The sequence below is a fragment of the Aureimonas sp. Leaf324 genome, from assembly GCF_001423245.1.
Lineage (GTDB): Bacteria > Pseudomonadota > Alphaproteobacteria > Rhizobiales > Rhizobiaceae > Aureimonas.
On the sequence record NZ_LMOH01000025.1, the window covers coordinates 1 to 112,736 of the forward strand.

102 protein-coding genes and 1 pseudogene (1 of these 103 running past the window's edge) are annotated in these 112,736 nt (G+C 69.8%); 51 read left to right on the plus strand and 52 right to left on the minus strand.

Going from position 1 to position 112,736, the window contains the following annotated elements:
* Positions 1-53: 53 nt before the first annotated feature.
* The 3 genes and pseudogenes from ASF65_RS14065 to ASF65_RS22340 all read left to right on the plus strand — a co-directional run.
* Positions 54-1,327 (plus strand): aminotransferase (locus ASF65_RS14065; protein ID WP_244486709.1); only part of this gene is annotated, 1,274 nt, incomplete at its 3' end.
* Position 1,328: 1 nt separating this feature from the next.
* Positions 1,329-1,535: pseudogene (locus ASF65_RS22120) on the plus strand (aspartate aminotransferase family protein); the annotation flags it as partial.
* Positions 1,532-2,197, plus strand: a complete 666-nt coding sequence (locus tag ASF65_RS22340) for a nuclear transport factor 2 family protein (RefSeq protein WP_055890347.1) — start codon at positions 1,532-1,534, stop codon at positions 2,195-2,197. The pseudogene ASF65_RS22120 and the gene ASF65_RS22340, both read left to right, overlap by 4 nt.
* A 101-nt stretch (positions 2,198-2,298) precedes the next feature.
* Here the strand turns inward: ASF65_RS22340 and ASF65_RS14075 are convergent, their stop codons facing one another.
* The 10 genes from ASF65_RS14075 to ASF65_RS14120 all read right to left on the minus strand — a co-directional run bounded on the left by ASF65_RS14075 (position 2,299) and on the right by ASF65_RS14120 (position 11,429).
* A complete protein-coding gene (locus ASF65_RS14075; protein ID WP_055890349.1) occupies positions 2,299-3,492 on the minus strand; it encodes an ABC transporter substrate-binding protein in 1,194 nt (397 codons plus the stop codon).
* A gap of 43 nt (positions 3,493-3,535) precedes the next feature.
* Positions 3,536-4,624: a branched-chain amino acid ABC transporter permease gene (locus ASF65_RS14080; protein WP_055890351.1), complete on the minus strand. Its 1,089-nt coding sequence runs from the start codon at positions 4,622-4,624 to the stop codon at positions 3,536-3,538.
* Positions 4,625-4,628: 4 nt separating this feature from the next.
* Positions 4,629-5,534, minus strand: a complete 906-nt coding sequence (locus ASF65_RS14085) for a branched-chain amino acid ABC transporter permease (protein WP_055890352.1) — start codon at positions 5,532-5,534, stop codon at positions 4,629-4,631.
* Between the two features lie 2 nt (positions 5,535-5,536).
* A complete protein-coding gene (locus ASF65_RS14090; RefSeq protein WP_055890355.1) occupies positions 5,537-6,271 on the minus strand; it encodes an ABC transporter ATP-binding protein in 735 nt (244 codons plus the stop codon).
* A complete protein-coding gene (locus ASF65_RS14095; RefSeq protein WP_055890357.1) occupies positions 6,268-7,026 on the minus strand; it encodes an ABC transporter ATP-binding protein in 759 nt (252 codons plus the stop codon). Before ASF65_RS14095 ends, ASF65_RS14090 begins: the two co-directional genes overlap by 4 nt.
* Before the next feature lie 189 nt (positions 7,027-7,215).
* Positions 7,216-8,187, minus strand: coding sequence for a biotin-dependent carboxyltransferase family protein (locus ASF65_RS14100; protein ID WP_055890359.1), 972 nt, complete (start codon positions 8,185-8,187; stop codon positions 7,216-7,218).
* Positions 8,177-9,052 carry a carboxyltransferase domain-containing protein gene (locus ASF65_RS14105; protein WP_055890361.1) on the minus strand — a complete coding sequence of 292 codons (876 nt, stop codon included), beginning with the start codon at positions 9,050-9,052 and terminating at the stop codon, positions 8,177-8,179. Before ASF65_RS14105 ends, ASF65_RS14100 begins: the two co-directional genes overlap by 11 nt.
* 11 nt (positions 9,053-9,063) lie before the next feature.
* Positions 9,064-10,428 carry an acetyl-CoA carboxylase biotin carboxylase subunit gene (locus ASF65_RS14110; protein WP_055890362.1) on the minus strand — a complete coding sequence of 455 codons (1,365 nt, stop codon included), beginning with the start codon at positions 10,426-10,428 and terminating at the stop codon, positions 9,064-9,066.
* Complete coding sequence (locus tag ASF65_RS14115) at positions 10,428-10,661, minus strand: acetyl-CoA carboxylase (RefSeq protein WP_055890364.1); 234 nt, start codon at positions 10,659-10,661, stop codon at positions 10,428-10,430. Before ASF65_RS14115 ends, ASF65_RS14110 begins: the two co-directional genes overlap by 1 nt.
* A 45-nt stretch (positions 10,662-10,706) precedes the next feature.
* Positions 10,707-11,429 (minus strand): LamB/YcsF family protein, encoded by a 723-nt coding sequence (locus ASF65_RS14120; RefSeq protein WP_055890366.1) that lies wholly within the window; start codon positions 11,427-11,429, stop codon positions 10,707-10,709.
* Positions 11,430-11,562: 133 nt separating this feature from the next.
* Here ASF65_RS14120 and ASF65_RS14125 point away from each other — a divergent pair, with 133 nt between their 5' ends.
* On the plus strand, positions 11,563-12,468 hold the full coding sequence (locus ASF65_RS14125; protein WP_055890368.1) for a LysR family transcriptional regulator: 906 nt from the start codon (positions 11,563-11,565) through the stop codon (positions 12,466-12,468).
* A 19-nt stretch (positions 12,469-12,487) separates the two neighbouring features.
* On the opposite strand, the gene ASF65_RS14130 is transcribed toward ASF65_RS14125, so the two are convergent.
* Positions 12,488-13,246: a Crp/Fnr family transcriptional regulator gene (locus ASF65_RS14130; protein ID WP_055890370.1), complete on the minus strand. Its 759-nt coding sequence runs from the start codon at positions 13,244-13,246 to the stop codon at positions 12,488-12,490.
* A gap of 315 nt (positions 13,247-13,561) precedes the next feature.
* Between ASF65_RS14130 and ASF65_RS14135 the strand changes: the two genes are divergently transcribed.
* The 4 genes from ASF65_RS14135 to ASF65_RS14150 are packed head-to-tail and all read left to right on the plus strand — an operon-like array spanning position 13,562 to position 17,043.
* The gene (locus ASF65_RS14135) at positions 13,562-14,650 is read left to right on the plus strand and encodes a glycosyltransferase (protein ID WP_082505614.1); all 1,089 of its coding nucleotides are present in this window, start codon (positions 13,562-13,564) and stop codon (positions 14,648-14,650) included.
* The gene (locus tag ASF65_RS14140; protein WP_055890374.1) at positions 14,640-15,737 is read left to right on the plus strand and encodes an acyl-CoA dehydrogenase family protein; all 1,098 of its coding nucleotides are present in this window, start codon (positions 14,640-14,642) and stop codon (positions 15,735-15,737) included. The genes ASF65_RS14135 and ASF65_RS14140 overlap by 11 nt, the downstream gene beginning before the upstream one ends.
* A complete protein-coding gene (locus ASF65_RS14145; protein ID WP_082505651.1) occupies positions 15,734-16,444 on the plus strand; it encodes a PIG-L deacetylase family protein in 711 nt (236 codons plus the stop codon). Before ASF65_RS14140 ends, ASF65_RS14145 begins: the two co-directional genes overlap by 4 nt.
* Complete coding sequence (locus ASF65_RS14150) at positions 16,441-17,043, plus strand: methyltransferase domain-containing protein (RefSeq protein WP_055890379.1); 603 nt, start codon at positions 16,441-16,443, stop codon at positions 17,041-17,043. Before ASF65_RS14145 ends, ASF65_RS14150 begins: the two co-directional genes overlap by 4 nt.
* 67 nt (positions 17,044-17,110) lie before the next feature.
* On the opposite strand, the gene ASF65_RS14155 is transcribed toward ASF65_RS14150, so the two are convergent.
* The 5 genes from ASF65_RS14155 to ASF65_RS14175 all read right to left on the minus strand — a co-directional run bounded on the left by ASF65_RS14155 (position 17,111) and on the right by ASF65_RS14175 (position 23,235).
* On the minus strand, positions 17,111-18,109 hold the full coding sequence (locus ASF65_RS14155; protein ID WP_082505616.1) for an ABC transporter permease: 999 nt from the start codon (positions 18,107-18,109) through the stop codon (positions 17,111-17,113).
* Complete coding sequence (locus ASF65_RS14160; RefSeq protein ID WP_055890380.1) at positions 18,093-19,586, minus strand: sugar ABC transporter ATP-binding protein; 1,494 nt, start codon at positions 19,584-19,586, stop codon at positions 18,093-18,095. Before ASF65_RS14160 ends, ASF65_RS14155 begins: the two co-directional genes overlap by 17 nt.
* A gap of 82 nt (positions 19,587-19,668) precedes the next feature.
* Positions 19,669-20,853: a substrate-binding domain-containing protein gene (locus tag ASF65_RS14165; protein ID WP_055890382.1), complete on the minus strand. Its 1,185-nt coding sequence runs from the start codon at positions 20,851-20,853 to the stop codon at positions 19,669-19,671.
* Between the two features lie 69 nt (positions 20,854-20,922).
* A complete protein-coding gene (locus ASF65_RS14170) occupies positions 20,923-21,837 on the minus strand; it encodes an alpha/beta hydrolase (RefSeq protein ID WP_055890751.1) in 915 nt (304 codons plus the stop codon).
* A 375-nt stretch (positions 21,838-22,212) separates the two neighbouring features.
* Complete coding sequence (locus tag ASF65_RS14175) at positions 22,213-23,235, minus strand: Gfo/Idh/MocA family oxidoreductase (RefSeq protein ID WP_055890384.1); 1,023 nt, start codon at positions 23,233-23,235, stop codon at positions 22,213-22,215.
* 455 nt (positions 23,236-23,690) lie between these two features.
* Here ASF65_RS14175 and uxaC point away from each other — a divergent pair, with 455 nt between their 5' ends.
* From uxaC to ASF65_RS14225, 10 genes are all read left to right on the plus strand, one after another.
* The gene (uxaC, locus tag ASF65_RS14180) at positions 23,691-25,097 is read left to right on the plus strand and encodes a glucuronate isomerase (RefSeq protein WP_055890385.1); all 1,407 of its coding nucleotides are present in this window, start codon (positions 23,691-23,693) and stop codon (positions 25,095-25,097) included.
* Positions 25,098-25,236: 139 nt separating this feature from the next.
* Positions 25,237-26,211: a TRAP transporter substrate-binding protein gene (locus ASF65_RS14185; RefSeq protein ID WP_055890388.1), complete on the plus strand. Its 975-nt coding sequence runs from the start codon at positions 25,237-25,239 to the stop codon at positions 26,209-26,211.
* Positions 26,212-26,328: 117 nt separating this feature from the next.
* Positions 26,329-26,919 carry a TRAP transporter small permease gene (locus ASF65_RS14190; protein ID WP_055890390.1) on the plus strand — a complete coding sequence of 197 codons (591 nt, stop codon included), beginning with the start codon at positions 26,329-26,331 and terminating at the stop codon, positions 26,917-26,919.
* A gap of 5 nt (positions 26,920-26,924) precedes the next feature.
* Entirely contained in the window at positions 26,925-28,205 is a 1,281-nt protein-coding gene (locus ASF65_RS14195; protein WP_055890392.1) for a TRAP transporter large permease, read from the plus strand.
* 11 nt (positions 28,206-28,216) lie between these two features.
* A complete protein-coding gene (locus ASF65_RS14200; protein ID WP_055890394.1) occupies positions 28,217-29,011 on the plus strand; it encodes a FadR/GntR family transcriptional regulator in 795 nt (264 codons plus the stop codon).
* A complete protein-coding gene (kduI, locus tag ASF65_RS14205) occupies positions 29,008-29,844 on the plus strand; it encodes a 5-dehydro-4-deoxy-D-glucuronate isomerase (protein WP_055890396.1) in 837 nt (278 codons plus the stop codon). The genes ASF65_RS14200 and kduI overlap by 4 nt, the downstream gene beginning before the upstream one ends.
* A complete protein-coding gene (gene kduD / locus ASF65_RS14210; protein WP_055890398.1) occupies positions 29,844-30,602 on the plus strand; it encodes a 2-dehydro-3-deoxy-D-gluconate 5-dehydrogenase KduD in 759 nt (252 codons plus the stop codon). Before kduI ends, kduD begins: the two co-directional genes overlap by 1 nt.
* A 5-nt stretch (positions 30,603-30,607) precedes the next feature.
* Positions 30,608-30,946, plus strand: a complete 339-nt coding sequence (locus ASF65_RS14215; RefSeq protein WP_055890752.1) for a cupin domain-containing protein — start codon at positions 30,608-30,610, stop codon at positions 30,944-30,946.
* A 76-nt stretch (positions 30,947-31,022) separates the two neighbouring features.
* Positions 31,023-31,796, plus strand: coding sequence for a phosphodiester glycosidase family protein (locus tag ASF65_RS14220; RefSeq protein ID WP_055890400.1), 774 nt, complete (start codon positions 31,023-31,025; stop codon positions 31,794-31,796).
* Between the two features lie 68 nt (positions 31,797-31,864).
* Positions 31,865-33,436, plus strand: coding sequence for a cryptochrome/photolyase family protein (locus tag ASF65_RS14225; protein ID WP_348271179.1), 1,572 nt, complete (start codon positions 31,865-31,867; stop codon positions 33,434-33,436).
* Positions 33,437-33,449: 13 nt separating this feature from the next.
* Here the strand turns inward: ASF65_RS14225 and ASF65_RS14230 are convergent, their stop codons facing one another.
* Positions 33,450-34,379: a LysR family transcriptional regulator gene (locus tag ASF65_RS14230; RefSeq protein WP_244486711.1), complete on the minus strand. Its 930-nt coding sequence runs from the start codon at positions 34,377-34,379 to the stop codon at positions 33,450-33,452.
* A 132-nt stretch (positions 34,380-34,511) separates the two neighbouring features.
* Between ASF65_RS14230 and ASF65_RS14235 the strand changes: the two genes are divergently transcribed.
* The 7 genes from ASF65_RS14235 to ASF65_RS14265 are packed head-to-tail and all read left to right on the plus strand — an operon-like array spanning position 34,512 to position 41,362.
* Complete coding sequence (locus tag ASF65_RS14235; RefSeq protein ID WP_055890404.1) at positions 34,512-35,696, plus strand: aminotransferase; 1,185 nt, start codon at positions 34,512-34,514, stop codon at positions 35,694-35,696.
* On the plus strand, positions 35,693-36,745 hold the full coding sequence (speB, locus tag ASF65_RS14240; RefSeq protein WP_055890406.1) for an agmatinase: 1,053 nt from the start codon (positions 35,693-35,695) through the stop codon (positions 36,743-36,745). Before ASF65_RS14235 ends, speB begins: the two co-directional genes overlap by 4 nt.
* A 26-nt stretch (positions 36,746-36,771) precedes the next feature.
* The gene (locus ASF65_RS14245) at positions 36,772-37,857 is read left to right on the plus strand and encodes an extracellular solute-binding protein (protein WP_055890409.1); all 1,086 of its coding nucleotides are present in this window, start codon (positions 36,772-36,774) and stop codon (positions 37,855-37,857) included.
* A gap of 46 nt (positions 37,858-37,903) precedes the next feature.
* On the plus strand, positions 37,904-38,941 hold the full coding sequence (locus tag ASF65_RS14250; protein WP_055890411.1) for an ABC transporter ATP-binding protein: 1,038 nt from the start codon (positions 37,904-37,906) through the stop codon (positions 38,939-38,941).
* On the plus strand, positions 38,938-39,798 hold the full coding sequence (locus tag ASF65_RS14255) for an ABC transporter permease (protein WP_055890414.1): 861 nt from the start codon (positions 38,938-38,940) through the stop codon (positions 39,796-39,798). The genes ASF65_RS14250 and ASF65_RS14255 overlap by 4 nt, the downstream gene beginning before the upstream one ends.
* Positions 39,795-40,577: an ABC transporter permease gene (locus ASF65_RS14260; protein WP_055890416.1), complete on the plus strand. Its 783-nt coding sequence runs from the start codon at positions 39,795-39,797 to the stop codon at positions 40,575-40,577. Before ASF65_RS14255 ends, ASF65_RS14260 begins: the two co-directional genes overlap by 4 nt.
* Entirely contained in the window at positions 40,577-41,362 is a 786-nt protein-coding gene (locus ASF65_RS14265) for a nitrilase-related carbon-nitrogen hydrolase (RefSeq protein WP_055890418.1), read from the plus strand. The genes ASF65_RS14260 and ASF65_RS14265 overlap by 1 nt, the downstream gene beginning before the upstream one ends.
* Here ASF65_RS14265 and ASF65_RS14270 read toward each other — a convergent pair.
* The 7 genes from ASF65_RS14270 to ASF65_RS14300 all read right to left on the minus strand — a co-directional run bounded on the left by ASF65_RS14270 (position 41,329) and on the right by ASF65_RS14300 (position 48,461).
* Complete coding sequence (locus ASF65_RS14270) at positions 41,329-42,198, minus strand: amidohydrolase family protein (RefSeq protein WP_055890420.1); 870 nt, start codon at positions 42,196-42,198, stop codon at positions 41,329-41,331. The two genes, ASF65_RS14265 and ASF65_RS14270, sit on opposite strands and share 34 nt — an antisense overlap.
* Positions 42,195-42,617, minus strand: coding sequence for an RbsD/FucU domain-containing protein (locus ASF65_RS14275; RefSeq protein ID WP_055890421.1), 423 nt, complete (start codon positions 42,615-42,617; stop codon positions 42,195-42,197). Before ASF65_RS14275 ends, ASF65_RS14270 begins: the two co-directional genes overlap by 4 nt.
* A gap of 76 nt (positions 42,618-42,693) precedes the next feature.
* Positions 42,694-43,689: an ABC transporter permease gene (locus tag ASF65_RS14280; protein ID WP_055890423.1), complete on the minus strand. Its 996-nt coding sequence runs from the start codon at positions 43,687-43,689 to the stop codon at positions 42,694-42,696.
* Positions 43,686-44,678, minus strand: coding sequence for an ABC transporter permease (locus ASF65_RS14285; protein WP_055890425.1), 993 nt, complete (start codon positions 44,676-44,678; stop codon positions 43,686-43,688). Before ASF65_RS14285 ends, ASF65_RS14280 begins: the two co-directional genes overlap by 4 nt.
* Positions 44,675-46,186: a sugar ABC transporter ATP-binding protein gene (locus ASF65_RS14290; protein WP_055890427.1), complete on the minus strand. Its 1,512-nt coding sequence runs from the start codon at positions 46,184-46,186 to the stop codon at positions 44,675-44,677. Before ASF65_RS14290 ends, ASF65_RS14285 begins: the two co-directional genes overlap by 4 nt.
* 68 nt (positions 46,187-46,254) lie before the next feature.
* Entirely contained in the window at positions 46,255-47,280 is a 1,026-nt protein-coding gene (locus ASF65_RS14295; protein WP_055890429.1) for a sugar ABC transporter substrate-binding protein, read from the minus strand.
* A 68-nt stretch (positions 47,281-47,348) separates the two neighbouring features.
* Complete coding sequence (locus tag ASF65_RS14300) at positions 47,349-48,461, minus strand: iron-containing alcohol dehydrogenase (RefSeq protein ID WP_055890431.1); 1,113 nt, start codon at positions 48,459-48,461, stop codon at positions 47,349-47,351.
* A gap of 339 nt (positions 48,462-48,800) precedes the next feature.
* On the opposite strand from ASF65_RS14300, the gene ASF65_RS14305 reads away from it, so the two are divergent.
* The 12 genes from ASF65_RS14305 (at position 48,801) to ASF65_RS14355 (ending at position 61,404) form a co-directional block, all read left to right on the plus strand.
* Positions 48,801-49,514: a GntR family transcriptional regulator gene (locus ASF65_RS14305; RefSeq protein WP_055890433.1), complete on the plus strand. Its 714-nt coding sequence runs from the start codon at positions 48,801-48,803 to the stop codon at positions 49,512-49,514.
* 265 nt (positions 49,515-49,779) lie between these two features.
* A complete protein-coding gene (locus ASF65_RS14310) occupies positions 49,780-51,354 on the plus strand; it encodes a GMC family oxidoreductase (RefSeq protein WP_055890435.1) in 1,575 nt (524 codons plus the stop codon).
* A gap of 45 nt (positions 51,355-51,399) precedes the next feature.
* The gene (locus tag ASF65_RS14315) at positions 51,400-52,194 is read left to right on the plus strand and encodes a 3-oxoacyl-ACP reductase family protein (protein WP_055890437.1); all 795 of its coding nucleotides are present in this window, start codon (positions 51,400-51,402) and stop codon (positions 52,192-52,194) included.
* Positions 52,195-52,217: 23 nt separating this feature from the next.
* The gene (locus ASF65_RS14320; protein WP_055890439.1) at positions 52,218-53,351 is read left to right on the plus strand and encodes a glycerol dehydrogenase; all 1,134 of its coding nucleotides are present in this window, start codon (positions 52,218-52,220) and stop codon (positions 53,349-53,351) included.
* A gap of 136 nt (positions 53,352-53,487) precedes the next feature.
* Positions 53,488-53,646 (plus strand): hypothetical protein, encoded by a 159-nt coding sequence (locus ASF65_RS21505; RefSeq protein WP_156369326.1) that lies wholly within the window; start codon positions 53,488-53,490, stop codon positions 53,644-53,646.
* A 50-nt stretch (positions 53,647-53,696) separates the two neighbouring features.
* Positions 53,697-54,593, plus strand: a complete 897-nt coding sequence (locus ASF65_RS14325) for a LysR family transcriptional regulator (protein WP_055890441.1) — start codon at positions 53,697-53,699, stop codon at positions 54,591-54,593.
* Positions 54,594-54,714: 121 nt separating this feature from the next.
* The gene (locus ASF65_RS14330; RefSeq protein WP_055890756.1) at positions 54,715-55,854 is read left to right on the plus strand and encodes an isovaleryl-CoA dehydrogenase; all 1,140 of its coding nucleotides are present in this window, start codon (positions 54,715-54,717) and stop codon (positions 55,852-55,854) included.
* Between the two features lie 7 nt (positions 55,855-55,861).
* A complete protein-coding gene (locus ASF65_RS14335; RefSeq protein ID WP_055890443.1) occupies positions 55,862-57,457 on the plus strand; it encodes a carboxyl transferase domain-containing protein in 1,596 nt (531 codons plus the stop codon).
* A 2-nt stretch (positions 57,458-57,459) separates the two neighbouring features.
* Complete coding sequence (locus ASF65_RS14340) at positions 57,460-59,313, plus strand: biotin carboxylase N-terminal domain-containing protein (protein WP_055890445.1); 1,854 nt, start codon at positions 57,460-57,462, stop codon at positions 59,311-59,313.
* Positions 59,313-59,768, plus strand: coding sequence for a MaoC family dehydratase (locus ASF65_RS14345; RefSeq protein ID WP_055890447.1), 456 nt, complete (start codon positions 59,313-59,315; stop codon positions 59,766-59,768). The genes ASF65_RS14340 and ASF65_RS14345 overlap by 1 nt, the downstream gene beginning before the upstream one ends.
* The gene (locus tag ASF65_RS14350; RefSeq protein ID WP_055890449.1) at positions 59,765-60,616 is read left to right on the plus strand and encodes a CoA ester lyase; all 852 of its coding nucleotides are present in this window, start codon (positions 59,765-59,767) and stop codon (positions 60,614-60,616) included. The genes ASF65_RS14345 and ASF65_RS14350 overlap by 4 nt, the downstream gene beginning before the upstream one ends.
* Complete coding sequence (locus ASF65_RS14355) at positions 60,613-61,404, plus strand: thioesterase family protein (RefSeq protein WP_055890451.1); 792 nt, start codon at positions 60,613-60,615, stop codon at positions 61,402-61,404. Before ASF65_RS14350 ends, ASF65_RS14355 begins: the two co-directional genes overlap by 4 nt.
* Positions 61,405-61,412: 8 nt before the next feature.
* Here the strand turns inward: ASF65_RS14355 and ASF65_RS14360 are convergent, their stop codons facing one another.
* The 7 genes from ASF65_RS14360 to ASF65_RS14390 are packed head-to-tail and all read right to left on the minus strand — an operon-like array spanning position 61,413 to position 69,492.
* On the minus strand, positions 61,413-62,645 hold the full coding sequence (locus ASF65_RS14360; RefSeq protein ID WP_055890452.1) for an AMP-binding protein: 1,233 nt from the start codon (positions 62,643-62,645) through the stop codon (positions 61,413-61,415).
* A 23-nt stretch (positions 62,646-62,668) separates the two neighbouring features.
* Positions 62,669-63,460 (minus strand): ABC transporter ATP-binding protein, encoded by a 792-nt coding sequence (locus ASF65_RS14365; protein WP_055890454.1) that lies wholly within the window; start codon positions 63,458-63,460, stop codon positions 62,669-62,671.
* Between the two features lie 4 nt (positions 63,461-63,464).
* A complete protein-coding gene (locus ASF65_RS14370) occupies positions 63,465-64,709 on the minus strand; it encodes an ABC transporter substrate-binding protein (protein ID WP_055890456.1) in 1,245 nt (414 codons plus the stop codon).
* A 37-nt stretch (positions 64,710-64,746) separates the two neighbouring features.
* Complete coding sequence (locus tag ASF65_RS14375) at positions 64,747-65,820, minus strand: branched-chain amino acid ABC transporter permease (protein WP_055890458.1); 1,074 nt, start codon at positions 65,818-65,820, stop codon at positions 64,747-64,749.
* Between the two features lie 3 nt (positions 65,821-65,823).
* Positions 65,824-66,702 carry a branched-chain amino acid ABC transporter permease gene (locus ASF65_RS14380; RefSeq protein WP_055890460.1) on the minus strand — a complete coding sequence of 293 codons (879 nt, stop codon included), beginning with the start codon at positions 66,700-66,702 and terminating at the stop codon, positions 65,824-65,826.
* Positions 66,699-68,666, minus strand: a complete 1,968-nt coding sequence (locus tag ASF65_RS14385) for an AMP-binding protein (RefSeq protein ID WP_055890462.1) — start codon at positions 68,664-68,666, stop codon at positions 66,699-66,701. The genes ASF65_RS14380 and ASF65_RS14385 overlap by 4 nt, the downstream gene beginning before the upstream one ends.
* A complete protein-coding gene (locus ASF65_RS14390; RefSeq protein ID WP_055890464.1) occupies positions 68,656-69,492 on the minus strand; it encodes an ABC transporter ATP-binding protein in 837 nt (278 codons plus the stop codon). The genes ASF65_RS14385 and ASF65_RS14390 overlap by 11 nt, the downstream gene beginning before the upstream one ends.
* A gap of 139 nt (positions 69,493-69,631) precedes the next feature.
* On the opposite strand from ASF65_RS14390, the gene ASF65_RS14395 reads away from it, so the two are divergent.
* Positions 69,632-70,528, plus strand: coding sequence for a LysR family transcriptional regulator (locus ASF65_RS14395; RefSeq protein WP_055890465.1), 897 nt, complete (start codon positions 69,632-69,634; stop codon positions 70,526-70,528).
* Here the strand turns inward: ASF65_RS14395 and ASF65_RS14400 are convergent.
* The 3 genes from ASF65_RS14400 to tkt are packed head-to-tail and all read right to left on the minus strand — an operon-like array spanning position 70,525 to position 74,486.
* Positions 70,525-71,382 carry a Cof-type HAD-IIB family hydrolase gene (locus tag ASF65_RS14400; protein WP_082505618.1) on the minus strand — a complete coding sequence of 286 codons (858 nt, stop codon included), beginning with the start codon at positions 71,380-71,382 and terminating at the stop codon, positions 70,525-70,527. The two genes, ASF65_RS14395 and ASF65_RS14400, sit on opposite strands and share 4 nt — an antisense overlap.
* Positions 71,363-72,340 carry a phosphogluconate dehydrogenase (NAD(+)-dependent, decarboxylating) gene (gene gnd / locus ASF65_RS14405; protein ID WP_055890468.1) on the minus strand — a complete coding sequence of 326 codons (978 nt, stop codon included), beginning with the start codon at positions 72,338-72,340 and terminating at the stop codon, positions 71,363-71,365. The genes ASF65_RS14400 and gnd overlap by 20 nt, the downstream gene beginning before the upstream one ends.
* A 49-nt stretch (positions 72,341-72,389) precedes the next feature.
* Positions 72,390-74,486 (minus strand): transketolase, encoded by a 2,097-nt coding sequence (gene tkt / locus ASF65_RS14410; protein ID WP_055890470.1) that lies wholly within the window; start codon positions 74,484-74,486, stop codon positions 72,390-72,392.
* 299 nt (positions 74,487-74,785) lie between these two features.
* On the opposite strand from tkt, the gene exbB reads away from it, so the two are divergent.
* Genes exbB through ASF65_RS14425 form a run of 3 tightly spaced genes read left to right on the plus strand, consistent with a single transcriptional unit; the run spans position 74,786 to position 77,232 of the window.
* Entirely contained in the window at positions 74,786-75,847 is a 1,062-nt protein-coding gene (gene exbB, locus ASF65_RS14415) for a tonB-system energizer ExbB (RefSeq protein WP_055890472.1), read from the plus strand.
* Positions 75,848-75,853: 6 nt separating this feature from the next.
* Positions 75,854-76,309, plus strand: a complete 456-nt coding sequence (gene exbD / locus ASF65_RS14420) for a TonB system transport protein ExbD (RefSeq protein ID WP_055890474.1) — start codon at positions 75,854-75,856, stop codon at positions 76,307-76,309.
* Complete coding sequence (locus ASF65_RS14425; RefSeq protein ID WP_055890475.1) at positions 76,306-77,232, plus strand: energy transducer TonB; 927 nt, start codon at positions 76,306-76,308, stop codon at positions 77,230-77,232. The genes exbD and ASF65_RS14425 overlap by 4 nt, the downstream gene beginning before the upstream one ends.
* Positions 77,233-77,289: 57 nt before the next feature.
* Here ASF65_RS14425 and ASF65_RS14430 read toward each other — a convergent pair whose 3' ends face one another.
* Positions 77,290-77,808, minus strand: coding sequence for a lysozyme inhibitor LprI family protein (locus ASF65_RS14430; RefSeq protein ID WP_055890477.1), 519 nt, complete (start codon positions 77,806-77,808; stop codon positions 77,290-77,292).
* 2 nt (positions 77,809-77,810) lie between these two features.
* On the minus strand, positions 77,811-79,142 hold the full coding sequence (locus ASF65_RS14435; protein WP_055890478.1) for a hypothetical protein: 1,332 nt from the start codon (positions 79,140-79,142) through the stop codon (positions 77,811-77,813).
* A 182-nt stretch (positions 79,143-79,324) separates the two neighbouring features.
* Here ASF65_RS14435 and ASF65_RS14440 point away from each other — a divergent pair, with 182 nt between their 5' ends.
* The 5 genes from ASF65_RS14440 to ASF65_RS14460 all read left to right on the plus strand — a co-directional run bounded on the left by ASF65_RS14440 (position 79,325) and on the right by ASF65_RS14460 (position 85,833).
* A complete protein-coding gene (locus ASF65_RS14440) occupies positions 79,325-79,999 on the plus strand; it encodes a response regulator transcription factor (RefSeq protein ID WP_055890480.1) in 675 nt (224 codons plus the stop codon).
* Positions 79,989-82,442 carry an extracellular solute-binding protein gene (locus ASF65_RS14445; RefSeq protein ID WP_055890761.1) on the plus strand — a complete coding sequence of 818 codons (2,454 nt, stop codon included), beginning with the start codon at positions 79,989-79,991 and terminating at the stop codon, positions 82,440-82,442. Before ASF65_RS14440 ends, ASF65_RS14445 begins: the two co-directional genes overlap by 11 nt.
* 244 nt (positions 82,443-82,686) lie before the next feature.
* A complete protein-coding gene (locus ASF65_RS14450) occupies positions 82,687-83,637 on the plus strand; it encodes a tripartite tricarboxylate transporter substrate-binding protein (protein WP_055890481.1) in 951 nt (316 codons plus the stop codon).
* Complete coding sequence (locus ASF65_RS14455; RefSeq protein ID WP_055890483.1) at positions 83,637-84,125, plus strand: tripartite tricarboxylate transporter TctB family protein; 489 nt, start codon at positions 83,637-83,639, stop codon at positions 84,123-84,125. The genes ASF65_RS14450 and ASF65_RS14455 overlap by 1 nt, the downstream gene beginning before the upstream one ends.
* A gap of 97 nt (positions 84,126-84,222) precedes the next feature.
* Complete coding sequence (locus tag ASF65_RS14460) at positions 84,223-85,833, plus strand: tripartite tricarboxylate transporter permease (RefSeq protein WP_055890485.1); 1,611 nt, start codon at positions 84,223-84,225, stop codon at positions 85,831-85,833.
* A gap of 86 nt (positions 85,834-85,919) precedes the next feature.
* On the opposite strand, the gene ASF65_RS14465 is transcribed toward ASF65_RS14460, so the two are convergent.
* The gene (locus tag ASF65_RS14465) at positions 85,920-86,099 is read right to left on the minus strand and encodes a hypothetical protein (protein WP_055890487.1); all 180 of its coding nucleotides are present in this window, start codon (positions 86,097-86,099) and stop codon (positions 85,920-85,922) included.
* Positions 86,100-86,327: 228 nt separating this feature from the next.
* On the opposite strand from ASF65_RS14465, the gene ASF65_RS14470 reads away from it, so the two are divergent.
* The gene (locus tag ASF65_RS14470; protein ID WP_244486713.1) at positions 86,328-88,328 is read left to right on the plus strand and encodes an AI-2E family transporter; all 2,001 of its coding nucleotides are present in this window, start codon (positions 86,328-86,330) and stop codon (positions 88,326-88,328) included.
* Between the two features lie 253 nt (positions 88,329-88,581).
* Here the strand turns inward: ASF65_RS14470 and glgX are convergent, their stop codons facing one another.
* Positions 88,582-90,852, minus strand: a complete 2,271-nt coding sequence (gene glgX / locus ASF65_RS14475) for a glycogen debranching protein GlgX (protein ID WP_055890765.1) — start codon at positions 90,850-90,852, stop codon at positions 88,582-88,584.
* A 145-nt stretch (positions 90,853-90,997) separates the two neighbouring features.
* On the opposite strand from glgX, the gene ASF65_RS14480 reads away from it, so the two are divergent.
* The gene (locus ASF65_RS14480) at positions 90,998-91,426 is read left to right on the plus strand and encodes a CBS domain-containing protein (protein WP_055890490.1); all 429 of its coding nucleotides are present in this window, start codon (positions 90,998-91,000) and stop codon (positions 91,424-91,426) included.
* Here the strand turns inward: ASF65_RS14480 and ASF65_RS14485 are convergent.
* Genes ASF65_RS14485 through ASF65_RS14495 form a run of 3 tightly spaced genes read right to left on the minus strand, consistent with a single transcriptional unit; the run spans position 91,404 to position 95,748 of the window.
* A complete protein-coding gene (locus ASF65_RS14485; RefSeq protein ID WP_055890492.1) occupies positions 91,404-91,991 on the minus strand; it encodes a DUF533 domain-containing protein in 588 nt (195 codons plus the stop codon). The genes ASF65_RS14480 and ASF65_RS14485 overlap by 23 nt on opposite strands.
* Positions 91,988-92,371, minus strand: coding sequence for a response regulator (locus ASF65_RS14490; RefSeq protein ID WP_055890493.1), 384 nt, complete (start codon positions 92,369-92,371; stop codon positions 91,988-91,990). The genes ASF65_RS14485 and ASF65_RS14490 overlap by 4 nt, the downstream gene beginning before the upstream one ends.
* Positions 92,368-95,748, minus strand: coding sequence for a response regulator (locus tag ASF65_RS14495; RefSeq protein ID WP_082505621.1), 3,381 nt, complete (start codon positions 95,746-95,748; stop codon positions 92,368-92,370). The genes ASF65_RS14490 and ASF65_RS14495 overlap by 4 nt, the downstream gene beginning before the upstream one ends.
* A gap of 137 nt (positions 95,749-95,885) precedes the next feature.
* Between ASF65_RS14495 and ASF65_RS14500 the strand changes: the two genes are divergently transcribed.
* Positions 95,886-97,655: an SLC13 family permease gene (locus ASF65_RS14500; protein ID WP_055890497.1), complete on the plus strand. Its 1,770-nt coding sequence runs from the start codon at positions 95,886-95,888 to the stop codon at positions 97,653-97,655.
* Between the two features lie 183 nt (positions 97,656-97,838).
* On the opposite strand, the gene ASF65_RS14505 is transcribed toward ASF65_RS14500, so the two are convergent.
* From ASF65_RS14505 to fni, 9 genes are all read right to left on the minus strand, one after another.
* Entirely contained in the window at positions 97,839-99,293 is a 1,455-nt protein-coding gene (locus ASF65_RS14505) for an alkaline phosphatase D family protein (RefSeq protein WP_244486715.1), read from the minus strand.
* Positions 99,294-99,381: 88 nt separating this feature from the next.
* A complete protein-coding gene (locus ASF65_RS14510) occupies positions 99,382-100,503 on the minus strand; it encodes an ABC transporter ATP-binding protein (protein WP_082505623.1) in 1,122 nt (373 codons plus the stop codon).
* Complete coding sequence (locus tag ASF65_RS14515) at positions 100,500-101,315, minus strand: ABC transporter permease (protein ID WP_055890499.1); 816 nt, start codon at positions 101,313-101,315, stop codon at positions 100,500-100,502. Before ASF65_RS14515 ends, ASF65_RS14510 begins: the two co-directional genes overlap by 4 nt.
* Entirely contained in the window at positions 101,312-102,202 is an 891-nt protein-coding gene (locus tag ASF65_RS14520) for an ABC transporter permease subunit (protein ID WP_055890501.1), read from the minus strand. Before ASF65_RS14520 ends, ASF65_RS14515 begins: the two co-directional genes overlap by 4 nt.
* Positions 102,203-102,327: 125 nt before the next feature.
* On the minus strand, positions 102,328-103,443 hold the full coding sequence (locus tag ASF65_RS14525) for an ABC transporter substrate-binding protein (RefSeq protein WP_055890503.1): 1,116 nt from the start codon (positions 103,441-103,443) through the stop codon (positions 102,328-102,330).
* Positions 103,444-103,717: 274 nt separating this feature from the next.
* A complete protein-coding gene (locus ASF65_RS14530; protein WP_244486717.1) occupies positions 103,718-104,776 on the minus strand; it encodes a TerC family protein in 1,059 nt (352 codons plus the stop codon).
* Positions 104,777-105,051: 275 nt separating this feature from the next.
* Positions 105,052-105,729: a ribulose-phosphate 3-epimerase gene (rpe, locus tag ASF65_RS14535; protein WP_055890504.1), complete on the minus strand. Its 678-nt coding sequence runs from the start codon at positions 105,727-105,729 to the stop codon at positions 105,052-105,054.
* A 1-nt stretch (position 105,730) separates the two neighbouring features.
* Positions 105,731-106,774, minus strand: coding sequence for a class 1 fructose-bisphosphatase (locus tag ASF65_RS14540; protein ID WP_055890506.1), 1,044 nt, complete (start codon positions 106,772-106,774; stop codon positions 105,731-105,733).
* A 73-nt stretch (positions 106,775-106,847) separates the two neighbouring features.
* Entirely contained in the window at positions 106,848-107,891 is a 1,044-nt protein-coding gene (fni, locus tag ASF65_RS14545) for a type 2 isopentenyl-diphosphate Delta-isomerase (RefSeq protein ID WP_055890509.1), read from the minus strand.
* Between the two features lie 204 nt (positions 107,892-108,095).
* Here fni and ASF65_RS14550 point away from each other — a divergent pair, with 204 nt between their 5' ends.
* Together ASF65_RS14550 and ASF65_RS14555 are read left to right on the plus strand one after the other, a co-directional pair.
* Positions 108,096-109,028, plus strand: a complete 933-nt coding sequence (locus ASF65_RS14550; protein WP_055890511.1) for a polyprenyl synthetase family protein — start codon at positions 108,096-108,098, stop codon at positions 109,026-109,028.
* A gap of 122 nt (positions 109,029-109,150) precedes the next feature.
* A complete protein-coding gene (locus ASF65_RS14555) occupies positions 109,151-111,154 on the plus strand; it encodes an EAL domain-containing protein (RefSeq protein ID WP_055890513.1) in 2,004 nt (667 codons plus the stop codon).
* Between the two features lie 10 nt (positions 111,155-111,164).
* On the opposite strand, the gene ASF65_RS14560 is transcribed toward ASF65_RS14555, so the two are convergent.
* Positions 111,165-112,091 (minus strand): phytoene/squalene synthase family protein, encoded by a 927-nt coding sequence (locus tag ASF65_RS14560; protein WP_055890515.1) that lies wholly within the window; start codon positions 112,089-112,091, stop codon positions 111,165-111,167.
* On the minus strand, positions 112,078-112,736 hold the final stretch of the coding sequence (locus ASF65_RS14565) for a phytoene desaturase (protein ID WP_055890517.1). Its footprint extends 844 nt past the window's final position; the window shows 659 of its 1,503 coding nt (coding positions 845-1,503); its start codon lies beyond the right edge, outside the window; its stop codon occupies positions 112,078-112,080. The genes ASF65_RS14560 and ASF65_RS14565 overlap by 14 nt, the downstream gene beginning before the upstream one ends.

Consider the following 112,736-nt stretch of genomic DNA (forward strand, 5'->3'; position numbering starts at 1 on the left):
CGAGAAACTGCTGGTGACCGGGCGGGTCGTCGCCTTCAGAACGGGGATCCCCCATGGACACACTCTCGAACTCGCTGGCTGCGGCCGACATGGCGCACACGCTGCATCCGAACACGAACCTTCGCGCGCACGAGGCGCAGGGGCCGATGGTGATCGCCCGCGGCGAGGGCATCCGCGTSTGGGACGACAAGGGCAAGGAGTACATCGAGGGGCTGGCCGGCCTCTGGTCGGTCGGCGCCGGCTTCTCGCAGAAGCGGCTGGCGGACGTCGCCTACCAGCAGATGCTGAAGCTGCCCTACTACCACACGTTCACCCACAAATCGAACGAGCCCTCGATCCGSCTSGCCGAAAAGCTCGCCGAGATCACCCCCGGACCGCTGACCCGCGCCYTCTTCACCTCGTCGGGCTCGGAGGCCAACGACACGATCGTCAAGATGGTCTGGTACCGCTCCAACGCGATGGGCCGGCCGGCGAAGAAGAAGTTCCTCGCCCGCACCAAGGCCTATCACGGCATCACGATCGCCTCSGGMTCSCTSACGGGCCTGCCCGTCAACCACCGCGACTTCGACCTGCCGGCGATCCCGGTGCGCCATCTCACCTGCCCGCACTACTGGCGCTTCGGCCAGGAGGGCGAAAGCGAGGCGGTGTTCACCGAGCGGCTGCTTGCCGAACTCGAAGCCGTGATCGCGGAAGAGGGCGCCGACACGATCGCCGCCTTCATCGGCGAGCCGCTGATGGCGGCCGGCGGCGTGATGCCGCCGCCGGCCGGCTACTGGGAGGGGGTCGAGCGCATCTGCCGGGCGAACGACATCCTGCTGGTGGCGGACGAGGTGATCTGCGGCTTCGGCCGGCTCGGCACGCCGTTCGGGTGCCAGAAGTACGGCTTCACGCCCGACATCATGACGCTGTCGAAGCAGATCACGTCCTCCTACATGCCGCTCGCGGCCGTGATGATCTCGGACCATGTCTATGCGCCGATCGCCGACAACTCGGCCAAGGTCGGCGTCTTCGGCCACGGCTTCACCGCGTCCGGCCATCCGGTCGCGACGGCGGTCGGGCTGGAGAACCTTGCCATCATGGAGGAGCAGGACTGGGCGGGGAACGCGGCGCGGCTGGAGGCGCAGTTCCAGGGCGGCCTTCGCGCGTTCGCCGATCATCCGCTGGTCGGCGAGGCGCGGGGCGACGGGTTGATCGGGGCGCTGGAGCTCGTCGCCGACAAGGCGACCAAGCGTCCGTTCGAGACGGTGGGTGCGGTCGGGCGCATGGCGGCGGCGATCGGCCACGACGAGGGCCTGATCTTCCGCGCGATCGGCGACCAGCTGGCGCTNCGTCCGTTCGAGACGGTGGGTGCGGTCGGGCGCATGGCGGCGGCGATCGGCCACGACGAGGGCCTGATCTTCCGCGCGATCGGCGACCAGCTGGCGCTGTGCCCGCCGATGATCGTCACCGCGGACGACATCGACGAGATCATGGCCCGCATGGGACGCACGCTCGCCCGGCTGACGGATGCGGCGCATGCCGAGGGGCTCCTGTGAGCCGGGCCAAGGCCGAGCCGGTAGTCCATATCGACGATGGGCGGTTCCGCGTCACGGAATGGCAGTTCCAGCCGGGCGCCGAGACCGGCTGGCACATCCACGGGCACGACTACGTCATCGTGCCCCTCACCGACGGGCGCCTCGATCTGGGCCTGCCCGACGGCCATGAGGCGAGCGCCGAGCTTCGGCAGGGCGTCCCCTACTCCCGGCGCACCGGGGTCGCCCACAACGTCGTCAACGGTGGCGACGGGCCTCTTTCCTTCCTGGAGGTCGAGGCGGTGGACAGCGACCTGTCGGCGCGCCGCCTCGCCGTGCTCGACCGGTTCATGGCCGCCTGGAACGCCCACGACGTCGAGGCGCTGATGGATTGCATGGCGGACGCCTGCGCCTTCCACGGGTCGGCGGGACCGGGACCGGAGGGCGCGCGGCACGAGGGTCGCGACGCGGTGCGCGCCGCCTATGCCGCCCTGTTCGCGTCCTTCCCCGATGCCGCCTGGACGAAGGGCGCGCACGCCGTCTCGGGCGAGACGGGCCTCTCGTCCTGGCGCTTCGTTGGAACGTCGTCGGCGGGCGCGCGCGTCGAGGTCGACGGCTGCGACATCTTCCACTTCGACGGCGAGCTGATCTCGCTGAAGGATTCCTATCGCAAGAACCGGACCTGACGGCCAGTCGGCATCGGGCAGACGAAAAAGGCCCCGGCCGCATCGCGCGGCCGGGGCCTTTTCGGTCGTCGGGACGCCGTCCAGGGACGGCGCCCTGCGCCTTACTTCATGATCGCGTCCATCGGCACGGGCTCGGACAGGGTCCACTTGCCGACGACGCCCGGCTTGCCCTTCTCGACGTCGACCACGAGATAGGTGGCGTTGTTCTGGTGGTGCAGTTCGGAGGTGAAGGTGCGCGGTCCGAAGAGGGTCGGCTCGTCCTTCATCTTCTCGAGCTCGGCCACCACGGCCTCGGCGTCGGTCGAGCCGGCGCGCTCGACGGCCTTCGCCCAGACGTCCACCATCACATAGCCGGGATAGGCGTACTGGCTGGACGGGTCGGCGCCCGTCTTCTCCTTGAAGGCGGCGTTGAACTTCTTGACGTCCGGGTTCGGGTCGTCGCCGTAGATCGAGCCCTGGACCGGAATGAAGAAGTTCGACAGGTCGGGTACCGCGGGCAGCCAGTAGCTGCCGTCCATGCCCGAGCCGGTCAGGATCATCGAGTTGATGCCGGCCGCCCGGATCTGCTTCACCGCCGAGACGCCGCCCGGCATCATGGTGCAGAGCATGATCGCGTCGGGCTCCTTGGGCAGCGACTTGATGCGCGTGATCTGCGCGGCGATCGAGGCGTCCTCGTTCTTGAACGTGTCCTCGCCGACGAGCTTGGCCCCTTGCGCTTCGAGCTTGGGCATCATCCAGTCGAAGCCGTCGCAGATGCCCTTGTTGTAGACGGTCCAGGTGTCGAGGAGCTTGTAGAAGTCCTTGGCGCCCTTCTCCTTGAAGGCCCATTCCGACATCGCCGCGCCCTGCACGGGGGCGAGCACCGAGGCCGAGAAGGAGAGCGGGCCGACGCCCTGGATGCCGGCCTTGACGGACTCGGCGCACAGGAAGAACGACACCTTGCCGGCGTCCTCGGCGGCGAGCGCGGCGGGCGAGCCGAAGTCGTAGTCGCACGACACGACCACGAGGTCGGCGCCCTCGTCGATGACGGTCAGGCCCGCCTTGGCGCCCTCGGCGCGGTCGGACTTGGTGTCGGCCTTGACCACCTCGATCTGCTTGCCGAGGAGACCGCCGGCCTTGTTGATCTCGTCGATGCGGATGAGCGCGGCGTCGGTCGCCGGCTTGTCGTAGGCCTCCATGAAGCCGGACTCGGCGGTGGCGAAGCCGATCTTGATCGTGTCGTCGGCCGCAAAGGCTGGCGCGGTGAGAGCCACCGAGGCCAGGGCGGCTGCGACAAGGTGCTGGGTCTTTGTCATGCACGTCTCCTTTGCTGGATCGTCCGGCGTCATGCCGGCGGGATCAGGTGTTGCGGGACTTTCGACGAAGCGTGATCTCGGCCCGGCCGAAGAGGCCGGCCGGCCGGAGCGCGAGGATCACGATCATGATGACGCCGAGGGCGATCTCCTGGAGGCCCTTCGGCAGGGCGATCTCGGTGCCGCCGACGGCCACGCCCGCCTCGAACCAGCGCAGGATCTGGATCAGGGCGGAAAGGATGACGGTGCCGAGAACGGCCCCGGTCAGGCTGTTCATGCCGCCGACGACGAGCATCGACAGCGTGATGAAGGTGAGGCCGAGATAGAAGGTGTCGGGCGTGACGACGCCGACGGAATGGGCCATCAGCGCGCCGCCCATGCCCATCACCGCGCCTGAGATGGTGAAGGCGACGAGGCGCTCGCGCGGGATGTCGACGCCGGACGCGCTGGCCGCCGTCGGCTCGTCGCGCGCGGCGCGGAGCGCCAGCCCCGAGCGCGAGATCGCATGCGCCCAGGCGACGAAGACCGCGACCACGGCGCCGATCAGGTAGGGCCAGAGGGTGCGCACGATCGGGATGCCGACCACCGACGAGGTGCCGCCCGTCACCGAATCCCAGTTGGCGTAGACCGTGTTGATCATGGCGAGCACCGCGAAGGTCGCGATGGAGGCGGCGATGCCCGACAGGCGCATCAGCACCCGGCCGAAGACGAGCGCGGCGACGCCTGCGAAGAGGGCTGCCAGCGCCGCCGACTGCCAGTAGGGCAGGCGCGCGGCGAGAATGAGGTCGGGCAGGCCCGGCAGCGCGCTCGCCTTCATCACCGGATTGATGGTGAGCCAGGCCGCCATGTAGCCGCCGAGGCACGCGAAGCCGACATGGCCGAAGGACAGGACGCCGGAATTGCCGATGAAAATGTAGAGGCCGACCACGAAGATGACGCGCACGAAGACGTCGATCACCGTCTGGTTGAAGGGCCGCGAGCCGGTCCAGACCGTGACGGCGGCGATCGCGATCAGGATCAGCGACAGGAGGACCGGCGTCAGGATCGTGCGGCCGGCGAGCGCGAAGCGCGCGGGCTTGCGCGCCTCGCCGATTGAGGCGGCCGTTAGGGGAAGCGATGCGGAGGGCGTGGTCATGGGATCAGACCCTTTCCTTGGTGCCGCGCGCGGCGATCAGCCCTTGCGGGCGGAACAGGAGCACGAGGATCACGGCGGCGTAGACGAAGGCGTCGCGGAAGGCGCGGGCGTCGAGCGGCAGGGCGACCTGCATGACGACCGAGGCGGCGCCGAGGAGGAAGCCCGCGAGCACGGCGCCGGCCAAACTCCCGAGCCCGCCGATGACGGTGGCGATGAAGGCCATCAGCATCAGCGAGGCGCCCATCTGGATGTCGACGGTGCCGGTCTGCGAGCCGAAGATCAGGCCGATCGCGGCGGCGAGCGCGCCCGACAGGGCGAAGGCCCCCATGATGACCCGGTTGGCCCTTACGCCCAGCATCCGGGCCATGGAGAAGTTCTCGGCCGCCGCGCGCATTTCCAGCCCGAAGCGCGTGCGCCGCAGGAACAGCGTCAGCGCGATCAGAATGACGACGGTGGCCACGATGGTGATGAGCTGGAGAAGCGGCAGGCGCGCGCCGAGGATCTCGACCGGCTGGGAGAGGCCCGGCAGGAGCGAGATCGACTTCGGCCGGCTCGTGAAGAGCATCAGGAGGAAGTAGCGGATCACGAAGCCGAGCGCGAAGGAGGCGATCATCATCGTGGCGGGGCTGGCGTGCCGGAAGCGCCGGAAGACGACGATCTCGCACAGGACCGAAAGCCCGGCGCCGACGAGAAGCACGAAGGGCACGAGGAGATACCAGGGCAGCTGGCCGGCGAAGACGATCGCCATCGCATCCGTCGAGGGCCAGAGCAGCGCGAAGATCGAGAAGGCGATGACGTCGCCATGGGCGAAGTTGACGAGGCGCATGACGCCGAAGATCAGCGCGATGCCGAGCGCGCCGAGGGCGTAGAGGGAGCCGAGCGAGAGCGCGTCGAAGACGACCTGCAGCATGATCAGTGCTCCTCGTAGCCGAAATAGGCGGCCTTGATGGCCTCGCTGTCGCCCAGCTCGCGCGCGTCGCCGTCGAGAAGGACCCGCCCGCCGCGCATCAGGATCATCCGCCCGCCGACCATCACCGCGCGGGTGGAGCTCTGCTCGACGACGAGAAGCGTCAGGGACCGCTCGCGCTGGAGCCCGATCAGCCGCTCGTAGACCTGGTCGGTGATGTTGGGCGCGAGCCCGAGCGAGGGCTCGTCGATCGCGATCAGCTTCGGCCCCGTCATCAGGGCGCGGCCGATGACCAGCATCTGCTGCTGGCCGCCGGACAGGAGGCCGGCCTGTTGGTGGCGGCGCTCCTTCAGGATCGGGAACGTCGCATAGACCGCCTCGAGCTCGGCCGCCGCCCGCGCCTTGGCGCCGGGGTCCTTGGCGCGCATGCCGGTGCCGACCATGAGGTTCTCCTCGATGGTGAGCGAGCCGAACACCTCGCGCCCTTCCGGCACCATGGAGACGCCGAGGCGCGCGATCGCTTCCGGCTTCTCGGCGGTGATGTCGGTGCCGGCGAGCCGGATCGTGCCCTCGGCGGGCCGGGTGACGCCGGCGATCGCCCGCATCAGCGAGGACTTGCCGGCGCCGTTCGGGCCGGTGACGAAGAGGATCTCGCCTTGGTTCAGCGAGAAGGACACCTCGCGCACGGCGGTGAGGCGGCCGTAGCGGATGGTGATGCCGGAGAGTTCGAGAAGGCTCACAGGGTCACCTCCAGCGCTTCGACGGGAACGGGGGCATCGGCTGCCGTGCCCATGTAGGCGTGGCGCACCTTCTCGCTCGCGCGGATGGCGGCAGGCGCCCCCTCCTCGATCACGGCGCCCGAATCCAGCACCACGATGTGCTCGCACAGGCCGAGAACCAGCCCGACATTGTGCTCGATGAGAAGGACGCCGCAGCCGAGATCGGCGGCGATGCGCCGGATCAGCGCCGAGAGATCGGCCGCCTCCGGCCCGCTCATGCCGGCCGCCGGCTCGTCGAGGAGAACGAAGGCCGGGCGGCCCATCAGCGCGCGCCCGATCGCCACCCGCCGCTCGTCGGTATAGGGCAGCGTGCCGGCGATGCGGGACCCGAGCGCCGCGATGCCCATCCACTCGAGCATCGCCTCGGCCTCGGCGACCGCCTGCCGACGCGACAGGCCGAGCCCGACGCCGGTCACCTCGAGATTGTCGATCACCGGAAGATCACGAAACAGGCGACCGCCCTGGAAGGTGCGTGCGATGCCGCGACGGCGGACCTGGAAGGGCTTGAGGCCGGACAGGCTCGCGCCGTCGAGCTGCACGGCGCCGCCCGTCGGTGCCTGGAAGCCGGTCAGGACGTTGACGAGCGTCGTCTTGCCGGCGCCGTTCGGCCCGATCAGGCCGGTGATTCGCCCCGGCACGATCTCGAGATCCACCGCCGACAGGGCCTTCAGCCCGGCAAAGGCGACGGAGACGGTTTGCGCCCTCAAGCTTTGCATGCGCCATTCCCTTTCTCTCGCGATGGAAGGGCGCGACGTCCGGCCGGATGGCCGGACCGTCGGCAATTCGCCAAGGCCCTCTTCGAACCGGCCGAGCAGACCGGTCACTGCGGACGCCCGGCCGCGGCCGGACATCCTTCGTGGAGCTCCCCGCGCCGGCCCCCACCGGCGCGCCTGGTCTGCCGGCCTTCAGCCGGCGACGTGATCCCGGGCGCGCTGGAGCGCCGTCCTGGCGTCGGCCCGCGCCGCCAGCGCCTCGTCCATCGTCACCGGCTGGAAGCGGGCGGGCGTGTGCGGCTGGAGCTGGGCGATCAGGTCCATGTCGGCCGAGATCACGACGCCGAGCATCATGTAGCCGCCGCCCGAGACCGCATCGCGGTGGAGCACGATCGGCTCGGTGCCGCTCGGCACCTGGACGGAGCCATAAGGGTAGCAGGCGTCAACGATGTTGGACGGATCGGAGCCGGCGCCGAACGGCTGCTCGCGCTCCACGAACTCCAGCGGCGCCCCGCCGCGGAAGCGGTAGCCGATGCGGTCGGCCTCTGGCGCGACCTTCCAGGTGTCCTCGAAAAAGCGCTGGCCGGCGGCTTCCGTGATGCGGTGCCAGTAGATGCCGGGCAGCATGCGAAGCTCCGCCGGGTTGGCGGGTGCGCGCCGAAGATGGGCCGGCAGGCTGCGTCCGGTGGTGTTCGCGCCCTGGCCAACCGGCAGGACGTCGCCGGCCTTGATCGCCCGGCCCTCGAATCCGCCGAGCGCGCCCAGCACGTAGGTCGTGCGCGAGCCGAGCACGACCGGCACGTCGATGCCGCCGGAAATCGCGATATAGGCGCGCGCGCCCCCTTTCAGGAACCCGAAGGAGAGGCGGTCGCCCGCCTTCACGGGGAAGCTTTCCCAGGTCGGGCGCTCCTCGCCGTTGACCTTGGGCGGCAGCTCGCCGCCGGTGACGGCCACCGAGGCGTCCTTCGTGAACTCGAGCTCTGGCCCCATGAAGGTGGCCTCGAGCAGCGCCGCGTTGGCGTCGTTGCCGACGAGAAGATTGGCGATCACCGTCGCGAAGCGATCCATGCCGCCGCCCTCGGGGATGCCGAGGTGGTAGTAGCCGGGGCGGCCGAGGTCCTGGACGGTGGTGGCGAGACCCGGCGCAATGACGTTAACGCCCATCGAGAAGCTCCATCAGCTTGGCGTTGGTGCCCGCGATGTCGCGGTTGAACTCGGCGAGGTTGAAGGTGCAGGGACGGATCGTCGGCGCGAAGGTGTTGGCCTCGATCGCCTCCAGCGTCGCGTCGTATTCGGCCCGGTCGATCGCCTTGAACTTCACGATGTCGCCCGGCTTGAAGAGGCACATCTCGTCGCGGAGGTAGTTCACCTGCCGCGTCGGATCGTAGATCGGCGCCGGCGTCACGCCGTACATCTGGTAGCCGCCCGCTCCGCGCACCGAATAGATCGCGGCAAAGCATCCGCCGTGGCCGATGGTGAGCTTGGGCGTATCGGTGCGGGGCCTGAGGTACTTCGGCGCCTCGATCTGTCGCTGGCGCTCCACCATCTGGTAGAGCCAGGGCAGGCCCGCGACGAACCCGACCATGGAGACGAACCAGGGCTGGCCGGAATAGGCCGCGATGAACTCCTCGACGGTGGCGTAGCCGTTGATGCGCGCGGAGTATTCGAGGTCGGTCGAGGACGGGTCCTGGTGCCGCTCGCGAAAGCGCTGGCCGGTCTCGTGCGTCCAGGGGTCCTGGAAATAGACCGGCAGCTCGATGATGCGCGTTTCCAGCGTCTCGTCGGATTGGGCTGCCGCCGCCTCGAAGGACTGGAGTTCCTTCAGGAGATCCTGCGGGCTGATCCTGTCGGGGTCGAAGCGGATCTGGAAGCTGGCATTGGCCGGGCAGATCTCGGTGACGCCGGGAATCCTGGCATCGCGCACGGCCTTGGTCATCGACAGGCCGGTGAAGAAGGAGGCGAGCGACATCTCCTCGGAGACTTCTCCGAAGATGTGTTCGTCGCCGCCGAAGCTGAAGCGTATCGACATCGATCCTCCCGTCAGTGGCTCAGCGCCGCCGCGTTGTCGGTGAGCCAGCCTTCCAGCCAGCGGGTGTGCACGTCTCCCGCGCGCACGGCCGGGTCGGCCGCGAGCGCCAGGAAGAGCGGCTTGGTGGTCTTCAGGCCGCCGATCTCTGTTTCGCGAAGCGCCCGGACCAGCCGGTCGATCGCCGCCTCGCGCGTTTCGCCGTGGACGATGAGCTTGGCGAGTAGCGAGTCGTAGAAGGGCGGCACCTGATAGCCGGGGTAGAGCATCGAATCGAACCGCACGCCGGGTCCGCCGGGAATGCGAAGGGTCTCGACGGTGCCGGGGAACGGCGCGAAGTCGCGCGCCGGATCCTCGGCGTTGAGGCGCACCTCGATCGCGTGGCCCTTCACCGCGACGTCCGCCTGCTTGAGCCGCAGCGGCTCGCCGCCCGCGATCCGCAGCATCTCGGCCACGAGGTCGATGCCGGTGATCGCCTCCGTCACCGGATGTTCCACCTGGATGCGGGTGTTCATCTCGATGAAGTAGAAGCGGTCGGCGGCGTCGTCGTAGAGATACTCGACCGTTCCGGCGCCGGAATAGTTGACGGCCTTCGCGAGCGCGACGGCCGAGGCGCAGAGCTCCTCGCGAAGCGCGGGCGACAGGGCGCGCGAGGGCGCCTCCTCCCAGACCTTCTGCCGGCGGCGCTGCAGCGAGCATTCGCGCTCGAAGCAGTGGATCGCGTCGCGGCCGTCGGCCAGCACCTGCACCTCGATATGCCGGGCACGGCCGATCACCTTCTCCATGTAGAGGCCGCCGTCGCCGAAGGCGGCGAGCGCCTCGGCCTCGGCCTGCGGAAAGGCATGGTCGAACTCGGCTTGCGAATGGGCGATGCGGATGCCGCGCCCGCCACCGCCCGCCGCCGCCTTGATCATCACCGGGAAGCCGGTCTCGGCGAGAACGGCGCGCGCCGCCTCGATGCCATCGACCCGGCCCTTCGAGCCCGGCACCACGGGAACGCCGGCTTTCGCGGCGGCTTCGCGCGCGGACACCTTGTCGCCCATCAGGCGGATCGCATCCCCGGACGGCCCGACGAAGACGAGGCCGGCGGCCGTCACCGCGTCGGAGAACTCGGCGTTCTCGGCGAGGAAGCCGTAGCCCGGATGGACGCTGTCGCAGCCGGTGTCTGCCGCCGCCTTCAGGAGCGCCGGGATGCTGAGATAGGACTTCTTGGGCGCCGGCGGCCCGATCGCGACGGCCTCGTCGGCGAGCTGGACGTGGAGGGCTTGCGTGTCGGCCGCCGAATGGACGGCGACCGTCGCGATGCCGAGATCCTTCGCGGCCCGGATGATGCGCACCGCGATCTCCCCGCGGTTGGCGACGAGGAGCTTCTTGATCATCAGTCGAGGTCCGCGAGTGGCGCGCCGGCCATCACCGGCTCCTCGTTGTCGGCGACGAAGCGCACGTTCGCGCCGGCGACCTCCGAGCGCACCTCGTGGAACGACTTCATCACCTCGACGAGGCCGATGACGTCGCCGACCGCCACCGCATCGCCGTCGGCCTTGTAGGGCGGCTTGTCGGGCGAGGCGCTGCGATAGAACGTGCCGGGAAGCGGCGAGAGGATCTGCGGCATGTCAGGAACTCCGAGGAACGGGGCTTCGGGCGAAGGCTTGCAAGTTCAGTGCCAGGGCGCGATCGCGGCGCGGACGGCGCGCGCGATATCGACGGCGTTGGGTGTGTCGGAATGGACGCAGATCGTCTCGGCCTTAGCCGGGAAGCGGCTGCCGTCGCTGGCGGTGCCTTCCTCGTCGCGCAGCGCGCGCAGGCAGTACTCGGCCATCAGCGCGGGGTCCTTGGCGTCGTGCTCGCGCGTCACGATCAGCTTGCCGCCGGGCGCATAGTCGAGGTCGGCGTAGAACTCGTGCACGAAGGGAATGCCGCGCGCCTGATAGACGGTCTCGTGCAGGGTGCCGGTCATGCCGAAAAGCGGCACCCCGAACACGGCCGCCGCGTCGCAGATGCCGTGCGCGACCTCCTCCTGCCGGGCGGCCATCCCGTACAGGCTGCCGTGCGGCTTGATGTGGTTGAGCACCATGCCCTCGGCGTCGAGAAAGCCCTTCAGCGCGCCGGTCTGGTAGATCACGAGATTGGCGACCTCTTCCCGCGAGAGCTTCATCTCCCGGCGGCCGAAGCCCGCGAGATCGGGCAGCGAGGGATGGGCGCCGACCTTCACGCCGTTTTCCTTGGCGCGGCGTACGGTCTTGCGCATATGGTCGGGGTCGGAGGCATGGAAGCCGCAGGCGACGTTGGCGACGTCGATCAGCGGCATCAGCCCGGCGTCGTCGCCGAGGACGTAGAGGCCGAAGCCCTCGCCCATGTCGCAGTTGAGTGTGACCCCCATCGTCTCCCCCGCCGTCGAAACTGCCAAAATTTTGGCGTTGCAATTTTTTTGCGCAACTTCGACACGTTGTGAAATAGTCATTTTTTGAAAATGATATCGAAAAAACCGATACGCTCGCCGGGTAAGGGTTTCGATGACCATCACGCTGCGACAGCTCGACTATTTCATCGCCACCGCCGACAGCGGGCAGGTCAGCCATGCGGCGGTGGAGCTCAACATCTCGCAGTCGGCTGTCACCGCGGCGGTGAAGTCGCTCGAGATCGAGCTCGGCGTGAAGCTCTTCGAGCGCACCCATTCCGGCGTGCGGCTGACGATGGAGGGCACGCGCTTCCTGGAGCGGGCCCGCGCCATTACCGGCGCCGTCGCCGCCGCGCTGCAGAGCCCGCTCCGCGACCGCGAGGGCCAGGCCGGCACGCTGCGCCTCGGCATGACCTACACGGTGGTGGGGTACTTCATGTCCCGCTACTACGCGCGCTTCCGCAAGCTCTATCCGCAGATCGAGGTGGAGGTGGCCGAACTGCCGCGCGATGCACTGGAGGCGGGGGTCGTCGACGGCGATGTCGACATGGCGGTGATGCTGGTCTCGAACCTTGCGCGCACCGGCGAGATCGAATGCGAGACGCTGGTGCGCTCGCGCCGCCGCCTGTGGCTGCCGGCCGATCACCATCTCCTCTCACGGGCCGCGATCACCCTCTGCGACGTCGCCGCCGAGGACTACGTGATGCTGACCGTGGACGAGGCGAAGACCACCGCGGTCCGCTACTGGGACGCCGCCGGCCTCCGGCCGCGACCCGTCCTCACCACGGCCTCGGTCGAGGCGGTGCGCTCGCTGGTGGCGTCGGGCATGGGCGTCACCATCCTGTCCGACATGGTCTACCGGCCGTGGTCGCTCGAAGGCCAGCGCATCGAGGTGCGCTCGCTGGTGGAGCCGATCCCCAGCATGGACGTCGGCCTCGCCTGGGCCCGTGCGCGCGACATCCCGCCCCAGGCCGCCGTGTTCCGCGCCTTCATGTCGGTGACGATGGGTGGCGGCGGATGACGGCGCCGATCCCGGAAGATCAGCCCGCCGCCGCCAGCGAGGCGTCCTTCTCCTCGAGGTGAAGGAACGCCCCGTCGAACTGGCCGAGACGCGACAGCGAATTCCAGTTCAGAACGTCGACATGACCCTTCTCCATGCGGATCAGCTCGCGCGCGCGCAGCGCCTGGACCGCCTTGTTGATGCTGACGAGCGTAAGCCCGAGCACGTCGCCGATGAGCTGCTGCGACAGGGCGAGATCGAAGCGGTCGTCGTCGACGAGGCCGACCACCTTCAGCCGCAGATACATCTCGCACAGGAAATGGCCGAGGCGCGCCTCGGCCTCCAGCTGCCCGTTGCGGAAGATTGCGGCCCGGTGGAGCGCCGCGTCGATCAGGCTCTCGCGCCAGAGCGAGGAGGCGAGCAGCGGCGAGGCATCGCAGACGCGGCGTAGCTCGGCATGCGGCACGAAGGCGATGCGCGAGGGCACCACCGTTTCGAGGTCGTGGTCCATGTGCGGCACCTGCAGGCTCTGCAGGTCGGGCATGTCGCCGGGCACGTGGATCGACAGGATCTGCCGCTGGCCGTCCACCGTGTAGCGGGAACGCGCGAGAAGCCCCTGCAGGATCAGGCACGAGTGCTTGGGCTTATCACCCTCGCGCACGAAGCTGCGGCGCGCCGGGACGTCCTCAACGCGCCAGGGAAGGCTCGCCAAAAGGTCGCGCTCCGCCGCACCGAACGGCTTGTGCGCCGCGAGGCGCAATTGCAGGAGGCGCAGGGCATCGTCGTTTGCTGGGATCATCTCCGGCTCCTCACGAAATGATCGGGCTTGCCCGTGTATGTAGCCGACTGCGGAGACTTGCGACAGCGCTGTTCCGGATCCTCGGCCCGGCGTCGTCGTCGGCGCGACCGCACGCGGCTCTCCGCTCAGGCTCGCCTCGTGGCCCCGCCGGGCCGGATCGGGACCGTCGATCCTTAGCCGCGCAGATCTTAGCAGCGACAGGAAACATTGGCACGCCTCGGCAACCGGGCCCACTGTCGGAGCGGGTCGCCAACGCCACCTGCGAGGGACGGGATCCGCGCCCCGCATCGCGGCCAACGGAAGGAGCGTTGCCGGATGACGGGTTCCCTCACAGCTCTTTCCTGGCAACCGGTGGTCGCGGTTCCCGTCCGCAACGAGGCGCGGCGCATCGCGGCGCTGCTGCGCGCCCTGAACGGCCAGTCGTGGGGCCAGGGCGCCGAACAGGTGCCGGTGGTGCTCGTCCTCAACAACTGCACCGACGGGACCCGGACGATCTGCGAGGCGGCCCTGCGCGACCTTCCCCGCCTGCGAGCCGAGGTGATCGACGTCGATCTGCCGGCCGCGAGCGCCCATGTCGGCACGGCACGGCGCATGGCGATGGACCGCGCGGCAGCGCTCTGCACGCGCGGCCCTGGCGCGGTCCTGACCACGGATGCAGACGCCGTGCCCGACCGCGACTGGATCGCGGCGACCGTCCGGGCGCTCGATCGCGGCGCGGACCTCGTCGGCGGCAAGCTCACCGGCAACCGCGAGGAGGAGGAGCGCCTCGGCCCCGCCTTCAACGCCAGGGCGGGCGCGGCCGCCGCCTATGCCGCGCATTGCGACCGCCTCGCCGCCCTCATCGACCCGCTCGACCACGACCCTTGGCCCCGCCACGCCGACCATACGGGCGGGAGCCTCGCCATCCGCACCGATCTCTACCGCGCCCTCGGCGGCCTGCCGCCCCTGCCCCGGCGCGAGGACCTCGCCCTCGTCAGCCTCGCCCGCGCGGCGGGCGCAAGGCTCGTGCACCCGCTCGACGTGCGGGTCGAGGTGTCGGCGCGCCTCATCGGCCGGGCCGAAGGGGGCATGGCCGACTGCCTGAAGGCCTGGATGCGGGCCGAGAGCGAGGGGCGCCCCCATCTCGTGGAGGCGCCGGCCCGTGTCGAGGCGCGGCTGAAGCGGCGCCGGGCGGTGCGCGATCTTGTCCGCCTTGCGGCTCCCGCGCGCGAGCGGGCCGCGCGGTCGCTCGGGCTCGATCCGAGGACGCTTCGGGACGCACCGGAAGGGCATGCGGCAGGCTGGCTCGTGGAGCGCTTCGCACCGGACGAGCCGGACGCCGAGGCCACCGTCCCGATCGGCGAGGCGCTGGCGGCGATCGGCGGCATGATCGCAACCTACGAAGGGACCATGCGTGCGGCCTGATCGCTTCGAGGCCGGCGAGTCCGGCGACGACCTCCACCGCGCCATCGCGGCGGACGCGGCCCTGCGCGACCGCGACGGCGCCTTTCCCGAGCGGGCCTTCGAGGCCTTGCGGCGGGCCGGCCTCGTCGCCGACCCGCCGCTGCGCGACGCCGAGATCGGCACGCTCCTTCGACGCCTCGCCGCCGTCGGCCGCGCCGATCTGGCCGTCGGGCGGATCTTCGAGGGCCATGTCAACGCCCTCGCGCTGATGCGCCGGCACGGCACACCCGCCCAGCGCGCGCGCTTCGACGCGCTGGCGCGCGAAGGCGGCGTCTTCGGCGTCTGGAACACCGACAAGCCGGACGATCCGCTGCGGCTCGACGGCGGGCGTCTGCGGGGTGCCAAGACCTATGCCTCCGGCGTCGACGGCCTGTCGCACGCGATCGTCACGGTCAGCGAGCCGGCGGGACGGGTGATGATCGTCGTGCCGCTCGCCGGCCTTCCCGTCGACCGGTCCTGGTGGCAACCGATGGGCATGCGCGCGTCGGGAAGCCACGTGGTCGATTTCACCGGGCTCGAGGTCACGCCCGACAGGATCCTCGGGGCTCCCGACGCCTATCTCGAGGCGCCGTGGTTCTTCGCCGGCGCGATCCGCTTCGTCGCGGTGCAGGTCGGCGGCATGCACGCCGTCTTCGACGCCGCGGTCGCCCATCTCCGGGCAAGCGGCCGGATCGGCGACCCCTACCAGGCGCAACGCGTAGCCCGGATGGGCGCGGCGGTGGAAGGCGGCTACGGCTGGCTCGACCGGGCGGCTGCCGAATGGGCCGCGGTGGCCGCCCGCCGGGCCCCGCCCGAGCCCCTCGTCGCCACCGCGAATGCCGCGCGCGGCGCGGTCGAGGCGGCGGCGCTCGGCGTGCTCGAAGAGGCCGAGCGCGGGGTCGGCGCCGCCGGCCTCATCGCCCCGCATCCGCTGGAGCGTCTCATGCGCGACCTTCGCACGTATCTGCGCCAGCCCAATCCCGATGGCGCGCTGGCCGGTCTCGGCGCGGCGATCGCCGACGGCCGCTGGGAGCCCGGCCAGCGTTTCACTGACGGGCCATGCCGATGACCGAGGCCCTCGACCCCGCGACGCTCGACGCCCAGCGGGTCATCGTGGTGGCGCCCCATCCCGACGACGAAGCGCTCGGCTGCGGCGGCCTCCTCTGGCACCTCGCGCGCCGCGGGCGTCTCGTCCATGTCCTGTTCGTCACCGACGGCGGCGCCTCGCACCTCCATTCGCCGACCTGGCCGCGCGCGCGGCTGGCGGCGACGCGCGAGGCGGAAGCCGAACGCTCCCTGCACGAACTCGGCCTTGGAGCGGCGCCGCGCACGTTCCTGCGACTGCCCGACGCGGATCTGCCCCCGCACGGCTCGCCCGGCGACGCGGCGCCGCTTCAGACCGTCACCGCCCTCGTGCGGACGGTCGAGCCCGATCTCGTGCTTTTGCCGTGGCGGCGCGACCCGCACCGCGACCACCGCGACGCCTGGAGCCTCGTCACCCGCGCGCTGAGCGAGGCCGGGATGGCGCCCGCAACGCTGGAATACGCGATCTGGCTCGACGAGATCGGGGCCCCGGATGACCACCCCCGCCCCGGCGAGATGGAGCGGGTCGGCTATGCGATCGGGGATGCGCTGCCGGCCAAGCGACGGGCCGTGGCCGCGCACCAGAGCCAGTGCGGCGCGCTGATCCACGACGACCCAACCGCCTTCTGCCTGACGGAGGCGACGATCGAGCGCCTCACCGGTCCCGTGGAATTCTACTGGCGCCCGCTGTGACCAAGGCCATCGACCTCGACGGCTTCGAGGCGAAATTTCGAGCTTTGGGCGATCCGTGGGACTATCGGACCTCGCGCTTCGAGGCGGTCAAGCGCGCCGTGCTGATCCGCGCCTGCGGGGCGGCCAAGCTCGGGCGCGGCCTCGAAGTCGCCTGCGCGATCGGCGAGACCTCGCGGGCGCTCGCCACGCGCTGCCTGACCCTTGTGGCGACCGACGGCGCGCCGACGGCGCTCGCCACCGCGCGCGAGCTGACACCCGGACACGCGCGCATCGACTATCGCCACGCCGTCCTGCCGGCCGGGGTGCCGGCGGGGCCGTTCGACCTCGTCGTCGTCTCGGAGATCGCCTATTACCTCTCGCCCGGCGATCTCGACCGCCTGGCCGCGCGCCTCGCGGATGCGCTGGCGCCGGGCGGGCGGATCGTCGTCCTCCACCATGTCGTCGCCTTCGACGACACGGCGCAGCCGCCGGCGCTCGCGCAAGGGCGGCTGTGCCGCCGGCTGGCGGGGCGCCTCGCCAACGTCGGGGCGCGACGGCACGGGCGCTACGCGGTCGCCGTGTTCCGGCGGCCGGCGGGGCCTTCGAGGCGCAAGAGCTGACGACGCAAACCCGCCGCCGTCCCGTCCGGGACGGCAGCGGGCCGATCGCGTGACGATCGAGCCGTCGTCAGGCGCTGGCGCGCTTGCGGCCGAAGGCGACGGCGAGGACGATGAGGGCGCCCGCCACCATGTTCTGCTCGCTGACGTCAAGGCCCATGATGATGAGCCCGTTGTTGATCGTGCCGATGAGGAGGGCGCCGACGAAGGTGCCGATGATCGTCGCCTTGCCGCCGAAGAGCGAAGTGCCCCCGAGGATGACGGCCGCGATCGCCGCGAGCTCGGCGCCGGTGCCGAAGTTGTAGCGCGCCGTCTGCATCATGCCGGAATAGAGCATGCCGGCGACCGCACCCGCCGCGCCCGAGATCAGGAAGCAGTAGAGCTTGATGCGCTTGACCGGGACACCGGAATACTGCGCTGCCACCCGGTTGCCGCCGGTCGCCAGCACCTGCCGGCCGAAGGACGTGTAGCGCAGGACGACGTGGCCGACGGCGGCGATCACGAGCGACCAGAGAAACAGCGAGGGAATGCCCGCCACGTTGCCTGAGCCGAAGATGCCGGTGAAGGTGGTGTCGGAGATCGCCACGGGCTTGGTGTAGGTCAGGCGCATGTCGAGGCCGCGCACGAACTGCATCATGCCGAGCGTGACGAGGAACGAGGGAATGTTGACGACGGTGACGAAGAAGCCGTTGATCGCGCCGACCGCGAGCCCCGCGAGGATCGCCGCCGCGACGCCGCCGACGATGCCGAAGCCCGCCTGCATCACGAGCGCGGCGACGAGGGCCGAGAGCGCCGCCGTCGAGCCGATCGACAGGTCGAGCTCGCCTGCCGCGATGACGAAGGTCATCGCGATCGCCATGACCGCGATCATCGAGGTCGTGCGCGTGATGTTGAAGAGGTTGGCGGTGGTCAGGAAGCCCTTGTCGCCGATCGTGACGGCGAAGAAGAGCAGGACGGCCGCGAAGAAGAAGTAGACGACGAAGTCGCTCCACTGGATCGTCGAGCGCCGGACCGCCGGTTTGGTGGCGGCTGCGGCCGGGGCCGCCGATGCGTTAGCCTTGGACTGCATGGTGCAGCACCTCCTCCGATGCGATGTCGCGGCGTTCCATGGTTCGAACGACCGCGCCGTCGTGCAGCACGACGAGGCGGTCGCTGAGGGCGAGAAGCTCCTCGAATTCCGAGGAGATGACGACGACAGCCGTGCCCTTGTCGGCGATCGCGCGCACGATCGCGACGATGTCGGCCTTGGCGCCGATGTCGACGCCGACCGTCGGCTCGTCGAGGATCAAAAGGCGCGGGTTGCGGGCGAGCCATTTCGCCAGCACCACCTTCTGCTGGTTGCCGCCCGACAGGAGCCGCACGACCTTGCCGAGGCCGTCGGTGCGGATCTTGAGGTCGCGCACCGCCGCCTCGCCCTCGTTCGCCGCCTCGCGGTCGCGCACGAAGAGGCCGCGCCCGAAACGGCGAAGGCTCGGCAGCATGAAATTATCGTGGACCGTGTGCTCGAGGACGAGGCCCTGGCGGCGGCGGTCCTCCGGCACCAGCGCGACGCCGGCCGCCATCGCCTCGGCGGTCGAGGTCACGGGCTTGCCGTCGATCCTGACGCTTCCGGCGCCGATCGGGCGCACGCCGAAGATCGCTTCCGCGATCTCGGTGCGGCCCGAACCCATCAGGCCCGCGAGGCCGACGATCTCGCCGGCCGCCACCGAGAAGCTCGCGCCGCGCACCCGGTTGCCGACATCGAGGCCGTCCACCTCGAGGACGGGCGCCGCGTTCGGATCGCGCGCGCGCTCGCGATAGGTCAGCGAGGCGACCGAGCCGGAGCCCAGCATCGCCTCGATCAGCCCGTCCATGCCGACGTTGCGGCATTCGTCGGTCAGCACCGTCTGGCCGTCGCGCATCACGGTCACGCGGTCGCAGATCGTGAAGATCTCCGACATGCGATGCGAGATGTAGACGATCGAGATGCCGCTCTCCTTCAGGCGCCGGGCGATGCGGAAGAGCGACTGCGTCTCGGTCTCGGAGAGCGACGAGGTCGGCTCGTCCATGATGAGGACGCGCGCGTTCTTCGACAGGGCCTTGGCGATCTCGACCATCTGACGCGCGCCGGTCGACAGGAGCTCGACGGGCGTGCGCGGGTCGATGTCCTCGCCGAGGTCCTTCAGGATCTCGGCCGCGCGCCGGCGCGCCGCGCCGTCGTCGAGGAGGCCGCCCGCGCGGCGCGGCTCGCGGTGGAGGAAGATGTTCTGCGCGACGGTGAGCGTCGGCACGAGGCTCAGCTCCTGGAAGATCATCGCGACGCCCGCCGCTTCGGCTTCCAGCGGGGTCTGGAAGTCGAGCTCGCGGCCTTCGAGCGTCAGCGTCCCGGCGTCGCGCACGTAGACGCCGGTCAGGATCTTCATCAGCGTCGACTTGCCGGCGCCGTTGCCGCCCATCAGGGCGTGGATCTCGCCGCGGCGCAGTTCGAAATGCGCCTTCTTGAGGACCGGGATGCCGTTGAACGACTTCTCCATGTCCCGCATCTCAAGGATGGTCGCGTCCTGCATGCCCTCTGGCTCCTCGATGCGCAGCGAACGGCGGCTGGGGGCAAGTCGGCGGAAGCGGCAGAACGCCGCTTCCGCCAGCTCGTCAGTTCGACAGGGCGGCCGACATCTCGGCCGGCAGGTCGTGGCGGTAGATCGTCTTGTAGGACGCCGGCAGGTTCTCGCGGTTGACGGCGAGCGGCGGCACGACGACGTAGGGCGGGGTCGTCTCGCCGATCAGCGCGAGGGCGCCGACCTTGGCCTCCGCCGCGCCCTGGTCATAGGGGCGCTGCGAGGAGATGCCGGCGATGAAGCCCTTGCCCGCCATGTTGGCGGCGACGATCTGGTCGAAGTTCTCGCAGACGATCTTGAAGTTCTCCGGCGACAGGCCGGCGATCTGGGCGGCGGTCGCCGCGCCCATCGCCGGGATGCTCCAGGAACCGTAGAGGCCGTTGAGGTTGGGGTAGCGGGCGAGCAGCGCCTGCGCCACCTCCTGGCCCTTGTTCGGGTCGTCGTGGCCGGCGGCGGCGACGAGCTTCACGTCGGGATACTTCGCCATCAGGCGGGCGACGAAGCCCTCGTAGCGCAGGTTCGTGACGTAGAAGTCGTTGGCGAAGTACATGGCTGCCACGTCGCCCTTGCCGCCGATGGCGCGGGCGAGTTCGTCGGCGATGTACATGCCGAGCGCGAGATTGTCGGACGAGACGATCGAGACGTAGTCCTTGCCCGGATCCATGCCGTCGACCGCCTGGTCGATGAAGACGACCTTGGTGCCGGCCTCGGCGATGCGCTTGTAGGCGGCGGCCGTGGTCTGGCCGTTCAGCGGGATCGAGACGAGGAGGTCGGGCTTCAGGACCGCGATGGAATCGAGGTCGGAGATCTGCTTGGCGTCGTCCCAGTTGGCGTTGGTCTCGGCCACGACCTCGATGCCGAGCGAGGCGAAGGTCTCCTTGAGGCCGTTCAGCTGCTCCGACGCCCAATCGTCGCCGAGCCAGCCGAGCGAGATCGCGACCTTGAACTTGCCGGCCTTCACCTTCTCGATCTGCTCGTGGGTCAGCTGGATCGAGGAGCCGAGAACGCCCTTCTCGCCGCGCTGGCCGTCGCTGACGACGGTCGAGGAGAGGTCGTCGATCTTGGCGAGCTCGAGCGTCTTCTCGCTCGGCGCCTGATACCAGAGCGGCTGGTCGAGATCGGCCGCGATGTTGTCGGCGGCGAAGGCGCCGGTGGCGAGTGCCGAGCCGGACAGGAGCATGACGGCGGCGCCAAAGGCCGCGCGCTGGAAAAGTCGCATGGATTTCCTCCCAGAAGATCAGTTTCGGTGTCGGGGGCGCGCCGGTTCCTCCCGGGCGCGCCGATCGCGTCAGGCGCGGTTCAGCATGAACTCGCGCAGCATGGTGGCGAGGCGCTCCTCGGCCTCCCAGGCGAGGCTGTGACCGCACTCCTCGAAGACCTCGGAGCGCTCGACGCCTTCCGCGACCTTCAGCATCTGGTCGCGCACCAGGGGCCCGAAGAACTCGGGCGCGCCGACCGTCATGATCGGGAGCGTCAGCTTCTTTTGCTTCAGCTCCTTGTTGATGCGCCCGTTCTTGAGGCCGGCGCGGTAGGTCTCGAGGCAGCCGCGCAGGCCGCCGGGCGCCGACAGGCGGGCGATCCATTCCGAGATCGCCTCGTCGGAGATCGCGGTCGGGTTCCAGGTCTCGGCCTTGATCCAGAACTCCCAGAACTCGCGCTCGCGGCCCTGGATCAGCATCTCGGGCAGGTGGGGGATCCAGAAGAAGGGGATGTGCCAGACCCAGACGCCCTGCTGGCGATACTGGGCGGAGATGTTGTCCGGCGTGAAGTTCGACCACTCCTCGAGCCCCTCGCCCGAGAGGAGCATCTCGCAGAAGGACAGCGTCTTCACCCGGTCGCGCTGCGTGGCGGCGAGCACATAGGCGAACTCGGCGCCGCGGTCCTCGCCGTGGAGGTGGAACTCGTGGTGGCCGAGCTGGGTCATCAGCTCCGCCATGTCGTTGGCGTTGGTGAGGCTGTCGTAGCCCTCCTCGACGGGCGGCTTGTCGGTGTAGCCGAAGCCGCGCAGGTCGGGCGCCACCACCGTGAAGTGCTCCGTCAGGAGCGGCATGAGCTTCGCCCAGTAATAGTGGGTCTTCGGCGTGCCGTGCATCAGAAGCAGCGCGGGACCGCTGCCCGCCGTCACGTAGTGCATGCGGATCCCGTTCACCCGCGCGCGGCCGTGTTTCACCGGCCGGCCAGCGTGGTCGACGATCTCAACCATCCATCCTCCCATCCGCCCGATCCGTCCGGCGGATCCGTCCTCCGCCGCGCCGTCGTGCGCCATCTCCATCGGCGCACGATCTCAATCCGTGAACATTTTGTCAATATGAAAAACATGTGTTCAGCCATCGTGGGACGATATGGGCTGGGAACGAGGGCGGAAACACAAACGGCAACGCGACGCGCCGAGGCCCGACGCGTCGCGGTTCCGGACCCTCGCCCTCATCGATCGCGCCGCACCGGAAGGCGTGAGCGCCCTCCCCGACGCGCGCAAATGTGCGAGGTTCGACGCCTCGGATCATCGACGCTTCGCATCATCGGGAGGCACGACAGGCTCGAGCGCTGCGAGGCGTTCGGAGCGCAACGCTCCGAACGTTCAGATGCAGACCGGTACCGCCTGTCCGGAGCCCTCCGACGAGGCGAGGATCGCCTCGATCAGCGCGTGGACCTTCAAGGCCTCGCGTCCCGAAACGCGGGGGACCCGGCGGTGCGCGACGGCCTCCAGGAAGTCGGCGAGCACGCGCTGGTGGTTGAGGCTGGAGAAGGCCATCGGGTCGGCGCCCGCGCCGTTGCTGCTGGCGCCGTCGTCGATCCGGCGGCGCGGGCCGTCGACGAGCCAGAGATCGGCGCCATCCGCATCGAAGCGCAGCGATCCTTTCGTGCCGAAGACGTCGATCGCGTCGGGAAAGCCGGGAAAGGCCGCCGTGGTGGCGCTGATCGCCCCGAGCGCCCCGCCCGCAAAGCGCAGGACGGCATGGGCGACGTCCTCGGTCTCCATCCGGTGGGCAAGGCTGGTCCTGGCCAGACCCGCGACCTCGAGCGGCAGGCCGACCAGCGCGATCATCGCGTCGAGCGTGTGTATGCCCTGCGTCAGGAGCACGCCGCCGCCGTCGCGCGCGCGCGTTCCCCGGCCAGCCTCGTCGTAGTAGCTCTGTGGGCGAAAGTTCGAAAGCCGCGCACCGACGCTGACGATCTCGCCGAGAGCGCCGTCCGCGATCAGCCGCCCTGCTGCCTCGATCGAGGGGCGGAAGCGGTTCTGCAGCACGATGGCGAGCGTCACGCCCGCCTCTTCGCAGGCCTCGACCAGCGCCCGCGCCCGCCGCCCATCGATCTCGAGCGGCTTTTCCAGAAGCACGGACTTGCCGGCCGTGGCGGCCCGGCGGACGAGATCGAGATGGGTCGAGGGCGGCGTCAGGATCAGGACGGCGTCGATCGACGGATCGTCTAGGATCGCATCGAGGCTTGGCGCCGCCGCAAAGCCGTGCGCGGCGGCAAAGGCCGCGCGGCGCTCCACTGACGGGCTGAACACACCGCCCACCTCGACCCGGTCGCCGAGCGCCCTCAACGCCGCGACATGCGGGGCCGCCGCCATGCCGAGGCCGATCAATCCAAGTCTCATCCGTCCCTCCCTGCGCGGGCCCCATTCCCCTGCGACCGCTCCCGCCGTCGGTCGCTCGCCGGCGACGCGTCCGACATCGTCCCGACCGGTCGCCCTTGCGGGCAAGGGTTGGACAATCCGTCCAGCTTACAGCCGCAGGGCGTCGTGCTTTGGGTTCGCCGCGACCGTCCGGCCAGGCCGGGCGTCTGATTTGGAGATCCTCCCATGACCAAAGTCTCGAACCTGCCGTTCCTCGCTCTCATCGCCGCGATCCTCGCCTTCGGCGTCGCCGTTCCCGCCACGGTTCTCCTGACGCTCTGACCGTGGGGCCGCGGGCGGCTCGGTCCGAGCGCCCGACGCCGATGCGGCGGGACACCCCCGTCACAAAAGTCATCGTACAAGTTTTCAAGTCGTATGTTGACATGATTTCCTGACCGGCGCTACGTTGGCCCTGCCTTGGGAGGGGCGGGACCAACATGGCGCTGATCGACCCGAACTACCTGTTTTCGGCCGACCCTGCCCTGCGCACCGTCGCACGCGATCTCTACGACGGCGTCCGGGACCTGCCGATCGTCAGCCCCCATGGGCATACCGATCCCCGCTGGTACGCCGAGAACGCGGCCTTTCCCGATCCCGCCCAGCTTCTGATCGTTCCCGATCACTACATCTTCCGGATGCTGTTCAGCCAGGGACACCGGCTGGAGGACTTCGGCGTCGCCACGCTCGACGATGCGCCTGTCGAGACGGATGGCCGGACGATCTGGCGCCGCTTCGCCAAGTCGTATGATCTCTTTCGCGGGACGCCGACCCGGTCCTGGCTCGACTACACGTTCCAGACCCTCTTCGGCCTCGACGTTCCGCTGGATGAGCGGACAGCCGACCACTACTACGACACGATCGCCGAGGCACTTGCCACCGACGCCTTCCGCCCCCGCGCCCTGTTCGAGCGCTTCAACATCGAGGTGATCGCCACCACCGACGGCGCGCTCGACGATCTGTCGGCGCATCGCGCGATCCGCGACAGCGGCTGGCAGGGCCGCGTCGTGCCGACCTATCGCCCCGACGCCGTGGTCGATCCCGACTTCGAGGGCTTTGCCGCCAACCTCGACCGGCTCGGCGAGATCACCGGCGCCGACACCGGCACCTGGGACGGCTATCTCGACGCGCATTGCCAGCGAAGAGGCGCGTTCCAGGCGCTCGGCGCGACGGCGACCGACCACGGGCACCCGACCGCCGAGACCGCGAACCTATCGGCGGCCGAGGCCGCGCGCCTCTTCGACCGGGTGCGCCGGGGCACGGCCGATGCCGGCGAGCGCGCCCTCTTCCGGGCGCAGATGCTGACCGAGATGGCGCGCATGAGCGCCGAGGACGGGTTGGTCATGCAGATCCATCCCGGCTCCTTCCGCAACCATTCGGCCGCCATGTTCGCCCGCTTCGGCCGCGACAAGGGCTTCGACATTCCGACGCGCACCGACTACGTGCGCGCGCTCCAGCCGCTTCTCGACGCCGTCGGAACCGATCCGCGCGCGAGCGTCATCCTCTTCACGCTGGACGAGACGAGCTACGCACGCGAGCTCGCCCCGCTCGCCGGCGTCTACCCCGCGCTGAAGCTCGGCCCCGCCTGGTGGTTCCACGATAGCCCGGAGGGCATGCGCCGCTTCCGCGAGGCGACGACCGAGACGGCCGGCTTCTACAACACGGTCGGCTTCAACGACGACACCCGCGCCTTCCCCTCGATCCCGGCGCGCCACGACGTCGCGCGGCGCGTCGACTGCACCTTCCTCGCCCGCCTCGTGACCGAGCACCGCCTGCGCGAGGCGGAAGCGCACGAGTTGGCCCACGACCTCGCCTACGGCCTCGCCAAGAAGGCCTACCGCCTTTGATACCGCCGCGTCTTGGAACGGACCCGTTCGAAGACGCGGCGGCCAGGCCCGAACGGACGCCCGCCCTCTTGGGCGAAACCGGACAGGCATGACGGACCAGAACAGGGCGAAAAGCCCGGACCCTTCGGAGGAACACGAAATGCGCATGATGAAACTTCTGGCGGGCGTCGCGCTCGCGTCCGTTCTCGGCATGGGCGCGGCCGGCGCCCAGACGCTCCTTCGCTCGTCCGACACCCATCCGGACGGCTATCCGACGGTCGAGGGCGTCAAGTATTTCGGCGAGTTGGTGAAGGAGCGCACGGCGGGGCGCTACGAGGTCGAGGTCTACCACTCGGCTCAGCTCGGCGAGGAGAAGGACACGATCGAGCAGGTGCGCTCGGGCGTGATCCAGCTGAACCGCGTGTCCATGGCGCCCTTCAACGGCACGGTGAAGGAGACGATCGTCCCGGCGCTCCCTTACGTCTTCCGCGACGAGGAGCACATGCACAGGGTCATGGACGGCCCAGTCGGCGACCAGATCATGGCCGCGTTCGAGCCGGCCGGCCTCGTGGCGCTCGCCTTCTACGATGCGGGCTCGCGCTCCTTCTACAATTCCAAGAAGCCGATCCGCACGGTCGCCGACCTCGCCGGCCTCAAGTTCCGCGTCATCCAGTCCGACATCTTCGTCGACATGACGTCGGCGCTCGGCGCCAACGCCACCCCAATGCCCTACGGCGAGGTCTATTCCTCGATCGAGACCGGCGTCATCGACGGGGCCGAGAACAACTTCCCGAGCTACGACACGGCCCGCCATGTCGAGGTCGCGAAATACTATTCGCTCGACCAGCACACGATCCTTCCCGAGGTCTTCGTGATGAACAAGGCGGCCTTCGACGCCCTGACGCCGGAGGATCAGGCGATCTTCCGCCAGGCCGCCAAGGACAGCGTCGGGCGTCAGCGCGAGTTGTGGACCGCCATGACCGAGAGCTCGCGCAAGAAGGTCGAGGAGGCCGGCGCCGAGATCAACGAGGTCGAGAAGCAGGGCTTCATCGACGCGATGAAGCCGGTCTACGACAAGCACGTGAAGGACGACGTCCTGCGCAAGCTCGTCGAGGACGTGCGCGCGACGCAGTAAAGGCGGCTCGGTCGGGGCCGGCGCCGCCGTCCCCGATCCCCCATCCCGACCGCCCGACGGCCGCGCGTCACCGCGCGCGGCATCGGCGCCCTGCACCCCCGCGCAACGGATGATCCGATGTCCGCACAGCCGACCTATGGCGTCCCGATCCTCAGCCGCTTCAACCTAGCCGCCCTCTACGTCGCGGGCATCGGGCTCGTCCTGATGACGCTGATGGTCGGCTGGCAGGTGTTCTGCCGCTACGTCCTCAACGATTCCCCGAGTTGGACGGAGCCCGGCGCGGTGATGCTGATGAGCTGGTTCATCTTCCTCGGCGCCGCCGTCGGCGTGCGCGAGAACAACCATCTCGGCTTCGACGTCCTTCTCTACGTCGTGCCGCCCGGCGGCAAGAAGTGGCTGCGGATGATCTCCGACATTGCGATCCTCGTCTTCGGGATCGGCATGGTCTGGTACGGCTCCAGCCTCGTCGCGCTCACCGCCGCGACCACGCTGCCCGCGCTCGGCATCTCGGGTGCCTGGGACTACTACCCGATCGTCGGCGGCGGCGCGCTGGTCTCGCTGTTCGCGCTGGAGCGGATCGTCCTGCGCCTGTCGGGCGCGCCGATCGACGCGGCGCTCGACGAGATCGCCCCGTCCGAGATCGCGGTCGAACTCGAGAACATCGCCGACGTGCGCCGCGACGCGGCCGACCTCCAGCGCAAAGGCTGACCGTCATGGAACTCCTGATCCTCTTCGGCAGCTTCACGGCCCTGATGCTGATCGGCACGCCGATCGCCTTCTGTCTCGGCATCTCGAGCCTTGCCACGGTCGCCTACATGGGCCTGCCGCCGCTCGTCGTGTTCCAGCGTCTGAATTCGGGCATGAGCGTCTTCTCGATGCTCGCCATCCCCTTCTTCATCTATGCCGGCGACCTGATGGTGCGCGGCGGCATCGCCGGGCGCATTGTCGCCTTCGCGGCGAGCGTCATCGGCCACGTGCGCGGCGGCCTCGGCCAGGTCAACATCCTGACCTCGACCCTCTTCGGCGGCATCTCCGGCTCGGCGGTCGCGGAAGCGGCGGCCGTCGGCGGCATCATGATCCCGCAGATGAAGGCGCGCGGCTACGGCGCGGACTATGCCGTCAACGTCACCTCGATGGCGGCGCTGATCGCGCTCCTCCTGCCGCCCTCGCACAACATGATCATCTACTCGATCTCGGCAGGCGGGCGCATCTCGATCGCCGACCTCTTCACCGCCGGCATCATCCCGGGCCTGCTTCTGGCCGCCTCGCTGATGGTGACGGCCTATATCGTGGCGCGAAAGCGCGGCTATCCGACCGAGCCCTTCCAGGGCTTCCTCGTCATCGGCCATCTCCTGGCCGCCGCCGTTCCCGGCCTTCTTCTCATCGCGATCATCTTCGGCGGCGTGCGCTCGGGCATCTTTACGGCGACCGAGAGCTCCTGCATCGCGGTCCTCTACGCGCTCCTCGTCACCACCTTCGTCTACCGGCAGCTGACCTGGGCCGACTTCGTCCATGCCACGATGGGCGCGGTGCGCACCACCGCGATGGTGCTCCTCATCATCGGCACGGCCGCGGCATTCTCCTGGCTGATGGCGTTCCTGCGGGTGCCGGCGACGCTGGTCGACTGGATGCAGGGCCTCTCCGACAACCCGATCATGATCCTCCTTCTCCTCAACGTCCTGATGCTGCTGCTCGGCACCTTCATGGACATGGGGCCGACGATCATCATCACGACGCCGATCTTCCTGCCGATCGCCACCGCCTACGGCATCGACCCCGTGCATTTCGGGGTGATCATGATCCTGAACTACGGCATCGGGCTGAACACGCCGCCCGTCGGCGGGGTGCAGTTCGTGGCCTGCGCCGTCGGCAAAATCACGGTATGGGAGGCGATGCGCTCCGTATGGCCGTTCTACGGGGCGGGCGTCGTGGTCCTGCTTCTCGTGACCTACATTCCCGCCCTGTCGCTGTGGCTGCCAGCCGTGTTCCGATAAGGGTCTGACCGATGTCCGAAGCATCCGTGGATTGGCGCGTCGAGCGCAAGGCGAAGCTCTCGGAGAATGTCGTCAGCGCGCTGCGCGCCCAGATCATCGCCGGCGACTTCGCCGTCGGCGAAAAGCTGCCGACCGAGACGCGCATGTCCGAGATCTTCGGCGTCAGCCGCACCGTGGTGCGCGAGGCCGTCGCCATCCTGTCGGCCGACGGGCTGGTCGAGCCGCGCCACGGCGCGGGCGTCTTCGTGCGGATGAACCCGCAGCGGCGCATCGCCTCGATCGCCGCCGACGTCGGCGACCGCATCAGCCAGGCGATCAACGTGCTCGAGGTGCGTATGGGCATCGAGATCGAGAGCGCGGGGCTCGCGGCCGAGCGCTGCAACGCCTCGCAGGCCGCCCGCATCCAGGAGGCCTTCTTCGAGTTCGACCGCCTCATCCCGCTCGGCGAGCAGACCGGCAAGGCGGACTTCGCCTTCCACCGCGAGATCGCGGCGGCCACCAACAACCCGTTCTATGTCGACATCCTCGACGCGCTCGGCGACCGCACGATCCCCTGCGACCGCACCTCGCCCTGGTATTCGGTCGAGGTCCTCTCGCCGCAATACCTGATGGGCCTGCAGCGCGAGCATCTCGCGGTGCTTCAGGCGATCACCGCGGGCGACCCGGCGGCCGCGCGCGACGCGATGCGCCGGCACCTCACCTCCGCCCAGCAGCGCTACCGCCGCCGCCTCGCCCACCAGCAGGACTCCTACGCCGCCGCTGCCGGCGGCCAGCGCCCTCCCGATACGGAACCGGAACCATCATGACGATCGATCACGAGACACGCTTTGCCGTCCATCCCGATGCGGCGGCAGCCATGGGCACCGAGGACCTCCGCCGGCACTTCCTGATCCAGGACCACTTCCAGCCCGGCCGCATCCGCCTCACCTACACCCACTACGACCGCATGATCGTCGGCGGTGCCGTCCCGGGCGCCGATCCGCTCCCTCTCGAAACCATCCGCCCCAACGGCACCGCGCGCTTCCTGGAGCGACGCGAGCTCGTGGTCGTCCATGTCGGCGGCGGCGCGGCCGAGATCCGGGTCGGCGAGGAGAGCCACGCGCTCCAGCCGCGTGACATGCTCTATGTCGGCATGGGACAGGATGTGACGTTCCGCTCGGCCGATGCCGGCGATCCCGCGCGGCTCTACCTCCTGTCGGCGCCCGCCCACCGCGCCCTGCCGACGCGGCACCTGCCGCACGCGGCGGCCAAGCGCATGGACCTCGGCGCCCGCGCGACCGCCAACGAACGCTCGATCTTCCAGTACACGACGACGATCGAGACCTGCCAGATCGTCGTCGGCATGACCCAGCTGGCCGAAGGCTCGGTCTGGAACACGATGCCCGCGCACATCCACGACCGGCGGATGGAGGCCTATCTTTACTTCGACCTGCCCCCCGAGGCGCGCGTCTTCCACATGATGGGCGCGCCGGACGAGACGCGCCACATCGTCATGGCCAACGAGGAGGCGGTGGTCTCGCCGCCCTGGTCGATCCATTCGGGCTGCGGCACCAGCGCCTACGCCTTCGTCTGGGCGATGGCGGGCGACAACGTCGACTACACCGACATGGACCCCGCGCCCCTGAAGGACATGCGCTGATGACCCCCGATCCCTTCAGCCTTCGGGGCCGGCGCATCGCGGTGACCGGCGCCAACACCGGGATCGGCCGGGGCATCGCGCTCGCCGTCGCCCGCGCCGGGGGCACGGTCGTCGGCATCGGCCGCTCGGCGATGGACGAGACCGCCGCCGAGATCGCGGCGGCCGGCGGCGCGTTCACGCCCTGCCTCGTCGACCTGTCGGACATCGCGTCGGGCGTCGAGGCCCTGGAAGGCATCATCGGCGACGCGCCGCTCGACGGCCTCGTCAACAATGCCGGCATCATCCGACGGGCGGACGCGACGGAGTTCTGCGAGGCCGACTGGGACGCCGTGATGGACGTGAACCTGAAGTCGGTGTTCTTCCTGTCGCAGGCCTTCGCGCGAAGCTGCCTCGCCGCCGGCCGGCCGGGGCGGATCGTCAACATCGCCTCGCTCCTGTCGTTCCAGGGCGGCATCCGCGTGTCATCCTACACCGCCGCCAAGCACGGCGTCGCGGGCGTAACCAAGATCCTCGCCAACGAATGGGCGGCGCGCGGGATTAACGTCAACGCCATCGCGCCCGGCTACATCGAGACCAACAACACGGCGGCGCTGCGCGCCGACCCCGACCGGTCCCGCGCGATCCTCGAGCGCATCCCGGCCGGACGGTGGGGCGAGCCCGACGACATCGGGGCGGCCACCGTGTTCCTGCTCGCCGAGGCCGCGCGCTACATCCACGGCACCATTCTGCCGGTCGACGGCGGCTGGATGGCGAGGTGACCGGCATGAAGGCAACCCCCGACATCTTCGCGCGCGCCGGCGACGGCACTTGGGAGCCGACGCCCGACGGCAACGAGCGGCGCATCGTCTGCTGGACGCCTGAACTGATGATGGTCGAGTTCCGCTTCGAGGCCGGCGGCGTCGGCTGGCTGCACGAGCATCCGCACGTTCAGTCGAGCTATGTCGCCGAAGGCGCCTTCGAGGTGACCGTGGACGGGCGCACCGAGACGCTGCGCGCCGGCGACTGCTTCATCGTCCCGTCCGGCCTGCGGCATGGGGTGAAGGCGCTCGAAAAGGGCCGTCTCGTCGACACGTTCACGCCGCACCGCGCCGACTTCCTCTAGCACGCCAGAGCCTGCCGACGTTGCCCCGCCCCGCCGCATCGGGCATGGAGCGGGGCAACGCTCGCGGAGGCTCGACATGCGACGACTGGTTGGGGCGATCGGCCTGTGGACCTGGCTCTTCATTGGCCTGCCCGCGCAGGCTGAGGAGGCGGCAAGCCCCTGCACGCCCGACCGCTTCGAGGACACGGGCTATCTCGTCTGCACGGTGGACCCGGCCGCATCCGACCTCCGGCTCTTCTGGCGGGGCGCCGACGGCGCGCCGTTCCGGCGGTTCGCAAGCCTTGCCGAAACGCTGGGCACTGAGGGCCGCACGCTGGTCTTTGCGGTCAATGCCGGCATGTACGACACGGACTTCTCGCCGATCGGCCTCTACGTCGAGGACGGACGCGAGCTCCGACCGCTCGACCGCACGGTCATGACCGGCTCGCCCGGCAGCATCCCGAACTTCTACAAGCAGCCGAACGGCGTCTTCTTCTTCGGCGAGGCGGGCGCCGGCATCCTGACCAGCGACGCCTTCGAGACCCGGCGCCCGCAGGTGCGCTTCGCCACGCAGTCCGGCCCGATGCTGGTGATCGGCGGCGCGCTGCACCCGGCCCTCATCCCCGGCTCCAGCGATCGCACGCGGCGCAGCGGCGTCGGCGTGTGCGAAAACGGCGCGGTGCGCGTCGCGATCAGCGAGGGCCGCGTCAACTTTTACGACTTCGCGCGGCTGTTCCGCGACCATCTCGGCTGCCCCGACGCCCTGTTCCTCGACGGCGGCAACGGGACGGGCCTCTACGACCCCGCGCTCGGGCGCGACGACACGTCGTGGCACGGCGGCTACGGTCCGATGCTCGCTCTGGTGCGCTGACGCCGCACCCGTCATGCGGCCTTGCGGCGCGGACGGGTTGAAGCGGGCGGCATGGCGGTCATCTAGCGGTGACACCGCCGCCCGAGGACGCCGCCGCCCCGATGACCACGATCCGCTTCGTTCTCGGCGACCAGCTGTCGCGCAACCTGTCGAGCCTCTCGGACCTCGCCAAGGGCGACGTCGTGCTGATGGCGGAGGTCGACGACGAGGCGACCTATGTGCGCCACCACCAGCGCAAGATCGCCTTCCTGTTCGCCGCCATGCGCCACTTCGCGGCCGAACTGGAAGCGGACGGCGTCCGCGTCGACTACCTCAGCCTCGACGGCCAGCGGAAGGCCGCAAGCTTCGACGAGGCGCTGGGCGACGCCATCGCCCGCCACAAGGCGAGCCGCGTCGTCGTCACCGAGCCCGGCGAATGGCGCGTCCTCGAGATGATGAAGGGATGGGAGGCCGCGTTCGGCGTCCCCGTCGAGATCCGCCCCGACGACCGCTTCCTGTGCTCGCACGACGAGTTCGAGGCCTTCGCCGGGGACCGGTCGTCGCTCCTGATGGAGGCGTTCTATCGCGGCATGCGTGAGCGCACCGGCTACCTGATGGGGCCCAACGGCAAGCCGGAGGGCGGCCGCTGGAATTACGACGCCGAGAACCGCAAGCCGCTGCCCAAACGCATCATCGTTCCGGAGCGGCCGCATTTCGAGCCGGACGAGACGACTGAAGGAGTGCTGGCGCTGGTGGCGCGCCGCTTCGGCAACCATTTCGGCTCGCTCGCCGACTTCGACTATCCGGTGTCGCGAAGCGATGCGAAGCGCTACCTCGCGTGGTTCGCGGCGAAGGCGCTGCCGGACTTCGGCGCCTACGAGGACGCGATGCGCCAGGGCGAGCCTCTTCTCTTTCACTCCCACCTGTCGGCGCTGATCAACTGCGGCCTTCTCGATCCGCGGGAATGCTGCGAGGCGGCGGAGGCCGCCTACCGCGCCGGCACGGTGCCGCTGAATGCCGCGGAGGGCTTCATCCGCCAGATCATCGGCTGGCGCGAGTTCGTGCGCGGCGTCTACTGGCGCGAGATGCCAGGCTACGGCGCGCGCAATGCGCTCGAGGCGATGCGCCCGCTGCCGGACTTCTTCTGGACCGCCGACACGGACATGAACTGCCTGAAGCAGTCGATCGGCGAGACCGCAGCCAACGCCTATGCCCACCACATCCAGCGCCTGATGGTGATCGGCAACTTCTGCCTGCTGGCCGGGCTCGACCCGGTGGAGGTGCAGGAATGGTATCTCGTCGTCTATCACGACGCCTACGAATGGGTGGAGATGCCGAACGTCGTCGGCATGATTCTCTATGCCGACGACGGGGTGTTCGCGACGAAGCCCTATGCGGCATCGGGCAACTACATCAACAAGATGTCGAACTACTGCGGCCATTGCCGCTACGACGTGAAGCAGCGCACCGGCGAGGACGCCTGCCCGTTCAACTACCTCTACTGGGACTTCATCGCCCGCCATCGCGAGCGCTTCGAGGACAATCCGCGCATGAGCCGGACGGTCTACACGCTCGGGCATATGGACGAGGCGAAGGTCGAGGCGATGCGCGGCGACGCCGGCCGCTTCCTCGACGCGCTCCAGCCCTATCGCGGGGACTGAGCGGCAGCGCTCCTCAGGTGCCGGGCGGCCAGGCCGTCTCGATGCTGGCGAGAAACGCGGCGAGCACGTCGCTGCCGCGCCGCGCACGCGGCGTGTAAAGTTCGAACAGGCAGACATAGCCGACATCGCCCGGCCGGATGCGGCGCATACGGCCGGCGGCAAGATCGGCCTCGGCGGCATGATGCGGCAGGAAGCCGATGAAGCGGCCGGTGCGGATCAGGATGAGTTCGGGCTCGATCTGCTGCACCGTCGCCTCGATGCGCCAGCGAATGCGGCGCATGCCATCCTCCTCGCGCCAGTAGCCGCGATGGACATAAGGCGCGGCGGCCAGCACCTCGTCGGAGAGCTCGGCATCGGGACGCTCGAAGAACGGGTGGTCGGCACCGCAGTAGAGGCCATGACTTTCCTCGTAGAGCGGTCGGTAGTCGAGCCCCTCGACGCGCGAGCGATGGCTGCCGATGCCGCAATGGTAGAGCCCTTCGGCGACCTTCGGCTGGATGTCCTGCGGCCGCTCCTGCACCAGCACCAGCCGCACGTCGGGCGCCGTGCGGCCGAAGGCGGCGATCACCTCGGTGATGCGGTTGGCGGGATCGCTCGCGACCGAATCGAGGATGGCGACGCGAAGCTCGCCCCGGAGCTCACCCTTGAGGGCCGCGACGTCGGCGGCGAAATCGCCGAGCGCCTGCGCGAGGCGACGCGAGGCCTCGTGCACGGCCTGGCCGCGCTCCGTCAGCCGGAAGCCGCCGCGCCCGCGCTGGCAGAGCGAGAAGCCGATGCGCTCCTCGAGCGCTGTCATGTGGTTGCTGATCGTCGACTGGCCGATGTTGAGCTCGGCCTCGGCGCCGGCATAGCCGCCGCCGCGCACCACGGCGTCGAACACCTGGAGAAGGCGAAGGTCACTTCCCGAGACACGCATCGAAGCCGCCTTTCCCTGGACGATCATCAAGGTGAACCTTGATAGAAGCCTATGGCGCGGCCGTCGATCCCGATCCTATGGTCAACAACACGCCACCGCCTCAATGTGATCATTCCGCATGCATACGGTCTCCCGCCTCCATTCGACGAAATGCCCGGCATGACGGCCGCGTCGACGCGCCTCGCCCGTGTCGCGGTGCCGCCGATCGCGCAGGCGGGGCGCTGGGCCGCGCTCTACGACGGCGCCCACGGGCCGCTCGTCGACTGCAGCCAGGCGGTTCCGAACCGGCCGCCGCCGCCCGAACTCGCCGCGCGCCTCGCCGAGGCCGCGGGGGCGCCCGCGCAGGCCCGCTACGGCGACATTCTCGGCGATCCCGCCCTTCGCCGGGCCTATGCGGCGCATGTCTCGGAACGCTACGGAACCCCGATCGACCCCTCGCAAGTCGCCATCACCAGCGGCTGCAACCAGGCCTTCTTCGCCACCATGGTCGCGCTGGCGGGCGCGGGCGACGCGGTGATCCTGCCGACGCCCTGGTACTTCAACCACCAGATGACGCTGGAGATGCTCGGCATCGAGCCGCGTCCGCTGCCGCTCGACGCCGCCGCGGGCTTCCTGCCTGATCCGGACGCGCTCGAGGCGATGATCGACGCGCGCACGCGCGCCGTCGTCCTCGTCTCGCCCAACAATCCGACCGGCGCCGTCTATCCGGATGCGCTGCTCGCCCGCATCCTCGAGATCGCGGCCCGCTCCGGCGTGACGCTCGTTCTCGACGAGACCTATCGCGACTTCCTGGACGACGAGGCGCGCCCGCACACGCTGTTCGCGGCGCTGGAGGCCGAGGATCATCTCGTCGCGCTCTATTCCTTCTCCAAGAGCTACGCGATCCCCGGCCACCGCGTCGGCGCACTGATCGCGGGCGCTGCCCTGATGGCCGACATCGAGAAGGTGATCGACTGCATCCAGATCTGCGCCCCGCGCCCGGCGCAGGCAGCGCTCCCCTGGGCGATCGAGGCGCTCGGCGACTATCGCCGCGCCAGCGCCGCGACTATTGCCGAGAGGGCCGCCGCCTTCCGCGAGGCGTTCGCAGGTCTTGCCGGCTGGCGCATCCGGCAGATCGGCGCCTACTTCGCCTTCGTCGAACACCCGTTCGCGGGCAGGCCCTCGGCCGTCGTCGCCGAGCGCCTCGCGCGCGAGTTCGGCATCGTCACCCTGCCCGGCTCGTTCTTCGGGCCCGGCCAAGACCGGTTCCTGCGCATCGCCTTCGCCAATGTCGAGGCGCCGTCGATCGCCGAGATCGCCCGCCGCCTCGCCCTCGTTCCCGACGCACTGGACGCCCCCGCATGACCCTCGATCTCGAAGCCCTGCGCGCCCGCTTCGGCGGCGACAACGAACGCCGCATCTACGACGAGGGCTTCGCCCGCGTCGCCTCGAAGCTCTTCGATCCGAAGGGCACGCGCGTCGCCCCGTTCGCCGGCGTGCCGACGCTGCTCGACGCGCCGCACCGGCCGACCGACTGGTCGGCGCCGGACTTTTCCGGCCTCGACGTCGCGCTTCTCGGCGTGCCGATGGATCTCGGCGTCACCAACCGCAACGGCTGCCGCTTCGGGCCGCGGGCGCTGCGCACCATCGAGCGCGTCGGGCCCTACAACCACGTCCTGAAGACGATGCCGACGCTGGACCTTGCCGTCGCCGACATCGGCGACGTGCCCTTCCGCTCGCGCTTCGACCTCGCCACCTCGCACGAGGACATCGAGGCGACGCTGGCCAAGATCGCGGGCGCCGGCGTCATCCCGCTCTCGGTCGGCGGCGACCATTCGATCTCGCTGCCGATCCTTCGCGCGCTCGGGCGGGAGCGGCCCGTCGCGATGATCCACATCGACGCCCACTGCGACACGAGCGGCCCCTTCGACGGCTGCAAGTTCCACCACGGCGGGCCGTTCCGCCAGGCGGTGCTCGACGGCGTGCTCGATCCCACGCGCACCATTCAGATCGGCATCCGCGGCTCGTCCGACTACCTCTGGGAGTTCTCGACCGAGTCCGGCATGACCGTGATCCACGCCGAGGAGATCACGGAGCTCGGCATTCCCCGAATCGTCGAGATGGCGAAGCGGACGGTCGGCGACGCGCCGGTGTATCTCTCCTTCGACATCGACAGCCTCGACCCGGCCTTCGCGCCCGGCACCGGCACGCCCGAGATCGGCGGCCTGTCGACGCGCGAAGCGCAGAGCCTCCTGCGCGGGCTCGCCGGCATCCGCCTCGTCGGCGGCGACCTCGTCGAGGTCGCGCCGCAATACGACGCCACCACCAACACCGCCCATGCCGGCGCCCAGATGCTGTTCGAGATCCTGAGCCTCGTGCCCTTCTCGCCCGGCCGCGCCGGCGTCCCATCCTGACGATCCACCGAACGGAGACACGCGACATGACGACTTCCATCGCCCATCCGACCCGCCGCACGGTGCTTCTGGGCGCGGCCGCCGGCGCCGCGACGCTGGCCATGCCCGGCATCCTGCGCGCGCAGGACCGCTCGCTGAAGGTCGGCGTCTACGGCGGCTACTTCAAGGATTCCTTCGACGAGAACGTCTTCCCCGCCTTCACGAAGGCGACGGGCATCGCGGTGGAGGGCATCGCCGAGCCGACGGGCGAGGCTTGGCTCGTGCAGCTGGAGCAGGCGGCGCGCGCCAACATCGCGCCGGCCGACGTGTCGATGATCAGCCAGGTCGCCATGCGCAAGGGCCTGTCGACCGAGCTCTGGGCGCCGCTCGACCTCGCGCGCATCAAGAACGCCAAGGACATCCTGCCGCCGTTCCTCGTGAAGTACCCGGACGAGCGGGTGGCCGGCGTCGGCGCCGTCGCGTGGTACATCAACCTCGTCACCAATACCGAGGCCTACCCGACCGCACCCGACAGTTGGGCCGCCTTCTGGGATCCGGCGAACGAGGGCAAGCTCGGCCTTCTCGCCCTCGTCTCGAACTCGTTCCTCCTCGAGGTGACGGCCAAGACCTTCTTCGGCGGCACTGAGGTGCTCGACACCGAGGAGGGCATCCTCAAGGTGATGGACAAGCTGGCCGAGGTGAAGCCGAACGTGCAGCTCTGGTATCGCGACGAGGCGCAGTTCGAGGCGGCACTGAAGTCGGGCGAGATCCCGATGGGCCAGTACTACCACGACGTGACGGGCCTTGCGGCCTCCAAGGGCGCGCCGGTCCGCTCCACCTTCCCGAAGGAAGGCGGCATCTCGGATTCGGGCTGCTGGGCCGTCAGCAAGGCCTCGACGAAGCTCGACATCGCGCACGAGTTCATCGACTACATGACCCAGCCCGCGACGCAGGCGCTGCTCGCCCGCAAGGTCGGCACCGCGCCGGTGATCCAGCGCTCGCTCCTCGACCTGACGGACGCCGAGTTCGCGGCCGTCTCCTCCACCTCCGAGCCGATCGTGCCGCGCTACGACCTCTACGTGTCGAAGGCCGACTGGCTGAACCAGAAGTGGACCGAGCTGATCGTCGGCTGAGCGCGCCCGGCGCCCGCCTCACCCCGTCTCAGGAGTTTTCCAGCCCATGACCGCACTCGTGCTCTCCGGCGTGACGAAGCGCTACGGCGCGGCGACCGCCGTGGACGCCGTCGACCTCACGATCCCGGAGGGCACGTTCGTGTGTCTTCTGGGGCCGTCGGGCTGCGGCAAGACCACGCTGATGCGCATGATCGCCGGGCTGGAGACGCCGACCGCCGGCGACATCCGCTTCGGATCAGAGACGATCACCCATGTCCCGGTCCACAAGCGGGGCTTCGGCATGGTGTTCCAGTCGCTGGCGCTGTTCCCGCACCTGACGGTGGGCGACAACATCGCCTATCCCTTGCGCCTTCGGGGGACAAGCCGCGGCGCGGCGGAAGCGCGCGTGCGCGAACTTCTCGACCTCGTGCGCCTGCCCGGCGTCGAGGGCCGGGCGATCACGCAGCTTTCGGGCGGCCAGCGCCAGCGCGTGGCGATCGCCCGCGCGCTCGCCGTCGCGCCGCGCCTCTTCCTCCTCGACGAGCCGCTGTCGGCGCTCGACGCCAAGCTGCGCGAGGCCATGCAGGTGGAACTGCGCCTCCTGCAGGAGCGGCTCGGCATCACCACGATCGTCGTCACCCACGACCAGCGCGAGGCGATGACCATGGCCGATCAGGTCGTCGTCATGCAGAACGGCCGGGTGCTGCAGATGGACCGGCCGATCGAGGTCTATCGTCGACCGGCAACGCCGTTCGTCGCGGACTTTCTCGGCCAGACCAACCTCCTGGAAGCGCGCCGCGAGGCCGGCGGCGCGCGCCTTGCGTCGGGCGCCCTCCTGCCGGGTCTCGCCCTGCCGGGCGAGGCCGCGCTCGTGTCGGTGCGACCCGAGGACGTCGTCCTACTGCCCGAGGGCGACGGGCCGATCGCAGCCCGGGTCGAGTTCGTGCGCGACATGGGCTCGGCGGTCGAGATCTACCTGCGCTCGGGCGACCAGCGCATCATCGCGCACCGCGAGGCCGGCGCCGACGTGCCGCCCGCCGGCACGCCCGTATCGCTGACGCTGAAGCCCGGCACTGCGACCGTCTTTCCCGCCGGGGCCGCATGAGCGCGGCCACGTCCCGCCCCGCCGGCGGTCAGGGCGCCCTCGTCTTTCCCGGCCTGATGCTCGGCGCCTTCTTCGTCGTGCCGTTCGGCCTGATGATCGCCGTCTCGTTCTTCCAGCGCGTCCAGGGCGGATTCTACGAGCCGGTTCTGACCTCGGCCAACTACGCGCGCTTCCTGTCGCTGTTCTTCGGCGAGATCCTCCTCTTTTCGCTCGGCCTGTCGGCGCTGGTGGCGCTGATCTGCCTCGTGGTCGGCGCGCCCTTCACCTATCTCCTGTCGCGCCTGCCCCGGCGCTCGCAGGTGCCCTGGCTGGTGGCGCTGCTCGCCGTCCTGTCCCTCTCCGAGGTGATCATCGGCTTTTCCTGGTCGACGCTCCTGTCGCGCACGGCCGGCCTCTCCAACCTCCTCGTCGCGATCGGCCTGATGAAGACGCCCGCTGCCTTCACGCCGAGCTTTGCGGCCGTCCTTCTCGGCATGTCCTACCAGGCGCTGCCCTACTGCGTGCTGGTGCTCTACCCATCCTTCTCGCGCCTCGACCCCTCTCTCGGGGAAGCCGCCGAAACGCTCGGCGCCTCGCCGGTGCGCGCCTTCCTCACCGTGATCCTGCCGGCGCTGCGCGGGGCGCTGGCCGCGACCTTCGTCGTCGTCTTCGTGTTCGCGCTCGGCTCCTACCTCCTGCCGCAGCTTCTCGGCCGGCCGCAGCACTGGACGCTGTCCGTCCTCATCACCGATCAGGCGATCTACCAGTCCAACATGCCGTTCGCCGCGGCGATGGCGGTGTTCCTGGTGCTGGCCAGCATCCTCCTCGTGTCGCTGACGGCGCTGTTCGGCGCGCGCCGAGTCGGGAGCGCGACATGAGCCGCCTGTTCCTGGCGCTGGTCGCCCTCTTCCTCGCCGCACCCGTCGCGATCATCGCGGGCGTGTCGGTCAACGCGCAGCAAAGCCTCGTCTTTCCGCCGAAAGGCCTGTCGCTGCGCTGGTATCAGGCGATCTTCACCGACCCGGACTGGCGCGGCGCGCTGTTCACGTCCGTTTCCATCGCGGTGCTGGCGGCGGCGCTCGCCGTCCTCATCGCCCTGCCGATCGCCTACGCCCTGTGGCGGCGAGCGACGCTGCCCGGCCGCATCGTGCAGCTTCTGGGCGTCTCGCCCTTCGTGCTGCCACCGGTGATCACCGCGCTCGGCGCACTCGCTTTCTGGTCCACCGTCGGCTTCTACGGCTCGTCCTTCACCGTCGTCGTCAGCCACGCGATCTTCTTCACCAGCCTGCCGCTCGTGACGCTGACGCTCGGCTTCTCCTCGATCGACCGCGAGATCGTCGAGGCCGCGCGGACCATGGGCGCCAGCGAGGCGGCGGTGCGGCGGACGATCGTCCTGCCGATGATCCGGCCCTATCTCGTGTCGGGCTTCGCCTTCGCCTTCGTGCTTTCGCTCAACGAATACATCATCGCCTACATGACGGTCGGCTTCACGATGGAAACCGTGCCGATCAAGATCTTCAACGCCCTTCGCTACGGCTACACGCCGGTCATGGCGTCGATCTCGGTGCTGTTCGTGGCGCTCGCCGCGCTCGTCTTCGGCCTCGTCGCGCGGTTCGGCGACCTGCCGAAGCTTCTCGGCGCCTGGGAGCGCCGCTGATGCGCCTTGCCCTCTTCCAGCTCGATGCGGCGGCGGCCCGCGGCGGCGCCGACGGCCTCCTCGGGATCGACCGGTGCCTCGCCAAGGCGCGCGAGGCCGGCGCAGATCTCGCCCACTTGCCCGAACTCGCCCTGCCCGGCTACGGCGCGGGCGAGCAGGCGCTGCGTGCGGAGGCCGAGCGGGCGACGGAGACGATCGCGCATCTTCAGGCACGGGTTGAGGAGAGCCGCGTCGCGCTGGCGCTCGGGCTCCCCGTCGCGGACGGGCCCACGGTGCGCAACGCCGCGGTGTTCCTGCGGCCCGGCGAGACGCCGGTCGTCTATGCCAAGCGCTTCCTCTACGGGGACTACGAGCGCAGCGCCTTTTCGCCCGGCACGGCCATATCCCCGGTCGTCGCCTTCGCGGGCTTTCGGGTCGGGCTCCTCGTCTGCTTCGACGTCGAGTTTCCCGAGACCGTGCGGGCACTGGCCCAAGCCGGCGCGGACCTCGTCCTGGTGCCGACGGCGCTGCCGGCGGGCGACGGCGCGCGCTTCATCGCCCGCAGCCTCGTGCCGACGCGGGCCTTCGAGAACAGCGTGTTCGTGTCCTATGCCGACTGGTGCGGCCAAGACGGAGCGTTCGCCTATCAGGGCCTGTCGATGATCGCCGGGCCGGACGGCGCGGCGCTGGCGCAGGGCAGCGAGGCGCAAGCCGCGATGCTCGTCGCCGACCTCGACCCCGCCGCCTTCGCGGGGCCGCGAGCCGCCAACAACTATCTCGGCGAACTCGCCGACGCCACGCCGTAGAAGCGCGCGGCGTTGCCGCCAAAAATCTTGCCCATGTCCTCCGGCCCGAAGTGGTGGCCGAGCAGGGCGCGCGCCGCGTGGGCGACCTCGCCGTATTCGGCGGCGAGCGTCGCAACCGGCCAGTCCGAGCCGAACAGGAGCCGGTCCGCGCCGAAGCACGCGGCGACGTGGTCGACGTAAGGGGCGAGATCGTCCAGCGCCCAGTCGGCCTTCGCCTCCGTCACCATGCCGGACACCTTGCACGAGACGTTCGGGAAGGCGGCGATACGGGCGATGTCGGCGCGCCAGGGATCGAGATCGCCGGCCGCGATCGGTGGCTTCGACAAATGGTCGACGACGGCCCGGAGGCCCGGCACCGCCGCCAGCGCCTCGGCCACATGGGGCAGATGCTTCGGAAAGGTCAGGATATCGAAGGCAAGGCCGCTGTCGGCGACGCGGCGGAGATTGTCGAGGACGCGCGGGCGCAGGATGAAGGCGTCGTCGTCGAGCCCCTGCAGCATCGGCCGCAGCCCGACGAATTTCGGCTGCGCGCGGTAGTGCGCAAGACGCTCGGCAAAGCCGTCCGCATCCATGTCGAGCCAGCCGACGACGCCGGCCACGAAGGGCGTCGCGGCGGCCACCTCGAGGAGAAAGTCGGTTTCGGCCTCCGTCTCGGCCGCCTGGACGAGGATCGTCCGGTCGATGCCGGCGCGGCGCAGGAGCGGCGCGAGATCCTCCGGCATGAAGTCGCGCAGGAGCGGCTTCACGTGCTCGCCCATCCAGCCGTAGTCGCCGCGCTCGACGCGCCAGAAATGCTGGTGACTGTCGATCGTCGCCGGCTGGTGGTTAGATGTCATGGACGCAGCACTCCCTTGCGAAGCAGGACATTACCATACAGCCGCCGCTCGCCGCTGGCGATCACGGCATAGGCGCGGCGCGTGCGCTCGACGAACTCGGAAGGATCGATCTCGGCGATCGTGATCCTGCGCCCCTCCGCCCTGTCGGCGCTCGCCTGGAAGGCGTCGTACATCGGCCGCGTCTCGTCCGGCGCCTTCATCACCGCCATCGGGTCCTCGACGAAATCATCGAGCGGAAAGACCGAGAGGATCGCGTCGACCAGCGCGGTCGCGGTGGTGCCCGGCAGGTCGACCAGACGCTGCGCGACGTTGGCCGCCCCGAAATTGGCGTCGGCAATGACGATCTCGTTGCCGTGGCCCATGTCGTCGAGGATCGCGAGGAGTTGGCCGTTGAGAAGCGGGTCGATGGTCTTCAGCATGGATGTCTTCCGAAATGCGGTGGGTGAGGATCCGGCGCCCGTGCGGCCGCCGATCGAAGGTTGACGGCGCCCCGCGTCAGAGATGCGCGCGGGTCCGGCGGCGGGTCCAGACGACGAGAGCGACGCCGGCGATCAGGAGCGCGGCGCGCACGATCTGGCGCTGCGAGTCGGTCCAGCCGAGAAGCGCCGCGCCGGACAGGAGGACGGCGAGCAGCACGACGCCGACCAGGGTGCCGATCACGTTCGGCTTGCCCATCTTCAGCGCCATGCCGCCGAGCAGCACCGCCGTCAGCCCGTCGATGAAGTAGGACGTGCCGATGTAAGGCTGGCCGGACGAGAGGTCGGCGGCGAGAAGAGCGCCCGCCACGGCCGACAGCGTCCCCGACAGGACGTAGAGCATCATCAGGATGCGGCTGGCGCGCACGCCCGCTTCCACCACGGCCCGGCGGTTCTGCTCCATCGCATAGATGTAGTGGCCGAAGGTCGTGCGGTCCTGCAGCACCCAGGCCACGGCATAGAGCGCGGCGACGACGATCGCGATCACCGGCACGATGCCGAGATCGGCGTCGACGATCGGCCCGACGAAGCCGGTCGTTGCCATCGGGATCGAGGTGCCCTTGCCGATCGCCGCCGCGACGGAGCCGGCGAGGCCCCCGGTCGCGATGGTGATGACGAGCGCGGGCAGGCCCATGCCGGCGACGAGAAGCCCGTTGAGAAGGCCGACCGCGACGCCCGCACTGAGCGCCGCCAGAACCGCCACCGGCCAGCCGAAACCGGCCGAGACGAGCCCGGCGATGATCATGGTGGAGAGCGCGGCGACCGACATGAAGCTGACGTCGATCTCGCCGGCGGCGATGATCCAGGTCAGGCCGAGGAACATCACGGCCGAGATCGAGGCCGAGCGCAGGATGTCGGTGACGTTGCCGGCGCTCGCAAAGCTCGGCCGGAGCCAGGAGAAGACGACGACGAGGATCGCCAGGAGAAAGAACAGGCCGAAGCGCACCACGAAGCGTCTGACGTCGAAGCCGGCGGCCGGCACGGGGCGGGAGGCGGTGGGCATGACGGCGCTCATGAACGGGCCTCGCGGAAGGCGGGTTTGCCGGCGTCGCGGAAGCGGCGGAAGCCTTCCGCGATCTTCGGGTCGAAGAGCGCGATGGCGCTGATGAGGACGATCGAGACGATGGCGTCGGAGTAGTAGTAGGGGACCGCGAGCAGCGTGAAGCCGTTCAGCATCGCCGACATGAGAAGCGTGCCCGCGACGGTGGCGGGAACCGATGCCGCTCCGAAGAGGGCGGCGCCGAGATAGACCGCGGCATAGGCCGGCATCAGGAGCTGTGCACCGGCCGTCACGTTGGCCGCGCCTGACGAGGCCACAAGGAGCGTGATCGCCAGACACGAGAGCATGCCCGACAGCGCGAAGGCCGCCAGTACGTAGAGCCTGACGCGGATGCCGGAGAAGATCGCGGAGGTGCGGTTCTCGCCCGTCGCGTAGAAGGCCCGCCCGAAGCGCGAGCCGTGCAGCACGAGGGCCGACAGGAGGGCCGCGAGGGCGAGGATCGCGACCGGCGCGTCGAGGCCGAGATACTTCGCGTCGTTGAGATCGAGGATCCCCGACGAGAAGAAGTTCTTCGAGAGCGAGGTGCCGTTGGAATAGAAGTAGGAGAGGCCGACGGCCGCCCCGCCGGTCGCGATCGTCGCCACGATGTCGGGCAGGCGGAGGTAGGCGACGGCAAAGCCGTTGACGAGGCCGCACAGGAGGCCGACGGCGAGCGCACCGGCGACGCCCATGCCCAGACCGTAGCGGCCCGCGATCAGCCAGCCGAGCGTCATGGCGCCGAGCGAGGCGACGCCGGGAAACGACAGGTCGAACTGGCGCACGACGATCACGAAGGTGAGGCCGAGCGCGGCGAGCCCCTGCACCGCCATGTGCCGGAAGAGGCCGTGGAGGTTGCCAGCCGAGAGATAGGCCGGGCTGAGGCTCGCGAAGACCGCGGCGACGACGGCCAGAAGGATCGCAAAGGCGAGGATGCGCGGGACGAGCGGGTTGGTGCGTCGTTTCATGCTGCGCGCGCTCCCATGATGCCGGCGGCGAGAAGTTGGTCGCGGGTGGGCTCGGTGCCGCCCGGATGCACGGGGCGGCCCTTGTAGAGGGCGAGAACCCGGTCGGCGAGGCCGTGGACCTCGTCGCAGTCCGACGAGACGACGATCACGGCGGCGCGCTGCGAGAGCTCGCGCATCAGGGCATAGAGCTTGGCGCGCGCGCCGATGTCGACGCCGACCGTCGGCTCGGCGAAGATGTAGATGTCGGCGTCGCGGAAGAGACCCTTGGCGATGACGATCTTCTGCTGGTTGCCGCCCGAGAAGGCGCTGACCGGACGATCCAGCTCGAAGGGCTGGAGGCCGACGTCGCGCGCCAGCCGCTCGCTCGCCTGCCGGTTGGCCCGCATGCGCAGGAGGCCGCCGAGCCATGAGGCGCGGCCGAGATGGGCGACGGTGGTGTTGAAGACGACGTCCTTGGTCATCGTCAGCCCTTCCGTCCGCCGGTCGCCCGGCACGAGGAAGATGCCGGCGGCCAGACCATCATGGGCCCCGCGGAAGCGGCGCGTCTCGCCCTTCACGACGAGCTCGCCCGCATCGTGGCGCATCGCGCCGTAGAGCACCTTGGACAGTTCGTCGACGCCGGAACCGACAAGGCCGAAGATGCCGAGGATCTCGCCGCGCCGCGCGACGAGGTCGACGCCGGAGAAATGAGCGCCGCAGCCAAGGCCCTTCGCCTCGAGGAGGACGTCGCCGTCGGAGCGGCCGTCGCGGGTCGGGTAAAGGTCGCCCGCCGCCTCGTCGAGCATGAGTTCGGGGATCGAAACGCCCGTCCGGCGCGCCTCACCGAGCGTCATCGTCGCGACGTTGCGACCGCCGCGAAACACGGTGAAACGGTCGGCGATCTCGTAGACCTCCTCCAGCCGGTGGGTGATGTAGATGATCGAGATGCCGCCCGCCTGGAGCGCGCGCATCATCTGGAAGAGCGACGCCTTTTCGCGCTCGGTCAGCGTCGAGGTCGGCTCGTCGAGTATCAGGATCTTGATGTGGTCGTGGCGCAGCGCGTGGAGGATCGCGACGATCTCGCGGTCCACCGCCGGCATCTCGCCGACCCGCGCGTCGAGGTCGATCTCGATCGGGAAGCGGACGAGCAGCTTCTGCGCCTTTTCGCGCATCGCGGCGCGGTTCATACGGCGGAAGAGCCCGGGCGAGGCACCCTCGCCGCCGAGGAAGATGTTCTCGACGCCGGTGCAGTCGGGCACGAGCTCGGGATGCTGCTGGACGGTGGCGACGCCCGCCTCGATCGCCGCGCGCGGGGTGCCGAGCTCGACCGCCTCGCCGTCGATCGTGATCGTCCCCTCGTCCTTCACGTAGACGCCGGAGAGGATCTTGATCAGCGTCGACTTGCCCGCGCCGTTGATGCCGAGCAGCGCATGGATCTCGCCCCGGTCGAGGTCGAAATCGACGCCGCCGAGCGCCTGCACCGGCCCGAACCGCTTGGCGATGCCGCTCATGGTCAGGATCTTCGACATGGGCTCCCCTCCTCTTGCGCAGGGAGAACGGGCTTGACGCCCGTCCTCCCTTCATCTGTCGGCGTCGATCAGAGGACGCGGTTCCAGCCGAGCTTGGCGGCCTCGCCGGGCTGGTCGTAGGTGTCGGGGATGTCGATGTCGGCGAGGCTTTCCTGCGTCACCGCGTAGGACGGGGTGATGACGAAGCGCGGCGCCTTGCGCCCGGCGATCACCTCATGCGCGAAGAACGCGTTCATGTAGGCCATCTCGTAGAAGCTCTGCGCCATGGTGAGGGCGAAGGGCGAGCCGGCCTGGATGTACTCGAAGGACTGCGCGCCGCCGTCGATGCCGGTGATGAAGACGTCGCGGCCCGACGCCTTGATGGCGAGCGTGCCCTCGGACGCCGCACCGTCCCAAGCGCACCAGATGGCGTCGAGCTCGGGGTTGGCGGTGAGGATGTTGTCGACCACCTGGCGCGGGGTCGTCGTGCCGCCGAGCGCGAAGGCGATCTCGGACACGACCTGGATGTCGGGATAGCGCGTGAAGATCGATTTCGCGCCGAGCGTGCGCTGGTCCCAGGACTCGTTGGAGGGCAGGCAGACCATGGCGACCTTGCCCTTCCCCTTCAGGCGGTCGGCGATGTACTGCGCGCCGTAGGAGCCGAGCCCGAAATTGTTGGACATGGCGGTGGAGGTCACCGTCGTGTTGGGCACGTAGCTGTCGCCGCAGAAGATCGGGATGCCGGAGGCGACCGCGGCCTGCACGGCCGGGGCGATCGCGGCGGCGTCGGCGGGCGTGATGAAGATCGCGGCGGGCTTCGACGCCACGAAGGCGGCGATCTGGTCGGCCTGCTTCTTCACGTCGTAGTTGGCGTCGGCGACGGTCAGCGTGCCGCCGAGGCGCTTCACGGCGTCCTCGTAGCCGGCCACGATGTGGCGGCCCGATTCCCAGACCGTCCAGCCGAGCGAGGCGCAGAACTGCGCGTCCTGCGCGAAGGCGAAGTTCGGACGGGCGAGCGCTGCGGCCACCGTCAGCGCGGCGGCCCCGCTCAGGAACCCTCGGCGCGTCAGGCGCAGGCGGGCCGCTTCCGGGCTGTTGTCGTCGAAGTCGGTCATGTCGGTCCTCCCAGTGATGAATGGACGAGGCGGCCCCCGCCGCCCCGCTTGGAATGGCGCCGCCGCCCTCAGGCGGACTGGCGAAGCAGTTCGAGGTAGTCCTCGCGGGTCGGGAGCCGCGGGTTGGTGCCGTGGCAATGGTCCTTCAGCGCCTCGGCCGAGACGCGTTCCATCATCTCGTCGGTGACGCCCATGGCGCGAAGGCCGGACGGCATGCCGATGTCGCGCACGAGGCTTGCGATCACCGCGTCCGGCTCGCCGCCGAGGATGTCGGCCAGGACCCGCCACTTCCCCCCGATCGTCTCGCGATTGAAGCGCAGGACCGCGGGCATCAGGACGGCGTTCAGCGTCCCGTGGTGAAGGTTCAACTCGCGCACCGCGCCGAGCGGATGGGTCAGCGCGTGGACCGCGCCGAGGCCCTTCTGAAAGGCCATCGCGCCCTCCAGCGCGCACATCATCATCTCCCAGCGCGCGCGGGCGTCGGAGCCGTCGCGCACCGCCGGCCGGATCGCCTCCATGCCGCGCTTCAGCCCGTCGAGCGCGATGGCGTCGGCCGGCGGGTTGACGGACGGCGCCATGAACGTCTCGAGGCAGTGCGAGATCGCGTCCATGCCGGTGGCGGCGGTCAGGAACGGCGGCAGGCCGTAGGTCAGTTCGGGGTCGCAGAGCGCGACCGAGGGCAGCATGTGCGGGCTAACGATGCCGAGCTTGCGCCCCTCGGCGGTGATGATGACGGCCGCGCGCCCGACCTCGGAGCCGGTGCCCGACGTCGTCGGCACCGCGACCAGCGGGCAGATGCGGCCGTGGATCCGGGCCGCGCCCCCTTCGACCGCGGTGTACTGCGCGAGCGGCCCCTCGTGGCCGCTGAGAAGCCGCACGGCCTTGGCGAGATCGATCGACGAGCCGCCGCCAAGGCCGACGATCCCGTCGCAGCCTTCCGCGCGATAGAGCGCGAAGGCGGCCTCCACCGCATCCTCGGTCGGATTGGCCGGCGTGTCGGCGAACACCACCGGACGATCGGCGAAGAGGCCGAGCACCCGCTCCACGAGGCCGCTCGCGAGAAGACCCCGGTCGGTCACGACCAGCGGGCGCGACACGGTCAACCCCTTCAGGATGGAGGGCAGCTTGGCGATGGCGCCTTCGTCGAACTCGATGCGGGTGAGATAGGTGATCAGGGCCATGGCCGGCACTCTCGGACTTATCGACATTCAGGATGCGCGGCATCGTCGGCGGCCAGGAGCATCCTGGCCACTCTGATCGGGCGCGATGGGACTTTGCGACGCGCGCCGGGACGCTCGCCGGCAAGGGAGCCGGCGTCCGCCCGACTGGGGCACGCGATCGCATGGGCGGTCGGATTTCGGGTGGGGTCGGACCGGCCGGCCGGTCCGTGTCGGCGGCCTCCTCCGCCGCTGCTCGATCTCGTATCGGATTGCGCCTTGCACCGTCAACCGATATATGAGTTATTGAAGCCAGACCGGTTCCAGGTTGTCAACACCTCACCAGATCCGTCGGATTGATCCATGATTGCAGGAACTAGCGCCGCGAGAGACCGGCGCTCGCCGGCGGAAAAGCCGACGCTGAAAGCCGAACAGATATATGAGGTGCTGCGCCACGCCATCGTGCGCCTGTCGATGGAGCCGGGCTCGGTGATCTCGGAAAAGGAGCTGTGCCTCGCCTACGGCGTGTCGCGCACGCCGGTGCGGGAAGCGCTCAAGCGGCTCGCCGACGAGGATCTCGTCGACGTGTTCCCGCACTCGGGGACCTACGTCTCCAAGATCTCCTTCGAGGTCGCGGAGGAAGGCTTCGTGATCCGCCGCGCGCTGGAGATCGAGAGCATCCGCCGGGCCGTCGCCTATGCCACCGACGAGGACATCCGCCGGCTCGAGCGCCTGATCGGCGAGATGCGCGACATTCTCGAGCGCGGCGCGCTGCACGAGTATATCGAGGTGGACGACGCCTTCCACGCGTCGATCGCCGGCATCAGCCGCTATCCGCGCATCTGGAAGTTCATCAACCTCGTGAAGGCGCATCTCGACCGGATGCGCCAGCTGTCGGCGCCCGTGCCGGGTCATCTCGCCGAGGTGACCGAGCAGCACGCCGCGATCGTGCGCGCGCTCGGCCGGCGCAACGCCGACCAGGCGGAACTTGCGATGAAGATCCACTTGGAGTCCTCCTTCGCGGTGATGAGCGCGATGTACGAGGACGGCCGCTACTTCCGGCGGAAGGAGGTCTGATGCCGGGCTTTCCGAGAGGCCTCTCCCCGCCGATCCGCATGAGCGACGACGATGTTGCCGTGACGGCGGATGAGGGGACGGCGGCGGCGGATGCCCGCATTTTGCCGCGATTCCGGCGGCTGCTTCCAGCGAGCCGGCGAGCGCCAGAGCCTTCGACGATGACAGCGAATTCACGCCCCGACAGGTCGGCGCGGTGATGTGAGGACGGGACATCGCGCCAGCGCGCCGGGAGGCGAGCGGCCGGACGTCCGGGAGGAATGAAGAGATGAGCGAACTCAAGAACAGCTACGACATCGTCATCATCGGCGCGGGCGTCGGCGGCGGCGCGCTGGCGAACGCCCTGGCCGCACCCGGCCGCGAGATCCTGATGATCGAGCGCGGCCCCCGCCTGCCGCGCGAGAAGGACAACTGGAGCGTCGACGCCGTCTTCCACAAGAAGAAGTACGCCACCAAGGAAGAGTGGCGCGACCGCGACGGAAAGCTCTTCAATCCCTCGACCTACTACTATGTCGGCGGCAACTCGAAGTTCTTCGGGGCGGCCACGGTCCGCTTCCGCAAGGAGGATTTCGAGGACCTGCAGCACGAGGCGGGCGTCGCCCCGGCCTGGCCGGTGAACTACGACGCGTTCGAGCCCTACTATGCCCGCGCCGAGCGGCTGATGGGCACGCATGGCGAGGCGGGCGTCGATCCGATCGAGCCGCCGCGCTCGGGGCCGATGCCCTACCCCGCGATCGGCCACGAGCCGGAGATCGCCTGGTTCGAGAGGAAGCTTCGCCAGAAGGGCCTGCGGCCCTTCCCGCTGCCGATCGCGATCGACTACCACGACGGGGGCGCCTGCGCGCGCTGCCGCACCTGCGACGGCTTCGCCTGCAAGATCGGCGCCAAGGGCGACGCCGAGGTGCGGCTCGTCAACCCGGCGCTCGCCAAGGGCGGGGTGACGCTGATCACCGAGGCCTTCGTCCACCGGCTCGTGACCGACCCGTCGGGCGCGCGGGTGACCGCGGTCGAGCTCGACTACCAGGGCGAGCGCCGCACGGTCGCGGCTGGGATCTTCGTCTCGTCGGCCGGCGCCATCAACTCGTCCGCGCTTCTTCTGCGCTCGGCCAACGACAAGCACCCGAGCGGCCTCGGCAACAACACGTCCGACCAGCTCGGCCGCAACTACATGGCCCACAACAACACCGCGATGATGGCGATCTCGCCGTTCAAGAAGAACCGCGTGACCTTCCAGAAGTCGATGGCGATCAACGACTTCTATCTCGCCAATTCCGAGAAGCCCTACCCGCTCGGCAACATCCAGGGCCTCGGCAAGCTGCAGGCCGGCATGCTGACGGCGAACGCCAAGTGGGCACCGGAATGGGCCATGGGCCTGTTCGCCGAGCGCTCGGTGGACTGGTGGCTGATGTCGGAGGACCTGCCCGACCCGGAGAACCGTGTCAGCGTCGATCCCGACGGGAAGATCCGCCTGTCCTACACGTCGAACAACCTGAAATCTCACGGCGAGCTGGTGAAGGTCTGGTCGAAGGTGATGCGCTCGCTCGGCTACCCCCTCATCGTCACGCAGAAGATGGACATCAAGGTCTCGATGCATCAGTGCGGCACCGCGCGCTTCGGCAACGACCCGAAGACCTCGGTCCTCGACACGAACTGCAAGGTCTGGGACGTCGACAATCTCTACGTCGTCGACGCCTCCTTCCTGCCGTCCTCGACGGGCTTCAACCCGTCGCTGACCATCGTGGCGCAGGCGCTGCGCACCGCCGAGCACATCGAGCGGGAACTCGGCGAGCCGATGGCCGTGCCCGTCCCGCCGGTGCGGGTGGCCGAGACCGTGCCCGCCTGACGCCACATCGAACGACAGAAGACATCTCAAGGGAGGGGGACCACCATGGCGCCCAAGCGTGACTACGCGCGCATGTTCGACCTGACCGGCCGCAAGGCCATCGTGACCGGGGGCTCGCGCGGCATCGGCCGGGCGCTCGCGGAGGCGCTCGCCGCGCACGGCGCGGACGTGTGCGTCGTCGTGCGCTCGACGCTGCCCCAGGCCGAGGCGCTCGTGGCCGAGCTCAATGCCGGCGGCGGCGACAGCTTCGCCATCCAGGCCGACGTCGCCGACCCTGCCGACGTCGAGCGGCTGGCAGCGGGCGTCGAGGCGCGCTGGGGACGCGCCGACATCCTCGTCAACAACGCCGGCACCATCTATCCCGGCGACGCCGAGACCTATGCGCTCTCCGACTGGCGCGCCACGATGGCGACCAATCTCGACGGCGTGTTCCTCGTCAGCCAGGCGATCGGCCGCCTGATGATCCGCCAGAAGTCCGGCTCGATCATCAATATCGGCTCCATGTCCGGCCGCATCGTCAACTGGCCGTTCAAGCACTCCGCCTACAACGTGTCGAAGGCAGCGGTGCACATGCTGACCAAGTGCCTCGCCACCGAGTGGGCCGAGCACAACATCCGCGTCAACGCGCTCGCGCCCGGCTACATCCTCACCGAACTGACGGAAGAGGTGCTGCGCGAGAACCCGGACGTCGTGAACAACCACTGGGCGAAGAGCGCGGTGCAGAACCGCATCGGCACGGTGGACGAGCTGGCCGGCTCGGTCGTCTATCTCGCGAGCGACGCCGCCTCCTTTACCACCGGCGAAATCCATACGGTCGACGGCGGCCTGACGCTGCGCTGACACTCCCCAAGGACAGTCCCAACATGACACAACGCGGATACGGCGGACCGCTTCGCTACGTCCAGGGCTCGGGCGTCGCCTCCGATCTCGGCCGCTACGTCGCCCCGCTCGGCGACCGGGCGCTGGTGGTGATCGACGGCTTCTTCTGGGAGACGCTGCGCCCCGACCTCCAGTCGGCGCTGTCGGCCGCCGGGGTCGCGGCCGAGTTCGTGCGCTTCGGCGGCGAATCGTCGGATGCCGAGATCGAACGCTGCGTGGCGGCTGGCCGCGAGGCCGGCGCGAAGTCCGTCGTCGGCATCGGCGGCGGCAAGGCGCTCGACACGGCCAAGATCACCGCCTTCCACATCAGCGCGCGGATCGTGACCGTGCCGACCATCGCATCGACCGATTCGCCCACGAGCTCGCTCGGCGTGATCTATTCGCCGGACGGCGTCTACGACCGCGTGGTGCGCTGCGGGCGCAACCCGGACGTGGTGCTGGTCGACAGCGAACTGATCGTGAAGGCGCCGGCGCGCTTCCTGGCCGCCGGCATGGGCGACGCCCTCTCGACCTTCTACGAAGCCCGCTCCAACGTCGAGTCGCGATCCAACAACTACATCGGCGACGGCTACGCCACGACGATCGGCGGCTACCAGATCGCGAGAGCCTGCCACGACACCCTGATGCGCGACGGGCGCGCGGCCTACATCGCGGCACGAGACGGGCGCCTGACGACCGCGGTCGAGAACATCATCGAGGCCAACACGCTCCTCTCGGGCCTCGGCTTCGAAAACTGCGGCGTCTCCGGCGCGCACGGTATCCACGACGCGCTGACGGTCCTCGAGCCGGTGCACCACTTCCTGCATGGCGAGAAGGTCGCATTCGGGGTCCTCTGCCTCCTCGTCCTCGAGAACCGGCCGCCGGCCGAGTTCGAGGAGGCCCTGTCCTTCTGCCGCGACGTCGGCCTGCCGACGACGCTCGCCGATCTCGGCCTGAAGGACGCCAGCGCCGCCGACATCGCCCGCGTCGGCGAGGCCGCGATGGTGCCGACCAACGTCATCCATTCGGTCCCGGTGAAGCTGACGGCGCGCGCGATCTCGGACGCGATCTGGACCGCGAGCCATCTGGCCGAACGCGGCAGGACCACCGGCGGCGGAGGCTCTGCGCCGGGTCACTGAACCATAGACCCGCGACGCCGACCGGCCGGGCCGGGGCGGCGCCGCGGGGCCGGCGGCGTTAGGGTTAATCCTTCGTTGCATTTGCCGGCCGGCCGGTGCCGCGCGATATCCGTCGCGACGCCACAGGAGGTCGACGATGCTGCCCCTCATGCCCGGCCCCGATCCGACCGCCTTCGGGGCCCTCGCCGTCGCCCTGACCATCGGTGCCGGCGGCGCGGTGCTGGCTCTTGCCGGGCTTCTCGGCTGGACGGCCGTCGAACTCGTCTGCCTGATCGAGCACTACGGCGAAGCTTGAGACGCGGGCGATCCATTGCGAGCCGACCGGTCGGTCCATAGACTGCGGCTATGATCGACCGCTACCACCTGCGCTACTTCCTCGCCGTGGTCGACACCGGCAACTTCTCGCGGGCGGCCGGCGCCTGCCACGTGTCGCAGCCGACCCTCTCGGTCGGCATCGCCAAGCTCGAGCAGGGGCTCGGGCAGACGCTCTTCCACCGCAGCAACCGGCGCGTCGAACTGACCCCGGCCGGTGCCGCCCTTCTCGCCCACGCCCGCGCGATCGAGGCAGGCTTTGCAGCGGCCGAGCGCGCGGCCTCCGGCAGCGCGACCGTGCCGGTGCTGCGGCTCGGCATCCTTTCCACCGTGCCCCGCCGCTGGACGGAGGATTTCCTCGTGCGACACGCCCAAGACCGGGCGTCCGAAAGGCTGGAGATCGTGGAGGGGGGCGAGCGCGACCTGCGCACGCGCCTCGCACGCGGGCGGATCGACATGGCGCTGACGATCCTACGCGACAAGGCCGACCGGACGAGCGGTCGCCTCGTCGTATCGGAAGGCTATTCCCTCGCCCTCGCCGCGACGCACCCCCTGTCCGGCCGCCCCGCCCTCCGTGCCGAGGACCTCGTCCACGAGCCGATGCTGGTGCGCCGCCACTGCGAGCTCCTGCCCGAGACCAGCCGCTTCTTCACCGCGCGCGGCGTGCGCCCCTTCTTTGCCGCCCGCACCACCAGCGACGACAAGGCGCTCGCCTATGTCCGGGCCGGCCTCGGGCTGACGGTGATGCCGGACGGCTTCGTGGAGGCGGGCGTCGCCAGGGTGCCGATGGAGGACTTCGCCTTCCGGCGCGATCTCGGCCTCGTCGCCGCCCCCCACGCCGACGCTCGGTCGCTGACTTCGGGACGCACCGCCGACCGGCTGGCGGACGCCTGCACGGAGGCCGCATCACCGGCGCCGCGCCGACCATAAATTTCGTCTATGATGAAGCCCGGCATCTTTCAATTTTGCCGGACGGGCGAAGCCACGTAGTCTCGCCCTTCGACAAGCTTGGGAGGGCGCGTTGGCGGACCTGGATTACGGCCTCGGCGAGATGGCGGACACGATCCGCGACACCACGCGGCGCTTTGCGACGGACAGGATCGAGCCGATCGCCGCGGAGGTGGATCGCGAGGACCGCTTCGCCCGCGAGCTGTGGCCGCAGATGGGCGCGCTCGGGCTTCACGGCATCACCGTGGAGGAGGCCGACGGCGGCCTCGGGCTCGGCTATCTCGAACATCTCGTCGCCTGCGAGGAGGTGAGCCGCGCCTCGGCCGCGATCGGCCTCTCCTACGGCGCCCATTCGAACCTGTGCATCAACCAGATTCGCCGCTGGGCCACCCCGGAGCAGAAGGCGAAGTATCTGCCGAAGCTCGTGTCGGGCGAGCATGTCGGGAGCCTTGCCATGTCGGAAGCGGGCGCCGGCTCCGACGTCGTCTCGATGAAACTCAAGGCCGACAAGGTGGACGGCGGCTGGCGCCTCAACGGCACCAAGTTCTGGATCACCAACGCGAGCCACGCCGACACGCTCGTGGTCTATGCCAAGACGGACCCGGAGGCCGGCTCCAAGGGTATCTCGACCTTCCTGATCGAGAAGGACTTTGCCGGCTTCTCGATCGGCCAGAAAATCGACAAGGTCGGCATGCGCGGCTCGCCGACGGCCGAACTCGTGTTCGACGACTGCTTCGTGCCCCACGAACAGCTGATGGGGCCGCTCAACGGCGGCGTGAAGGTGCTGATGTCGGGCCTCGACTACGAGCGCGTGGTGCTGTCCGGCATCCAGATCGGCATCATGCAGGCCTGCCTCGACGTGGTAGTGCCCTATGTGCGCGAGCGCCGGCAGTTCGGCCGCCCGATCGGCGATTTCCAGCTGATGCAGGCCAAGGTCGCCGACATGTATGTCGCGCTCAACGCCTCGCGCTCCTACTGCTACGCCGTCGCGAAGGCGTGCGACGCCGGCCGCGTCACGCGGTTCGACGCGGCGGGCTGCATCCTGTTCGCGTCCGAGAGCGCAGTGCGCGTCGCCGGCGAGGCGATCCAGGCGCTCGGCGGCGCCGGCTACACGCGCGACTGGCCGGTGGAGCGCTACTGGCGCGACGCCAAGCTCCTCGACATCGGCGCCGGAACCAACGAGATGCGGCGCATGCTGGTCGGCCGCGAGCTGATCAAACACGACGCGCCGCGCGTGCAGTAGGCCGGCGATGCCGACGCTCCGCACGCTCGCCGACACCGCCTCGCCGGCCTTCGCCGCCCAGGACGCCCACAACCGCGCGCTCGCCGCGACGCTGCGCGAGACGACGGCCAGAACCGCGCTCGGCGGTTCGGCCGAGCACCGCGCCCGGCACGTCGCGCGCGGCAAGCTCCTGCCGCGCGACCGCGTCGCCCGGCTCCTCGACCCCGCCTCGCCCTTCCTCGAGATCGGGGCGCTCGCCGCCAACGGCCTCTACGGCGACGCCGCGCCCGGCGCCGGGATGATCGCCGGCATCGGCCGTGTGTCGGGGCGCGAATGCATGATCGTCGCCCACGACCCCACGGTGAAGGGCGGCGCCTATTTTCCGATGACGGTGAAGAAGCACCTGCGCGCGCAGGAGATCGCCTTCGAGAACCACCTCCCCTGCATCTATCTCGTGGATTCGGGCGGCGCCAACCTGCCCCATCAGGCCGAGGTCTTTCCCGACCGCGACCATTTCGGCCGCATCTTCTTCAACCAGGCGCAGATGTCGGCGGCGGGCATCCCGCAGATCGCCTGCGTCATGGGCTCGTGCACGGCGGGCGGCGCCTATGTGCCGGCGATGTGCGACGAGACGGTGATCGTCCGGAACCAGGGCACGATCTTCCTCGCCGGCCCGCCCCTGGTGAAGGCTGCGACGGGCGAGGTGATCTCGGCCGAGGAGCTCGGCGGCGCCGAGACCCATGGCCGGCGCTCGGGCGTCGTCGACCACGTCGCCGAGGACGATACCCACGCGCTCCTCATCGTTCGCGACATCGTTGGCACGCTGAACCGGGCGAAGACGGTCGACATCGACCTTGCGCCCCCGCGCCCGCCGCTTCTCGACCCGGCCGAGCTCTACGGCATCGTGCCGACCGACCTTCGCACCACCTACGACGTGCGCGAGGTGATTGCGCGGCTCGTCGACGGGTCCGAGTTCCACGAGTTCAAGGCGCTCTACGGCACGACGCTGGTCTGCGGCTTCGCGCGGATCTGGGGCATGCCGGTGGCGATCCTCGCCAACAACGGCGTCCTCTTTTCCGAGAGCGCTTTGAAGGGGGCGCATTTCATCGAGCTCGCCTGCCAGCGCCGCGTGCCCTTGTTGTTCCTGCAGAACATCTCGGGCTTCATGGTCGGCGGCAGGTACGAGGGCGAGGGCATCGCCAAGAACGGCGCCAAGCTCGTGACCGCGGTCGCGACCGCGACCGTCCCGAAGGTGACGATCATCATCGGCGGCAGCTTCGGCGCCGGCAACTACGGCATGTGCGGACGGGCCTACAGCCCGCGCTTCCTGTTCTCCTGGCCGAACGCGCGCATCTCGGTCATGGGCGGCGAACAGGCGGCGAGCGTGCTCGCGACCGTCCACCGCGACGCCGACACGTGGACGCCCGAGGAAGCCGAGGCCTTCAAGGCGCCGATCCGCCAGACATACGAGGACGAGGGCAACCCCTACTACGCCACCGCCCGCCTCTGGGACGACGGCATCATCGATCCCGCCGAGACCCGCGACGTCCTCGGCCTCGCCTTCTCGGCGACGCTCAACGCCCCCATCCCGGAGCGCCCGCGCGCCGGCCTGTTCCGGATGTGACGATGATCAGCAGTCTCCTCATCGCGAATCGCGGCGAGATCGCCCGCCGCATCATCCGCACCGCCAGGCGTCTCGGGATCCGGACCATCGCGGTCCATTCCGACGTCGACGCCGGCATGCCCTTCGTGGCCGAAGCCGACGAGGCGGTTCCGATCGGCACGGCCGCCGCCAGCGACAGCTATCTCCGGCAGGACCGCATCCTCGAGGCCGCGCGGGCGACGGGCGCCGAGGCCATTCATCCCGGCTACGGCTTCCTGTCCGAGAACGCCGAGTTCGCGGAGGCCGTGGTCGCGGCCGGGCTCGTCTGGGTCGGCGCGCCCGCTAGCGCAATCCGCGCCATGGGCCTGAAGGACGCCGCCAAGGCGCGGATGATCGAGGCCGGCGTGCCGGTGACGCCGGGCTATCTCGGTGCCGACCAAAGCCTCGAGCGCCTGACGCGCGAGGCGGAGACGATCGGCACGCCGCTCCTCATCAAGGCGGTGGCGGGCGGTGGCGGCAAGGGCATGCGCCGGGTCGACGCTCTAGCGGATTTTCCCGGCCTCCTGGAAAGCTGCCGGCGCGAGGCGGCGGCCTCGTTCGGCGACGATCGCGTGCTTCTGGAGCGCTACATCACCGCCCCGCGCCATATCGAGGTGCAGGTCTTCGGCGACACCCACGGCAACGTCGTCCACCTCTTCGAGCGCGACTGCTCGCTGCAGCGGCGCCACCAGAAGGTGATCGAGGAGGCCCCCGCCCCCGGCATGAACGAGGCGACCCGCCGCGCCGTCTGCGATGCCGCGGTGCGCGCCGCCAAGGCCGTCGACTATGTCGGCGCCGGCACGATCGAGTTCATCGCCGACGGATCGGAAGGTCTTCGCGCCGACCGGATCTGGTTCATGGAGATGAATACGCGGCTGCAGGTCGAACACCCCGTGACGGAAGCGATCACCGGCCAGGACCTCGTGGAATGGCAGCTGCGCGTGGCGAGCGGCGAGCCGCTGCCGCTCGCTCAGGACGCACTGCGGATCGACGGCTGGGCGATGGAGGCGCGCCTCTACGCCGAGAACCCGGCGACGGGCTTCCTCCCCTCGATCGGGCCGGTCGAGCGCCTGCGGTTCCCACCGAACATCCGGATCGACAGCGGCGTCGAGGAAGGCGGCACGATCACGCCCTTCTACGACCCGATGATCGCCAAGCTCGTCGTCCACGGCGCGACGCGCGAGATGGCGGCGGGGCGCCTGTCGGCGGCGGCTGGTGGTACGCAAGTCTGGCCGTTGAAGACCAATGCCGGCTTCCTCGCGCGCGCGGCCGCTCATCCCGACTTCGTATCGGGCCGGGTCGACACCGGCTTCATCGAGCGCCACGCCGCGGACCTCGTCCCGCCTGTCGAGCCGACGGCCGCGGTGGTGGAGGCGGCCGCCTCGGGCCTGTTGCCCGAGCCCGGCCGCGATCCCTGGAGCGCCCTTCAGGGCTTCCGCCTCAACGCCGCGCCCGACAGGGCCGTCGACGTGATCGTCGGCGGGACGCCGCACCGCGTCGTCCCCCGCCGCCACCCCGGCGTGACGACGGCGGACGGCGTCGTCTACTCGGCCGGCGATGCCTTCGCCTTCGGACCGCCGCGAGCCGAGGTCGGCGGGAAGGCAAGCGAGGGGGACGGCGCGATCCTGTCGCCGATGCCGGGCGCGGTGATCGCCGTGCATGTGCGCGAGGGGCAGGCGGTCGCCAAGGGCGAGCCGCTCCTCGTGCTGGAGGCGATGAAGATGGAGCAGGCGCTGCTGGCGCCGTTTGCCGGCACCGTCGCCCTGCTCAAGGTGGAACGGGGCGCGCAGGTGCCCGAAGGCATGCTGCTGGCCCGCATCGAACGGACGGAGGACTGATGGCCGGGCGCCTTTTCGACGACTGGACCGTGGGCGACCGGATCGTCCACGAAATCCGCCGCACGGTGACGGAGACCGACAATCTCCTGTTCACGGTGATGACCCACAACCCGCAGCCGCTCCATCTCGATGCGGAGGCCGCGCGCGCCAGCGAGTTCGGGCAGATCCTCGTCAACGGGACCTACACGTTCGCGCTGATGGTCGGCCTGTCCGTCGGCGACACGACCCTCGGCACGCTCGTCGCCAATCTCGGCTACGACAAGCTGGCGATGCCCCGACCCGTCTTCATCGGCGACACGCTGCGGGCCGAGACCGAGGTCCATGCGCTGAAGGAGAGCCGCTCGCGCCCCGGAGCCGGCATCGTCACCTTCGCGCACCGCATGCTCAACCAACGCGACGAGATCGTCTGCGAATGCCTGCGCACCGCGCTGGTCAAGCGGAGGGCCGCGCCATGAGCCTGCGCTCGCTCCTCTTCGTGCCGGGCGACCGGCCGGACCGCTTCGCCAAGGCCGAGGCGAGCGGCGCCGATGCGCTGATCCTCGACCTCGAGGATGCCGTGGCTTCCAGCGCCAAGGATGGCGCGCGCCGGGCGGTGGCCGAACGCCTGCGGGCCCCGCGCGGGCGGTCGCGCCTCTTCGTGCGCGTCAATCCGCTGGGCACGCCGCTCTTCGACGCCGACATCGCGGCGCTGGCAAGCCTCGCCCCCGATGCCGTGGTGCTGCCGAAGGCCGAAGGGGCGCGAAGCGTCCTCGCCTGCGCCGAGCGCCTCTCCCGGCACCGCATCGCCGCGCCGATCCTGCCGATTGCCACGGAAACGCCCGCTGCGATCTTCGGCCTCGGCAGCTATGGCGAGGTGCGGGACCATCTCGCCGGCCTCACCTGGGGTGCGGAGGATCTGCCGGCGGCGATCGGGGCCAGCACCGCCCGCGAGATCGACGGCCGCTTCACGCCCCCTTACGAGATCGCCCGCTCGCTGACGCTGTTTGCCGCCCACGCGGCCGGCAGCGCAGCGATCGAGACGGTCTATCCCGCCTTCAAGGACGAGGCCGGGCTCGACGCCTTTGCCCGGCGGGCCGCGCGCGACGGGTTCACCGGCATGATCGCGATCCACCCGGCCCAGGTCCCGGTGATCAACGCCGCCTTCACCCCGAGCGCGGATGCCGTCGCCGGCGCCCGGCGCATCGTCGAAGCCTTCGCCGCCGCCCCCGACGCCGGGGCGCTTCAGGTGGACGGGCGGATGGTCGACGCGCCGCACCTCGCCCAGGCCCGCAAGCTTCTCGCCCGCATGGAACGCCCCGCATGACATCCGACGAGCCCGCCTGCTTCTTCCGGCGCGAGGGCGACCACGCCTTTCGCGCGACCCGCCTCACCGAGGGCGCCTGGAACCCGGCCGAGCAGCACATCGCGCCGGCGCTCGGGCTGATCGGCCACGCGATCGAGGCGGACATGCGCGCGCGGCGCGGCGACGATCCCTTGGTCCTGTCGCGCCTGTCCTACGACATCCTCGGCGTCATCCCGATCGGCCTCGTCAGCATCGAGACCGAGGTCATCCGGCCGGGCCGGACGATCGAGCTCGTGGAAGCCAGACTCCTCTACGACGGGCGTCCTTGCGTCCTCGCCCGCGCCTGGGCGCTGAAGGCCTACGACACCGACGCGATCGCCGGCACGGCGCTCGACCCGATCCCGGCGCGCGAGACCTTAAGTGAGCACACGTTCGACGGCGTCTGGGCGGGCGCCTGCGTGCGCACGCTGGACGGGCGGCGCGAGCAGTTGGGCGAGGGCCGCGCGCGCGGCTGGCTCAGCACCGACGTCGCGCTGATCGGCGGCGAGGCGGTCGGTCCGACGGCGCGCACGCTGGGGCTCGTCGACTTCGCCAACGGGATCACGCCGCGCTGCGGCCCGGAAACGGCGCTCTTCCCCAATGTCGACCTGACGGTCCATCTCCTGCGCGAGCCCGTCGGCGAATGGCTCGGCTTCGACACGGCGGTGAGCTTCGGCTCGGTCGGCATCGGCCTCACCCATTCGATCCTGCACGACGCGCACGGGCCGCTCGGCTCGGTGTCGCAGAGCCTGACGGTGCGCCCGCGCTGAGGCTTCCTTCAGTCGTAGCGCCGTTCGTCGGCGATCACCTTGCCGTCGCGCGGCAGGGAGCCGGGTGCCACGACCCGCGCGGTGCCGCGTAGCTTGGTGACGCTCGCGAGCGTTTCGGCGAGGGCCGCGGCCACCGCCTCGTCCCGCCCTTCCGCGTGGAGCGTCATCACGTCGCGCTCGCCCTCGCGCGTGACCACGAGCCGGAGATGCCCGACCTCAGGATGGCGCTTGCCGACCGTCGCCACCTGCTCGGGCCGCACGAACATGCCGCGCACCTTGGTGATCTGGTCGGCGCGGCCCATCCAGCCGCGGATGCGCGGCGCGGTGCCGTCGCCGGCCACGGTGCCGGTGTGGATCGCCGAGAGATCGCCGGTCGCGAAGCGGAACAGCGGGTAGTCGGCGTTGAGGCGGGTGACGACGAGTTCGCCGATCTCGCCGTCCGGCACCGGGTCGCCCGTGCCGGGCGCGACGATCTCGACGATCGCCTCCTCGCTGACCGCCATGCCGTCCTCGGCCGCGCCCGTCTCGAACGCGATGATGCCGAGATCGGCGGTGCCGTAGGCTTGGGCGAGCCGAAGCCCGCGCCCTTCCAGCTCGCGCTTTAGGGACGCCGGCAGCGCCGCGCCGGAGACGAGCGCCAGCCGAAGCGAGGACACGTCGCGCCCGAGCTCAGTCGCCTTGTCGAGGAGGACCTTGAGGAAGTCCGGCGTGCCGACATAGGCCCGCGCCCCGTATCGTGCGAGGGCGTCGACCTGCGCCTCCGAGCCGGCGGTGCCGGCCGGGATCACGGCGCAGCCGAGCGCATGGGCGCCGCTCTCGAACATCGCGCCGGCCGGGGTCAGATGGTAGGAGAAGCTGTTGTGAAGGACGTCGCCCGGCTCGAGGCCGAGGGCGTCGAGCGCGCGTGCCGCGCCCCACCAGTCCGCGCCAAAGCCTTCCGGGTCGAGGATCGGGCCCGGCGAGACGAAGAGACGCGCGAGCGCGCCGGGCGCCTTGAGCGCCAGCCCGCCGAAGGGCGGCCGCTCGTCCTGGAGACGCGGCAGGTCGGACTTGCGCAACACCGGCAGGCGGGCGAGCGCCTCGCGCGAGGTGACGGTCGCGGGGTCGAGCGCGCCGAGATGCGCCTGCCATCCGGGCGCGGTATCGAGCGCCCGGCCGAGAAGCGTGCGAAGGGTCGCGAACTGCGCAGCCGCTCGCGCCGCCGGCTCGCGCCGGGCGAGGGTCCTGTCATAGACCGTCATGGGAGTGTCCTTCCGATCCCGCGTCAGGCCAGCCAGCGCTTGCGCCGGCGGTAGTGCTTGACGTTGTGGTAGTCGACCTTGCCGCCGCCCCCGAGATAGAACTCCTGCACGTCCGGGTTGGCGCGCAGCGTCTCGGCCGAGCCGTCCATGACGACATGGCCGTTCTCGATGAGATAGGCGTGGTCGACGATGGCGAGCGCGGCCGCCGCGTTCTGCTCGACGAGAAGCACGGTCAGTTTCTCGGCGCGGTTGATCTCGCCGATCATCGCGAAGATCTCCGAGACGAGGAGCGGCGACAGGCCGAGGCTCGGCTCGTCCAGCATGATGAGGCGGGGGCTCGTCATCATGGCACGCCCGATCGCCAGCATCTGCTGCTCGCCGCCCGACAGATACCCCGCCTTGTGCCGCGCCCGCTCTTTCAGGCGCGGGAAGTAGGTGTAGACGCGCTCGCGCAGGGCATCGAGCTCGCCGCGCGAGCCTTTCAGCGGAAAGGCGGCGACGAGGTTCTCGTCCGGCGTCAGGTGCCCGAAGATGCGCCGGCCCTCGAGCACGTGGACGATGCCGGCGCCCACCCGGTCGGGCGGGCCCATGGCGCGCACGTCGCGCCCGTCGAAGGTGATCTCGCCGCGCGTCACCTGTCCGCGCTCGGGGCCGAGCAGCCCCGAGATGGCTTTCAGCGTCGTCGACTTGCCCGCTCCGTTGGCGCCGAGCAGCGCCACCATGCCGCCCTCCTCCAGCCGGAGCGACACGCCCTTGATCGCGAGGAACACGCGGTCGTAGATCACCTCGACATTGGACAGCGACAGGAGGCTCATGGCGTCAGCGTCCCTCGCGGAAGCCCTTGGCGCCGGCGTCGATCTCCTTCTGGACGACCTCACCGTAATGCGCACCCCAGTCGGTGACCGGCACCCAGGTCTCGCCGTTCCATTCCGACACGCGGCCGAAGCCGCCGCCCTGATGGTCCTTCGCCGTGATGGTGATCGGCGGCATCAGCCCTTCGGCGTTGAAGTTGGCGATCTTCTCGAAGCCCGCCTTGAGGCGCTCGCCGGTCAGTTCGCCGCTCGCGCCGTCGGCAAGGCCAAGGCGTGCGGCTTCCACCGCGACGGCCATGGTCGCGACGCCGAGATTGTAGGCCGACGAGCCGACGAGCTCGGCATTGCCGGCGCCCTGGCCGGGTTTCACGACCTTCTCTTCGATGCGCTGGATGATCGGGTTGTCGCGGCCCGGTGCCACCGCCTCGAAGCGCTTGACGCCCTTCATGATGTCGGGCCCGACGGTGCGCGCGTCGGTCTCAGTCAGCCAGACGACGGACAGGATCTTGTCGGCCGCGATGCCGTTGCGAATGGCCTCGCGCACCGACACGGCCTGGCCGCCGCCCGCGCCCCAGATCAGCGCGTAGTCCGGCCGGTAGCGCCGCACCTCGGTCCAGGTCGAGCCCTGCTCGTTGCCGGGGCTGGCATAGGCGAAGGTCGAGACCTCGAAGCCCTTCTCGGCGGCAAGATCCTTCAGGACGTTGATCGGCTCGCGCCCGAACGGGCTGTCGATGTGGACGAGCGCGATCTTCTTGCCGGCAAGCCCGCCGCCCTTCGTCTCGATCCAGTTGGCGAGAACGGTCGCCTGGCTCCAGTAGGTCGCCATCATCGGGAAGATGTAGGGGAAGGTCTCGCCGTCCGAGGCGTCGCCGCGCCCGTGCACCGGCGTGATCATCACCACCTTGTCCTGCAGCGCCTGCGGCACGAGAGCGCGCGACACGGGCGTCGAGAGGAAGTCGAAGAGGATGGCGCCCTGGTCGCGCGCCCGGTTGTAGGCCTCGATACCGCGCTGCGGCTGGTTGCCCGTGTCCGACACCAGCGCCTCGAACTTGCGGCCGTCGAGGCCGCCCTCGGCGTTGACGAGGCTGAGATAGTCGCGCTGGCCCTGATTGTATTCGCCGGTCACGAAAGTATAGACCGCCGTGAAGTCCTGGGGCATCGCGAACTTGATCGTCTCCTGCGCGAGCGCCGCGCCGGAGAGACCGGCCGCGAGGGCGAGCCCCCCCAGGATCGATGCGAGACTGCGTTTCATGTGGGTCTCCTCCGGGTGTTTCTTGGGTTTTCGGCGGTCAGCGCTTCGCGTGGCGGAAGGGCCAGACGAGGAAGGTGTTGCGGATGTTGTCGTAGATCTTGGCCATCCCGAGCGGCTCCAAGAGCAGGAAGGCGACGATCAGCGCGCCGTAGGCCATCATCGGGATGTGCGAGAGAAGGTTGGTCGAGACCGACAGCCAGCCGGCCGACGACAAGGCGATCACGAGATTGGTGAGGACGATCGGGGCGAGCAGCACGAAGCCCGCGCCAAGGAACGCGCCGATCACCGAGCCGAGGCCGCCGACCAGCACCATGGCGACGAGCTGGATCGAGACGTTGAAGGTGAACTGCTCGGGCGTGACCGCGCGATAGTAGCAGAAGGCCAGCACCGCGCCCGACACGCCGCCCATGAACGACGAGGTGAAGAAGGCGACGAGCTTGGTGCGGAACGGATCGACGCCGATCACGGCCGCCGCGAAGTCCTTCTCGCGGATGGCAATGAGCGCACGCCCGAACGCCGTGCGCTTGACGTTGAGGAGGAAGAGCGCGGCCACCACGGCCCAGGCGAGCGCTGCCCAGTAGCGGGCCCAGGGGCCGTCGAGCGGCAGGAACAGGAGCGAGACGCGCGGGGTCTGGAGCGTCGCCTGCGCGCCGCCGGAGATCGCCGGCACGTTGATGATCACCCAGTCCACGAGATACTGCATGGCGAGCGTCGCCATCACGAGGTAGAGCCCCTTCACCCGGAGCGCCGCCGCGCCGAAGACGCAGCCGATCACCGCCGAGACGAGCCCCGCGCCGACCAGCGCCAGCTCGAACGGCAGGCCGGCGCGCGTCAGGTGGATCGAGGTGTAGGCGCCGATCGCCATCACCGCCGCGAAGCCGAAATGGAGCTGGCCGGCGAGCCCCATGAGAAGGGTCAGCGACAGCGTCGCCGCGCTCCACACCAGCCAGGGCAGGAGGTAGGAGCCGAGATAGAGCGGCGACACGAGGAAGGGCGCGGCGACGCCGAGCGCCAGGACGAAGGCGAGGGCGTAGCGGTCGGCCGGCACGCGCCAGAGCCGGGCGTCGGAGCGGTAGGACGTGTGGTGGACGCCGGCGAGACGGTAGAACATCGGTCAGATCCTTTCGATGTCCTCGCGGCCGAAGATGCCGTAGGGCCGGACCATGATGGTGAAGAGGATGATCAGCGAGGTCACGACGTCGCGCGTGCCGCCGCCGACGAGGCTGTCGAGATAGCCCGGCACGACCGAGCCGAGGATGCCGACGAGGAGCCCGCCGACGAGGACGCCGACGATGGAATCCACCCCGCCGAGGATGACGACGGCGACCGCCGGGAAGAGCAGTGCCGAGAGCGTCCAGTCGACGCCCTGCACCGAGCCCCAGAGCGTGCCGGCCGCGACCGCGGCGACGGCGGCGAGCCCCCAGGAGATGCCGATCGCCCGCTCCACCGAGATGCCGACCGCCCAGGACGAGACGTGGTCGTCCGAGACCGCGCGCAGCTTGGTGCCGAGGCGTGTGCGGAAGAAGAGGAGCGAAGCGCCGATCAGGAGCAGCGCGATCACGCCGCCGTAGAGATAGTCGCGGTTGATGAAGACGTCGCCGACGATGATCGGCGAGAGGTCGATGCCGAGGTCGAGGGATTTCGGTGCGGCGCCGAGAAGCCCCGGCCCGAGGCCGCGCAGGAAGATCTCGAGGCCGAGGGTGAGCATCACCACCATGATGATCGGCTGGCCGACCATGCGCCGGAGGAGCAGGCGTTCCACGGCAAGGCCGAAGCCGAACATGAGGACGCAGGCGATCGGCACGGCGCCAAGAAGCGGCAGGCCGGCGGCCACCAGCAGCCAGACCACGTAGGCGCCGATCAGCACCACCGCGCCCTGCGCGAGGTTCGGCACCCCCGACGACTTGTAGATGAGGACGATGCCGAGCGCGACGAGCGAGTACATCAGGCCGGTCAGCGCGCCGTTGACCAGAAGCTCCGCGAAGTAGCTCATGCCGCGGCCCTCCCCTCGCCCACGGTCCGGAGGGTGAGGTCGCGCTTCAGGACGCCTTGCGCGCCGGTCTCGTAGGTGACGCGCGCCTCGAAGGCGATTGCGCCGGCGCCGGCATAGAGCGCCTCGACAATCGGGCCGTAGTGGGCGTCGATCACGTCGCGCTTCAGCTTGCGCGTGCGCGTCACCTCGCCGTCGTCGGGATCGAACTCCTTGTGGAGATTGACGAAGCGGGTGATCGCCAGCCCGTCGGGCAGGCGCTTGTTGAGGGCGGCGATCGTGCGCTCGACGAGATCGAGCACCTCGGGCTTCTGCGACAGGTCGGCATAGGACGTGTAGGAGACCGCGTTTTCCTGCGCGAAATGACCGACCGCCTCGAAGTCGATGCAGACAATCGCGGCGAGCGACGGCCGCCCGCGCCCGACGACGCACACGTCGCGGATATAGGGCGAGAACTTCAGCCGGTTCTCGATATAGGTCGGGATGTAGCGCGTGCCGCCGCCCGTGTGGACGACCTCGGACACGCGGCCGAGCACCACGATCTGCCCGTCGGGCTCGACCTGGCCGGCGTCGCCGGTGCGCAGCCAGCCGCGGTCGAGCGCCTTGGAACTCGCCGCCTCGTCGCCGTAGTAGCCGTCGAAGACGTTGTCGCCACGCATCAGGATCTCACCGGTCTCGTCGATCCGGACCTCGATGCCGGGGAACGGACGACCGACCGTGTGGAGCTGGAGATCGCCCGCCCCTTGCGCGACGGCGAGCGCGCAGTTCTCGGTCTGGCCATAGAACTGGCGAAGGTTGAGGCCGAGCGCCCGGAAGAACAGGAACACCTCCTCGCCGATCGCCTCGCCCGCCGTATAGGGCCGCTCGACGCGCGACAGGCCGAGCTGGTCGAGAAGCGGCCCGAAGACGAGAAGCCGGCCGACCTGCCAGCGCAGGCGCTCCAGCGCGGAAGGCTCGCGCCCCTCCAGCCGCCGGCGTTCGAGCTCCACCGCGAAGGGCACGAAATGCTCGAAGAGGCCGCGCTTGATACGCGTCGACTCCTCCATGCCGACCTGGACGCGCGTCAGCATGTTCGACCAGGCGCGGGGCGAGGAGAAGTAGATGGTCGGCGCGATCTCGCGCAGGTCGTGCTGGGCGGTCTCCTGCCGCTCGGGGATGGCGACCACGAAGCGCAGCGTGATGGCGGCGGCAAGCGAAAAGAGGAAGTCGCCGACCCAGGCCATGGGCAGATAGGCCATGTGGACCTCGCCCTCGCGGAAGTAGCCGGCCGCGGCCGCATTGCGAACGCCCGACAGGACGTGACCGTGCTTCAGCGGAATGCCCTTCGGCGCGCCGGTCGTGCCCGACGAATGGAGGAGCACGGCGACGTCGTGGACGCCGGCGCGCTTCAGGAGACCGTCGCGAAGGCCGGGCTCGCGCGCCAGCCGCTCGCGCCCCTTCACCAGCAGCGCCTCCAGCGCCACGACGCCCGGCGGCTCGCGGCCCTTCAGGCCGCGCGGGTCGTCGTAGGCGATCGTGGAGAGCTCCGGCACGGTCTCACGGACGACGAGCAGCTTGTCGACCTGTTCCTGATCCTCGGCGATGGCGAAGCGGATGCCTTCGCGGCGGATCTGGCCGGCGAGTTCCTCCGGCGCGACCTCGGAATAGGCGGGCGAGGGCACGGCGCGCAGCGCGATCACGGCGAGCATCGCGACGTAGAGGTTCGCGCGGTTGTCGCCGATCACCAGCACGATGTCGCCGGCCTTCAGGCCCGCCGCCTTGAAGCCGGCGGCCTGCTCGAGGACAAGGTCGCGATACTCGGCCCAGGTCCATTCCTGCCAGATGCCGCGGTCGCGCTCGCGGATGGCGACGGTGCCGCCGTGCGTCTTCGCATTCTCGTCGAGCGCGGCGATCAGCGTGTCGCCGTCCCGCCAGTCCGGATGGAGCGCCCGCGCACCCGCCTCGATCGTCGCCCCGTCATGCAGCATGAGCGGCCCCTCCAATATAGGCGGCGACCACGGCCGGATCGCTCATCGCCTCGCGCGCCGGGCCTTCGGCGATCGCCTTGCCGTTGTTGAGGACGACGACCCGGTCGCAGATCGCCGTCACCACATCGAGGTGATGTTCGATCAGGAGCACGGTCAGCCCGAGTTCCTCGCGCGCGTCGAGGATGAAGCGGACCATGTATTCCTTCTCCTCCTGGTTCATGCCGGCCATCGGCTCGTCCAGCACCAGGAGGCGCGGCTCGGCGGCGAGCGCGCGGGCGAGTTCCACCCGCTTCTGCAGCCCCAGCGGAATGGTGTCGACATGCTCGTCGCGCACGCTCTGCAGCTGCAGGAGGTCGATCACGTCCTCCACCTTGCGGCGGTTCTCGATCTCGGCGCGCTCGGCCCAGACGGGGTAGAAGAAGGCGGCCAGCGCCGAGGGGCGCATGAAGATGTGCCGGCCCATCAGGATGTTGTCGAGAACGCTCATGCCGCGGAACAGGGCGACGTTCTGAAAGGTGCGGGCGACGCCCATCCGGGCGACCTTGTGCGGCCGCGTGCCCTCGATGCGCGCCCCATGGAGGCGGATCGAGCCTTCCTGCGGCGGATAGAAGCCGGTGATGGCGTTGACGAGCGTCGTCTTGCCAGAGCCGTTCGGCCCGACGAGGCCGAAGATCTCGCCCTGGCCGACACGGATCGACACGGATTTCAGCGCCTGGAGCCCGCCGAACCAGCGGCTGACATTCTCGCAGGCCAGCGCTTCAGGCCTACCTGCCGCGCCGTCGGACGCGCGGGTGCTTGCGGCGACGAGCGCCGTCGGATGCTGCATGACCCGCCTCCTCCCAGAGCCTGTCAGTGCCGATACGGGGTGGTCCGATCTCCCAATCGTCCCAACCGGAAGGAGGCTAGCAAAGCCCGTCGCTTTCAGGAATACGTAATCGATCGCACAGATCGTTCGGATCCTTCGAATGAACCCCAACCTGATCGACCAACTCCGCACCTTCGTGACGGTGGTGGAGGAGGGCAGCTTCACCGGCGCCGCGCGCCGCCTCAACCGGGCGGTCTCTTCCGTGTCCTATGCGGTCGCCCAGATCGAGCGGCACTGCGGCTTCCCGCTTCTGGAGCGCGCCACGCGCCAGCCCGAGCTCACGCGCCGCGGCCGCGCGGTGTTTGCGGAAGCCAGCTTCCTCGTGGAAAGCGCGCGCCGCCTGACGGCGCACATGAAGGCCTTGGAGAAGGGCGAGGAAACGCGCATTCGCATTGCGGTCGACGTCCTGTTCCCGCTCGACCATCTCCACGCCGCGCTCCAGCGCTTCGACGCGGCGCGCCCGCGCGCTCGCGTCCAGCTCTTCACGAGCTCGCTCAACACGCTCTGGGAAACGCTGCGCAGCGGCGACGTCGACTTCGCGCTGACCTTCCTGGCCAACGTGCCGGCCGACATGACGGCCCGCTCGTTCCGCAACGTGACGATGTGGCCGGTGGCGGCCGCCACCCATCCGCTCGCCCGGATGGCGCAGCCGATCCCGATCGAGGCCTTCCAGTCGGAGCGGCAGATCTACTTCATCGGCGATCCCGGCGTCGACGTCGAGCGCATGGGCCGCGTGTTCGGCCCGGACGTCTGGACCTCCAACGACCTCGAGCACATCCGGATGCTGGTGACGGGCGGTTTCGGCTGGTGCTTCACCAACGAGGCGTTCTTCGCGCGCGAGGAGGCGTCGGGCGCAGTGAAGCGCCTGCGCAGCGCGGACAACCGGCTCCATCCGGTGCGCGCGCTTGGCGCCGCCTGGTCGATCGACCGCGCGCCGGGCCCGCTCGGCGGCCAGATCGTCGACTTCCTCGGCGGCGCCCTCGGCGAGGCCGATTAGCCCCGCCGCGCCTCCATGAGGAGGTCGAGGAACTTCGCGACCCCGTCCTCCTCGTTGGAGGCGGTGACGTAGCCGGCGGCGCGATGGACCGCCTCGCTCCCCTGCCCCATCGCGACGCCGAGGCCGGCGCGCTGGAGCATCGGAATGTCGTTGGGCATGTCGCCGACCGCCGCGGTCTCCTCCAGCGGCACACCGTGGGCCTTGGCGAGGAAGGCCGCGCCGTCGCCCTTGTTGGCGACTTTCGCGGTCACGTCGAGGAAGTAGAGCTGCGAGCGCACGACGTTGGCGGTCTCTCCGAGGAGATCGCCGATCTCGCGTTCCATGCGCTCGACCAGTGGATGGTCGTCCGACACGCCGACGACCTTGTCGGTCCGGTCGTACCAGGGCGAGAAGTCCTGCGTAATCGTCGGGTCGAGCTGGGCCGCCTTGCGCTCCCGGTCGCCGTGCAGCGCGTCCTCGCTGCGGGCGAGCCAGAGCCCGTCGGCGAACACCCAGACCGGCACCCCGGCCGCGTCCAGCGCCTCGACCGCACGCTTGGCGTCGCCCGGCGCGAGGCGATGCGCCTCGATCACGTCGCCGCCGGCCTCGAACAGCGTGCCGCCGTTGAAGGCGCCGACGGCGCCCTCGATGCCGAGTTCGCCGACGATGTGCCCGAGCCCGCTCGCAGGCCGTGCGCTGATGAGGGTCACCACGATGCCGGCGTCGCGCGCCCGCGCGACCGATGAGACCGTCGCCTCCGACACGGTCTTGTCGTCGCGCACGATGGTGCCGTCGATGTCGCAGATCACGAGGCGGACGGCCCTGGCGATGGCCGGATCGAGCGCGTCCGCCATCCTATTGCGGAATCTCGACATGGCCGCCGAAGCCGTAGCGCATGGCCGAGAGCATCTTGTCGCCGAAGGTCGCCATCTGGCGCGAGCGGTAGCGCGCGTAGAGCGCGGCCGACAGGACGTTGACCGGCACCGCCTCCTCCATCGCCGCCTCCAGCGTCCAGCGCCCCTCGCCCGAGTCGGCGACGTTGCCGGAGAAGTGGTCGAGGTTTCGGTCGCCGGCCAGCGCGATCGCAGTGAGGTCGAGAAGCCAGGACGAAATCACCGAACCGCGGCGCCACACCTCGGCGATGTCGGGGAGGTTGAGATCGAAGCGTTCGTCCTCGGGCAGGGCTGAAGAATTCTTGGTCTTCAGGATGTCAAAGCCCTCGGCGTAGGCCTGCATCAGCCCGTACTCGATGCCGTTGTGCACCATCTTGACGAAGTGGCCCGCGCCCGCCGGCCCGGCATGGATATAGCCGCGCTCGGCCCGGTCGTCGGCGGCATGGCGGCCGGGCGTGCGCTCGATATCGCCGTATCCCGGCGCCAGCGCGTCGAAGACGGGATCGAGCTCGCGCACCGTGTCGTCGGGTCCGCCGATCATCATGCAGTAGCCGCGCTCCAGCCCCCAGACGCCCCCCGAGGTGCCGACGTCGACATAGCGGATGCCCTTCGGTTCCAGTTCCTTGGCGCGGCGGATGTCGTCCTTGTAGAAGGAGTTGCCGCCGTCGATCACGACATCGCCGGGCGAGGCGAGACCCGCCAGCTCGCGGATCGTCGCCTCCGTCGGCTCGCCGGCCGGCAGCATGACCCAGAAGACGCGGCGCCCGGAAAACTGGCCGGCGAGGTCTGCGAGCGACGACGCGCCCTTGGCGCCCTCGCCCTGAAGGCCCGACACGGCCTCCGCGTTGCGGTCGAAGACGAGGCATTCGTGGCCGTGCGCCATGAGGCGGCGAGCGATGTTGCCGCCCATGCGGCCGAGGCCGATGATCGCGATCTGCATGTGGGTCCTGCGATGTTCGTTGCGTCGGAGGGTGAAGGCGGGCGGCGGCTCAGCGGCCGGACGCCACCTGTTCGCGCGCGAGCTTGACGACGTTGTCGACCGTGAAGCCGAACTTCTCCTGGAGCTTGGCGATCGGGGCCGAGGCGCCGAAGGTCTTCATGACGATTTTGGCGCCCTTGGAGCCGGCATACTGGTCCCAGCCGAGCGATCCGCCCTGCTCCACCGCGACACGGGCCATGACGTCCGGCGGCAGCACCTCGTCGCGGTAGCTCTCGTCCTGTCGTTCGAAAAGGTGCCAGGACGGCATGGAGACGACCCGCGCCTTGATGCCTTCGCCCTGGAGACGCTCGCGCGCCTCGATGCAGAGGGAGACCTCGGACCCGGTGGCCAGGAGGATCACGTCCGGCTTGCCGCCCTCGGCCTCGGCGAGGACATAGGCGCCCTTGCGAAGGTTCGAAGCCGGCGCGAATGTCGAGCGGTCGAGCGTCGGCAGCGGCTGGCGCGACAGGACGAGTGCGGTCGGCTCGTGCCGCTGCTCCATCGCGACCCGCCAGGCTTCCGCCGTCTCGTTGGCGTCGCAGGGGCGGATCGTGTTGAGGCCCGGGATCGCGCGCAGGGAGGCGAGGTGCTCCACCGGCTGGTGGGTCGGCCCGTCCTCGCCGACGCCGATCGAATCGTGCGTGAACACCCAGACTGCCGGGATCTCCATGATCGCCGACAGGCGCACGGGCGCGCGCATGTAGTCCGAGAAGACCAGGAACGTCGCGCCGTAGGGGCGCACGTAGGACAGCGCCATGCCGTTGACGACGGCGCCCATGCCGTGTTCGCGGATGCCGAAATGGAGGTTCCGGCCGGCATAGTCGTCGGCCGAGAAGCTGCCTGCCCCCTCGAAGCCGAGCTTGGACTTGTTGGAGGGCGCAAGGTCCGCCGAGCCGCCGACGAGGAAGGGCACGCGTTCGGCGATCGCGTTCAGCACCTTGCCGGACGCATCACGCGAGGCGATGCCCTTGGCGTCCGGCTCGAAGCTCGGGATCGAGGCATCCCAGCCGTCCGGCAGCCGGCCCTCGCGCATCGCGTCGATCTCGGCAGCGAGCTCGGGATGGGCCTGTCGATAGCGGGCGAAATCGGCCTCCCAGGCCTCGCGCGCCGCCTTGCCGCGCGTCTCGACCCGGCCGCGGAAATCGGTGGCGACGCCGTCTGGCACGTAGAAATCCTTGTCCTCCGGCCAGCCGTAGGAGCGCTTGGCGCCTTTCACGTCCTCGGCGTCGAAGGCCTCGCCGTGCGCGGCCGCCGTGCCCTGCTGCTTGGCAAGGCCGTAGCCGATCACGCTGTCGACGACGACGAGCGTCGGCCGCTCGTCGGTCGCGCGGAACTCCTCCGCCGCGCGGCGGATCGCCGACCGGTCGTTGGCGTCGGAGACATGCAGCGTCTTCCAGCCGTAGCCGCGGAAGCGCTTCGCGACGTCTTCGGAGAAAGCGAGGCTGGTGAAGCCCTCGATCGAGACCTTGTTGTTGTCGTAGATCCAGAGAAGGTTCGACAGCTTCAGATGACCGGCGAGCGAGGCGGCCTCGGAGGACACGCCCTCCATCATGTCGCCGTCGCCGCAGAGCACGATCACGTCGTGGTCGAAGACCTTGGCCTCCGGCTTGTTATAGCGCGCGGCGAGCCAGCGCTCGGCGATCGCCATGCCGACCGAGTTGCCGCAGCCCTGGCCGAGCGGGCCGGTGGTCGTCTCGACGCCGGTGGTCATCCGGTATTCCGGGTGGCCCGGCGTCTTCGACGAGAGCTGACGGAACGCCTTGATGTCGTCGAGCGAGACGGCCGGCTTGCCGGTCTTCTTACCTTCCGCGTCGATCTCCTCGACGCCCGCGAGATGCAGCACCGAGTAAAGCAGCATCGAGCCGTGGCCGACCGACAGCACGAAGCGGTCCCGGTTCGGCCAGTCCGGCTGGCCGGGATCGTAGCGCATGAACTCGGTCCACAGCGTGTAGGCGACCGGCGCCAGACCCAGCGGCGCGCCGACATGGCCGGAATGCGCCTTCAGGACGGCGTCCATCGACAGGGTGCGGATCGTGTCGATCGCCAGCTGCTCGGGCGAGCCGCGCTCGCTGGATCCGGCGTCGGCGGCTACGGGGTTCGCGCTCATGGGGCGTTCCTTGTGGTTCGAGGCCGGGCGCGTCGCGGGGGTTCGACCCCGAGCGTCGCGGCGTCCCGCTCATCTCACGCCTTATGGTGGAGCGCGGCGCCGTCATGTCGATGGGCGCGCCGGGCGTCCCGTGCCAAGGATCGCGGGAGGGGGCGAGCGCCGGGGCTTGTGCGGGCCGGACGCGATGCGTATGGAAAACATGACTAGATTGTTCATGTATTCTCGATCGGCATCCGCCCCTCCCCGGTTGCCGTCGGGACCGAGGGCCCCTCCCGCCCGATCGGCGAGAAAGTTCGACGATGACACACGACACGGTTTTCCCGGCGGCGCGGCGCCGGACCGGCAGACAGGCGATCATCGCCGCCCTCCTCGCGCTGCCGCTCCTCGCCGGCGGCGTGCAGGCGCAGACGACGTCGCCGGAGGCGGCCCAGGCCGAGCCAGCGCCGAGCCTCCTCGCCCCTTCGCCGGCCGGCCAGGTGCCCGGCACCGTCTTCCCGTCCGGCCAGCCGAGCGCGATCGCACCACTCGGCAGCCCCGCGCCGGCGACAGAGCCGGCAACGACCAACGCGCCGACCCCCGCCGCCACCGACGTTTCCGTCGCGCCGGCCGAGGCCCCATCCGCCGCCGGCGCCGCCACCCTGCCGCACGATCTGTCCCCCTGGGGCATGTTCATGGCGGCGGACTACGTGGTGAAGGCGGTGATGATCGGCCTGGCCTTCGCGTCCGTCGTCACCTGGACCATCTGGCTCGCCAAAGCGCTGGAGCTCACCGCCGCCAAGATGCGCGCGGGCCGAGGCGTCCGGCGCCTCGGCGAGGCCGAGGGCCTGCCCTCCGCCGACGCGGTGGATGCCGAGGGCTGGCGGCGCGGCCCCGTCGCCGCCATGGTGCAGACGGCCGCGGCTGAGCGCGCCCGCTCCGCTGGCCTGCCGGCGGACGGCGTCAAGGAGCGCGTGGCGATCGCGCTCCAGCGCATCGAGGCGCGCGCCGGCCGTCGCATGGCGCGCGGCACGGGGCTCCTCGCCACGATCGGATCGACCGCCCCCTTCGTCGGCCTCTTCGGCACGGTCTGGGGCATCATGAACTCGTTCATCGGCATCAGCCAGGCCAACACCACCAACCTCGCCGTGGTCGCGCCGGGCATCGCCGAGGCGCTGCTCGCCACCGCGATCGGCCTCGTCGCGGCGATACCCGCCGTGATCATCTACAACGTCTTCGCCCGCGCCATCGCGGGCTACCGCGCCGTCCTGTCGGACGCCTCCGCCGCCGTCCTCCAGCACCTCTCGCGCGATCTCGACCGCGCCAGGGTCGCGGCCGGCGCTGGTCCGCAACGGGCCGCTTACGCCCGCGCGGCGGCGGAGTAGCGCGCCGTGGGTGTCAGCCTGAAAAGCTCCGACGACGACGATTCCGGCGAAGTCTCCGAGATCAACGTCACGCCCTTCATCGACGTCGTTCTCGTGCTCCTCATCATCTTCATGGTGGCGGCGCCCTTGTCCACCGTCGACGTGCCGGTGGACCTGCCCGTCTCCAACGCGCAGCCCCAGCCGCGCACCGACGAGCCGCTCTATCTCACCGTGCAGGACGACCTGAACCTCGTGCTCGGCGAGGAGGCGATCGCCCGCGAGGCCCTGGGGGCTGCGATCGACGCGCGCACCGGGGGCAACCGGGACGAGCGCATCTTCCTGCGCGCCGATGCCGCCGTCGATTACGGCGATCTCATGGAGGTGATGAACGCGCTGCGGGACGCGGGCTATCTCAAGATCGCGCTGGTCGGGCTCGAGAACACGGGCGCCGCGCCCGCCGCCGGGGTCGCCCCGCAACCATGACGCTTGCCCGCCCCGACGATCTCGAACGCGGCTCCACCACGATGAGCGTCGCGCGCTGGGGCACGGCGATGCTGTGCATCGCCACCGCCCATGCCGCGGCCGCCTGGTTCTTCGTGCAGCTCCCCCCGATCGCGACCCCGCCGACCGGCGCGCCCGAGGCGCCGATCCTGATTGAGCTCGCGCCGCCGGAAGCCGCACCGCCGGCCGCGCCCGCCGTGGAAGCGCCGGAGCCCGCTGAAGAGCCGCAGGAAACGCCGCCCGAACCGCTACCGCCGGAGCCGGAACCCGAGCCGCCCCCGCCCGAGCCCATCGCGCCGCCGCCCGAACCCGATCTCCCGCCGCCGGTGGAGGAGCCGCCGCCGGTCGTGGACCCCGAGCCCCTGCCCGAGCCGCCGGCGGAACCCCAGCCCGAGCCGCCGCCTGCCGTCGAGACGCCGGCGGAGGCAGTGATCAATGCGCCGGTCCCGCGCGCGCGCCCTCGCCCGCCCGAGCCGCGTCGCGAGGTCGCCGAGCGCCGCCCCGAACGCCCGCGCGAGGCGGAGCGTCCGCGTGAGCGCGAGCGGCCCCGCACCGAACGCCGGCAGGCGGCGGCACCTGCTTCTAGCGCCTCGCGCGCCGCGCCCGAGGCCTCGCAGGGTCAGCGCGTGCGTTCGAGCGTGTCGCCGGCGCGATGGCAATCGCAGGTGTCGGCGCGGCTCAACCGCTTCAAGCGCACCCCGCGCGGGGGCGGCGCGGGCACGGTGCGCGTGTCCTTCACGATCACCGCCAGCGGCGCCGCCACCGGCATCCGCCTGTCGGGCTCGTCCGGCAATCCGGCTCTCGACGAGGCCGCGCTCTCCCTGGTGCGCCGCGCCAGCCCATTTCCGGCGCCGCCGGAGGGCGGGAGCGTCCCCATGACGGTGCCGATCGCTTATACGCGCTGACGGCGCATGGACGAAGACACCCGCGGAGGCGTGTCCGGAGGCCCGTTCGGGAGCCTGTCAGTCGAGGCTGAGATCGATGGCGCGGCGCGCCGTCATCTCCAGCCCGACCTTCTCGACGTTGGCGAGGATCCAAGTGGACATCGCATTCTGCGAATTCTTTTCTTCGCGGATCATTTCGGCGTCGCGAAACTGGATCCAACGTCTTTGCGCGGTGCGCAGGGCTCCCAGTTGCCCGTCTCGCAAGGCCTGATCGCTAACGTCGTCCCCGCGGATCGCATCCACTTGGGCCTGAAAGTTCCGGTTCAGAAGCTGGTCCCAAGCCGCGGTTTCGCGCGCCGCGCAGAAATAGGTCCGGGCCGATACAATCTCATCGGATGGCTGGTCGCGGCACATCTCGGATATCCGGCCGATGCACGTGTCCTTCTCGCGCCTCTTCCTCTGCATCTCAAGGCAAGCACGGATCGCGGCCAGATCGGCGGCGATCTCGACCTGGTTTCCGGCAGCGCCTGCTCGTCCGGCCGAAGCCGACCAGGAACAGAGGAGCACGGCAAGAAGCATCGCGAGCAGGCGTATCACCTCTAGGCGACCCGGCCGACGAACTGCTCGTCCGCCGCGTCCAGTTCGCGGCGAACGCGGGTGATCTCGAGGCTCTCGTCGGGGGCGGCGTTGGCGTAGGTGATCTTCTCGCCGGCCTTGATCGGGGCGGTCACCCGTGCGCCCTCGGCCAGGCCGAGTGGCAGGCCGCCGGCGGCCCGCGCCTCCCCCCACGTCATCGCGAAGCCGCGATACTGCGTCTCGCCGATGCGCCCGAGCGTCTCGCCTGGGGCGAGGTCGCGCTTGGCGACGGCGACGCACTCGGCGACGGGCCGGTCCAAAGGCTCCATGTGCGGGCGGCGGTGGACGGCCGCATGGATCGCCGACAGCGGCACCTCGATCGAGGTGAGATGGAAGGGGCGCAGGAGCGAGAAGCAGGGGCCGGGGCCGACCTTCAGGTCGGCGATGCGCTCGGTGACGCGCGGATGGCGGCCCTTCACCACGCAGAAGACGCCCGGCGCGACGCCGCGCCCGATCGTGTAGTCGACACAGCCCATGCGCGACAGGATGCCCCCATCCTCCTTCGGGCAGAGCACCTGCGCAAGGTCGTCGGCGGTGGCGTTCGGGCCGTGCATGCCCGGAACGTCCGGCACGAGACCGGTCGCGTTGGCGATCGCCACCATCTCGACCATGGTCTTCGATCCGTCGACGAACTCGACCAGCATGCGCGCGTTCATGTTGCGCCGGGCCGCTTCCGCCTCGTAGTCGGCGGGCACGGCGTTGAAGTCGAGCGGGTTGTTCTTGCCCTTGCCCGCGCACACGATGTCGAGACCCAGCGACTGGGCGAGACCGATCAGCTCGATCGTCGCGTGCGGCTCGTCGCCCGCCGCGCCCGTGTAGACGACGCCCGCCCGCTTCGCTGCGGCGTTGAGATGGCGGCCGACCGCGATGTCGGCTTCGACGTTCAGCATCACCACATGCTTGCCGGCCGCAAAGGCCTTCAGTGCCAGCGTCGTGCCGAAGCTCGGGCTGCCCGTCGCATCCACCACGACGTCGATGCGGCCCGCCTCGCACAGGAGCGCGGCGTCCGGCACGATCGCCGCGCGGCCCGCCTCGATCGCGGCGTCGACGTCCCCGGCGCGCTCGGCGCGCGCACTTTCCTCCGGCGCGTAGCCGGCATAGGCGAGTGCGGCCTCGGTCTCGGCGGCCCGCGAGGTCGACACGGCGCCGAGCCGGACGCCCGGCATCAGCTTCAGCTGGACCAGGAGGTCGATGCCCATCTGCCCCGCCCCGGCGACGCCCACCGTCACCGCCCCGTGCTTGTCCGCATAGGCGTGGAGATCGGCGGCAAGGCCGACGCGTGCGATGGAATGCATGGGAAGCCGGCCCTTCGGATGGGCGCCGCGACGGCGGCGCTGTCAGCCTCGACCGATAGCGGCAGGGCGGCAGGGGAATCAACCGGCCGCGACGTCACGTCTTCGCTCATGTTCCCAACCCGGGCCCGAGGCCCTATGGTCGGGCCTCTGCGACCCCTCGAGAGCGGCGGAACCGGCCTTTCATGCGCATGCTCCTGGTGGAGGACAACGAGGGACTGGGCGATGCCGTCAATCGCCACCTGCGCGGGGCCGGCCACGCGGTGGAATGGGTGAGGAGCGCCGAGGACGCGGTGGAGGCCTTCGGGCTCGACACGTTCGACGCGGTGATCCTCGACCTCACGCTGCCCGGCCGCGACGGGCTCTGGGTGATCTCGCAGCTGCGCCGGGCGCGCTCCAGCGTCCCCGTCCTCGTGATGACGGCGCGATCCGAGATCGACGACAAGGTCAGCCTCCTCGACCAGGGCGCCGACGACTACCTGACGAAGCCCTTCGACCTGCGCGAGCTCGACGCGCGGCTGCGCGCGCTCCTGCGCCGTCCCGCCGGGCAGACCACCAGCGTCTCGGCCTTCGGCGACGTGACGGTGGATCTCGCCGGCCACGCCGTGAGCCGGGGCGGCGAGCGGCTCGACATCGGCCGGCGCGAGTTCCGCCTGCTCGAGATCCTCCTGTCGCGGCCCGGTGTCGTCGTCGGCAAGGAGCAGCTGATGGCGCAGCTCTTCTCGTTCGACGAAGCGGTCTCGATAAACGCGCTGGAGCTCTACGTCTCGCGCCTTCGCCGCAAGCTGGAGGGCTCGGCCTTGGAGATCGCGACGGTGCGCGGGTCCGGCTATGTCGCGCGGGTGCGCGATGGCGGATAGGACGGTCTCGATCCGGCGCCGGGTGCTGGTCGCCGCGACGCTCCTTCTCCTGCTGGCCGCCCTCGTCCTCGTCGCCTTCATCCGCGACTATGCCGAGCGGGCGTCCGAGCGCGCCTTCGACAGCCTGCTCGGCGCCTCGGCCCTCATCATCGCGGGCGCCGTCCAGCTCGAGGAGGGCGAGGTGACGGTGGAACTGCCGCTCGCCTCCTTCTCGATGTTCTCCGGCCGCGACCGCATCTTCTACGCGGTGGAGGCGCCGGACGGCACCAACGTCACTGGCTATCCCGACCTGTCGGAAGGCCTCGTCCCCGAGGACGACAGCGAGCCGACCTTTGCCGACGCCGTCTACCGCGGCGAGCCGGTGCGCGTGGCGAGCGCCGGGCGGCTCGTCTCCACCGCGTCCGGCACGGGCTGGGCGACGGTGCGCGTCGCCGAAACGCTGAGCGAGCGGCGCGCGCTCGCCCGCGAGATCTTCCAGAACGCGCTCCTGCCGGTGGTCGCGCTTCTTCTCCTGGCGCTGGTGATCCTGTGGTTCGGCATCGGCCGCGCCTTCCGCCCGCTCCTGTCGCTGGAGCGGCACCTGCGCGCCCGCGCCCCGGAGAACCTCTCGCCCGTCGACCTGCCGGTGCCGCAGGAGGCGGTGCAGCTCGTCGGGGCGCTCAACGACTTCATGGGCCGGCTGGCGCTGGCGCGAGAGCGCCTGGAGGCTCTCGTCGCCGAGGCCGCGCACGAAGTGCGCACGCCGCTCGCCTCGCTGCGCCTCCAGGCCGAGGTGGCGCGCGGCGAGAGCGACCCCGAGGCGCTGCGCACCCAGGTCGCGCGCATCCACGACGAGGCGGTGCAGGCGAGCCAGCTCGTCTCCCAGCTCCTGATGGACGCGACGATCTCGCACCGGCTCGACACCGCGCCGGCGGGCGCGACGCCGGTCGGCGCGGTGGTGACCGAGGTCGTGCGACGGCTCGACCCCGACACCGCCGACCGCGTGCGCGTGTCGATCGCGCCCGGCATGGCCGAGGCCTCGCTTGGGGCCGATCGCGTGGTCCTGCGCGAGATGCTCCGCAACCTCGTCGACAACGCCCTCACCTACAGCCGCGGCCCGGTGGAGATCGCGGTCGCGGCGCGTGCCGACGGATCGATCGGCATCGACGTCGCCGACCGCGGGCCGGGCATCGCGATCGACGAGCGCGAGGCGGTGTTCCAGCGCTTCCGGCGCGGCGGGGCCTCGGCCGGGACCAACGGCTCGGGGCTGGGACTGGCGATCGTGCGCCGCGCGGTCGAGGCCCAGCGCGGGCGGATCGATCTCAAGGACCGGCCGGGCGGCGGGCTGCTCGTCCGGCTCGTGCTGCCGCGGGTCGACCTCCGCACCGGCCGCCCGGCCGCGAGAGCCCTCGCCTCGCTGGCCCTTCTTGCGATCCTGTGGTGGCCGATCGCGACGGCCGGCGCGGCCGAGGTTGTCTACCCCGCGCCGGACGGCTCCGGCGAGACGCGCCTCCAAATCCTCGGGGCCACCGACACGGGCCTCTTCGCCCATCTCGTGCGCGGCTTCCAGGCGCGCCGGCCAGACGTCACCGTCACCTACGAGGAGGGCGAGACGCTCGCCATCTTCGAGGCCTTCGCCTCCGGCGCCCGCCCGCCGCCGGACGTGATGATCAGCTCGGCCTCCGACCTCCAGGTCAAGCTCGTCAACGACGGCTTCGCGCAGCCCTTGAACCTTGCCGGCGCCGCCAATCTGCCGGGCTGGGCGCAGTGGCGCTCCGAGCTCTTCGGCTTCTCCTTCGAGCCGGCGGTGATCGTCTACAATCCCGACATCCTCGCCGAGAACGAGGTGCCGCGCAGCCATCTGGACCTCGCCGAGCTCCTGGAGAAACAGGCCGTGCGGCTCGCCGGCAAGATCGCGACCTACGACGTCGCGCGCTCGGGCGTCGGCTACATGCTGGCGGCACAGGACCAGTCCGTGTCGTCCTATTTCTGGCGCCTCGCCAGCGCCTTCGGCCGGGCGGGCGTGCGCCTGTCGGGAGCGAGCCCCGCGATCCTCGACGGCGTCGAGCGCGGCGATCTCGCGCTCGGCTACAACGTCCTCGGCTCCTACGCCTTTGCGCGGCAGGCGGCGGGCGCGCGCATCGGCATCGTGGTGCCCGACGACTACGTGCTCGTCGTCACGCGCTCGATGTTCGTGCCAGTCGGGGCGCAGCGCGCCGACCTCGGCGAGGCCTTCATCGAGTTCGCGCTGTCGGACGAGGGCCAGTCGATCCTCGCCGGTCCCGCCGCACTCGGCGCCGTGGTGCCGGGGACGCAAGGAAGCTGGACGGCCGAGCGCATCGCGGCGCGCGGTCGCGGTGCCGTGCAGCCGGTGCCGCTCGGCCCCTCGCTTCTCGTCGGGCTCGACCGCCAGCGTCGTGCCCGGTTTCTGGACACGTGGATGGAGATCGTTGCACCGCAATAAGGCAGGCTGGCTTCGTGACAGGTTTTTGACAGGAACCCTTTGTTAGGATGTCCCCAGACGGCCGGGGAGGCTGGATGCGACCGTGGGCGGGCTTTCGAGAAGCTCTCGCCCTTCGACCGGACGGCCTGGAGGGGCAGGACGGTCTTTCTCGGCAGCCGACGCGCGCCGCCACTCTCCCCGCGACCATCGTTTAGGTTTTGAGGACGACGCGATTCCAAGCGTCGCCACCAGGGAGGATCCAGCCATGAAGTCGATCATCTTCGGCGCGCTCGCCGCGCTTCTCGTCTCCACCAGCGCCTTCGCCCAGACGCCCGCCTACGAGATCATGGCCCCGGCCTCGCCCGGCGGCGGCTGGGACCAGACCGCCCGCGCCATGCAGAACGTCCTGCAGGAGACCAAGCTCGCCAGCAACGTGCAGGTCGTCAACGTTCCGGGCGCCGGCGGCACGATCGGTCTCGCCCAGTTCGTCTCGACGAAGTCCGGCAACCCGAACGCGCTGCTCGTCGGCGGCTACGTGATGGTCGGCGCGATCCTCACCAACAAGTCGCCGGTCACGCTCGACCAGGTGACGCCGCTCGCCCGCCTCACCGGCGAGGACGAGGCCATCGTGGTTCCGGCGTCCTCGCCCTACCAGACGATCGCCGACCTCGCGAAGGCGATGAAGGAGAACCCGGGCGCCGTGGCGATCGCCGGCGGCTCGGCCGGCGGCACCGATCACATCGCGGCCGGCCTCCTCGCGCAGGCCGTCGGCGCCGACCCGAAGGCGATCAACTACATCGCGTTTTCCGGCGGCGGCGAGGCTCTCGCAGCCATCCTCGGCCAGCAGGTCGCGGCCGGCATCTCCGGCTACGGCGAGTTCGAGAGCCAGGTGAAGGCCGGCACGCTCCGTCTTCTCGCCACCACGGGCGCCCAGCGCGTGCCGGGCTCCGAGGCGCCGACGCTGAAGGAAGCCGGCATCGACATGGAGCTGCAGAACTGGCGTATGGTCGCCGGCGCCCCCGGCCTCACGGCCGAACAGCAGGCCGCCACCATCGCCAACATGCAGAAGATGGTCGACAGCCCCGAGTGGAAGGCGGTCCTGGAGCGCAACAACTGGCAGAACACGTTCCTCGCCGGCGACGCCTTCAAGACCGAGCTCGCCAAGAACATCGAGGACACCAAGGAAGTCCTCACCGCGATCGGCCTCGTCCAGTAATGAGCGCCCCGTCGGACCATGCGCCGACCGAACGCCGCCCCGACCGGGCGGCGTTTGCCATCGGCATCGGGCTGGGGATCCTGGGAGCCCTCGTGCTGCTCGACGCCAGCCATATCGGCGGCGGCGCCTATGCCCGCATCGGGCCGGCGACCTTTCCGACCCTGATCGGCTTCGCGCTTCTCGGCCTGTCCGGCTGGACCATGTTCGAGGCGTGGCGCGGCGACTTTCCCGAGCGCGATCACGACGAGTTCGCCCCGATCGTGTGGATCGTCGGCGGGCTGGCGGCCCAGCTCCTGCTCCTGACCACCGCCGGCTTCTCGATCGCCACCGGACTCCTCTTCGCGGCGACCGCGCGGGCCTTCGGCAAGCGCAAGCTCTATGTGTCGATCCCGGTCGGCATCCTCCTGAGCCTTGCGATCTGGCTGATGTTCACGAAGGTCCTGAACCTCGCGCTGCCGGCCGGGCCGCTGGAACGCCTCTTCGGCTGAGCCTTCCGCCTCCGGCCCGGCGCCGAAGGCTTCTCCCTTCCAGCGCGCGCCTCCCGCCGGGACGGCCCGCGCCCGCTCGAACCATGGGTTGCCAGCGATGGATACCTTCGCGCTTCTCGGTCAGGGCCTGGCGACCGCCGCCGAGCCGATGAACCTCCTCTACGCGCTGATCGGCGTGACGCTCGGCACCGCAGTCGGCGTCCTGCCCGGCATCGGCCCGGCGCTCACCGTCGCGCTGCTCCTGCCGGTCACCTACCAGCTCGATGCCGCCGGCTCGCTCATCATGTTCGCCGGCATCTACTACGGCGGCATGTACGGCGGATCGACCACCTCGATCCTCCTCAACACGCCGGGCGAGAGCGCCTCGATCATCACGGCGCTGGAGGGCAACAAGATGGCCCGCAAGGGCCGCGGCGGACCGGCGCTCGCCACCGCCGCGATCGGCTCCTTCGTCGCCGGCCTCATCGCGACGCTGGGCCTTGCCTTCCTCGCGCCCGTCATCGTCTCCTTCGCCCTGTCCTTCGGCCCGGCCGAGTACTTCGCGCTGATGCTGCTCGCCTTCGTCACGGTCTCGGCGGCCTTCGGCGATTCGGCGCTGCGCGGCCTCACCGCGCTCATCCTCGGCCTGACGCTCGGCCTCGTCGGCATCGACCTGCAGACCGGCCAGGCGCGCCTGACGCTGACCCCGATCGCTCAAGTTTTCCAGGGCATGGCCGCCGATCCCGCGGCCTCGATGCACGGGCTCTGGGCCTCGCTCGCCAGCTTCTTCGGCGGCATCTCGGCCAATCTCCTCGATGGCATCGAAGTGACGACGCTCGCCGTCGCGCTCTTTGCCATCGGCGAGTGCCTCGTGGTGGCGGCCGCCGCCAACCGCACGCCCGACACGATCCAGGCCGTCAAGGGTTCGCTCTGGATGACCAAGGAGGACTGGAAGCGCTCGTGGAAGCCGTGGCTGCGCGGCACCGCGGTCGGCTTCCCGATCGGCGCGATGCCGGCCGGCGGCGCCGAGATCGGCACCTTCCTCTCCTACTCCATGGAGAAGAACCTCACGAAATACCCGGAAGAGTTCGGCAACGGCGCGATCGAGGGCGTCGCAGGCCCCGAGGCCGCCAACAACGCCTCGGCCGCCGGAACGCTGGTGCCGCTCCTGACGCTCGGCCTGCCGACCTCGGCAACCGCCGCGATCATGCTCGCCGCCTTCCAGCAGTTCGGCCTCCAGCCCGGCCCGCTCCTCTTCATCACCTCGCCGCAGATCGTCTGGGGCCTTGTCGCGAGCCTCCTCATCGCCAACCTGATGCTGGTGGTGCTGAACCTGCCGCTGATCGGCCTCTGGGTGCGGCTCCTCACGATCCCCCGCCCCTGGCTCTATGCCGGCATCCTCGTCTTCGCGACGCTCGGCTGCATCGGCGCCAACCCCTCGCCGGTCGAACTCGGCATGCTGCTGCTCTTCGGCCTGATGGGCTACATGCTGCGCCGCTTCGGCTACCCGATCGCCCCAGTCGTGGTCGGCCTGATCCTCGGACCGATGGCCGAGCAGCAGCTGCGCCGCGCGCTCGCCATCAGCCAGGGCGATCCGACGATCCTCGTGCACTCGTGGCTGGCCATCGCGCTCCTGACGCTCGCGGTGCTCGCCCTTGTGGTGCCGATGATCCTGCGCGCCCGCGGTCGAGGCCAGATCCTGTCGCAGATGGCGGCCGACGAGGACTAAGGCGGCCTCGCACGGCACGAACGAAAAAGGGCGGCTTCCGATGGGAAGCCGCCCTTTTCATGCATGGGTCGTTAACGCGTCGGCGATCAGCCGAGCTTGATCTCGTCGAAGGCGTTCGGCTCGATGCCGGCAGCCTTGAGGGCCGCGCGCGAGGGACGCTTGCCGGCCTCGGCCGCCGCCGCGCAAGCAGCGATGCCACCGAACGCTTCGGTCATGCTGCGGATCCGCTGGCCGAAGGAGCGCGTGCGGTTGTTGCGGGGGGTCATCGAGGTCGTCCTTTCGAGGTGTCTGTCTCGTTTCGATGACCAGAAGATGGGCCTTCGCCCCCCGGACTTGAAGCGTCGATTCGGCGCGTCAGCCATGCGCTTTCCGCATATCGGAGACGCCAGCCATTCTAAACCGATTGAAGTCGTGCGCGGGAACTTAATCAGGGACGCCGCATTCCTCACGGTTCGCGTCGCACAGGTCCGGCGCGGCTGGGGGAGCGTGAAGCGTTGGATATCGTCACTTCGCAGATGCTGCGTCGCGCCTTGCCGCTGTTCACGGCGCTGGCGATCGGCGTCCTGACGCTGTCGATCGCCGCGATCCTGACGCTCGGGCGAGAGATCTTCGTGCCCTTCGCCCTCGGCATTCTCCTTGCCTTCATCCTCGCCCCGATCGTGATCGGGCTGCAGCGCCGCCGCGTGCCGCGCATGCTCGCGATCTCCGGCGCGATCCTCGCCGCCACCGTCGCGATCGTGGCGCTCGGCTTCATCATCGCGCTGCAGATCACCTCGCTCGTCGGCGAGATCCCGTCCTATCGCCTGACCGTGCAGGAGAAGCTGCAGTCGCTGTCGGCCTCCGCGCAAGCGAGCGGCAACGGCCCGTTCAGCCGGGCGGCCGTGGCGCTCGAGGAAATGGCCGCCGACATCCAGCATCTCGCTGCGCCCGCCGAGACGGCGGGGGGCAACGGTGCCGACGGGACCCCCGCGCCGCGCCCGATCCCGGTCACCGTCGAGAACGAAAGCTCGCTCTTCGATACGATCAGCGCCATCGCACTGCCGCTTCTCCAGCCGCTCGCGACCTTCGGCGTCGTGATCATCTTCGCGATCTTCATCCTCCTCCAGCGCGAGGATCTCAGGAACCGCTTCATCCGCCTCGCCGGCACCGACGATCTCCAGCAGACCACGGCCGCGATCGACGATGCGGCGCGGCGCCTGTCGAAGCTTCTCCTGTTCCAGCTCGGCGTGAACGCTGCCTTCGGCACCGTGACGGCGCTCGGCCTCTGGCTCCTCGGCGTGCCGAGCCCTGCGCTCTGGGGCATCCTCGGCGGAATCCTGCGGTTCATCCCCTATGTCGGCGGCTTCGTCGGCGCGGGCCTGCCGATGCTGCTCGCCTTCGCGGTCGATCCCGGCTGGTCGATGGTGATCTGGACGGCGGTCCTCTATCTCGGTGCCGAGGCGCTGCTGTCCAACGTCGTGGAGCCGGTGCTCTACGGCCACTCCACCGGCCTGTCGCCCGTCGCCATCCTGCTGGCCGCGACGATCTGGGCCTTCCTCTGGGGCCCGGTCGGGCTGATCCTCGCGACGCCGCTGACCATCTGCCTCGTGGTGATGGGCCGGCACGTGCCGCGCCTCGCCTTCATCGACGTGATGTTCGGCGACCGTCCGGCGCTGTCGCCGCCACAGATCTTCTACCAGCGCATGCTGGCCGGCGCGCCGGACGAGGCGGTCGATCAGGCCCACGAATTCCTGCGCCAGCGCGAGCTCGCGACCTATTACGACGAGGTGGCGCTCGAGGGCCTGCGCATCGCACACGAGGACGTCGCGCGCTTCGCCGTCGAGGGCGAGCGGCTGGAAACGCTGCAGCGCTCGACGCTGGAACTGGTCGAGGGCCTGAAATCCGTGCGCACCTCGGCCCTCGGTGGCCGGCGTGGCAAGAAGACCATGACGGCGGAAGCCGCCGCGGCGGTCGATGCAGCCGGTCCCGACCAGGAGGTCACGCGCATCGTCCAGCGGCAGCAGGATCTGGCACCCGCCTGGCGCGGCGATCGGCCGGTGGTCTGCCTGTCCGGCTCGAACGCGCTCGATGGCGCGGTCACGGCCATGCTGGCACAGGTCCTGACCCGCCACGGGCTTCGGGCCGAGGCGGTGAGTCTCGCCTCGCTGATCGAAAACCCGCCGAGCCGCGAGGATGCCAAAGGCGTCGCGCTCGTCTGCCTGTCGTTCGTCGAGCCGCTGTCGACGGTGCATCTGCGGCAGGCGGTTCGGCGCGTCCACCGCTTCGCCCCGCACGCGCGCATCCTCATCGGCATCTGGCGCCAGCGCGACCCCGCGATGCTGCAGGAACTGAAGCGCCGCGTTCACGCCGACGCCCTGGTGACGACGTTGAACGGGGCGCTCGCCGCCGCGCTCGACATGTCCGGGCAGGCGATGCACGTGCCGGCGCCGGAGACGCCCGCCGCTCCCAACATCACTGATGAGACCAAGGTCGAGGCCGCCGTCGAAGCGGTCTGACTGAGGCCACCGACAGCACGAGCCGGCCCTGTTTGCGGCCGTCCGGCGGGGGCCCATCGGTGACTTGGGTTCCTGCCGTCCGGGTGACGGCCGTCCTTTGGCGGCGCCTTGATCCCCGTGAGCGTCCAGCCGATCCCGCCCGCTTCGCGCCCGCCTAAAAGACGTCTCGACCTGACATGAAAAAGGGCCGCCTCCTTTCGGAAGCGGCCCTTCATGTTTCCTGCCGGCGCCGGCAAGGCGCCGGGATGGTCGATCAGCCCTTGTCGGGCCGGACGATATGCACCCGCTCGGCGGCCGCGCGGCGGAAGGCTTCCGACACGTGCTGGAACGCCTGGTGCGCCTCGTCCGACAGGGAGTAGCCGTCCTCGGGCTCGAGGATGAAGGCGAGCAGCGAGCGGCCGGTTGCCATGTAGTCGGTGTCGAACTCGAAGGGGACGAGCTCGTCGCGGTTCGGCGTGTTGGTGTCGATGATGCAGTGCCAGCGACGGCCGCCGGGCGCCTGCGGCAGCTTGAAGTTCACGACGTCGTGGTGCGCGTTGAGGACGAGAAGCATCGTCGCGTCGGACCCGACGCGCTTGATGCCCTCGGCCTGCGCGCGCCCGTCGAGAAGGACGCCGAAGCAGCGGGCGCCGGCATCGTCCCATTCGGCCTGCTGCATCTCGCCGCCCGACGGCGACATCCACGTCACGTCCTTGGCGCCGATCTCCTCGTCGAACCGCCCCTGGAGGAAGCGGCCGCGACGCAGCATCGGCAGCGCCTGACGCAGCATGATGAGCTTCTGGACGAACTCGGCGAGATCCTCGCCGTCCTGCGTGACGTTCCAGTCGACCCAGCCGATCTCGTTGTCCTGCGCATAGGCGTTGTTGTTGCCCCCTTGCGTGCGGGCGAACTCGTCGCCCGCCAGGATCATCGGCGTGCCGCGCGACAGGAGAAGCGTCGCGAAGAAGTTGCGCAGCTGGCGGAAGCGGACGTTGTTGATCTCCGCATCCTCGGTCGGTCCCTCGACGCCGTAGTTGTTCGAGAGGTTGTGCGAGTGGCCGTCGCGATTGTCCTCGCCGTTCGCCTCGTTATGCTTGTCGTTGTAGCAGACGAGGTCGTGCAGCGTGAAACCGTCGTGGGCGGTGATGAAGTTGACGCTCGCCCAGGGCTGGCGGCCGCGGTTGTTGAAGAGGTCGGCCGAGGCCGAGATCTTGCCGGCCACCGCCGGAACCTTGCCCTCGTCACCGCGCCAGTAGGCGCGCACCGTGTCGCGGTAGCCGTCGTTCCACTCGGCCCAGCCCGGCGGGAAGCGGCCGACCTGATAGCCGCCCGGACCACAGTCCCAGGGCTCGGCGATCAGCTTGACCTGGGACAGCAGCGGATCCTGCATCGTGGCGTGAAGGAAGGAGGATTCCTCCGAAAAGCCCGTCGGCTCGCGCGCCAGGATGGTCGCGAGGTCGAAGCGGAAGCCGTCGACGCGCATCTCGCCGGCCCAGTAGCGCAGGCTGTCCATCACCAGCTGCATCACGCGCGGATGCGAGGTGTTGACGGTGTTTCCGGTGCCGGTGTCGTTGATGTAGTAGCGCTTGTTGTCCGGCAGGAGCCGGTAGTAGGTCGCGTTGTCGATGCCCTTGAACGACAGGGTCGGCCCGTTCTCGTTGCCTTCCGCCGTGTGGTTGTAGACGACGTCGAGGATCACCTCGAGCCCGTTGTGGTGGAAGGTCGAGACGAGTTCCTTGAACTCGTTGACGAAGGGCGATCCCATGTAGCGCGGATCGGGCGCGAAGAAGCCGAGGGTGTTGTAGCCCCAGAAGTTCCGGAGGCCCTTCTCGACGAGGTAGCTGTCGTCGACGAAGGCGTGGATCGGCAGGAGCTCGACCGAGGTGATGCCGAGGCTCTTGATGTACTGGACGACGTCGTGGTGCGCGAGGCCGGAGAACTTGCCGCGGTCGCGGTCCGGCACGCTCGGATGGCGCTGGGTGAAGCCCTTGACGTGGGTCTCGTAGAAGACGGTCCGCTCCCACGGCACGTTCGGCCGGCGGTCGTTGCCCCAAGTGAAGGCGGGATCGACGATCTGCGACTTCGGCACGAAGGCGGCCGAATCGCGCTCGTCGAACGACAGGTCGCCGTCGGCATGGCCGATCGTGTAGCCGAAGAGGGCATGGTCCCACTTCAGCTCGCCGACGTGCTGCCGGGCATAGGGGTCGAGGAGCAGCTTGTTCGGGTTGAAGCGATGGCCGGCGTCGGGCTCGTAGGGGCCATGGACGCGATAGCCGTAGACGAGGCCGGGGCGCGCGTCCGGCAGATAGCCGTGGAACACCTCGTTGGTGTATTCCGGCAGCACGATGCGCTCGAGTTCGGTCGTGCCGGTCTGGTCGAAGATGCAGAGCTCGACCTTCGTGGCATTGGCGGAGAACAGGGCGAAGTTGACGCCCAGCCCGTCCCATGTGGCGCCGCGAGGGAACGGCCGGCCGGCCTCGACACGTGATTTGTGGAGGCCTGGCTTCGCGAGAGTGGACGCGAAGTCGGAGGCATTCGGTTGAATGTTCAAGGGATGGATCCCGTCATGAAATGAGACACGCCGGATCGAGAAAGGCGGAAGCCACGTATTTGGTTCCCGCACCTGCGAACCGTTTGCCGGCACGTCCGTTGTTCTCGGCCAACGCCACCCGCCACGAGGATGCGCCATCTTGAAGATCCAGGACGTGATGAACCGGCATGTCGAGTTTGCCGGGCTCGACGACCCCGTGTCGGAACTCGCCGTGATGATGGGGGACCTCGACGTCGGATCGCTGCCCATCGGCACGGCGGACGACGCCAAGGGCGTCGTCACCGATCGCGACATCCTCTACCGCGTCGTGGCGCGCGGCCTCGATCCGGCGCAGACGCGGGCGCGCGACGTCATGTCCGCGCCGCTCCTCGCCTGCCGTCCGTCCGACAGCCTGCAGGCCGCGATGGACCTGATGACCGCGCATCGCATCCGGCGCCTTGCCGTCACGCAAGGAGACGGCGCCGTGGTCGGCTGGGTGACGCTCGCCGACCTGTCGCGCGTGCTTCTTCTGGAATCGGGCACGGTTCAGTCGGCGCTGCGCGAGATCACGCGCGAAAGCGCCGGTTGAGGCTGCCGACGACGTTCGCCGTCAGGCCAAGGCGGGCGGCGAGGTAGGTGAGATAGGCCTGCGCGACCGCCGAGCGCTGGCCGACCACCAGAAGCGAAACGGCATAGACGTGCGCCGCCTTGTCGAGCCGGCGCGCGGCATCGGCCAGAGCGCCGATCGAGACCGGCGGTGCCGCCTCGTCTCCCAAAGGCGCGAGATGCGAAGGCGTGGCGCCGAGCCGCGCCAGCGTCTCCCGCGCGCGCTCGCGCCGTGCGGCGTCCGCCCAGCCACCCTCGTCGGCTTCGAGCGCCAGCGCGGCCGCATCCACGACGAGCGCCGCCTCCCCGGCCGAGAAGGAGCGGAAGTCGAGGGTCAGCGGAAACGAGACCTGCCGGAAGTTCGCCAGATGCGCCGACAGAACCTTCAGCGCCAGCGTCGCCTCCACGCTGTCGCGGCGCGTCGAGACCGGCGCCGGCGCGGGGGCGGCGTCCATCGCGGGTAGGTCGAGCGCCTCGAGGTTCAGGCCCTGCCCGTCGCGCGGTCCCGCCTGGCGCCCGGCCAGGCGCCAGAGCCATTCGACGCTCAAGCTTGCGCCGCCGCGGGCTGCGGCAGCAGGGCCTCGATCTGTCCGAGGAGCTTGGAGAAGTCGACGGGCTTGGCGTGGTAGTCGTCGCAACCGGCCGCCAGCGTCTTTTCCTTATCGCCCGACATGGCGTGGGCGGTCAGCGCGATGATCGGAATGCGCGGCATCGAGGCGTCGGCCCGCATGGTGCGCGCGGCCGTCCAGCCGTCGAGAACCGGCAGGTTCATGTCGAGAAGGATGATGTCCGGGGCCGCGCCCCGGGCCTTCTCGATCCCGTCCTGTCCGTCGTGCGCAAGCACCACCTCGTAGCCGCGCCGCTGCAGGCGGCGGGACAGGAAGTCCCAGATTTCCTCGTGGTCCTCGACCAGCAGGATGCGTGTCATGATGTCGGCTCCGATGCGGACTGTCCCGTCTGTGCAGGCTGTGACGACACGGCGTCCGCACCCTGACTGACCATAACGCGGATCTGGGCCGCAAGGTCCCTCAGGTCGACGTCGCCTTTCGAGAAGACATCCTCGGCCTGCCCCTGCAGGAAGCGTTTCTCGTCGGCCGTCAGGTCCTTGGAGGTGAGGACGACGACAGGAATCTCGCGCCAGTCCGCCCGCTCGCGCAGGGCCTTCAGGAACGCGAAGCCGTCCATCTCGGGCATCACGAGATCGAGGAGGATAAGGCTCGGGCGCTCGGTCTCCATGCGCGCCAGCGCCTCGCGCCCGTTCAGCGCCGTGATGACCTTCAGCCCCTCGCGCTCCAGCATGGTGGCGGTGCGGTGCAGGCCGTCCTCGTCGTCGTCGACCGCGAGGATCAGCCCGTTGTCGCTGGTGCGGAAGCGATCCAGCACCGCCTTCAAGCGGTTCCACTCGACCGGCTTCAGGAGATAGTCCGCCGCGCCCAGCGCATAGCCAAGGCTGTGCTCGTCGATGATGGTGATCATCACGACCGGGATCGCCGACACCTCGGGATCGCCCTTCAGCTCGGTCAGGACGGCCCAGCCGTCCATCTTCGGCATCGTGACGTCGAGTAGGATCACGTCGGGCTTCAGGAGGCGCGCCATCTCGAGGCCGCTGAGGCCGTCGGCCGCGGTGCGCACCGAGAAGCCCTCGCGCATCAGGAAGCGGGTGACGAGCTCGCGCGCATGCGGGTCGTCGTCGATCGCCAGCACCAGCCCGGCTCCCGATTCCGCCGGCGGCTTGACGTCGGTCGTATCCGGCAGGGCCTCCTCGACGGGCTTCTCGACCTCGGCCGGAATGCGGATGGTGAAGGTCGTGCCCTGCCCCTCGACGCTGGTGACGCCGATGTCGCCGCCGAGCAGCCGGCAGAAGGCGCGGGTGATGGCGAGCCCCAGCCCCGTGCCGCCGAACTTGCGCGTCGTCGATTCGTCGGCCTGCGCGAAACGCTCGAACAGGCGCTCCAGCTGCTCGGGCGTCATGCCGATGCCGGTGTCGGTCACCTCCAGCCGGATCCAGTCGCCGCCGTCCTGCGGCTCGCGGCTGGCCGCCAGCGTGATCGTCCCCTCCTCGGTGAACTTGGCGGCATTCGACAGGAGATTGATCAGGCACTGGCGCAGCTTCACCTGGTCGGTGTGCATCTCGCCGAGATCGCCGTCCTTCTCGACCGCCAGACGATTGTTCTTCTTGGTGATCAGCGAGCCGACCGTCGAGGCCACCTCGTCGAGCACGTCCGACAGCTGGAAGCTTTCGGCATAGACCTCCATCCGTTCCGCCTCGATCTTCGAGAGGTCGAGGACGTCGTTGATGAGGCTGAGGAGGTGGCGGGCGTTCTGCTCGATCTTCTTCAGGTCGGTGAGAAGATGAGCCTGGCCGAGATCCTCGACCTCCTCCTCCAGCATCTCGGCATAGCCGATCACGGCCGAGAGCGGCGTGCGCAGCTCGTGGCTCATGTTGGCGATGAACTGCGACTTGGCGCGATTGGCGTTCTCGGCCACCTCCTTGGCGGCGGCGAGCTCCTGCTCGGCGGCGCGCTGCGAGGTGATGTCGGTGTTGGTGCCGAACCAGCGCGTGATCGTTCCGCTCTCGTCTCGGATCGGGATCGCCTGGGAGAGGAACCAGCGATACTGCCCGTCGGCGCCGCGCAGCGGGAAGCTGTCCTCCCACTTCACGCCTTCGGCAAACCTGCGGGCCAGCTCCTCGCGCACCCGCTCGATGTGGTCGGGATGATGGACCTTGGTCCAGCCGTGCCCGCGCATCTCCTCCAGCGTCGTGCCGGTGTAGTCGAACCAGCGCTGGTTGTACCAGTCGATGTCGCCGTTCGGGTCGGCGATCCAGGCGAACTGCGGGATGTTGTCGGCGATAATGCGGAACTGCTCGTTGGAATGGCCGAGCTCGGCGGCGATCCGCTTCTGGTCGGTGATGTCGGTGTGGGTGCCGACCCACTCGATGAGGTCCCTGTCCGGGCCGCGGATGGGAACCGCACGCGCCAGCATGTCGCGCCACTCGCCGTCGTGGCGGCGCACGCGGTGCTCGATCTTGTAGGTTCCCTCGCGCTCCACGGCCTCCTTCCAGGCCTTGGCGCTGCGCTCGCGGTCTTCGGGATGCAGGGCCTCGGTCCAGCCGAAGCCCGCATACTGCGCCTCGGTCTGGCCGGTGAAGGCAGCCCAACCGGGCTGGGCGCCCGAAAAGCGACCGGAATTCGGTGCCGACCAGACGATCGCCGACGTCGCCTCGATCAGCGAGCGGAAGCGCGTCTCGGAATAGGCGAGCTGGCGCTCGGCGCGCAGGCGCTTGGTCGCGTTGGTCAGAACGACGCCGGCGCCCACTGTCTCGTGGGCGATGCGCCCCTCGGTGCGCAGCGGATAGATGCTGGCGAGGTAGATCTGCTCGCTCTCCTCGTCACCCGCCCGCAGTTCCACGCCGTTGTGGGTGCGGCCCCAGCGCAGCGTCTCGTCCAGCATGCGCTCAAGCATCACGCGGTCGCGCGGGAAGAGGTCGAGCAGGGAATCCGAGACCGCCACCTCGCGCTGCAGGCTCGCGCCGGCCTGCGCGAAGGCCGGGTTGAGGCGGCCGAGACGGCCGTCGCGGCCGACGAAGCCGATCGCCACCGGCGAGTTCTCCAGGACCGCCGACAGCATGCCGCTCGCCCGCCGGCTCTCGACATGCCGGCGGAAGGCGATGAAGGCGAGCGAGGCGGCCGACAGGATCGCGGCGAGAAAGGCGATGTTGGAGATCAGCGCGTCGCGATGCGCCGTCGCCTCGGCGAGGTCGACGCGCTTCTGCGCATTCGTCTGCGCCAGCCCGACCTCCATGCGGATATCGTCCATCAGACGCTTGCCGGCGCCCGAGCGCACGAGGTCGGAGGCCGCTTCGACGCCCTCCTCGTTGCGCAGGCGCACCGTCTCGGTGTCGAAGGCGATCTCCTGCTCGGCCAACTCGCGCAGGCGCGAAAGCCGGGCCGGATCGCCGCCGCCCTCGTTCCAGACATTCTCCATCCGGGTGAGCTGCGCCGGCAGGTCGGCGACGTTCTGGCGGAACGGGGACAGGAAGTCCTCCGTGCCCGCGATGACGTAGCCGCGGGTCGATGTCTCGATGCTGGCCATCATCGACAGGAAGCGCTCGGCCTCGGCGACGATGGCGGCATTGCCGCTCGCCGTCTCCTCGCGCCGGGTGTCCTGCCATGTGGTCCAGACGAAGGCTGCGATCGCCAGGGCGAGCAGGCCTCCGGCGAGGATCGCCGTGCGCCCGAGCGCTGCCTGTACCGTCGCCACGCCCTTATTGCCGGATGCGATCCCGGCGCCACCTTGTGTCATGCTTGGAAGTCCCCCGAACGCGGACGAGGGCGCCGCATCCCTCGCGTAACGGCGCGCACCCGATTTCGTTCGACGGGCACAGGTCGCCGCGCCGTTTTTTCGCTCCCGCCTTCCGCCGTCCCCTCCGCGAGCCCTCCATGACCCTCGACCAAGCCCTCGCCTTCGGCCTCGTCGGCCTCACCGTCGCCGGCTTCGTCTGGGGCCGCCTGCCCTACGACCTGATCGCGCTGCTCGGACTTCTGGCCGGCGTCATCACCGGGATCGTGCCGGTGAAGAGCGCCTTCTCGGGCTTTGCCGACGACGTGGTGGTGATCGTCGTCGCCGCGCTCCTCGTCAGCGCCGCGATCGCGCGCTCGGGCGTCGTCGAGGACATCATGCGCCCGCTGATGCCGCACATGCGCACGGCGCGGCGGCAGGTCTTCGTGCTGGTCGGCGCCGTCACGCTCCTGTCGATGGTCACGAAGAACGTCGGCGCGCTCGCCATGTTCATGCCGATCGCCGCGCAGGTCTCGCGCAAGAACGGCACGTCGGTCTCCCAGCTCCTGATGCCGATGGCCTTCGGCTCGCTGATCGGCGGCCTCGTGACCCTCGTCGGCACCTCGCCCAACATCATCGTCTCGAAGATCCGCCAGGACATGACGGGGCAGCCGTTCGCCATGTTCGACTACGCGCCGGTCGGCATCGGCGTCGTGGTCTGCGGCTTCCTGTTCCTCTCGCTCGCCTCCGGCCTCATCCCGAAGCGGAAGGCCGCGGGCGGCATGGGCGACGCCTTCGCCCTCGACGCCTACACCGCCGAGGCCGAGATCCCGGCCGGCTCGACCATCGCGGGGCGCAGCGTCGCCGAACTCGAGGCGGCCGCCGACAATGACATCGCCGTGCGCCTCGTGATCCGCGAGCGGTTCCGCCGCCACGAACCGACGCCGGGCATGGTGCTAAAGGCGGGCGACCTCCTGCTTCTGGGCGGCGAGCCGGAGGGCATCGAGCGGGCCGTGGCGCGCGCCGGCCTCAGCCTCACGGGCGATCTGACAACGCGCGCCGACATCGAGACCGAGAGCGTGGTGGAAGGCGTCGTGACACCGCAGTCGCCGGCGATCGGCTCGCGCCTCGGCAAGCTGGCGCTGGAGACCGCACATGGGGTGGCGGTGCTTGCCGTCAGCCGCTCCGGGCGGCCGATCGAACAGCGGCTCGCGACCTTGCGCCTTCGCGAGGGCGACGTCCTCGTCCTGAAGGGAACCAGCGAGAGCGTGCCGGCGGCGCTCGCCGAACTGCGCATCCTGCCGCTCGCCGAGCGTTCGATCGTGCTCGGCCGCTCGCGACGCTCGTTCATTCCGCTCGGGGTTCTGGCGGCCGCGATGATCCTGACCGCCGCGGGTATCGTCAGCGCGGTCGCCGCCTTCTTCGGCGCCGCGGTGATCCTCCTTCTCCTGCGCGTCATGAGCATGCACGAGGCCTATGGTACGGTGGAGGCGTCGGTGATCGTGCTCCTCGCCGCGCTGATCCCGCTGTCGGAGGCCATTCAGACCACCGGCGGCACCGACCTCATCGCCGGCTGGCTGTCGACCGCCCTCCATGGACTGTCGCCGCTGACCTCGCTCTTCATGGTGACGCTGCTCGCGATGGCGGTGACGCCGTTTCTCAACAACGCGGCGACGGTGCTGATGCTCGGCCCCATCGCCGGCAGCCTTGCGATCCGGCTGGGGCTGAACCCCGACCCGTTCCTGATGGCGGTGGCGCTGGGAGCGGCCTGCGACTTCCTCACGCCGATCGGTCACCAGTGCAACACGATCGTCATGGCGCCGGGCGGCTACCGGTTCGGCGACTACTGGCGCCTCGGCCTGCCGCTCTCGGCCATCGTGCTCTTCGTCGGCGTCCCGCTGATCGCGCTGTTCTGGCCGGTCGGCGGCTGAAGCGGTTCCCAACGGGTCGGCTCGCCGGCACGGAGAAAGGTTCGGTTCGCGGCACGGCGCGCGGAGGGAGCGATGCTGCGCATCGCGACCGGCGAGGAGCGCACGCCCCGGACGCCAAGCGGCCCGCCGCGCGGCGGCCGCCTGAACGGCGACGACGAGGGTCAGGCCCGGTCGGATGCCGAGCTACAGCCCCAGCTCGGCGGTGCGCCCGCTGTCTTCGAGTTCCCAGGACGCGGTCCAGTGCCCGGCGCGTCGGCGCAAGACGAGGTAGTTCCGCTCGGCGGTGTAGACCGTGCGCTGGCCGGGCAGGCGCTTCAGCCGGATCGGCCGTCCCGGCAGCGGCGAGTGTCCGAGCCGCGACAGGAGGCCGAGACCGAGGCCGAGGGCGGCCGGCGGCTTGGGATGGGTGATGCCCGAGGCGACGAGCTGGTGCAGCGACGAGCCGTCGGACAGGCGCATCTCGCCGCGCGTCGCCAAATGGATCTCGCCCGACACGACGGTGACCGGGCCTCCGCGTTCGACCGCCTCGCGCTCAAGACGTGAAAGAAAGCGCACCCATTCCGCCCGGTGGCCGCGGCTCTGCCACTGGTCGCGCAGGTCGTCCTCGTACTGCTGCTGGCCGGGATAGAGATCCAGCAGCGCCTCGACCAGCGACAGGCGCGGCCCGAGCGCCGGCACGCTGGAGACGACGATCCGCCGATCGCTGCCCGGCGCGGCATCCAGCCCCGCCTCGAAGGCCTTCCAGCCCTCGTCTCCCATGACGCGCCCCGGCGTGCGCTCCGAGCGAAGATCGGGCAGGAGCACGCAGAAGCCGGGGAACAGGGCGTCCTGCGAAAAGCTCGCGCCGGTCCGGTCGCGGCAGGTGGCCGGCAGCGCGGCGGGGTCGGCGCCGAGCTGGAACAGCACGAACATCTCGCGCGCCGCCCGGAAGAGGCCGAGCGCGACGGGGCTCTCCTGCAGGCCCGCGGGATGGCTGCCCCAGCCGTCGAAGATGTCGTGGTCGTCCCAGATCATCAGCGAAGGCACGCGCGCGCCGAGTTCGGCGAAGGCCGGCTGACGGATCAGCGCGAGATAGCGGCGGAAGAAATAGCCGCGAGCGGCCTCCTCCATGGCGGGCGTCCAGTCGACACCGGGCTTGCGGTCGATGTCCAGCTCGGCCCAGCGCCGCGTCTCGGGATGGGCGTCCATCGCCTCGTCGGCATAGAGCTGGTCGCCGCCGTGGAGAAGGAGCGCGAAGGGGCGCGTGCGGTGCTCGGCGGCCAGCCGCCGCCACATGACGTCGCGGTCCTCGTGGCTGCGCGCCTCGTCGCCGTTCTCCTGCCCGTTGCAGGAGACGAAGCCGACCGCGAGATCGCCGGAGAGGTCGGTCACGACGGGAAAGTGCCGCCCGTCCAGCCGGTAGCCCGTCTCCGGCCCGACCGGCAGCGTGAACTCGGCGCCCCAGACGGCGTGGCCGAAGAGCTCGGCGCGAAGCGCGAGCGGCGCCGCGTCCGCCCCGTCCGCTTCCAACCGGGGCGCCTCGGCCCCCTGCCGCGTGACCGCGACGAGGCCGAGCCGGACCGCGGCCGGGTCCGCACCGCGCGCGTAGAGGATGGGGCCGGCGACCAGCGCCGGCTCGTGCAGGGGGGTGGTGCTCAACGTCCTCGGGTTCCTCGTCCGGCCGCCTCTCGACGCCCGACATGTCGTGCGCGAGCGGGCCGCGACAAGGCTTGGGCGGGGCCGAACCTCAGACGGCGAGCGGCATGCGCAGGCCGGTGACGGGCGCCGACGGGCGGGCACCCGTGCCGGGCGCGCCGGCCTCGGCGCCGAGGCACAGGACGTCGGCCGGCGCGAAATGCACCTTCACGGTCGAGCCGAGGCTCGGCGGCGGCATGGCCGGATCGTTGAACGTGTCGATCATCAGCTCGTCGCGGCCGAAGCGGGCGCGCAGGCGCACCACCGAGCCGAGGAAGGCGACGGACGTGATCTCGCCGCGCAGCTCGTTGGAGCGCTCGCGGCTGGGATGGAGCGACAGGGCCTCGGGGCGCAGCGCCAGCGTGACCGTGTCGCCGACCCGCGCTTCGCCGGCATGCGCCTCGATCTCCTGCCCGTCGACGACCACGCGGTCGCCGTGCGCGACCTCGCCGTTCAGAAGGCCGAGCGTGCCGACGAAGGAAGCGACGAAGCGCGTGCGGGGACGGTTGTAGATCTCGAACGGCGTGCCAACCTGCTCGATGCGCCCTTCCGACATGACGACGATGCGGTCCGACATGGAGAGCGCCTCCTCCTGGTCGTGCGTCACGAAGATCGTGGTGATGCCGAGCTCGCGCTGGAGGTCGCGGATCTCGGTGCGCAGCGAGACGCGGATCTTGGCATCGAGCGCCGACAGCGGCTCGTCGAGGAGAAGGACGCGCGGGCGCGGCGCGATGGCGCGCGCCAGCGCCACGCGCTGCTGCTGGCCGCCCGAGAGCTGGTAGGGATATCGGTCGGCGATATGCGGCAGGCCGATGAGGCGCAGCATGTCCTCGACGCGCGAGCGACGCTCCGCCTTCGGAACGCCCGCGACCTTCAGCCCGAAGGCGACGTTGTCGGCGACGCTCATGTTGGGGAACAGGGCATAGGCCTGGAACACCATGCCGATGCGCCGGGCGTTCGGCGCAAGGTCGGTCACGTCCTGACCGTCGATGCGCACCGTGCCGCGGCTCGCCGTCTCGAAGCCGGCGACGATGCGCAGCATCGTGGTCTTGCCGCAGCCCGAAGGCCCAAGGAAGGTGACGAACTCGCCCTTCTCCACCGAGAGATCGAAGCCGTGCAGGACGGTGTTGGCGCCGAAGCTCTTGGCGACGTCCGCGATCTCGAGAAAGCTCATGGAACCGCCCTCGCCTTGGGTTTGAGGAAGGAGCGCGCGCGACCGGGACCCGCGCCACCGAGGAGATGCAGCAGCACCATGCAGCCCCAGGTCACCGCGAAGGCGATCATCGCGAGCGCGGCGGGCTCGTAGGCCCGGTTGGCGCCGACGTTCTGGAGATAGGGACCGAAGGCCGGGCGGTTGAGGAGGCTCGCCAGCACGAACTCGCCGATCACGATGGCGAAGGTCAAGAAGGCGCCCGACAGGACCGCCGCGCGCACGTTCGGAAGGATCACCTGTGTCAGGATGGTTGAGCGCTTCGCCCCGAGGCTTTCGGCGGCTTCCGTCAGCGTGCGGATGTCGATCGCCTGAAGTCCGGTGTCGACGGCGCGGTACATGTAGGGCAGCGCCAGCACCGTGTAGCCGAAGACGAGGATGACGTTGGTGCCGGCGACCGTGCCCGTGAAGGGCAGCCAGGACGAGGAGTTGTAGAGCCTGAGATACCCGAACACGAGGACGATCGGCGGGATCACCAGCGGCAGGAGGGTGATGAACTCGATCACCGGGCGAAGCCGCGGCAGGCGCAGGCGCACCCAGTAGGCCGTCGGAACGACGAGGAGCGTGCCGAGCACGATGGTCGTGACCGCGCAGATGCCGGAGAACAGGAAGGTCTCCTGGAACCGGTCGTCGGCGAAGACAACCCGGTAGGCCTGGAAGCTCCACTGGCCGCGCAGCATGGAGAGCGAGAACTGGAACGTCGCCCAGAGCGGCAGGAGGAAGTAGAGCGCGGCCAGAACCACAGCGATCCAGGCGAGGACCCGCGGCGCCTTCATCGCAGCCACCGCTCGGCGCGCGATCGCAGCCAGATGTAGAGGAGGTTGGAGCAGCCGGTGATCACGATCATGCCGAAGGCGAGCGCGTAGCCGAGGTTGGGGTTGTAGAGGACGTCGCCGCGGATCTGCGCGTAGAGGAGGATCGGCACGATGTTGAGCGAGGAGCCGGTCAGCGCGTAGGCCGTGGCGATGGCGCCGAAGGCGTTGGCGAAAAGGAGCAGGAAGCAGCCCATGAGGCTGGGGAACAGGACGGGCAGCGCCACCATGCGCCAGTACTGCCAGTTCGAGGCGCCGAGGATCGAGGAGGCCTCGCGCCATTCCCGCTTCAGCCCGTCCAGCGCCGGCGTGATGATCAGCACCATCAGCGGGATCTGGAAGTAGAGATAGGTGGTCGTCAGGCCCCAGAAGCTCAGGAGGTTGAAGCCGAGCCGGTAGATGTTGAGGCCGAAGGCCTCGTTGAGGAACCAGGTGACGAGGCCGATGCGCCCGAGGGTGGCCAGGAAGGCGAAGGCGAGCGGGATGCCGGCGAAGTTCGAGGCGACGCCCGAGAAGGTGACGACGGAGGAGCGGATCCAGGACGGCAGGCCGCCGTGCACGATCGCATAGGCGAGGAAGAAGCCGAGCAGCGCGCCGAGGCCGGCCGAGGCGAGGCTGATGCGGATCGAAATCCAGTAGGCCGCCACGATCTGCGACTGGAAGAGCCCGGCGATGTTGGCGAGCGTGAAGCTGCCCGCAGGGTCCTGAAAGGCGCCGACCACGAGGTAGAAGGTCGGGGCGATCAGGAACAGGATCGCGAAGGCGAAGAACGGGACGACGCCCACCCAGGCGAGCGAGCCCTTCTTCGCGCGCTCGGCCGGCGGCCCGGCGGCAGCAGCGGCGCCCGTCATGGGCTCGAGGGCCTGGACACTCAACGCGGGAGACCCCTTTTGCGCGGGACGCCGGCGACCGGCGTGGTGGGAAGACGATGGACCGCCGCCGCGAGGCGACGGTCCGGACGCGTTTGACGTCTGTCTTACTGGACGTTGGCGCCCACGACCTGATCCCACTTGGTGGTGATCTCGGTCTTGGCGGCGTTCTGGTCTTCCAGCGAGGGGAACTTCGCAGCCTCGTAGGAGGCGGCCGGCGGCAGGCGGTCGAGGAGATCCTTCGGGATCTTGCCGGCCTTGGCCATCTCGTTGAAGCGGATCGGGTGGCAGTAGCCCTTGAGGTAGGTCAGCTGACCCTCGTCGGAGTAGATGTACTCCATCCAGAGCTTGGCCGCGTTCGGGTGCGGCGCGTAGGCGCTGATCGCCTGGACGTAGACGCCGGCGAGAACGCCGGTCTTGGGCACCACGACCTCGACGGCCGGGTTGCCGTTCAAGGTGTCGCGGCTCGACAGGGCGTTGTAGTCCCAGCGGATCATGATCGGCGTCGTACCCTGCGCGAGCGAGGCCGGCTTGCCGATGACGGGCACGAAGTTGCCGGCCGCGTTCAGCTGCTTGAAGAAGTCGAGGCCGGCATCGGCGATCTCGGTGGCCGAGCCGTTCGGCGACTTGGAAAGACCCGCGGCGTAGACGGCCTGGATGGCCTGCGCCGAGGCGCGCGGATCACCGGCCAGCGCGACGGAGTTGGCGTAGTCGGACTTCAGGAGGTCGGCCCAGTCCTGCGGCACCTCGGACACGATGTCCTTGTTCACCTCGAAGGTGAGCACGCCGTAGTAGTCGCCGTACCAGTAGCCCTCGGCATCCTTGGCGTCGGCCGGGATCTCGCCCCAGGTCGCGACCTTGTAGGGCTGGATCAGCTTGTCGGTCTTGGCCTGCGGGCCGAAGGACAGGCCGACGTCGATCACGTCGGGCGCCTGCGGGCCGGTGTTGCCCTGATTGGCCTTGATCGCCTCGATCTCGTCGGCGGAGCCGGCGTCGGGATTGAGCTCGTTGACCTGGAGGCCGTACTTCGCCTTGAAGCCGGAGATCATCTCGCCGTAGTTGCACCAGTCGTGCGGCAGGGCGATCGTGGTGAGCGAGCCTTCCTTCTTGGCGGCCTCGACCAGCGCGTCCATCCCTTGCGCGCTCGCACCGGTCGCAGCGGCGCCCAGCGCAAAGCTCGCGAGCACCGCAAGCGACACGCCCTGTTTCAAAGTCCCGATCATCCAGCTCTCCTGACGTTGTCCTGCGATGGGCATGCCGCGCCAGCAGCGCTCAGCCCCCGGCCGAGCGGGGGACTATCACCGACGCGTGACAGTTCCGTGTCGCTCGCACCGGACGGAGGTGCCGTTGCGTCCGACGCCTATGTGAGCGGGAAAACGCCGGCGGGGCAAGAGGCGCAGGCTGTGCCGTCCCCGGCTTTGGCGCACTTGGGCGCCAGACACGAAAAAGCCGGCCCAGAGGGCCGGCTTCGTCGGGTTGGGTTCGGATGGCTCGAGGCTACTGGATCTTGCGCCCGTCCGCCCGGCTCTTCAGGAGGCTCGCCACCGTGGTGACGACGAGGATGCCGATGATGACCATCAGCGACTGCTCGATCTCGATGTGCATCCAGGATGGCACCGCGATCGGCTGGCCGCCGTTGAGGAAGGGCAGCGTGTTGGCCTCGACGGCGTGGACGATGAGCTTCAGGCCGATGAAGGCGAGAATCAGCGACAGGCCGATGCCGAGATAGACGAGGCGATCGAGCAGGCCGCCGATCAGGAAGTAGAGCTGCAGGAGGCCGAGCAGCGCGAAGGCGTTGGCCGTGAAGACGATGTAGGGCGCGTCCGTCAGGCCGTAGATCGCGGGGATCGAGTCCAGCGCGAACAGGAGGTCGGTCATGCCGAGCGCCAGGATCACGATGAACATCGGCGTGAACAGGCGTTTGCCGTTCTCGATGACCCACAGCTGGTTGCCGCGGTAGTCGTCGGTCGTGTTCAGGTGGCGCTGGAAGTACTTCACGATCGAGTTCGGCTCGTACTCCTCGTCGGTCGTCTTCTGGTGCTTCAGGCTCTCGACGATGAGCTTCCACGCCGTCCAGAGGAGGAACAGGCCGAAGAGGTAGAACACCCAGGAGAAGCGCTCGATGGCCGCCGCGCCCAGCGCGATGAAGATGCCGCGCATGACGAGCGCGATCACGATGCCGATGAGCAGCGCCTTCTGCTGGTAGGCGCGCGGCACTAGGAAGCTCTTCATGATGATGACGAACACGAAGAGGTTGTCGACCGAGAGCGACTTCTCGGTGACGAAGCCGGCGAAATACTCGATGCCGTGCTGGCGGTCCCAGAAGTGCCAGACGCCCCAGCCGAAGAGGAGCGCCAGACCGACGTAGAAGGTCGACCACAGGGCCGATTCCTTAAAGGTCGGCTCATGGGGCTTTCGGACGTGGGTGAGGAAGTCGAAGACGAAGAGGGCGCCGATGGCCGCGATGGTGGCCAGCCACACCCAGGTCGGCACGACGTCGGGCGAGACGCCCGTCACGGCCGTTTGTGCCGCCGCATCCGAAAGTGTTTGCTCCAACGATCCCTCCTAAGCGCCGCCCTTCGTGGGTGCGGCTTCGAAACTGACAAAGGCCGCAGGGGCCGCGCTCTCGCCTGCATAGCTGGAACGGCGACGGCGCGTCGCAACTCCCCGGACCCATGCGTGCGGCCGCTTAGGTGTGCAATCGCTGCCGCAATGCAACATCCCGCCGCCACAAATCTTGGGCACGGAAGAGCGACGGAGAAACGCCGGTACCGGAAGTTTGGGACTAACCGGTTGAAACCAAGGGATTGCGCGTCGTTACTTCGGCGCAATCACGCTTTGTTGAGACCGGCGTGTTCGCGAAGCTTGGCGATATTGTCACGATAGCTTACTTCCGTGCCGCCGCGGTAGACCGCCGAGCCCGCGACGAACGTGTCGGCGCCGGCCGCCCGGATCGCGCCGATCGTGTCGGGCGCGACGCCGCCGTCCACCTGCAGCCGGATCGGCCGGTCGCCGATCAGCGCGCGCAGGCGCCGGATCTTCTCCAGCGTCGCCGGGATGAAGCTCTGCCCGCCGAAGCCGGGGTTCACCGTCATCACCAGCACGAGGTCGACGCGGTCGAGGACGTATTCGATCGCGGTCTCGGGCGTCGCCGGATTGATCGCGACGCCCGGCTTGCAGCCGAGCCCGCGGATCGCCTGCAGCGTCCGGTCGAGATGGGTCGAGGCCTCGGCGTGCACGGTGATCCCGTCGCAGCCCGCCCTGGCGAAGGCCTCGAGATACGGATCGGCCGGCTCGATCATCAGATGGGCGTCGAAGAATTTGCGTGAGGCGCCGCGCACGGCCGCCACGACCGGCGGCCCGAAGGTGATGTTGGGCACGAAGTGCCCGTCCATCACGTCGAGGTGGATCCAGTCGGCGCCCGCCCGGTCGACGGCGGCGATCTCCTCGCCGAGCCGCGAGAAGTCGGACGACAGGATCGAGGGCGCGATGAGGATGTCGCCGCTCACCTCAGATGCCCCCGATCGGACGCTGGCCGAACAGCGACGAGGTCTCGGTGAGGCTGGCGGGATCGGCCATCACGCGGGCGAACTCGACGACCTCCTCGCGCGAGCCGAAGACGACGGGCGTGCGCTGGTGGAGGCCATCGGGCACGATGTCGAGGATCGGCTGGATGCCGTCGCTCGCCGCCCCGCCCGCCTGCTCGGCGCAGAAGCCGACCGGGTTCGCCTCGTAGACGAGGCGGATGCGGCCGCGATCGTAACCCTTCCGGCGGTCGCCGGTGTAGATGTAGATGCCGCCGCGCACGAAGATGCGATAGGCGTCGGCCACCATCGATGCGACCCAGCGCATGTTGAAGTCGCACCCGCGCGGGCCCTCCGCCCCCTCCTGGCAGCGCTCGATGTAGAGGCGCACCGGCTCGTCCCAGTGGCGCGCGTTGGAGGCGTTGATCGAATATTCCCTGGCGACCGCCGGAATGTTGAGCGGTCCCATGCGCGTGAAGGTGCCGGTCTCGGGCGACCAGCCGAAGGCGTGGGTGCCCTCGCCCAGCGTCACCACCAGCATGAGGCGCGGACCGTAGACGAAGAAGCCCGCCGCCAGCTGCGCGCGTCCCGGCTGCCGGAAGACGCCCGAGGGATCGGCGCGATGCGCGTCGGTGACCGGCAGGATCGAGAAGATCGTGCCGATCGACACGTTGGTCTCGATGTTGGACGAGCCGTCCAGCGGGTCGATCGCCATGGCAAGGCTCGCGCCCTCGTTCAGGACCACCGCCTCGTCCTGCTCCTCCGAGCCGTAGAAGGCGACGGGCGCGGCGCGCGCAGCATCGAGGAACAGACGGTCGGCCTCGCGGTCGAGCACCTTCTGGATGTCGCCGCCGCCGTTCGGGTCGCCCGCCGGGCCGGTGGCCGCGCCCGCATCCCCGGTCGCGCCGGTCGAGATCAGGCGCTGGAGCGAGCCGGCGGCCTCGGCCAGCCGCTCGATCAGCGCCGCGACGTCGCGCTGCCGGGAGCCGGCCGCCGCATGGGCCTCGAGGTATTGCGTCAGCGTGCTCATGCGTCCTCCGTCGAAACCGTGGTCGGCCCGGATTAGCGGATGGGACACGCCCGCGGCAAACGGAAAGCGGGGCTCAAGGCGCGGGCGACAGGAGCGGCGCCCGGCGCAGCGCCCCGAGATCGGCCGAACCGGTACAGAAGCAGGCGATCCGCAACTCCTCGATCACCTGCGTGAAATGGGCGACCACCGCCTCGGTCGAGCGATCCGCCGCGGGCAGCCCGGCCGCGGCCTGGCCGACAAGGTCGGCGCCGAGCCGAATCGCGCGCGCCGCGTCGAGGCCGTTGCGAACGCCCCCTGAGCCGATCACCACGGCCTCGGGACAGGCGGCCCGGACGTCGTGGATGGCGCGGGCGGTCGGAATGCCCCAGTCGGAGAACAGGAGGGCGGCGGCGCGTGCGCGCGGGTCGCTCGTCCGCTCGGCCTCGATCGCCGCCCAGCTGGTGCCGCCGGCGCCCGCGACATCGATCGCCGCGACGCCGGCATCGACCAGTTGCCGCGCGAGCCGGCCGGAGATGCCAGCGCCGACCTCCTTGACCACGACCGGGAACTCGACGGCCGCGACCAGCGCCGTGATCGCGGCAAGGATGCCGCTCCAGCGCCGGTCGCCGCCCGGCTGCAGGGCCTCCTGCAGGGGATTGAGGTGGACGATCAGGGCATCGGCCTCGATCATGGCGACCGCGCGCCCCGCCTCGTCCGGTCCCCAACCCGCGACAAGCTGCGCCGCGCCGATATTGGCCAGAATCGGCGCGTTCGGCGCGCGGCGGCGAAGGCCGGCGTCGAGCCCGCCCGCGCCCCGCCCTTCCAGCGCGATGCGCTGCGAGCCGACCGCGAGCGCAAGGCCGAGGTGATCGGCCGCTTCGGCGAGGCGCGCATTGATCGCGCCGGCCCGCTCCGGCCCGCCGGTCATCGAGGAGATCAGGATCGGCGCGCGCATCGCGCGGCCGAGAAACCGCGTTCCCAGATCGATCGCGTCAAGGTCCATCTCGGGCAGCGCCGCGTGCTCGAAGCGCACGGCGTCGAAGCCGGTCTCGGCCTGGCGGCCGGTAAGGCGCGGCGACAGGACGATGTCGAGATGGTCGCCCTTGCGCGCGGCGATGCCCGTGGTCTCCTCGCCCATGCCCGTCCCGTTCCTCGTCCCGCCGTCCAATCGAGCCTCCCGCATGCCATCGTCGGGCGTGAGGCGCGCTACGTCGATTCGTCGCATTGCGTTCCCCTCCCGGCCCGGCGGCTTTCAGCGACGCCCGCCCGTGCTACAACTTCGTACAGAACTCTGCCCACGGTGACATCAGGGATGTCCCGCGCCGAAAGTGACGAAGACGCGATGACCCTTTCCACCGACGGCCCGAACACCCTCCTTCTCGCCCGGATCGAAGCGCGGCTGGCCGAACTCGTGCCCGTGGTCCTGGCAGGCCAGCAGGGGCTGGAGGCGGCGATGCGCGACAGCCTGCTGGCGCCCGGCAAGCGCCTGCGCCCGCTGATCGCGGCGATCGTGGCGCAGGATCTCGGCGGTCCGCTGGATGCCGCGCTCGACGCCGGCTGCGCCGTGGAGATGGTGCACGCCGCCTCGCTGATTCTCGACGACCTGCCTTGCATGGACGACGCGGCGCTGCGGCGCGGCCGCCCGGCGATCCACCGCGGCCACGGCGAGGACGTCGCGGTGCTCGCCTCGGTCGCCATGCTGACGGAAGCCTTCGCCGTCCTGTCGCGGATCGAGGGGCTGGCGCCCGAGCGCCGCAACGCGGCGGTCGGGGTGCTCGCCTCGGCGGTCGGCTCGCTCGGCCTCGTCGGCGGCCAGTACCAGGACCTTCGTGGCGGCCGCGGGCCCCGGTCGGCGCAGGACATCGGCGATGCCAACGGCCGCAAGACCGGCGCCTTGTTCCTGTCGGCGGTCGAGCTCGGCGCGATCGTGGCGGGCGCGACGCCGGGCCAGCGGGCGAACCTCTCCGCCTTCGCAGGCGAGCTCGGCCTCGCCTTCCAGCTGATGGACGACCTCCTCGACCTGACCTCGGACCCGGCCGCGATCGGCAAGGACGTCGGACGCGACGCCGGCAAGTCGACCGTGGTGGCGCTGGTCGGCGTCGAGCGGACGCAGCGGCTGGTGGAGCGACACATCGGGACCGCACGTGCCCATCTCGAAACCGTCTTCGGTGCCCGTTCGCGTCTCGATGCCTTGGTGGTGCGGCTCGCAAGTCTCGGCCGCGCGCCGCCTGCCGAGGTCGCGCCGGCGATCGAACAGGAGAGCGGCCGCCGCTGAAGCGGCTCAAGCTGCCGGCCACCGTGATCGTATCCGGCCCTGACAATTCGCAATTTCCGGCACACGCTACGGTTTTTTTCACGTCGCCATGACCATGGTGGACCGTCAACGGAGAGCCGTTCATGGTCCTGTCCACCTGCCTCGTGCTGGAACACCAGCTGACGCTGCTCCTGCTCGCGGCCGTCGTATGCGCCTGCGGGGCCTTCGTGACGATGACCCTCTTCGCGCGCAGCCGCTTCTTCGAGGGGATGGCGCGGATCGGCTGGCTATTCCTCGCCGCGATCAGCGCCGGCATCTCGACCTGGACCACGCATTTCGTCGCCATGCTCGGCTACCGGCCCGACGTGCCGGCGACCTTCGACCCGTTCCTCACCGTCCTGTCGATCCTGGTGGCCATCGTCGGCGCCGGCATCGCGCTCGTTCTGGCCGGGCGCGTTCCGACGCGCCTGCGCACGGTGGTCGGCGGCTCGATGCTCGGTCTGTCGGTGGCGGGCATGCACTATCTCGGCATGTTCAGCTACCAGATCGCCGGCGTGATCCACTGGAACGCCGGTTTCGTCGCCCTCTCGCTCGCGGCCTCCGCGGGTTGCCATGTCTTTGCCCTTTGGATCCAGCGGCGCGCGGCCGGGCGTCGGCGCGAATGGATGTCGGCTGGAATGATGTCCCTCGGCATTCTGACGCTGCACCTTCTCGCCATGCAGGCCGTCACGGTGACGCCGCTCGCCTTGCCCGAGACGGCCGCCGGCGTCGCGTCGACGGGCGTTGCGCTCGCGATCGCGATCCTCGCCCTCCTCATCGTCGGCACCGGCCTTTCGACCTCGATCATCGACATGGACGAGCGGACCCGCGCCGACCGGTCGCTGATCGATCTCGCCTACCGCGATCCCCTCACCGGCCTTCCCAACCGGCGCGCGCTGCAGCTCAAGATGGACCAGGCGCTGGCCGAGGGCCGATGGTTCAAGCTGATGATGATCGACCTCGATCACTTCAAGACGATCAACGACACCTATGGCCATGCCACCGGCGACAAGCTCCTGTGCGAGGTGTCGCGGCGCTTCCAGGCGGCGATGGGGCCGGGCACTTACGGCTATCGCATCGGCGGCGACGAACTGGCGGCGCTGGTCTTCAACGACCCGGAATCAGCGGCGCAGATGGCGCATGAGTTCGGCGCGGCCTTGCGCGAGCCGATGGACATCGACGGGCACCAGATCCTGTCGGGCTGCTCGATCGGCATCTGCAGCATCGAGAACGCCGAGGATGCCGACACGATCACGCGCCGGGCGGACGCCGCGCTCTACGAGGCCAAGCGCCGTGGACGCGGGCAGGTCGTGCGCTTCACGCCGGGCATGCGCGAGGCGGATCGGCAGCGCGCGCAGATGGAAAGCGATCTCCAGTCCGCGGTGGAGCGCGACGAGTTCCGGCTGCACTACCAGCCGATCGTCGACCCCGAGACGCTGGCGATCCGGGGCTACGAGGCGCTCCTGCGTTGGACGCATCCGATGCGCGGCCCCGTGTCGCCGGCCGAGTTCATCCCCGTCGCCGAGGCCTCCGGGGCGATCGTGCCGATCGGGCGCTGGGTCCTCGAGGCGGCGTGCCGCGCGGCGTCGGCCTGGCCGTCGGACCTCTATGTCGCGGTCAACGTGTCGGCGCTGCAGCTGCGCTCGATCCGCTTTCCCGCGCTTGTCGCCCGGATCCTGGCGGAAACCGGCCTGCCGCCGCAGCGCCTGACGATCGAGCTGACCGAGACCGCGATCGTCTCCAATCACGACGAGGTGGCCACGATCCTGACCGCCGTCCGGGCCCTCGGGGTGCGGGTGGCCGTGGACGATTTCGGCACCGGCTTCTCGTCGCTGTCGCACCTTCGCCGCCTGCCGGTCGACGTCATCAAGATCGACCGGAGCTTCGTCACTTCGGCCGAGATCGACCGCAACTCGATGGCGGTCCTGAAGGGCCTGGCGCAGATCGGCCGCGACATGGGAATCGCGATCGTCGGCGAGGGCGTGGAGACGCCGGCCCAGCGCGAGATCCTGCGACGCATCGGCTGCGACGGCGCGCAGGGCTACCTGTTCGGCAAGCCGACGCCCTTCGTGCTGCCGTCGACGCCGATGCTGGCCCGCGCCGGCTGACCGCGACGCGTCAGCGCGGACGGGTCCACAGAAGCGGCGGGCGCGCCGGCCCGGCGCCGCCCCGCAGCGCCATCGCCGCGCCGCGGCCGATCTCGGCGATCTTCTCACCCGTCGTCGTGGACACGCGCTCGGGCAGCAGCTGGGGTCCGATCGCCACCAGCTTCAGGCCGATGCGCCGATAGATGCCGTGCGCCGTGCCGACCGCCCAGGCCGAACGGCGCGGCAGCGCGCCGACGCCGATGCGAGCGGAGGCATAGTAGGGCTCGGCCGCCTCGACGAGACGGCGGCGCAGCCGGAACACCGCCTCGGCCCGCCGGGGATCGGTGAGATCGGCGATGGCGAGCCCCTCCTGGGTTAGCCAGTCGAGCGGCAGGTAGACCCGGCCGGCCACCGCGTCGTCCACGACGTCGCGCGCGATGTTGGTCAGCTGGAAGGCAAGGCCGAGGTCGCTCGCGCGATCGAGCACGGCCTCGTCCCGGACGCCCATGATCCGCGCCATCATCACGCCGACGACGCCCGCCACCCGCCAGCAGTAGACGAGAAGATCGTCGAGGGTGCGGTAGCGCTCCTCGTCGACGTCCATCGCGAAGCCCGCGAGGTGCTCGGCGGCGTCCGTGCGGGGAATGGCGTGCCGCCGCACCACTTCGGCGAGCGCGGCGAAGGCGGGGTGCAGGCCTTGCGTGCGCCCCTCGAAGGCGGCCTCCGTATCGGCCCGGAGCGCCGCGATCCGCTCGTGCGCCGGACGCTCGTCGAGGTGGCGTGCCGCCGAGCCCGCCTCCTGCCCGTCCACCACGTCGTCGCAGTGCCGGCACCAGGCGTAGAGCATCACGACGCTCGAGCGCGTCTCCCGGTCGAAGAGGCGCGAGGCGGCGGCGAAGCTCTTTGATCCCTTGGCGATCGACGCGGCCGAGATGGCCGCGAGGTCAGGCTGGCTCATGCCCGAGGATCAGCCCTGCCGTCGCCTTGGCCGAGCCGACGACGCCGGGCACGCCCGCGCCGGGATGGGTTCCCGCACCGACGAAGTAGAGGTTCGGGATCCAGTCGTCGCGATTGTGCGCGCGGAACCAGGCGGACTGCGTCAGCACCGGGTCGAGCGAGAAGGCCGACCCGTGATGGGCGTTGAGTTCCGAGACGAAGTCGTTCGGCGTGAAGATGCGCTGGGTGACGAGGTCGGCGCGCAGGCCCGGCATGTAGCGGGCCTCGAGATAGTCGAGGATGCGGTCGGCATAGCGCGGCCCCTCGACCGACCAGTCGATCGGGGCGTTGCCGAGGTGCGGCACCGGCGACAGCACGTAGTAGCTGCCCATGCCCGGCGGGGCGAGCGACGGGTCGGTGGCGCAGGGGCTGTGGAGGTAGAGCGAGAAGTCGCCCGCCAGCTCCTTGCCCTTGAAGATCTCGTCGATCAGCGCCCGGTAGCGCGCGCCGAAGAGGACCGTGTGGTGCTGAAGCTGCGTCTGGTGCCGCTTCAGGCCGAAGTAGAGGACGAAGAGCGACATCGAGAAGCGCTTGCGCTTCAGCTTGGCGGCCTGCGCGGCACCGCGCGTCGTGCCGCGCAGGAGCTTGTCGTAGGTGTGGACGACGT

Bases quoted from the DNA above. Each gene is read 5' to 3' on its own strand.
- ASF65_RS14075 (WP_055890349.1), bottom strand. From the start codon at position 3,492: ATGACAAAGACCCAGCACCTTGTCGCAGCCGCCCTGGCCTCGGTGGCT.
- ASF65_RS14080 (WP_055890351.1), bottom strand. From the start codon at position 4,624: ATGACCACGCCCTCCGCATCGCTTCCCCTAACGGCCGCCTCAATCGGC.
- ASF65_RS14085 (WP_055890352.1), bottom strand. From the start codon at position 5,534: ATGCTGCAGGTCGTCTTCGACGCGCTCTCGCTCGGCTCCCTCTACGCC.
- ASF65_RS14095 (WP_055890357.1), bottom strand. From the start codon at position 7,026: ATGCAAAGCTTGAGGGCGCAAACCGTCTCCGTCGCCTTTGCCGGGCTG.
- ASF65_RS14100 (WP_055890359.1), bottom strand. From the start codon at position 8,187: ATGGGCGTTAACGTCATTGCGCCGGGTCTCGCCACCACCGTCCAGGAC.
- ASF65_RS14105 (WP_055890361.1), bottom strand. From the start codon at position 9,052: ATGTCGATACGCTTCAGCTTCGGCGGCGACGAACACATCTTCGGAGAA.
- ASF65_RS14110 (WP_055890362.1), bottom strand. From the start codon at position 10,428: ATGATCAAGAAGCTCCTCGTCGCCAACCGCGGGGAGATCGCGGTGCGC.
- ASF65_RS14115 (WP_055890364.1), bottom strand. From the start codon at position 10,661: ATGCCGCAGATCCTCTCGCCGCTTCCCGGCACGTTCTATCGCAGCGCC.
- ASF65_RS14120 (WP_055890366.1), bottom strand. From the start codon at position 11,429: ATGGGGGTCACACTCAACTGCGACATGGGCGAGGGCTTCGGCCTCTAC.
- ASF65_RS14125 (WP_055890368.1), top strand. From the start codon at position 11,563: ATGACCATCACGCTGCGACAGCTCGACTATTTCATCGCCACCGCCGAC.
- ASF65_RS14130 (WP_055890370.1), bottom strand. From the start codon at position 13,246: ATGATCCCAGCAAACGACGATGCCCTGCGCCTCCTGCAATTGCGCCTC.
- ASF65_RS14135 (WP_082505614.1), top strand. From the start codon at position 13,562: ATGACGGGTTCCCTCACAGCTCTTTCCTGGCAACCGGTGGTCGCGGTT.
- ASF65_RS14145 (WP_082505651.1), top strand. From the start codon at position 15,734: ATGACCGAGGCCCTCGACCCCGCGACGCTCGACGCCCAGCGGGTCATC.
- ASF65_RS14155 (WP_082505616.1), bottom strand. From the start codon at position 18,109: ATGCAGTCCAAGGCTAACGCATCGGCGGCCCCGGCCGCAGCCGCCACC.
- ASF65_RS14160 (WP_055890380.1), bottom strand. From the start codon at position 19,586: ATGCAGGACGCGACCATCCTTGAGATGCGGGACATGGAGAAGTCGTTC.
- ASF65_RS14165 (WP_055890382.1), bottom strand. From the start codon at position 20,853: ATGCGACTTTTCCAGCGCGCGGCCTTTGGCGCCGCCGTCATGCTCCTG.
- ASF65_RS14170 (WP_055890751.1), bottom strand. From the start codon at position 21,837: ATGGTTGAGATCGTCGACCACGCTGGCCGGCCGGTGAAACACGGCCGC.
- ASF65_RS14175 (WP_055890384.1), bottom strand. From the start codon at position 23,235: ATGAGACTTGGATTGATCGGCCTCGGCATGGCGGCGGCCCCGCATGTC.
- uxaC (WP_055890385.1), top strand. From the start codon at position 23,691: ATGGCGCTGATCGACCCGAACTACCTGTTTTCGGCCGACCCTGCCCTG.
- ASF65_RS14185 (WP_055890388.1), top strand. From the start codon at position 25,237: ATGCGCATGATGAAACTTCTGGCGGGCGTCGCGCTCGCGTCCGTTCTC.
- ASF65_RS14190 (WP_055890390.1), top strand. From the start codon at position 26,329: ATGTCCGCACAGCCGACCTATGGCGTCCCGATCCTCAGCCGCTTCAAC.
- ASF65_RS14195 (WP_055890392.1), top strand. From the start codon at position 26,925: ATGGAACTCCTGATCCTCTTCGGCAGCTTCACGGCCCTGATGCTGATC.
- ASF65_RS14200 (WP_055890394.1), top strand. From the start codon at position 28,217: ATGTCCGAAGCATCCGTGGATTGGCGCGTCGAGCGCAAGGCGAAGCTC.
- kduI (WP_055890396.1), top strand. From the start codon at position 29,008: ATGACGATCGATCACGAGACACGCTTTGCCGTCCATCCCGATGCGGCG.
- kduD (WP_055890398.1), top strand. From the start codon at position 29,844: ATGACCCCCGATCCCTTCAGCCTTCGGGGCCGGCGCATCGCGGTGACC.
- ASF65_RS14215 (WP_055890752.1), top strand. From the start codon at position 30,608: ATGAAGGCAACCCCCGACATCTTCGCGCGCGCCGGCGACGGCACTTGG.
- ASF65_RS14220 (WP_055890400.1), top strand. From the start codon at position 31,023: ATGCGACGACTGGTTGGGGCGATCGGCCTGTGGACCTGGCTCTTCATT.
- ASF65_RS14230 (WP_244486711.1), bottom strand. From the start codon at position 34,379: ATGATCGTCCAGGGAAAGGCGGCTTCGATGCGTGTCTCGGGAAGTGAC.
- ASF65_RS14235 (WP_055890404.1), top strand. From the start codon at position 34,512: ATGACGGCCGCGTCGACGCGCCTCGCCCGTGTCGCGGTGCCGCCGATC.
- speB (WP_055890406.1), top strand. From the start codon at position 35,693: ATGACCCTCGATCTCGAAGCCCTGCGCGCCCGCTTCGGCGGCGACAAC.
- ASF65_RS14245 (WP_055890409.1), top strand. From the start codon at position 36,772: ATGACGACTTCCATCGCCCATCCGACCCGCCGCACGGTGCTTCTGGGC.
- ASF65_RS14250 (WP_055890411.1), top strand. From the start codon at position 37,904: ATGACCGCACTCGTGCTCTCCGGCGTGACGAAGCGCTACGGCGCGGCG.
- ASF65_RS14255 (WP_055890414.1), top strand. From the start codon at position 38,938: ATGAGCGCGGCCACGTCCCGCCCCGCCGGCGGTCAGGGCGCCCTCGTC.
- ASF65_RS14260 (WP_055890416.1), top strand. From the start codon at position 39,795: ATGAGCCGCCTGTTCCTGGCGCTGGTCGCCCTCTTCCTCGCCGCACCC.
- ASF65_RS14265 (WP_055890418.1), top strand. From the start codon at position 40,577: ATGCGCCTTGCCCTCTTCCAGCTCGATGCGGCGGCGGCCCGCGGCGGC.
- ASF65_RS14270 (WP_055890420.1), bottom strand. From the start codon at position 42,198: ATGACATCTAACCACCAGCCGGCGACGATCGACAGTCACCAGCATTTC.
- ASF65_RS14275 (WP_055890421.1), bottom strand. From the start codon at position 42,617: ATGCTGAAGACCATCGACCCGCTTCTCAACGGCCAACTCCTCGCGATC.
- ASF65_RS14280 (WP_055890423.1), bottom strand. From the start codon at position 43,689: ATGAGCGCCGTCATGCCCACCGCCTCCCGCCCCGTGCCGGCCGCCGGC.
- ASF65_RS14285 (WP_055890425.1), bottom strand. From the start codon at position 44,678: ATGAAACGACGCACCAACCCGCTCGTCCCGCGCATCCTCGCCTTTGCG.
- ASF65_RS14290 (WP_055890427.1), bottom strand. From the start codon at position 46,186: ATGTCGAAGATCCTGACCATGAGCGGCATCGCCAAGCGGTTCGGGCCG.
- ASF65_RS14295 (WP_055890429.1), bottom strand. From the start codon at position 47,280: ATGACCGACTTCGACGACAACAGCCCGGAAGCGGCCCGCCTGCGCCTG.
- ASF65_RS14300 (WP_055890431.1), bottom strand. From the start codon at position 48,461: ATGGCCCTGATCACCTATCTCACCCGCATCGAGTTCGACGAAGGCGCC.
- ASF65_RS14305 (WP_055890433.1), top strand. From the start codon at position 48,801: ATGATTGCAGGAACTAGCGCCGCGAGAGACCGGCGCTCGCCGGCGGAA.
- ASF65_RS14310 (WP_055890435.1), top strand. From the start codon at position 49,780: ATGAGCGAACTCAAGAACAGCTACGACATCGTCATCATCGGCGCGGGC.
- ASF65_RS14315 (WP_055890437.1), top strand. From the start codon at position 51,400: ATGGCGCCCAAGCGTGACTACGCGCGCATGTTCGACCTGACCGGCCGC.
- ASF65_RS14320 (WP_055890439.1), top strand. From the start codon at position 52,218: ATGACACAACGCGGATACGGCGGACCGCTTCGCTACGTCCAGGGCTCG.
- ASF65_RS21505 (WP_156369326.1), top strand. From the start codon at position 53,488: ATGCTGCCCCTCATGCCCGGCCCCGATCCGACCGCCTTCGGGGCCCTC.
- ASF65_RS14325 (WP_055890441.1), top strand. From the start codon at position 53,697: ATGATCGACCGCTACCACCTGCGCTACTTCCTCGCCGTGGTCGACACC.
- ASF65_RS14330 (WP_055890756.1), top strand. From the start codon at position 54,715: ATGGCGGACACGATCCGCGACACCACGCGGCGCTTTGCGACGGACAGG.
- ASF65_RS14335 (WP_055890443.1), top strand. From the start codon at position 55,862: ATGCCGACGCTCCGCACGCTCGCCGACACCGCCTCGCCGGCCTTCGCC.
- ASF65_RS14340 (WP_055890445.1), top strand. From the start codon at position 57,460: ATGATCAGCAGTCTCCTCATCGCGAATCGCGGCGAGATCGCCCGCCGC.
- ASF65_RS14345 (WP_055890447.1), top strand. From the start codon at position 59,313: ATGGCCGGGCGCCTTTTCGACGACTGGACCGTGGGCGACCGGATCGTC.
- ASF65_RS14350 (WP_055890449.1), top strand. From the start codon at position 59,765: ATGAGCCTGCGCTCGCTCCTCTTCGTGCCGGGCGACCGGCCGGACCGC.
- ASF65_RS14355 (WP_055890451.1), top strand. From the start codon at position 60,613: ATGACATCCGACGAGCCCGCCTGCTTCTTCCGGCGCGAGGGCGACCAC.
- ASF65_RS14360 (WP_055890452.1), bottom strand. From the start codon at position 62,645: ATGACGGTCTATGACAGGACCCTCGCCCGGCGCGAGCCGGCGGCGCGA.
- ASF65_RS14365 (WP_055890454.1), bottom strand. From the start codon at position 63,460: ATGAGCCTCCTGTCGCTGTCCAATGTCGAGGTGATCTACGACCGCGTG.
- ASF65_RS14370 (WP_055890456.1), bottom strand. From the start codon at position 64,709: ATGAAACGCAGTCTCGCATCGATCCTGGGGGGGCTCGCCCTCGCGGCC.
- ASF65_RS14375 (WP_055890458.1), bottom strand. From the start codon at position 65,820: ATGTTCTACCGTCTCGCCGGCGTCCACCACACGTCCTACCGCTCCGAC.
- ASF65_RS14380 (WP_055890460.1), bottom strand. From the start codon at position 66,702: ATGAGCTACTTCGCGGAGCTTCTGGTCAACGGCGCGCTGACCGGCCTG.
- ASF65_RS14385 (WP_055890462.1), bottom strand. From the start codon at position 68,666: ATGCTGCATGACGGGGCGACGATCGAGGCGGGTGCGCGGGCGCTCCAT.
- ASF65_RS14390 (WP_055890464.1), bottom strand. From the start codon at position 69,492: ATGCAGCATCCGACGGCGCTCGTCGCCGCAAGCACCCGCGCGTCCGAC.
- ASF65_RS14395 (WP_055890465.1), top strand. From the start codon at position 69,632: ATGAACCCCAACCTGATCGACCAACTCCGCACCTTCGTGACGGTGGTG.
- ASF65_RS14400 (WP_082505618.1), bottom strand. From the start codon at position 71,382: ATGTCGAGATTCCGCAATAGGATGGCGGACGCGCTCGATCCGGCCATC.
- gnd (WP_055890468.1), bottom strand. From the start codon at position 72,340: ATGCAGATCGCGATCATCGGCCTCGGCCGCATGGGCGGCAACATCGCT.
- tkt (WP_055890470.1), bottom strand. From the start codon at position 74,486: ATGAGCGCGAACCCCGTAGCCGCCGACGCCGGATCCAGCGAGCGCGGC.
- exbB (WP_055890472.1), top strand. From the start codon at position 74,786: ATGACACACGACACGGTTTTCCCGGCGGCGCGGCGCCGGACCGGCAGA.
- ASF65_RS14425 (WP_055890475.1), top strand. From the start codon at position 76,306: ATGACGCTTGCCCGCCCCGACGATCTCGAACGCGGCTCCACCACGATG.
- ASF65_RS14435 (WP_055890478.1), bottom strand. From the start codon at position 79,142: ATGCATTCCATCGCACGCGTCGGCCTTGCCGCCGATCTCCACGCCTAT.
- ASF65_RS14440 (WP_055890480.1), top strand. From the start codon at position 79,325: ATGCGCATGCTCCTGGTGGAGGACAACGAGGGACTGGGCGATGCCGTC.
- ASF65_RS14445 (WP_055890761.1), top strand. From the start codon at position 79,989: ATGGCGGATAGGACGGTCTCGATCCGGCGCCGGGTGCTGGTCGCCGCG.
- ASF65_RS14450 (WP_055890481.1), top strand. From the start codon at position 82,687: ATGAAGTCGATCATCTTCGGCGCGCTCGCCGCGCTTCTCGTCTCCACC.
- ASF65_RS14455 (WP_055890483.1), top strand. From the start codon at position 83,637: ATGAGCGCCCCGTCGGACCATGCGCCGACCGAACGCCGCCCCGACCGG.
- ASF65_RS14460 (WP_055890485.1), top strand. From the start codon at position 84,223: ATGGATACCTTCGCGCTTCTCGGTCAGGGCCTGGCGACCGCCGCCGAG.
- ASF65_RS14465 (WP_055890487.1), bottom strand. From the start codon at position 86,099: ATGACCCCCCGCAACAACCGCACGCGCTCCTTCGGCCAGCGGATCCGC.
- ASF65_RS14490 (WP_055890493.1), bottom strand. From the start codon at position 92,371: ATGACACGCATCCTGCTGGTCGAGGACCACGAGGAAATCTGGGACTTC.
- ASF65_RS14495 (WP_082505621.1), bottom strand. From the start codon at position 95,748: ATGACACAAGGTGGCGCCGGGATCGCATCCGGCAATAAGGGCGTGGCG.
- ASF65_RS14500 (WP_055890497.1), top strand. From the start codon at position 95,886: ATGACCCTCGACCAAGCCCTCGCCTTCGGCCTCGTCGGCCTCACCGTC.
- ASF65_RS14510 (WP_082505623.1), bottom strand. From the start codon at position 100,503: ATGAGCTTTCTCGAGATCGCGGACGTCGCCAAGAGCTTCGGCGCCAAC.
- ASF65_RS14515 (WP_055890499.1), bottom strand. From the start codon at position 101,315: ATGAAGGCGCCGCGGGTCCTCGCCTGGATCGCTGTGGTTCTGGCCGCG.
- ASF65_RS14520 (WP_055890501.1), bottom strand. From the start codon at position 102,202: ATGACGGGCGCCGCTGCTGCCGCCGGGCCGCCGGCCGAGCGCGCGAAG.
- ASF65_RS14525 (WP_055890503.1), bottom strand. From the start codon at position 103,443: ATGATCGGGACTTTGAAACAGGGCGTGTCGCTTGCGGTGCTCGCGAGC.
- ASF65_RS14540 (WP_055890506.1), bottom strand. From the start codon at position 106,774: ATGAGCACGCTGACGCAATACCTCGAGGCCCATGCGGCGGCCGGCTCC.
- fni (WP_055890509.1), bottom strand. From the start codon at position 107,891: ATGGGCGAGGAGACCACGGGCATCGCCGCGCGCAAGGGCGACCATCTC.
- ASF65_RS14550 (WP_055890511.1), top strand. From the start codon at position 108,096: ATGACCCTTTCCACCGACGGCCCGAACACCCTCCTTCTCGCCCGGATC.
- ASF65_RS14555 (WP_055890513.1), top strand. From the start codon at position 109,151: ATGGTCCTGTCCACCTGCCTCGTGCTGGAACACCAGCTGACGCTGCTC.
- ASF65_RS14560 (WP_055890515.1), bottom strand. From the start codon at position 112,091: ATGAGCCAGCCTGACCTCGCGGCCATCTCGGCCGCGTCGATCGCCAAG.